113 protein-coding genes, 3 pseudogenes and 1 riboswitch (1 of these 117 only partly in view) are annotated in these 110,721 nt (G+C 70.8%); of the genes and pseudogenes, 52 read left to right on the forward strand and 64 right to left on the reverse strand.

The window, feature by feature from the left end; translation table 11 throughout:
* Positions 1-332: 332 nt before the first annotated feature.
* The 3 genes from P3G67_RS36100 to P3G67_RS21365 form a co-directional block, all read right to left on the reverse strand.
* Complete coding sequence (locus P3G67_RS36100) at positions 333-836, reverse strand: transglycosylase family protein (protein ID WP_269858576.1); 504 nt, start codon at positions 834-836, stop codon at positions 333-335.
* A 349-nt stretch (positions 837-1,185) separates the two neighbouring features.
* Positions 1,186-1,452 (reverse strand): hypothetical protein, encoded by a 267-nt coding sequence (locus tag P3G67_RS21360; protein WP_276094891.1) that lies wholly within the window; start codon positions 1,450-1,452, stop codon positions 1,186-1,188.
* A 107-nt stretch (positions 1,453-1,559) separates the two neighbouring features.
* Positions 1,560-1,967 (reverse strand): hypothetical protein, encoded by a 408-nt coding sequence (locus tag P3G67_RS21365; protein ID WP_276094892.1) that lies wholly within the window; start codon positions 1,965-1,967, stop codon positions 1,560-1,562.
* A gap of 329 nt (positions 1,968-2,296) precedes the next feature.
* Between P3G67_RS21365 and P3G67_RS21370 the strand changes: the two genes are divergently transcribed.
* Positions 2,297-2,803, forward strand: a complete 507-nt coding sequence (locus P3G67_RS21370) for a hypothetical protein (RefSeq protein ID WP_276094893.1) — start codon at positions 2,297-2,299, stop codon at positions 2,801-2,803.
* Between the two features lie 82 nt (positions 2,804-2,885).
* Here P3G67_RS21370 and ligD (P3G67_RS21375) read toward each other — a convergent pair whose 3' ends face one another.
* Positions 2,886-3,815, reverse strand: coding sequence for a non-homologous end-joining DNA ligase (gene ligD / locus P3G67_RS21375; RefSeq protein ID WP_276094894.1), 930 nt, complete (start codon positions 3,813-3,815; stop codon positions 2,886-2,888).
* 5 nt (positions 3,816-3,820) lie between these two features.
* A complete protein-coding gene (gene ku / locus P3G67_RS21380; protein WP_276094895.1) occupies positions 3,821-4,915 on the reverse strand; it encodes a non-homologous end joining protein Ku in 1,095 nt (364 codons plus the stop codon).
* A gap of 187 nt (positions 4,916-5,102) precedes the next feature.
* Between ku and mihF the strand changes: the two genes are divergently transcribed.
* Entirely contained in the window at positions 5,103-5,414 is a 312-nt protein-coding gene (gene mihF / locus P3G67_RS21385) for an integration host factor, actinobacterial type (RefSeq protein ID WP_276094896.1), read from the forward strand.
* 193 nt (positions 5,415-5,607) lie between these two features.
* On the opposite strand, the gene P3G67_RS21390 is transcribed toward mihF, so the two are convergent.
* Positions 5,608-7,674, reverse strand: coding sequence for an ATP-binding cassette domain-containing protein (locus P3G67_RS21390; RefSeq protein WP_276094897.1), 2,067 nt, complete (start codon positions 7,672-7,674; stop codon positions 5,608-5,610).
* 913 nt (positions 7,675-8,587) lie between these two features.
* Here P3G67_RS21390 and P3G67_RS21395 point away from each other — a divergent pair.
* The 5 genes from P3G67_RS21395 (at position 8,588) to P3G67_RS21415 (ending at position 14,827) form a co-directional block, all read left to right on the forward strand.
* Positions 8,588-9,583 carry a DUF1611 domain-containing protein gene (locus P3G67_RS21395; protein ID WP_269858584.1) on the forward strand — a complete coding sequence of 332 codons (996 nt, stop codon included), beginning with the start codon at positions 8,588-8,590 and terminating at the stop codon, positions 9,581-9,583.
* Positions 9,583-10,665, forward strand: coding sequence for a hypothetical protein (locus tag P3G67_RS21400; RefSeq protein ID WP_276094898.1), 1,083 nt, complete (start codon positions 9,583-9,585; stop codon positions 10,663-10,665). Before P3G67_RS21395 ends, P3G67_RS21400 begins: the two co-directional genes overlap by 1 nt.
* A 59-nt stretch (positions 10,666-10,724) precedes the next feature.
* Positions 10,725-12,464 (forward strand): ABC transporter ATP-binding protein, encoded by a 1,740-nt coding sequence (locus tag P3G67_RS21405; RefSeq protein ID WP_276094899.1) that lies wholly within the window; start codon positions 10,725-10,727, stop codon positions 12,462-12,464.
* Between the two features lie 123 nt (positions 12,465-12,587).
* Positions 12,588-12,995 carry a hypothetical protein gene (locus P3G67_RS21410; protein WP_276094900.1) on the forward strand — a complete coding sequence of 136 codons (408 nt, stop codon included), beginning with the start codon at positions 12,588-12,590 and terminating at the stop codon, positions 12,993-12,995.
* 125 nt (positions 12,996-13,120) lie between these two features.
* Positions 13,121-14,827, forward strand: coding sequence for a thiamine pyrophosphate-binding protein (locus P3G67_RS21415; protein ID WP_276094901.1), 1,707 nt, complete (start codon positions 13,121-13,123; stop codon positions 14,825-14,827).
* Positions 14,828-14,834: 7 nt separating this feature from the next.
* Here P3G67_RS21415 and P3G67_RS21420 read toward each other — a convergent pair whose 3' ends face one another.
* Positions 14,835-15,365: a hypothetical protein gene (locus tag P3G67_RS21420; protein ID WP_276094902.1), complete on the reverse strand. Its 531-nt coding sequence runs from the start codon at positions 15,363-15,365 to the stop codon at positions 14,835-14,837.
* Positions 15,366-15,724: 359 nt separating this feature from the next.
* Between P3G67_RS21420 and P3G67_RS21425 the strand changes: the two genes are divergently transcribed.
* The 4 genes from P3G67_RS21425 (at position 15,725) to P3G67_RS21440 (ending at position 19,225) form a co-directional block, all read left to right on the forward strand.
* A complete protein-coding gene (locus tag P3G67_RS21425) occupies positions 15,725-16,522 on the forward strand; it encodes a ScbR family autoregulator-binding transcription factor (protein ID WP_276094903.1) in 798 nt (265 codons plus the stop codon).
* Positions 16,523-16,907: 385 nt separating this feature from the next.
* Positions 16,908-17,147, forward strand: a complete 240-nt coding sequence (locus tag P3G67_RS21430) for a chaplin (RefSeq protein ID WP_276094904.1) — start codon at positions 16,908-16,910, stop codon at positions 17,145-17,147.
* A 305-nt stretch (positions 17,148-17,452) separates the two neighbouring features.
* Positions 17,453-17,878, forward strand: a complete 426-nt coding sequence (locus P3G67_RS21435) for a RidA family protein (protein ID WP_269858592.1) — start codon at positions 17,453-17,455, stop codon at positions 17,876-17,878.
* Between the two features lie 36 nt (positions 17,879-17,914).
* Positions 17,915-19,225, forward strand: coding sequence for an FUSC family protein (locus P3G67_RS21440; RefSeq protein WP_276094905.1), 1,311 nt, complete (start codon positions 17,915-17,917; stop codon positions 19,223-19,225).
* Between the two features lie 13 nt (positions 19,226-19,238).
* Here P3G67_RS21440 and P3G67_RS21445 read toward each other — a convergent pair whose 3' ends face one another.
* The 3 genes from P3G67_RS21445 to P3G67_RS21455 all read right to left on the reverse strand — a co-directional run bounded on the left by P3G67_RS21445 (position 19,239) and on the right by P3G67_RS21455 (position 21,786).
* Positions 19,239-19,535, reverse strand: coding sequence for a hypothetical protein (locus tag P3G67_RS21445; RefSeq protein WP_276094906.1), 297 nt, complete (start codon positions 19,533-19,535; stop codon positions 19,239-19,241).
* Between the two features lie 63 nt (positions 19,536-19,598).
* Entirely contained in the window at positions 19,599-21,167 is a 1,569-nt protein-coding gene (locus P3G67_RS21450) for an LCP family protein (RefSeq protein WP_276094907.1), read from the reverse strand.
* Positions 21,168-21,207: 40 nt separating this feature from the next.
* Complete coding sequence (locus P3G67_RS21455) at positions 21,208-21,786, reverse strand: DUF6542 domain-containing protein (protein ID WP_276094908.1); 579 nt, start codon at positions 21,784-21,786, stop codon at positions 21,208-21,210.
* 269 nt (positions 21,787-22,055) lie between these two features.
* On the opposite strand from P3G67_RS21455, the gene P3G67_RS21460 reads away from it, so the two are divergent.
* The 3 genes from P3G67_RS21460 (at position 22,056) to P3G67_RS21470 (ending at position 25,821) form a co-directional block, all read left to right on the forward strand.
* Positions 22,056-22,349, forward strand: coding sequence for an ArsR/SmtB family transcription factor (locus P3G67_RS21460; protein WP_276095072.1), 294 nt, complete (start codon positions 22,056-22,058; stop codon positions 22,347-22,349).
* A 193-nt stretch (positions 22,350-22,542) separates the two neighbouring features.
* Positions 22,543-24,225: an LCP family protein gene (locus P3G67_RS21465; RefSeq protein WP_276094909.1), complete on the forward strand. Its 1,683-nt coding sequence runs from the start codon at positions 22,543-22,545 to the stop codon at positions 24,223-24,225.
* 345 nt (positions 24,226-24,570) lie between these two features.
* Positions 24,571-25,821: a S53 family peptidase gene (locus P3G67_RS21470; protein ID WP_276094910.1), complete on the forward strand. Its 1,251-nt coding sequence runs from the start codon at positions 24,571-24,573 to the stop codon at positions 25,819-25,821.
* Between the two features lie 73 nt (positions 25,822-25,894).
* Here P3G67_RS21470 and P3G67_RS21475 read toward each other — a convergent pair whose 3' ends face one another.
* The 4 genes from P3G67_RS21475 to P3G67_RS21490 form a co-directional block, all read right to left on the reverse strand.
* Positions 25,895-26,062 carry a hypothetical protein gene (locus tag P3G67_RS21475; RefSeq protein WP_269858599.1) on the reverse strand — a complete coding sequence of 56 codons (168 nt, stop codon included), beginning with the start codon at positions 26,060-26,062 and terminating at the stop codon, positions 25,895-25,897.
* A 22-nt stretch (positions 26,063-26,084) separates the two neighbouring features.
* The gene (locus tag P3G67_RS21480; protein ID WP_276094911.1) at positions 26,085-26,441 is read right to left on the reverse strand and encodes a PRC-barrel domain-containing protein; all 357 of its coding nucleotides are present in this window, start codon (positions 26,439-26,441) and stop codon (positions 26,085-26,087) included.
* A 158-nt stretch (positions 26,442-26,599) separates the two neighbouring features.
* Complete coding sequence (locus P3G67_RS21485) at positions 26,600-27,085, reverse strand: MarR family winged helix-turn-helix transcriptional regulator (RefSeq protein WP_276094912.1); 486 nt, start codon at positions 27,083-27,085, stop codon at positions 26,600-26,602.
* Positions 27,086-27,128: 43 nt separating this feature from the next.
* Entirely contained in the window at positions 27,129-28,847 is a 1,719-nt protein-coding gene (locus P3G67_RS21490) for an MFS transporter (protein WP_276094913.1), read from the reverse strand.
* Between the two features lie 150 nt (positions 28,848-28,997).
* On the opposite strand from P3G67_RS21490, the gene P3G67_RS21495 reads away from it, so the two are divergent.
* Together P3G67_RS21495 and P3G67_RS21500 are read left to right on the forward strand one after the other, a co-directional pair.
* The gene (locus tag P3G67_RS21495; protein WP_276094914.1) at positions 28,998-30,449 is read left to right on the forward strand and encodes a lipase maturation factor family protein; all 1,452 of its coding nucleotides are present in this window, start codon (positions 28,998-29,000) and stop codon (positions 30,447-30,449) included.
* 82 nt (positions 30,450-30,531) lie between these two features.
* Complete coding sequence (locus tag P3G67_RS21500; RefSeq protein ID WP_276094915.1) at positions 30,532-31,491, forward strand: N(4)-(beta-N-acetylglucosaminyl)-L-asparaginase; 960 nt, start codon at positions 30,532-30,534, stop codon at positions 31,489-31,491.
* Here the strand turns inward: P3G67_RS21500 and P3G67_RS21505 are convergent.
* From P3G67_RS21505 to P3G67_RS21530, 6 genes are all read right to left on the reverse strand, one after another.
* Complete coding sequence (locus P3G67_RS21505) at positions 31,419-32,099, reverse strand: SMI1/KNR4 family protein (protein WP_276094916.1); 681 nt, start codon at positions 32,097-32,099, stop codon at positions 31,419-31,421. The genes P3G67_RS21500 and P3G67_RS21505 overlap by 73 nt on opposite strands.
* Positions 32,100-32,182: 83 nt before the next feature.
* The gene (locus P3G67_RS21510) at positions 32,183-33,109 is read right to left on the reverse strand and encodes a L,D-transpeptidase family protein (RefSeq protein WP_276094917.1); all 927 of its coding nucleotides are present in this window, start codon (positions 33,107-33,109) and stop codon (positions 32,183-32,185) included.
* 270 nt (positions 33,110-33,379) lie between these two features.
* Positions 33,380-34,996, reverse strand: a complete 1,617-nt coding sequence (locus P3G67_RS21515) for an APC family permease (protein ID WP_276094918.1) — start codon at positions 34,994-34,996, stop codon at positions 33,380-33,382.
* A gap of 40 nt (positions 34,997-35,036) precedes the next feature.
* Complete coding sequence (ligD, locus tag P3G67_RS21520; protein WP_276094919.1) at positions 35,037-36,044, reverse strand: non-homologous end-joining DNA ligase; 1,008 nt, start codon at positions 36,042-36,044, stop codon at positions 35,037-35,039.
* Entirely contained in the window at positions 36,041-36,682 is a 642-nt protein-coding gene (locus P3G67_RS21525) for a DNA polymerase ligase N-terminal domain-containing protein (protein ID WP_276094920.1), read from the reverse strand. Before P3G67_RS21525 ends, ligD (P3G67_RS21520) begins: the two co-directional genes overlap by 4 nt.
* 128 nt (positions 36,683-36,810) lie before the next feature.
* On the reverse strand, positions 36,811-37,575 hold the full coding sequence (locus tag P3G67_RS21530; RefSeq protein ID WP_276094921.1) for a crotonase/enoyl-CoA hydratase family protein: 765 nt from the start codon (positions 37,573-37,575) through the stop codon (positions 36,811-36,813).
* Between the two features lie 859 nt (positions 37,576-38,434).
* On the opposite strand from P3G67_RS21530, the gene P3G67_RS21535 reads away from it, so the two are divergent.
* The gene (locus P3G67_RS21535) at positions 38,435-39,706 is read left to right on the forward strand and encodes a YncE family protein (RefSeq protein ID WP_276094922.1); all 1,272 of its coding nucleotides are present in this window, start codon (positions 38,435-38,437) and stop codon (positions 39,704-39,706) included.
* A gap of 23 nt (positions 39,707-39,729) precedes the next feature.
* Here the strand turns inward: P3G67_RS21535 and P3G67_RS21540 are convergent, their stop codons facing one another.
* The 5 genes from P3G67_RS21540 to P3G67_RS21560 all read right to left on the reverse strand — a co-directional run bounded on the left by P3G67_RS21540 (position 39,730) and on the right by P3G67_RS21560 (position 44,034).
* Complete coding sequence (locus P3G67_RS21540; RefSeq protein WP_276094923.1) at positions 39,730-39,978, reverse strand: DUF6295 family protein; 249 nt, start codon at positions 39,976-39,978, stop codon at positions 39,730-39,732.
* A complete protein-coding gene (locus P3G67_RS21545; RefSeq protein WP_276094924.1) occupies positions 39,968-40,252 on the reverse strand; it encodes a dienelactone hydrolase family protein in 285 nt (94 codons plus the stop codon). Before P3G67_RS21545 ends, P3G67_RS21540 begins: the two co-directional genes overlap by 11 nt.
* A gap of 120 nt (positions 40,253-40,372) precedes the next feature.
* Complete coding sequence (locus P3G67_RS21550; protein WP_276094925.1) at positions 40,373-41,383, reverse strand: M56 family metallopeptidase; 1,011 nt, start codon at positions 41,381-41,383, stop codon at positions 40,373-40,375.
* 129 nt (positions 41,384-41,512) lie between these two features.
* Positions 41,513-42,406, reverse strand: coding sequence for a class I SAM-dependent methyltransferase (locus tag P3G67_RS21555; protein WP_276094926.1), 894 nt, complete (start codon positions 42,404-42,406; stop codon positions 41,513-41,515).
* 134 nt (positions 42,407-42,540) lie between these two features.
* Entirely contained in the window at positions 42,541-44,034 is a 1,494-nt protein-coding gene (locus P3G67_RS21560; RefSeq protein WP_276094927.1) for an MFS transporter, read from the reverse strand.
* A 234-nt stretch (positions 44,035-44,268) separates the two neighbouring features.
* Between P3G67_RS21560 and P3G67_RS21565 the strand changes: the two are divergent.
* Both P3G67_RS21565 and P3G67_RS21570 read left to right on the forward strand, forming a co-directional pair.
* Positions 44,269-44,754: pseudogene (locus P3G67_RS21565) on the forward strand (DNA glycosylase AlkZ-like family protein); the annotation flags it as partial.
* A gap of 165 nt (positions 44,755-44,919) precedes the next feature.
* Positions 44,920-45,234, forward strand: coding sequence for an anti-sigma factor antagonist (locus P3G67_RS21570; RefSeq protein WP_276094928.1), 315 nt, complete (start codon positions 44,920-44,922; stop codon positions 45,232-45,234).
* Positions 45,235-45,433: 199 nt separating this feature from the next.
* Here the strand turns inward: P3G67_RS21570 and P3G67_RS21575 are convergent, their stop codons facing one another.
* Together P3G67_RS21575 and P3G67_RS21580 are read right to left on the reverse strand one after the other, a co-directional pair.
* Entirely contained in the window at positions 45,434-46,222 is a 789-nt protein-coding gene (locus P3G67_RS21575; RefSeq protein WP_276094929.1) for an ABC transporter ATP-binding protein, read from the reverse strand.
* Positions 46,215-47,126: an ABC transporter permease gene (locus tag P3G67_RS21580; RefSeq protein WP_391858314.1), complete on the reverse strand. Its 912-nt coding sequence runs from the start codon at positions 47,124-47,126 to the stop codon at positions 46,215-46,217. Before P3G67_RS21580 ends, P3G67_RS21575 begins: the two co-directional genes overlap by 8 nt.
* Positions 47,127-47,272: 146 nt before the next feature.
* Here P3G67_RS21580 and P3G67_RS21585 point away from each other — a divergent pair, with 146 nt between their 5' ends.
* Positions 47,273-47,887 (forward strand): TetR/AcrR family transcriptional regulator, encoded by a 615-nt coding sequence (locus tag P3G67_RS21585; RefSeq protein WP_276094930.1) that lies wholly within the window; start codon positions 47,273-47,275, stop codon positions 47,885-47,887.
* 59 nt (positions 47,888-47,946) lie between these two features.
* Here P3G67_RS21585 and P3G67_RS21590 read toward each other — a convergent pair whose 3' ends face one another.
* The 6 genes from P3G67_RS21590 to P3G67_RS21615 form a co-directional block, all read right to left on the reverse strand.
* A complete protein-coding gene (locus tag P3G67_RS21590) occupies positions 47,947-49,695 on the reverse strand; it encodes a carbohydrate binding domain-containing protein (protein WP_276094931.1) in 1,749 nt (582 codons plus the stop codon).
* 100 nt (positions 49,696-49,795) lie between these two features.
* Complete coding sequence (locus P3G67_RS21595) at positions 49,796-50,455, reverse strand: response regulator (RefSeq protein ID WP_276094932.1); 660 nt, start codon at positions 50,453-50,455, stop codon at positions 49,796-49,798.
* Positions 50,448-51,785: a sensor histidine kinase gene (locus P3G67_RS21600; protein WP_276094933.1), complete on the reverse strand. Its 1,338-nt coding sequence runs from the start codon at positions 51,783-51,785 to the stop codon at positions 50,448-50,450. Before P3G67_RS21600 ends, P3G67_RS21595 begins: the two co-directional genes overlap by 8 nt.
* Positions 51,786-51,836: 51 nt before the next feature.
* Positions 51,837-52,622 carry an ABC transporter permease gene (locus tag P3G67_RS21605; RefSeq protein WP_276094934.1) on the reverse strand — a complete coding sequence of 262 codons (786 nt, stop codon included), beginning with the start codon at positions 52,620-52,622 and terminating at the stop codon, positions 51,837-51,839.
* Positions 52,619-53,521: an ABC transporter ATP-binding protein gene (locus P3G67_RS21610; RefSeq protein ID WP_276094935.1), complete on the reverse strand. Its 903-nt coding sequence runs from the start codon at positions 53,519-53,521 to the stop codon at positions 52,619-52,621. The genes P3G67_RS21605 and P3G67_RS21610 overlap by 4 nt, the downstream gene beginning before the upstream one ends.
* A gap of 315 nt (positions 53,522-53,836) precedes the next feature.
* Entirely contained in the window at positions 53,837-54,076 is a 240-nt protein-coding gene (locus P3G67_RS21615) for a chaplin (RefSeq protein WP_269857339.1), read from the reverse strand.
* 331 nt (positions 54,077-54,407) lie between these two features.
* On the opposite strand from P3G67_RS21615, the gene P3G67_RS21620 reads away from it, so the two are divergent.
* The 3 genes from P3G67_RS21620 (at position 54,408) to P3G67_RS21630 (ending at position 55,453) form a co-directional block, all read left to right on the forward strand.
* Positions 54,408-54,635, forward strand: coding sequence for a hypothetical protein (locus P3G67_RS21620; protein WP_276094936.1), 228 nt, complete (start codon positions 54,408-54,410; stop codon positions 54,633-54,635).
* A 118-nt stretch (positions 54,636-54,753) separates the two neighbouring features.
* A complete protein-coding gene (locus P3G67_RS21625; RefSeq protein ID WP_276094937.1) occupies positions 54,754-55,158 on the forward strand; it encodes a RidA family protein in 405 nt (134 codons plus the stop codon).
* 145 nt (positions 55,159-55,303) lie between these two features.
* Positions 55,304-55,453, forward strand: a complete 150-nt coding sequence (locus P3G67_RS21630) for a hypothetical protein (protein ID WP_276094938.1) — start codon at positions 55,304-55,306, stop codon at positions 55,451-55,453.
* A 106-nt stretch (positions 55,454-55,559) separates the two neighbouring features.
* Here the strand turns inward: P3G67_RS21630 and P3G67_RS21635 are convergent, their stop codons facing one another.
* The 3 genes from P3G67_RS21635 to P3G67_RS21645 all read right to left on the reverse strand — a co-directional run bounded on the left by P3G67_RS21635 (position 55,560) and on the right by P3G67_RS21645 (position 59,094).
* Positions 55,560-56,135, reverse strand: a complete 576-nt coding sequence (locus P3G67_RS21635) for a TIGR03086 family metal-binding protein (RefSeq protein ID WP_276094939.1) — start codon at positions 56,133-56,135, stop codon at positions 55,560-55,562.
* 94 nt (positions 56,136-56,229) lie between these two features.
* Positions 56,230-56,928: a ubiquinone/menaquinone biosynthesis methyltransferase gene (locus P3G67_RS21640; RefSeq protein WP_276094940.1), complete on the reverse strand. Its 699-nt coding sequence runs from the start codon at positions 56,926-56,928 to the stop codon at positions 56,230-56,232.
* Between the two features lie 135 nt (positions 56,929-57,063).
* Positions 57,064-59,094: a glycoside hydrolase gene (locus P3G67_RS21645; protein ID WP_276094941.1), complete on the reverse strand. Its 2,031-nt coding sequence runs from the start codon at positions 59,092-59,094 to the stop codon at positions 57,064-57,066.
* Between the two features lie 185 nt (positions 59,095-59,279).
* Here P3G67_RS21645 and P3G67_RS21650 point away from each other — a divergent pair, with 185 nt between their 5' ends.
* Together P3G67_RS21650 and P3G67_RS21655 are read left to right on the forward strand one after the other, a co-directional pair.
* A complete protein-coding gene (locus P3G67_RS21650; protein ID WP_276094942.1) occupies positions 59,280-60,242 on the forward strand; it encodes a trypsin-like serine peptidase in 963 nt (320 codons plus the stop codon).
* Between the two features lie 153 nt (positions 60,243-60,395).
* Complete coding sequence (locus P3G67_RS21655; protein WP_276094943.1) at positions 60,396-61,121, forward strand: hypothetical protein; 726 nt, start codon at positions 60,396-60,398, stop codon at positions 61,119-61,121.
* Positions 61,122-61,258: 137 nt separating this feature from the next.
* Here the strand turns inward: P3G67_RS21655 and P3G67_RS21660 are convergent, their stop codons facing one another.
* Positions 61,259-62,458: a cytochrome P450 gene (locus P3G67_RS21660; protein ID WP_276094944.1), complete on the reverse strand. Its 1,200-nt coding sequence runs from the start codon at positions 62,456-62,458 to the stop codon at positions 61,259-61,261.
* A 72-nt stretch (positions 62,459-62,530) separates the two neighbouring features.
* Positions 62,531-62,728, reverse strand: coding sequence for a ferredoxin (locus P3G67_RS21665; RefSeq protein WP_269857330.1), 198 nt, complete (start codon positions 62,726-62,728; stop codon positions 62,531-62,533).
* 188 nt (positions 62,729-62,916) lie between these two features.
* Between P3G67_RS21665 and P3G67_RS21670 the strand changes: the two genes are divergently transcribed.
* Positions 62,917-63,417 carry a MarR family winged helix-turn-helix transcriptional regulator gene (locus P3G67_RS21670; protein WP_276094945.1) on the forward strand — a complete coding sequence of 167 codons (501 nt, stop codon included), beginning with the start codon at positions 62,917-62,919 and terminating at the stop codon, positions 63,415-63,417.
* A gap of 99 nt (positions 63,418-63,516) precedes the next feature.
* Here P3G67_RS21670 and P3G67_RS21675 read toward each other — a convergent pair whose 3' ends face one another.
* Positions 63,517-64,878, reverse strand: a complete 1,362-nt coding sequence (locus tag P3G67_RS21675) for a S53 family peptidase (RefSeq protein WP_276094946.1) — start codon at positions 64,876-64,878, stop codon at positions 63,517-63,519.
* 434 nt (positions 64,879-65,312) lie between these two features.
* On the opposite strand from P3G67_RS21675, the gene P3G67_RS21680 reads away from it, so the two are divergent.
* Positions 65,313-65,822 (forward strand): hypothetical protein, encoded by a 510-nt coding sequence (locus P3G67_RS21680; RefSeq protein WP_276094947.1) that lies wholly within the window; start codon positions 65,313-65,315, stop codon positions 65,820-65,822.
* 52 nt (positions 65,823-65,874) lie between these two features.
* On the opposite strand, the gene P3G67_RS21685 is transcribed toward P3G67_RS21680, so the two are convergent.
* Together P3G67_RS21685 and P3G67_RS21690 are read right to left on the reverse strand one after the other, a co-directional pair.
* Positions 65,875-67,116 (reverse strand): S53 family peptidase, encoded by a 1,242-nt coding sequence (locus tag P3G67_RS21685; protein ID WP_449343257.1) that lies wholly within the window; start codon positions 67,114-67,116, stop codon positions 65,875-65,877.
* Between the two features lie 603 nt (positions 67,117-67,719).
* Entirely contained in the window at positions 67,720-68,688 is a 969-nt protein-coding gene (locus tag P3G67_RS21690; RefSeq protein WP_276094948.1) for a helix-turn-helix transcriptional regulator, read from the reverse strand.
* A 251-nt stretch (positions 68,689-68,939) separates the two neighbouring features.
* On the opposite strand from P3G67_RS21690, the gene P3G67_RS21695 reads away from it, so the two are divergent.
* Positions 68,940-69,704 (forward strand): G1 family glutamic endopeptidase, encoded by a 765-nt coding sequence (locus tag P3G67_RS21695; RefSeq protein ID WP_276094949.1) that lies wholly within the window; start codon positions 68,940-68,942, stop codon positions 69,702-69,704.
* A 73-nt stretch (positions 69,705-69,777) separates the two neighbouring features.
* Here P3G67_RS21695 and fahA read toward each other — a convergent pair whose 3' ends face one another.
* From fahA to P3G67_RS21710, 3 genes are all read right to left on the reverse strand, one after another.
* The gene (fahA, locus tag P3G67_RS21700; protein WP_276094950.1) at positions 69,778-71,004 is read right to left on the reverse strand and encodes a fumarylacetoacetase; all 1,227 of its coding nucleotides are present in this window, start codon (positions 71,002-71,004) and stop codon (positions 69,778-69,780) included.
* Positions 71,005-71,191: 187 nt separating this feature from the next.
* Positions 71,192-71,329 carry a hypothetical protein gene (locus P3G67_RS21705; protein ID WP_276094951.1) on the reverse strand — a complete coding sequence of 46 codons (138 nt, stop codon included), beginning with the start codon at positions 71,327-71,329 and terminating at the stop codon, positions 71,192-71,194.
* Between the two features lie 170 nt (positions 71,330-71,499).
* Positions 71,500-72,036, reverse strand: coding sequence for a winged helix-turn-helix domain-containing protein (locus P3G67_RS21710; RefSeq protein ID WP_276094952.1), 537 nt, complete (start codon positions 72,034-72,036; stop codon positions 71,500-71,502).
* Between the two features lie 356 nt (positions 72,037-72,392).
* On the opposite strand from P3G67_RS21710, the gene P3G67_RS21715 reads away from it, so the two are divergent.
* Complete coding sequence (locus tag P3G67_RS21715) at positions 72,393-74,501, forward strand: FUSC family protein (protein ID WP_276094953.1); 2,109 nt, start codon at positions 72,393-72,395, stop codon at positions 74,499-74,501.
* Between the two features lie 148 nt (positions 74,502-74,649).
* On the opposite strand, the pseudogene P3G67_RS21720 reads toward P3G67_RS21715, so the two are convergent.
* From P3G67_RS21720 to P3G67_RS21730, 3 genes and pseudogenes are all read right to left on the reverse strand, one after another.
* A pseudogene (locus P3G67_RS21720) lies at positions 74,650-74,934 on the reverse strand (hypothetical protein); the annotation flags it as partial.
* A gap of 396 nt (positions 74,935-75,330) precedes the next feature.
* Positions 75,331-75,564, reverse strand: a complete 234-nt coding sequence (locus P3G67_RS21725) for a hypothetical protein (RefSeq protein WP_276094954.1) — start codon at positions 75,562-75,564, stop codon at positions 75,331-75,333.
* Positions 75,565-75,911: 347 nt separating this feature from the next.
* A complete protein-coding gene (locus P3G67_RS21730; protein WP_276094955.1) occupies positions 75,912-77,138 on the reverse strand; it encodes an acyl-CoA dehydrogenase family protein in 1,227 nt (408 codons plus the stop codon).
* A gap of 190 nt (positions 77,139-77,328) precedes the next feature.
* Here P3G67_RS21730 and P3G67_RS21735 point away from each other — a divergent pair, with 190 nt between their 5' ends.
* Positions 77,329-77,970 (forward strand): TetR family transcriptional regulator, encoded by a 642-nt coding sequence (locus P3G67_RS21735; protein WP_276094956.1) that lies wholly within the window; start codon positions 77,329-77,331, stop codon positions 77,968-77,970.
* A gap of 6 nt (positions 77,971-77,976) precedes the next feature.
* Here the strand turns inward: P3G67_RS21735 and def are convergent, their stop codons facing one another.
* Positions 77,977-78,552: a peptide deformylase gene (gene def / locus P3G67_RS21740; protein WP_276094957.1), complete on the reverse strand. Its 576-nt coding sequence runs from the start codon at positions 78,550-78,552 to the stop codon at positions 77,977-77,979.
* A gap of 457 nt (positions 78,553-79,009) precedes the next feature.
* Between def and P3G67_RS21745 the strand changes: the two genes are divergently transcribed.
* The 7 genes from P3G67_RS21745 (at position 79,010) to P3G67_RS21775 (ending at position 84,637) form a co-directional block, all read left to right on the forward strand.
* The gene (locus P3G67_RS21745; RefSeq protein ID WP_269857314.1) at positions 79,010-80,248 is read left to right on the forward strand and encodes a Mur ligase family protein; all 1,239 of its coding nucleotides are present in this window, start codon (positions 79,010-79,012) and stop codon (positions 80,246-80,248) included.
* A gap of 36 nt (positions 80,249-80,284) precedes the next feature.
* A complete protein-coding gene (locus P3G67_RS21750) occupies positions 80,285-81,016 on the forward strand; it encodes a type 1 glutamine amidotransferase (protein ID WP_276094958.1) in 732 nt (243 codons plus the stop codon).
* Between the two features lie 149 nt (positions 81,017-81,165).
* Positions 81,166-82,191, forward strand: a complete 1,026-nt coding sequence (locus P3G67_RS21755; protein WP_269857312.1) for a 6-phosphofructokinase — start codon at positions 81,166-81,168, stop codon at positions 82,189-82,191.
* Positions 82,192-82,330: 139 nt separating this feature from the next.
* Entirely contained in the window at positions 82,331-83,305 is a 975-nt protein-coding gene (locus P3G67_RS21760; protein WP_276094959.1) for a cytochrome c oxidase assembly protein, read from the forward strand.
* A gap of 81 nt (positions 83,306-83,386) precedes the next feature.
* Positions 83,387-83,545: a hypothetical protein gene (locus tag P3G67_RS21765; RefSeq protein WP_269857310.1), complete on the forward strand. Its 159-nt coding sequence runs from the start codon at positions 83,387-83,389 to the stop codon at positions 83,543-83,545.
* Between the two features lie 13 nt (positions 83,546-83,558).
* Entirely contained in the window at positions 83,559-84,272 is a 714-nt protein-coding gene (locus P3G67_RS21770) for a lysophospholipid acyltransferase family protein (RefSeq protein ID WP_269857309.1), read from the forward strand.
* A 113-nt stretch (positions 84,273-84,385) separates the two neighbouring features.
* The gene (locus P3G67_RS21775) at positions 84,386-84,637 is read left to right on the forward strand and encodes a hypothetical protein (protein WP_276094960.1); all 252 of its coding nucleotides are present in this window, start codon (positions 84,386-84,388) and stop codon (positions 84,635-84,637) included.
* On the opposite strand, the gene P3G67_RS21780 is transcribed toward P3G67_RS21775, so the two are convergent.
* The 9 genes from P3G67_RS21780 to P3G67_RS21820 form a co-directional block, all read right to left on the reverse strand.
* The gene (locus P3G67_RS21780; protein ID WP_276094961.1) at positions 84,609-85,241 is read right to left on the reverse strand and encodes a DUF1707 SHOCT-like domain-containing protein; all 633 of its coding nucleotides are present in this window, start codon (positions 85,239-85,241) and stop codon (positions 84,609-84,611) included. The genes P3G67_RS21775 and P3G67_RS21780 overlap by 29 nt on opposite strands.
* Before the next feature lie 180 nt (positions 85,242-85,421).
* On the reverse strand, positions 85,422-87,005 hold the full coding sequence (locus tag P3G67_RS21785) for an alpha/beta hydrolase (RefSeq protein WP_276094962.1): 1,584 nt from the start codon (positions 87,003-87,005) through the stop codon (positions 85,422-85,424).
* Positions 87,006-87,203: 198 nt separating this feature from the next.
* On the reverse strand, positions 87,204-88,013 hold the full coding sequence (locus P3G67_RS21790; RefSeq protein ID WP_276094963.1) for an urease accessory protein UreD: 810 nt from the start codon (positions 88,011-88,013) through the stop codon (positions 87,204-87,206).
* Positions 88,010-88,753 (reverse strand): urease accessory protein UreG, encoded by a 744-nt coding sequence (ureG, locus tag P3G67_RS21795; RefSeq protein ID WP_276094964.1) that lies wholly within the window; start codon positions 88,751-88,753, stop codon positions 88,010-88,012. Before ureG ends, P3G67_RS21790 begins: the two co-directional genes overlap by 4 nt.
* Before the next feature lie 31 nt (positions 88,754-88,784).
* Positions 88,785-89,474 carry an urease accessory protein UreF gene (locus P3G67_RS21800; protein WP_276094965.1) on the reverse strand — a complete coding sequence of 230 codons (690 nt, stop codon included), beginning with the start codon at positions 89,472-89,474 and terminating at the stop codon, positions 88,785-88,787.
* A gap of 16 nt (positions 89,475-89,490) precedes the next feature.
* The gene (locus P3G67_RS21805; RefSeq protein WP_276094966.1) at positions 89,491-91,233 is read right to left on the reverse strand and encodes an urease subunit alpha; all 1,743 of its coding nucleotides are present in this window, start codon (positions 91,231-91,233) and stop codon (positions 89,491-89,493) included.
* Positions 91,226-91,537 (reverse strand): urease subunit beta, encoded by a 312-nt coding sequence (locus tag P3G67_RS21810; RefSeq protein ID WP_276094967.1) that lies wholly within the window; start codon positions 91,535-91,537, stop codon positions 91,226-91,228. Before P3G67_RS21810 ends, P3G67_RS21805 begins: the two co-directional genes overlap by 8 nt.
* Before the next feature lie 25 nt (positions 91,538-91,562).
* Complete coding sequence (locus P3G67_RS21815; RefSeq protein WP_276094968.1) at positions 91,563-91,865, reverse strand: urease subunit gamma; 303 nt, start codon at positions 91,863-91,865, stop codon at positions 91,563-91,565.
* Between the two features lie 200 nt (positions 91,866-92,065).
* Positions 92,066-92,359 carry a type II toxin-antitoxin system Phd/YefM family antitoxin gene (locus P3G67_RS21820; protein WP_276094969.1) on the reverse strand — a complete coding sequence of 98 codons (294 nt, stop codon included), beginning with the start codon at positions 92,357-92,359 and terminating at the stop codon, positions 92,066-92,068.
* 112 nt (positions 92,360-92,471) lie between these two features.
* Between P3G67_RS21820 and P3G67_RS21825 the strand changes: the two genes are divergently transcribed.
* From P3G67_RS21825 to P3G67_RS21835, 3 genes are all read left to right on the forward strand, one after another.
* Positions 92,472-93,104, forward strand: coding sequence for an ATP-dependent Clp protease proteolytic subunit (locus tag P3G67_RS21825; protein ID WP_276094970.1), 633 nt, complete (start codon positions 92,472-92,474; stop codon positions 93,102-93,104).
* A gap of 6 nt (positions 93,105-93,110) precedes the next feature.
* Positions 93,111-93,413 carry a hypothetical protein gene (locus P3G67_RS21830; protein WP_276094971.1) on the forward strand — a complete coding sequence of 101 codons (303 nt, stop codon included), beginning with the start codon at positions 93,111-93,113 and terminating at the stop codon, positions 93,411-93,413.
* A gap of 186 nt (positions 93,414-93,599) precedes the next feature.
* Positions 93,600-93,769: riboswitch (cyclic di-AMP (ydaO/yuaA leader) on the forward strand.
* Between the two features lie 4 nt (positions 93,770-93,773).
* Complete coding sequence (locus P3G67_RS21835; RefSeq protein ID WP_269857297.1) at positions 93,774-94,247, forward strand: C40 family peptidase; 474 nt, start codon at positions 93,774-93,776, stop codon at positions 94,245-94,247.
* Positions 94,248-94,373: 126 nt separating this feature from the next.
* On the opposite strand, the gene P3G67_RS21840 is transcribed toward P3G67_RS21835, so the two are convergent.
* Both P3G67_RS21840 and P3G67_RS21845 read right to left on the reverse strand, forming a co-directional pair.
* A complete protein-coding gene (locus P3G67_RS21840; protein WP_269857296.1) occupies positions 94,374-94,844 on the reverse strand; it encodes an ATP-binding protein in 471 nt (156 codons plus the stop codon).
* A gap of 222 nt (positions 94,845-95,066) precedes the next feature.
* Positions 95,067-96,215: an 8-amino-7-oxononanoate synthase gene (locus P3G67_RS21845; RefSeq protein WP_276094972.1), complete on the reverse strand. Its 1,149-nt coding sequence runs from the start codon at positions 96,213-96,215 to the stop codon at positions 95,067-95,069.
* A 173-nt stretch (positions 96,216-96,388) separates the two neighbouring features.
* Between P3G67_RS21845 and bioB the strand changes: the two genes are divergently transcribed.
* Genes bioB through P3G67_RS21865 form a run of 4 tightly spaced genes read left to right on the forward strand, consistent with a single transcriptional unit; the run spans position 96,389 to position 100,302 of the window.
* Positions 96,389-97,564, forward strand: a complete 1,176-nt coding sequence (gene bioB, locus P3G67_RS21850; protein ID WP_276094973.1) for a biotin synthase BioB — start codon at positions 96,389-96,391, stop codon at positions 97,562-97,564.
* A complete protein-coding gene (locus tag P3G67_RS21855; protein ID WP_276094974.1) occupies positions 97,557-98,861 on the forward strand; it encodes an adenosylmethionine--8-amino-7-oxononanoate transaminase in 1,305 nt (434 codons plus the stop codon). Before bioB ends, P3G67_RS21855 begins: the two co-directional genes overlap by 8 nt.
* 9 nt (positions 98,862-98,870) lie before the next feature.
* Positions 98,871-99,590: a dethiobiotin synthase gene (bioD, locus tag P3G67_RS21860; RefSeq protein WP_276094975.1), complete on the forward strand. Its 720-nt coding sequence runs from the start codon at positions 98,871-98,873 to the stop codon at positions 99,588-99,590.
* Positions 99,591-99,639: 49 nt separating this feature from the next.
* Positions 99,640-100,302 carry a class I SAM-dependent methyltransferase gene (locus P3G67_RS21865; protein ID WP_269857291.1) on the forward strand — a complete coding sequence of 221 codons (663 nt, stop codon included), beginning with the start codon at positions 99,640-99,642 and terminating at the stop codon, positions 100,300-100,302.
* Position 100,303: 1 nt separating this feature from the next.
* Here the strand turns inward: P3G67_RS21865 and P3G67_RS21870 are convergent, their stop codons facing one another.
* The 3 genes from P3G67_RS21870 to P3G67_RS21880 are packed head-to-tail and all read right to left on the reverse strand — an operon-like array spanning position 100,304 to position 101,914.
* On the reverse strand, positions 100,304-100,687 hold the full coding sequence (locus tag P3G67_RS21870) for a fic family toxin-antitoxin system, toxin component (protein ID WP_269857290.1): 384 nt from the start codon (positions 100,685-100,687) through the stop codon (positions 100,304-100,306).
* The gene (locus P3G67_RS21875; protein WP_276094976.1) at positions 100,684-100,974 is read right to left on the reverse strand and encodes a hypothetical protein; all 291 of its coding nucleotides are present in this window, start codon (positions 100,972-100,974) and stop codon (positions 100,684-100,686) included. The genes P3G67_RS21870 and P3G67_RS21875 overlap by 4 nt, the downstream gene beginning before the upstream one ends.
* 16 nt (positions 100,975-100,990) lie before the next feature.
* Positions 100,991-101,914: an aminoglycoside phosphotransferase family protein gene (locus tag P3G67_RS21880; protein WP_276094977.1), complete on the reverse strand. Its 924-nt coding sequence runs from the start codon at positions 101,912-101,914 to the stop codon at positions 100,991-100,993.
* Between the two features lie 528 nt (positions 101,915-102,442).
* Here P3G67_RS21880 and P3G67_RS21890 point away from each other — a divergent pair.
* The gene (locus tag P3G67_RS21890) at positions 102,443-102,919 is read left to right on the forward strand and encodes a hypothetical protein (RefSeq protein ID WP_276094978.1); all 477 of its coding nucleotides are present in this window, start codon (positions 102,443-102,445) and stop codon (positions 102,917-102,919) included.
* A gap of 305 nt (positions 102,920-103,224) precedes the next feature.
* On the opposite strand, the gene P3G67_RS21895 is transcribed toward P3G67_RS21890, so the two are convergent.
* Entirely contained in the window at positions 103,225-103,572 is a 348-nt protein-coding gene (locus tag P3G67_RS21895; protein WP_276094979.1) for a hypothetical protein, read from the reverse strand.
* Between the two features lie 199 nt (positions 103,573-103,771).
* The gene (locus P3G67_RS21900; protein WP_276094980.1) at positions 103,772-104,287 is read right to left on the reverse strand and encodes an MMPL family transporter; all 516 of its coding nucleotides are present in this window, start codon (positions 104,285-104,287) and stop codon (positions 103,772-103,774) included.
* A gap of 1,242 nt (positions 104,288-105,529) precedes the next feature.
* On the opposite strand from P3G67_RS21900, the gene P3G67_RS21905 reads away from it, so the two are divergent.
* The 7 genes and pseudogenes from P3G67_RS21905 to purB all read left to right on the forward strand — a co-directional run.
* The gene (locus P3G67_RS21905) at positions 105,530-105,949 is read left to right on the forward strand and encodes a GNAT family N-acetyltransferase (protein WP_276094981.1); all 420 of its coding nucleotides are present in this window, start codon (positions 105,530-105,532) and stop codon (positions 105,947-105,949) included.
* 27 nt (positions 105,950-105,976) lie between these two features.
* Positions 105,977-106,218, forward strand: a pseudogene (locus P3G67_RS21910) (GNAT family N-acetyltransferase); the annotation flags it as partial.
* 190 nt (positions 106,219-106,408) lie between these two features.
* A complete protein-coding gene (locus tag P3G67_RS21915; RefSeq protein WP_276094982.1) occupies positions 106,409-107,755 on the forward strand; it encodes a hemolysin family protein in 1,347 nt (448 codons plus the stop codon).
* Entirely contained in the window at positions 107,752-108,792 is a 1,041-nt protein-coding gene (locus tag P3G67_RS21920) for a hemolysin family protein (RefSeq protein ID WP_276094983.1), read from the forward strand. The genes P3G67_RS21915 and P3G67_RS21920 overlap by 4 nt, the downstream gene beginning before the upstream one ends.
* Positions 108,793-108,973: 181 nt before the next feature.
* Entirely contained in the window at positions 108,974-109,552 is a 579-nt protein-coding gene (locus P3G67_RS21925) for a methyltransferase family protein (protein ID WP_276094984.1), read from the forward strand.
* Between the two features lie 44 nt (positions 109,553-109,596).
* Positions 109,597-110,367: an SGNH/GDSL hydrolase family protein gene (locus P3G67_RS21930; RefSeq protein ID WP_276094985.1), complete on the forward strand. Its 771-nt coding sequence runs from the start codon at positions 109,597-109,599 to the stop codon at positions 110,365-110,367.
* A gap of 118 nt (positions 110,368-110,485) precedes the next feature.
* On the forward strand, positions 110,486-110,721 hold the 5' end (the start) of the coding sequence (gene purB, locus P3G67_RS21935; RefSeq protein ID WP_276094986.1) for an adenylosuccinate lyase. 1,198 nt of this gene lie beyond the right edge of the window; the window shows 236 of its 1,434 coding nt (coding positions 1-236); the start codon lies at positions 110,486-110,488; its stop codon lies off the right edge, out of view.

Raw genomic sequence — 110,721 nt, forward strand, 5'->3', positions numbered from 1 at the left:
ACGTCCAAGCGGTACTCGCCCTCGCGCGCCGCCGCGTGAACGTCATCTGGGCACTGATCCGTGACCGACGGTGCTACCGCGTTGCACCACCCGTCACCGAGGCGGCTTGACAACAACATTAGGAAGCCGCCCCGATCGCCGCCCCTGGACTTTCGACTCGGGTACCGCGCGACAGTAGTACAAATGCATCCATTGGCTCATTGGAGCCCGGCGTACTCCGCGTCCGGGGGCTTACACGCCACGGGTCCCTCCACCGGCGTACGGATACGTCGCCCACTTGACCGCACCAGCGGCCTGACCACCCGACCGGGGGCCAGGCCGCCCTACGTCTGTCAGTGGAACCAGTACCGGTGGTGGCGGTGGCGCCAGTGGAACCGATGGTGGTGGTGCCGATGGCCACGGAGCCAGCGCCGGTGGTGCGCGTGGAACCGGTAGTGGTGCCGCAGGAACCCGTACCGGTACGTACGGCGCCAGTAGCCACGGCTGACGTGGCTGTCGTCACCGAGTGCGGTCCGGCCCGAGCAGCCCGGCCAGGCGCTCAGCCCCTGACGGGACAGCACCCTGCTGGCGATCTCGATCTGCTGTGAGCGGCTGGCCCGGTCGGCCCGGGACGCGTAGGCGCCACCGCCGTAGGCGCGCCAGGTGTGCCCGCTGAACTGCAGACCCCCGTAGTAGCCGTTCCCTGAGTTTATGTGCCAGTTGCCGTTGGCTTCGCACTGCGCGAGATGGTCCCATGAACTCGCGGCGTCCATATGGGAAGCCGCCGCTGCGGGAGTGCCCACCGCGCCCGCCGCCACCACGGCGGCGAGCCCGTACGCGAGAAACCTTGCCTGCATGCCGTGCTGCCTCCTGAAACGGACCAGGAAAATTCCTGGCGGGCCCACTGGCAGTGGTGGCGTCAGCCGTTTACTGCCATGTCAAAAGCCCTAGGCGATTATCCGACAATTGGCAAGGCGTCAGATTCCATGCGCGTCGCGGCCGTTCCGGTTGCTTTCCGCCACCACGGCACAGCCGTCTGGCGGAATGCTCCGGACGAGTTCTCCGAACGCCGGTTCCCAGACGTGGCGCCGTAGGTCCGGCCGTAATGCCCGCCGAGTGGGTGGCGCCCCGATCGGGTGTCCACCGCCGAACTGGCGTTCTCCTCGGGCCGCTTCTGCGGGCCTCGGCGAATTCGCCCGCTTAGCGTCAGCCGTGGCAGCGGGCGGCGGCGCGCAGCGCGTTTCGCAGCTCCCGGTGCCGGCGTTCCGCCGCGGCCTGCCGCATCAGGGGGTGCGCGTTGAGGGCGTGCGCGGCCTGCCGGTAGGTCTCCCAGCGTTCGTCCCATTCCTGGCGCTGCCGTGGTGACCAGTTCGACGGTGATCCCACATCGGGACCACCCAGCGCCGCCAGGGCCTCGTCCGCGGCGCGCTGCAGGGCGATCAGGTCGTCAGGGAGTTCGATCGCATTGGTCATGTGACGATCGTAGGGGGCTTGTGTGATGAGAATGTGACGGGGGGCGTCATTCAGGGCCGACCTCGCGTGTGCGGGGGCGGCCCTGAACGGAGAGTGCGCCTGGCGCGTCAGTGCACCGTGACGGTTACCGGGGACGACGTGGTCGTGCCGTCGTAGACCCTCAGTACCTGCTTGCCCTTGGAGTTGAGCTTGGCGGTCAGCTTGTAGGCGCCGCCCCTCTGGACCGCCGTGCTGGCGTGCAGCGAGGTCCACTTGCCGTTGCTACGGTGCTGGAGCTGCACCCTGCTGCCGGGCTTCAGCCCCTGGGCCCGGCCGATGACGGTGACCTGCTGCCCGGCCTTGACGGTGGTCGGGCTGACTCTGATGCTGATGGACGGCTTGGCCGGAGCGCGGTATGGAGCCGGGTGGATCGGGTGCGACGCGGCGATCGCACCCCCGGCGCCGCCGGTCAGCAGGGCGGCGGAGAGGGCTCCGACAACAGCGAGACGAGCGGAGTGGGACTTCGTGGGGGTCACTGCACTTCTCCCTTCGTCGTGAAGTGCACCTACCACGAGGAGTAGGTGCACTTACTGCAAACGAGTCCGTCACGTCACACTATCGGGCTACTGCCCAACTCGCCACATTTGAAGGCTTCTCAGCATTTCCGCCCCTCGTTCACCCGATTGGCGCTATCGAGGTGGTGCGATGCCGAAGGCCGGGAAAGAGTCCGGTCAAGAGCCTCGGCCCCGATGGGACCAGAAAACCGCCCAGGCCGCCGTAGGCGGGGACGGGCCGCGAAATCAAGGGAAGTGATCCGGTGCTGTCATCCCCCTACCGGCTACGGCACGGTGTTCTCGCGGCGCTGATGTCAGCGCTGCTGTTGGTGGTGCCCGCTTGTTCCGGCAAGAGCAAGCAAACGTCCTCCGCTTCGTCCGCGCCCTCCGCCTCCAGTTCGGCGGACAAAGTCCGGTTCGCCAAGACGAAGTTCGTGGCCAATGCGAGCCTGGCGTCCGGAGCGGTGTACCAGTGGATTTACAAGCCGTACAAGGCGGGCACGTTCAAGAAAGGCGCCAAGGGACGTACCGGCGCGCTGGTAAAGGGGGGTCTGGCCGCCACTTTCGCCTATAACCGCTACAAGGCCGCGATCCGCGACGCCAAGGGCGATCCGCTGCTGTCCAAGGCGGTGGCCCCGCTCACCGGAAGCGTGGACAAGCTCAAGGACCTGGGCGCGAAGATCAGGGGCGGAAACGCCAGCGATTCAGACTTCAACCAGGTCCAGAACACCGTCAACGGCGTTAAGAACGCGGGGAGTCAGAACGGTGCGAACGTCACCGACAACGTCCCCTCGCTGAAGCAGATCGGCGGTTCCTGACCGACAGCGTCCTCGGCACCGACCCGGAGTGCACGAGCCACCGCAACTGGCCGACTAGCTGCGGGAGTTGAGGGGGGCAGGGTCACCCGCGCCGCCGGTTCCTGACCTGGTCCGGAAGTTCGTGGGCGCCCGCCGGGTCGGCCAGGTCGGCGAGGACGTCGCCCCGCTCCGCGACCCGGTCGGCGACCTGGTCCGGGGTGAACCGGAGGTCGTCCGGGTGCTCGCAGGCGGTGACCTGGTCCCAGGTCACCGGGGCGGCGACGGCCGGCCGCGGTCTGACCCTGAGGGTGTAGGGGGCGGCGGTGGTCTTCGCCGAGGCGTTCTGCGACCAGTCGATGAACACCTTGCCCGGGCGCGCCGCACGGGCCATCACCGCCGTCACCAGATCGGGATGCTCGCGCTGCATCCGTACCGCCAGTGCCTTGGCGTAGTCGGACACCCGCCGTTCCGCCGTCGGCCGCAACGGAACGTACAGGTGGAGGCCCTTGGCTCCGGAGACCACCGGATACGCCTCCAGCCCGTCCTCCGCGAGGAGTCGCCGAACGCCGAGCGCGATCCGGCAGCAGAGCACGAGGTCCACTCCCTCCCCCGGGTCCAGGTCGAACACCATCCGGTCGTGGGCGTCCGGACCGTTCGCGGCGGTCCACTGCGGTACGTGGATCTCGTAGGCGCCGAGGTTGACCATGGCGAGCAGGGACGCGGTGGAGTCGATCACCACATAGGGCGCCGGGCCCTCCCGGCTGGCCACCTGGGTGACGGTCACCCAGTCGGGCAGGCCCGGGGGCGGGTTCTTCGCGTACCAGCTCTGACCGTCCGGCCCGTCCGGCGCGCGCACGAAGGAGGCGGGCCGCCCCGCGCAGTGGTCCAGCATCTCGGGGGCCACCCGGACGAAGTAGTGCAGCACGGCGGCCTTGGTGGTGCCCGTCTGCGGGAAGAGGACCTTGTCCAGATGAGTGAGGACCAGGCGGTGGCCGTCGACCTCCAGGGCCTGCCGGTCCGGTGCTACGGGCATCGCGGTCAGGCCGACGCCCTGGCCTTGCGCCGTCCGCCGGTGGCGGAGAGCGCTTCGACCAGTTCCTCACGGCTCATCGTGGACCTGCCGGGGATGTCGGCCTCGGTGGCGAGTTCGTACAGCGCGGTCTTGCTGAGCCCGGCGAGGTCGGCCGCCTCGGGAGGCTTCTTCGCGCGCTTCTTCGCGGTGGCCTTCTCCGCGGTGGCCTTCCCCGCGGTGGCCTTCTCCGCGGTGGCCTTCTCCGCGGTGGCCTTCTCCCCCTTCTTCCCGGCCTTCTCGGCCTTCCCGGCCTCGGCACGCTTCTTGCCACCGGTGCCGCGCTTGCCCTTGGCCCGCTCCACGCTGGCCCGCAGCGCCTCGTTGAGGTCGATGACATTGGTGGAGCGCGGTGGCGGCTCCTCCTTCTCCACGGTGCCGCCGGTGCGTTTGGCCTCCAGCAGTTCGCGCACCCGCTCCTGGTAGCTGTCGCGGTACTCCTGCGGGTCCCAGTCGACGCTGAGCGCGTCGACCAGCTGCACGGCGGTGTCCAGCTCCCGCTTCTCCACCCGTGCGTTCTCCGGCAGCCCGCCGATCTCGCGGTGCGGGTCGCGCACCTCGTCCGCCCAGTGCAGGGTGTGGACGACGAGGACGTCCTTCACCGGCTTGACCACCACCAGGTACTCCCGGTTGCGCATCACGAAGGTGGCGATAGCGGCCTTGCCCGCCTTCTTCATCGCCTCCACCAGCAGGGCGTAGACCTTCGCGTACTCGTCGCCGCGCGGCCCGACGTAGTACGTCCTGTCGTAGTAGACCGGGTCGATCTCGTCCAGGTCGATGAATCCGCTGATCTCCAGCTTCTTCGACCGGCCGGGAGCGACCTCGTCCAGTTCCTCCGGCTCCACGACCACGTACTCGTCGCCGATGTCGTAGCCCTTGACTATGTCCGACAGCGGGACGTCCTCGCCGGTGCGCTCGTTGACCCGCTTGTTGCGCACCCGATCGGCGGTGCCGCGCTGGAGCTGGTGGAAGCGGATGGTGTGGCTCTCGGTCGCACCGAACATCTGGACGGGCACGGTGACCAGCCCGAACGACAGCACGCCGCTCCAGACCGCGTGCGCCATGGCGCCTCCACCTCCCTCCCTCCCAGTGACCACACGGTATCTCCGACCGCTGGCCAGCGCCTGTCGGCACGGATCGCGCGGGCCGGGCGCGGTTCGGTCCGGACCGTCCCTTCGGGTGATCGCAGTGAGGCCGGGGCCAGCGTCAGGGCACATATTCACGATGTCGACCCGAGCGAAGGAGCCCCGAATGCCCCTGCCGTCCATGACTCCAGAACAGCGCCAGGCCGCACTGCAGAAGGCCGCCGAGGCCCGGCGGGCCAGGACCGGGCTGCTGGACAGCGTCCGCTCGGGCAAGAAGCGCCTGAGCCAGGTGCTGGCCGCGGCCAAGACCGACCCGGTCGTCGCCAAGACCAAGGTCTCCCAGTTGCTCAGGGCCGTCCCCGGTCTGGGCCCGGCGAAGGTCGCCGCGCTGATGGACGAGATCGGCATCGATCCCGACCGCCGCGTCGGTGGCCTGGGCGACAGGCAGCGCTCTGAGCTGGCGGACAGGGTCGGCTAGTGGTCAACCGCCGTTCGGCGAGGGGCAGTCGGCGGCGGCGGGCGACCGGGCGCCAAGTGCGTCGACGAACTGGCGCAGTTGGACCGGCCATCCGGCGAAGTAGATGACCTTCGCGGGCGGATTCGCAGTTGGTACGGAGGAATCCGAGCCGCGGCAGCCAGTTCTGGGACCGCCGCGCCCGGAGCGGCTGGGCTCAGCGGCGGCGCATTACCTGTGGCTCGTGCCGCCGCAGCATTCCGGTCACCACCGCCACGCCCATCACGCCGAGCCCGACCAGCACGCTGACGTCCATGGACCACTGGGCCGCGGTGTGCGCCCACAGCGGGTCGGCGAGCTTGGGGTGCGCGGCGTCGGCGGGCGGCCCGATCCGGGTCAGGTCGATGGTGGCGGCCTGCGCGGCGACCGCCCATCGGGACGGGGAGAGCCAGGAGAGCTGGGCGAGCCCGGTGTCGTTGAACATCGGGAAGATGGCTCCGGTGAACATCACCTGCGCCACGGTGGAGACCACCAGCAGCGGCATGGTCTTCTCCGCGGTGCGTACCAGCGCGGAGATGATCAGGCCGAGCATCATCGAGGTGATGGCGAGCAGCACCACCACCAACACCAGCTCTATCGCCGAGGGTTGGGTGACCAGCCCGGCGGTGGGCAGTTTGCGGCCCGCGAGACCTATCACGGCGAGTATCAGGCCCTGGGCCGCGGTGATGACACCGAGGACGGTGACCTTGGAGAGCACGTACGCGGATCTGGACAGCCCGGTGGCGCGGTCGCGTTGGTAGATCACGCGTTCCTGCACCAGTTCGCGCACCGAGTTGGCGGTACCGGTCAGACAGGCGCCGATCGCCAGCACCAGCAGTACGCACTGCGCGTCGACGTTGGCGATCGGGCCGCAGGCGAGCGGACGTCCGGCGGGCTGGCTGGCGGCCATGAAGCCGTACGCGGCCGGCACCGCGGCGCTCAGCACGCCCATGATCAGCGGCAGCGCGGCAAGCAGTCCGACGTGTCCGCGGTCCGCCACGATCACCGAGAAGTTGCGCCGCACCAGGGTCACCAGCTGTGAGCCCCAGCTCGGCGGCTTCGGCGGCCGTACCGAGGGCACGCCCTGCGGCTGCTCGGCGGGGCCGTCCGCGGTCCGCTCGGACTCGGTGGACCTCGCTTCCTCCTCCGCCTTGCCCGCGGAGTAGGTGCGGTGGTGGATCGACTGGCGGTAGATGGCGGCCCAGTCGCGGTCGGGGTACTGGTCGAAGTCACGGAAGACGTCGGCCCAGTCGTCGTGGCCGAAGAACTCCAGCGCGTACTGCGGCGGCCCGAAGTACGCGGTCCGGCCGCCGGGGGCCAGTACCAGCAGCCGGTCGCACATGTGGAGGTTGGCCACACTGTGGGTGACCACCGCGATCCTGCGACCGCCGTCGGCGAGGCCGCGCAGCATCTGCATCACCTGCCGGTCGAGCCCCGGGTCGAGTCCGGAGGTCGGCTCGTCCAGCAGCAGCAGCGCGGGCTTGGTGAGCAGTTCCAGGGCGACCGAGACGCGTTTTCGCTGGCCGCCGGAGAGCGCGGTGATCCGGTTCTCGGCCCGGTGGGACAGGCCCAACTCGGCCAGCACCTCGGTGACTCGGGCGTCCCGCTCGGCGGCGTCGGTGTCGTGCGGGAAGCGCAGCCGGGCGGCGTAGCGCAGTGCCTTCATCACGGTGAGCTGAGGATGCAGGATGTCGTCCTGCGGCACCAGGCCGATGCGGTGCCGCAGTTCGGCGAACTGCTGGTAGAGGTCGCGACCGTCGTACAGCACCTCGCCGGAGTCGGCGGGCCGGTAGCCGGTGAGCGCGCGCAGCAGCGTGGACTTGCCGGAGCCGGACGGACCGACGATCGCGACCAGCGACTTCTCCGGCAGGTCGATGCTGACCGAGTCCAGCAGGGTCTTGTACTCACCGCGGTGCCGTTCCCTGACGGTCAGGTCGCGGGCGGTGAAGGCGCCGGACTCGGCGTCCCCGCGCTCCACCAGCCGGTCGCCGTCGAGTTGGAACGACGTCTGGCCGATGCCCACCAGATCGCTCGGACCTATCTCGCACCGTTCGACCGCACGGCCGTTGACATAGGTTCCGTTGGAACTGCCCAGGTCCACGACCTCGAACCCACCGGCTTCCGTGGTGTGCAGCTCGGCGTGGTACCTGGAGGCCATGAGGTCCCTGACGACGACGTCGTTGTCCGGGGCACGACCGATCCTGACAATCCGTTTGGAGTGCAGCAGCCGGCTCGTGTCTGTCATGGTCCCTCGGGAATTGCTTGTCGTCTTCGGCACACGCCGGACGCCGTCCGGCCTGGCACGGCGAGGTGACACCGGCAGATCGTGCCGCGCCCCCTCCCGCACTCGGAGAGGTTATCCGCTGTACAAGAATGCGATTCCCGGGGATTCGGTTCCCGGACCGCGGGTAACCTCACAGCGCCCGGACCGACGGCGGTCTGCAACTACGCACATCCACCCACATCCCCCGGCGGCCGAGCCGCGAACGCCGCCCCGGATTCGCAGCGGGTGGCAGGCACGCCGACCGCACAAGCCGGGAATTTACCAAGAATTTCTGTTTACGTCAGGCGGGGCCGGAGCGCGACGCCCCATCAGACGCACAGCCAACTCACAGCCGTCGCATAGCGGATTGGGAAGCCGCGCGCCTCGGCGACGCCGCCGCGGAGCGGACCGCTCGGCCAGCCCGGTGATCCGCCACCGGAGCGGAGCCACCCCTGGAGTGCGGATATTTCCCCCCCATCCTCATGACTTCGATCCCGCCCGAACTGCCGTGCGGCGTCGCCCCCATGGCCGAAGCGCGCAGCCACTCCGGCGACCAGCGAGGTACCCGATCCGGCGTCAGGAGCACACCCGCCGCCCCGTCAGAATCCTGGAGAACCGGGGGCGGTTACCCAGCTGGCCTACCGGAGTGGCGCGCCGGATTGCGAGGCCAGCGGGAAGGAATCACGATGATAGTGCTGATAGTACTGATGGCAGTGCCGCAGATTTCCACCAGCCCGATTCCGGCGTAGCCGCAATGACCGTGCAAAACGCCCCAGTTACCGGCAAGGCCGCGACAGCTGCGGCTTTCAAATCTACGAAAGGCTCCTCGCCGGTCGAGGCTTTGGGCCTATTGGGAGTACCGATGAGGGACTTGTCCACGGCGAAATGGAGTCATGTGACCCGCCGCATCACCGACATGAGAAGGTGTCGGCTCGGCGGGCTGTGCTCACCGCCACAGCTGGGCGACCTGGTGGTGGCGGAGGTCACCCGGGTGGGCGGCCATGAGCGGCTGGAGGACGCCCACGGCCGCGGTGTGCGACTGCACAAGGGTGACCTGGTGGTCGGCGCGTGCGGCAACCGGTACGCGACCGACTTCTACGAGGGCTACCACCGCCCCGGCCCCCGCGCCCACCTGCTCACCGCGGGCGGCGTGATCGGCACCGCGGTCTCCTGGCACACCAGCTGCCAGGCGCCCACCGAGCTGGAGATCGTGGGCGCGCTCACCAACGAGGACAGCCTGCCGCTGTCCCTGGAGCACTTCGCCAGACCGCGCCCCCCGTCGCCGGTCGCGGCGCCGGGGAACGGGCCGCACGCCATCGCCGTGGTGGGCTCCTCGATGAACTCCGGCAAGACCACCACCGCCGCCGGGCTGATCAGCGGCTGGTCCCGCGCCGGACTGGTGGCGGGCGCCGCCAAGGTGACCGGCTCCGGCAGCGGCAAGGACCGCTGGACGTACCTCGACGCGGGAGCGGCCCATGTGGTCGATTTCCTGGACTTCGGGATGTCCTCCACCTTCGGCTACCCCACCGACCGGCTCCGCTCCACGATGCTCACCATGCGGGACACCCTGGTGCACGACGGGGCGAACGCCATCGTGCTGGAGATCGCGGACGGGCTGCTGCAGGATGAGACCCGGCTGCTGACCGCCTCGCTCTCCGAGGTGTGCCAAGGCACGGTGCTCGCGGTGGGTGACGCGCTCGCCGCCCACGCAGGAGTCGAGTTGCTCCGGTCGACGGACGTTCCGGTACTCGCCGTCAGCGGTCTGGTGACGGCCAGCCCGCTGGCCGCCCGGGAGGCCGCCGCCGTCACCGGTCTACCGGTGCTGTCCCCGGCCCAGCTCGCCGAAGGGGCGGCGCTCGATCTGCTGGCCGACCACGCCCTCGCCCAGTGATGCGGGCCGCCGTTTACCTGCCGGACGGCGGCGTCGGGCCGGGCCGGTTGGCTGAGGTGGAACTGGCGGCCCAGATCGCCGGGCCCGCCGAACTCGCGCTGGCCGAGGTGACGGTGTGCGACGAGCGCGGTGGCGAGCCGCTGCACCGCCCCGACCTGGTGTACGAGCCAGCGGCGGGCGGCGGCCCGCTGGCCGGCGCGGAGGCGGAACGGCAGGCGCGGGCGTTCGGCCTCACCAACGCCGCGTACCACGCCCAGCGCGCCCTGCGCTTCGCCGCCGACCTGCTGGGGGAACCGCTGCCGCACCTGGTGGTACGGGTCGGCGCCCACTCCTCCCCCAGCCGCTGGGGCGGCGGCCACTACCGGCTGCCCGGCGACGTCAGCCCGCCCGAGCCGTACCCGGTGGCACCGACCGGTGAGGTCCACCTCGGCGGCGGACGCGCCTTCGTCCCGGGTACCGGGGCACCGTACTTCAACGCCCCGGCGCACAACGCGGCCATCGTGTACCACGAGGTGGGCCACCACATCTGCCGGCACACCGCCGACTTCCGGGCGAACCGGCTGCGCCCGCCGGACGACCAGCACAGCGGCAAGGTCGCCCTGGACGAGGGCACCGCGGACTTCCTGACCGCGGTGCTGCTGGGCACCCCGGACATCTACGGCTGGCACCGCAGGCACATCCCGCACTGGGATCCGCGGCGCCGCCGACTCGACGCCCGCTGGACCATGGCCTTCCTACGGCCCAGGTCCAGCGGGCACGCGCACGCCAACGGCACGATCTGGGCCTCGGCCCTGTGGACCGCGCGCTGCCGGGTGCTGGCGGACGACGGCGACGGCGAACGCTTCGACCGGATGCTGCTGCGCGCACTGTCCGGGCTCGGCAGGCCCGAAGGGACGGTGGCGGACGAACAGGACCGGCGCAACCGCTTCTCCGAACTGCTGCGCGAACTGCTCGCCGCCGACGCCGCGCTCGCCCCGACGGTCCGCGCCGCCATGGCCGACCACGGCATCCACCCCGAGGGCGGCAACGCCGAGTTGCGGGCCCGGATGAGAGGCACATCCACTCCGGCGGTGACGACATGAGCGGCACCTACAAGACCGAACGCGCACTATGGCGATTCCGCGGTTATGGAACTCCGTATATGCGGATACTTTCGTTGGGATTCGGTCTGCGCATCTGCGAGATGACCGCGGACCTGGCGACACCGTGGCCGGTCGCCGCGGTCATCGACCGGGTACTCGGAATGAGTTCCTCGCACAATCCGCTCAGTTCGCTGCTGGATCTGTTCGGCACCGGGAAAACCGCGATGCTGACCACCGCCGCCGCTTCCGTGGTGCTGCTGGCCGTGGTGTCCGGGGCGTTCGACTACGCGGGCGATCGGGTGATGAACGGTACCGGCGAACGCATCAGCGTGGCGATCCGCGCGGACGCGTACGCCCATCTCCAGCGGTTGCCGATGAGCTACCACGACCGGCAGGCGGTGGGCGAGTCGACGAGCAGGATCATCACCGACTGCGGCCGGATCAAGGACAGCCTCGTGGCGCTGTTCTCCACCCTGTTCCCGGGGCTGCTGTCCATCGCCAGCTTCGCCGTCGCCCTGCTGCTGCTCGACTGGCGGTTCGGCCTGATCGGCCTGGGCTGCATTCCGCTGGTGCTCGTCACCGGGGCACGCATCCGCCGCCTGGGCCACCGGGCGGCGCGACGGCAGCGCGAGGCCGAGGGACGGCTGGCCGGACTGGTCACCGAGTCCCTGCGCGGCATCAGGACCGTGCACTCCTTCGGCCGGCAGGACCTGCACGACCAGCACTTCGCGGCGGAGAGCGACGGCACCCTGCGGGCGGGCCTGGACGCCACTGACATCCAGGCCCGCCGGGTGCCGCTGCTGGAGGTGGCGACGGCGGTCGGTACCGCGTCCCTGCTGTGGGTCGGCGGAACGGGTGTGACGCACGGCTGGTGGAGCGTGGGCCATCTGGTGGTGGCGCTCAGCTATCTGGCCGGGATGATCAACCCCATCCGGTCGCTGTCGAAGCTGTCCGTCACCTTCAGCCAGGGGCAGGCCTCCGCCGAGCGGATCATCTCCATCCTGGACGAGCCTCGCCCGTCCGGCGGCAGCTGCAAGAACCTGCCCGTCCGCGCCCTGGGCCGGATCGAGTTCAGCGGCGTCACGATGGCCTACGGACGGCGGCCCGCGCTGCGCCGTCTCGACCTGACCGTCGAACCTGGCGAACGGGTGGCGCTCACCGGCCCCAACGGGGTGGGCAAGTCCACCGCGCTGGCCCTGATCGCCGGTCTGTACCGGCCGACCCGAGGCGCGGTGCGCATCGACGGCCACGCCACCAGTGAGCTGCCGGAACGCTGGCTGCACCGCCAGGTCGCGGTGGTGCTCCAGGACACCTTCCTGTTCTCCGGCACCCTGGCGGACAACATCCGCTACTCCCGGCCCGACGCCTCCCCCCGCGAGGTGGCCGAGGCCGCCGAGGCCGCGCTGGTCACCGACTTCGCCCAGGCGCTCCCCGACGGGCTGCAGACCCGGCTCGGCGACGGCGGCACCGGGCTGTCCGGCGGGCAACGGCAGCGGGTGGGCATCGCCCGGGCGCTGCTCGCCGACGCGCCGATCGTGCTGCTGGACGAGCCGACCTCCGGGCTGGACGTGGAAGCCGAGCGGCTGGTCGTGGCCGCGCTGCGCCGACTGGTCACCGACCGGACCGTGGTGATGACCACCCACCGGCCCGCGCTGCTGCGGATGGCGACCCGCGAGGTCCGGCTGACCCCGACGGACGGCGCGCGCCGCAAGACGCCCCCGGGTGTCCCCCTGGGCGGCGGCCCGCTGCTGGCCGACCCGCGCGACCCCGTCAACGTCCGGCCGGCGGAGGGTGGTTGAGCCACGCCGTCGCGGGTGGGTGCGGCGGGCGGCGCCCGGTACCCGTTGATCGACTTGCCGTCCCCGCCGCACGGGTGTCGCCTGAATGGAGGGGTCCCCGGCGCGGGGAAAAGGAGGTCCGCCATGAGCACGACGCACCCCGTGCAGCCGGCGCGGCACGGCAGGCCGCACCAGCCCGTCGAGCAGCGGCACCGCTCGGCCTGGGTGGTGCCGACGATCATCGGCTTGGCCTTCGGCGGGTGGAGCCTCTACCTCGCGCAGGACAACGGCGTCGACGCCGGAGTCGCGGCGCTGCGGGGGCTGGTCGCCTGGGTGGTCATGGGGGTGGTCTGCTTCCTGATCGGCAGGCGGCAGCGCTGGATGCAGGCAGAGAGCCAGGCGATCGCCTACGGCGTGGTCTTCGGCATGGCGATGGGCTATCTGATCAACCTCGGCGGCCATGGGTGGCTCAGGTCCTCGCTGATGGGGCTGGCCTTCGGCCTCGCCATGGCCGCCACCACCTTCTACTTCTCGTACGCCCGGCGGCACTGAACGCAACCGCGGAGGCGGGCGGGCGCGTGTTCACCTGCACCAGGGCTTCCACCTCCAACCGCCGTGTAGGCCTTGGTCGTTGGCGCGACACGACCGAACGTACGAGTTCCACGGGGGGACCACAGATGACGAGGCATCAGCCTGCCCTGGAGCCGCCCGCCCGGCTCCTGGTCGACCTGCTGCGGGACGAGGGAGTCGACCGGATCTTCGGCAACCCGGGCACCACGGAGCTTCCGCTGATCAGGGAGGTGGCCGCGGCGGGCGACCTACCGTACGTGCTCGCTCTGCAGGAGCACTCCGCGGTGTCCATGGCGGACGGCTACGCGCGTGGCACCGGCCGGCCCTCCTTCGTCAGCCTGCACGCGGCGGGCGGCCTGGCCAACGGGGTGATCGGGATGCTCAACGCACTGCGTTCGCGGACCCCCATGGTGGTGCTCGCCTGCCAGCAGGACCAGCGCCACCTCGCCCAGGGCCCGATGCTCACCGGCGACCTGGTGGCGATGGCGGCGCCGGTAGCCCACTGCGCCGAGCAGGTACACCGAGCCGAGGACCTGCCGGTGGTGATGCGCCGGGCGTTTCGCCGGGCCCGTACCGCGCCGAGCGGACCGGTGTTCGTCTCCGTCCCCACCGATGTGCTCTCCGTTCCGGCCCGGCTGGCTCTGCCGCCGCGCTCCCCGCTGCCCGAGCTGGGCGCGGCGCCCGAGGCGGCACGGGCGGCGCAGGTGCTGACCGCGGCCCGACGGCCCGCGATCGTCGCCGGCGATCTGGTCGGACAGAGCGGCGCCGACACCGAACTTCGCGAACTCGCCGAGGAGTTGGGTGCCGCCGTCTATCCGCAGCCGATGTTCGACGCGGTCAACGCCGACTCGGAGCACCCGCTCACCGCCTGGCCGCTGCCGCCGGACAACGCCGCCATCCACCGCGTGCTGGCGGAGCACGACATCGTGTTCTTCGCCGGGGCCACCATCCGCCCGCACCACTTCCGGCCGCAGAGCGCGGTGCCGGAGGAGGTGGTGCTGGTCCAGTTGGACACCGATCCCGCGCAGATAGCGCGGAACCATCCGGTCGAGGTCGGCATGGTGGGCGCGATGCGGCCGACGCTCGCCGCGATCACCGCCGAGGTGCGCTCCCGCCGTACACCGGAGACCGCCGCCGAGGCGGCACGGCGGGCCGCGCGCACCGGTGAACGGCTGGTCGCCCAGCGGCTGGCCTGGCGGGAGGAGGCCCGCGCGGCGGCCTGCGCGGCACCGATGCGGCCCACGGCAGCGGTACAGGCGGTCGCCGACGCGCTACCGGAGTCGGCGGTGGTGGTGGAGGAGGCGGTCAGCTCCGGCCCGGCACTGTGGCGGGCGCTGCGCGTCAGACGGCCCGGCGACTACCACCACACCGTCGGCGGCGGGCTCGGCTGGGGCATCGGCGCGGCGGTCGGCCTGCAACTCGCCCATCCGACGCGTCCGGTGGCGGCGGTGGTGGGCGACGGCTCGGCGATGTTCGGCGTGCAGGGGCTGTGGAGCGCGGCCGCCCAGCGGACGCCGGTGGTCGTGGTGGTGCTCAACAACGCCGAGTACCGAGCGGTCCGGGAACCCGCGGATCCCGCGGAGGCGGCCGGGTATCCGGGCATCGACCTGGTGCGTCCCGCGGTGCGCTGGCCGCTGCTGGCGCGCTCGTTGGGACTGGACGCGGTACGGGTCCGGCACACCGCGCGGATCGGCCCGGCGATCCGGGACGCCCTGAACGCGGGGCGCCCCACGGTGATCGAGGTGCCGATCCTCGGCTCGGCCGCCGAACACCGCGCGGCGCACACCGAAGCACCCGGCTGGGTGGGAGTGTGAGCGGCGGTCAGGCCGCCGCGCGCTGCTCCCGCTGTCCCTTCGCCAGCAGGTCGTAGAGCGCCTCCGGTGTGACATAGCCGGGCCAGCGGTTGTCGTTGAACAGGTGCACGCCCGCGTCCTGGTAGCACTGGTCGACCAGTTGGGAGCAGATCATGTGCCGGGTCGAGGCCACGTACCGGCGCAGTCCCGGTATCGGCAGCCGGAACCTGTGCGAGGCGATCGCCGCGTAGTCCAGGAAGCTGTACGGCACGCCGACGTAACGCGCGGCGGCCGTGCAGATCGCCGTCCGCTGGCCGTCGGTCAGCTCCGGCGGGTAGGCGTAGAGCGTGCGCTTGCCGGAGTACTCCTCCAGCGAGGCCATCCGCGCCCCGCCCGGCTCGGCCTGGAGCAGGCGGCCGTCGGGCAGGACCAGGAAGGCGTGTTCGTAGTCGGCGAACCCGTTGCCGTTCAGCCACTGCCCGATGCGGATGAGCGTGCCTGCGGAGCCTGGGATTTGGGTGAGCCCGATGTCACCGGGCAGGGGGTCGGTGTGTATCACGGCGACGTCTCCTCAGCGTTGAGGTCGACGAGCCCGTCGGTGGGCGGGATCCGCGGACCGACATGGCGATTCCTGATTCAACCAGTGTGGCAGGCTACGGGCGATATGACGATGCCTCAGCGGCGCCGGATCTGGGTCCTCTTCGGCAGCTGATCCCGTGTTGGCCATGGATGTTGCCACTGTGGCTGAAGATCCGTACTTGCCGGAGGCGTTCACGGACCGACACCATGCCCAGACAGCAGGGCCACCAGACAGGACAACCACACAAGCACCGCCGCGGGCCGGACAGCGTGGCCCCCGGTCGGCGGAACGGTCGAACCGGGATCGGGATGACAGGGGCAAGGCGCGCGGGGGACGGGATGGGGCAGCAGGACCGGGCCGCGAGGACCCGGCGGGTGATCGTGGAGACGGCGGCGGCCGTCTTCGACGAACTGGGCTACGACGGGGCGAGCACCACCGAGATCCTCGCCAGATGCGGACTCACCAGAGGCGCCCTGTACTTCCACTTCCCGTCCAAGGAGGCCATCGCCCAGGCGGTGGTGGCCGCACGGGCGGAGGTGCTGGTCCCGCCGGAGCGCGCGGTGAGGCTCCAGGCGGCCATCGACCTCACCCTGCGCTTCGCGGACCGGCTCCAGCATGACGCGGTGCTCCGCGCGGCGGTACGGCTGACGACGGGCCAGTCCTCGTTCACACGGCCGGACACGCTGCCGTACCGCTCTTCAGCGGACGTCATCCGCGGGCTGTTACGGGAGGCCGCGGAGGGCGGCGAACTGCTGGCCACGGTGGAGCCGGGCGAGGTCGCACAGCTCATCGTCGGGTCGTTCGCCGGGATCCAACTGCTCTCCCAGGTCTACGAGGAGCGGCGGGACCTGACATCCCGGGTGACGAAGATGTGGAAGTACCTGCTGCCGGGACTCGCGGTGCCGGGCCTGCTGCCCCGGCTGGTGTTATCCCTCCCGCACGGCACGGATCCGCACGGTGCGCGGGTGGGTGACGGGTCGTGCCGGGTGCCCGCGGCCCCTCCGGTCGGCGCCTCCGCGCCGCCCGTGTGCCGCGCCGCCTCCTCTCCGGCAGTCGCCCGGGTACCGCATCCACGGATGCGGCGCGCCGACGACGTGGCGGGCGGCCGACGGCCACGCCGTGGACCCGCGGCGTGACGGGTTGGCCTGGGGTTTCCCCCGGTAGTCGCCCAGACAGGTGATCACGGAGTCCAGGGCGTTGCCCATCAGACCCGGGGATCGTTCACCGGAAGTAGTACTCGCACGTGGGTGCACGCTCACGGCCGTACCCAATTGGGTTTGGGGAATCGATTCTTCAGACCGTAGACCCGGCGACCTTCCGCCATTCCTCCCGGCAGGTCGCCGTACGCGGGCCGGGCAGACGCAGGCGACGGCGTCCGCCCGGCCCTCATCCATGTCGCAACGCCCGCGAAATTAGGCACTCCGGGTGCACTCCGGTGGCAAATGGCACGAAATACTACTTATCCGCCTTTTCATTGGGTATTACGGACTCCGTTCCACCACCTGAATGAGGAGGACGAAAATGAAGCGACTCATCAAGGCCACCGCGCTGGCCGCGGCCTCGTGTGCGGCGGTCATCGGCGCCGCGGGTGCCGCCGCCGCCCACGGCGGCGCGAGCGCGGTCGGTAGCGCCGTAAACTCCCCCGGCCTGCTCTCCGGCAACGTGATCCAGGTACCGATCAACCTCCCGATCAACGTGTGCGGCAACTCGATCGACGTCATCGGGCTGCTGAACCCGGCCGCGGGCAACGTCTGCAAGTAGGCGCCGCCAGGCGGCCCCGGGCCGTGCGCCTCGCCCGTCGGCACGACCCTCCGCGGAGCCGTTGGCAGACCGGTTCTGAGGAGGCTTCAGGCGTACCGACGCGATGGAGCCGGTCCGGCGGCCGCCGCGCTTGCGGCGCCGGGAACGGTTCACGACGGGCCCCGACCACCATCAGGCCGGGGCCCGTCCGCCGTTCGACGGCCGGGTGCCGGAACCGGACCGGCCGGGGTCTTCCCCGACCGACCGGTCAACGGATAGATGTACGGAGCGATCACATCCGGCACCGACGGCGGGAGGACGGCGACATGGGCGCGAGCGCGAACGGTACGCGAGGTGGGTTGGAGCGGATCAATCCGCCGCAGTTGTCGCCCAGCACCGGTTTCAGCCACGCGGTGCGCGCGGCCGGTGGCACGCTGGTCTTCCTGGCGGGCCAGACGGCGCTCTCCGCCCAGGGGGCGATCGTCGGCGACGGGATCGTGGCGCAGTTCGAGCTGGCGCTGGACAATCTGCTCTCCGCGCTGCGGGCGGGCGGTGGCGAGCCGGACCAGCTGGCCAAGCTGACCGTCTACTGCGTCGACATCGAGGACTACCGGGCGCACGCCGCGGATCTGGGACGGGTCTGGCACCGGCTGGTCGGCCGCGACTACCCGGCGATGGCGGTCATCGGCGTCTCCCGACTGTGGGACCGCGAGGCGCTGGTCGAGCTGGAGGCGATAGCCGTAGTCCCGTGATGTGACATCAGACTTCCGTTCCGCTGAGACCATTTGATGGTTCTGCGACTGTTTCTGCTCCCTTTCACCCTGCTGGCCTACGCGTACGGTGTCCGGGCCGCACCCGGCGGGGATAGCTGCAAGGTGCCCGCCGTCCCCACTCCGCTCGTCGGCCTCATCAGGCTGCGCAACGAACCCGTCGTCGTGCAGATGCTGCGGTCCACGGCCGCCGCCGTCATCAGCTACATCGCCGCCGTACGACTGTCGAACAACCCGTCCCCGCTCACCGCCCCGCTCACCGCGCTGCTGGTCGTCCAGGTCACCCTCTACACGACACTGACCACCGGCATCCGCCGGGTGGGCAGCGTGGTGGCCGGGGTGCTGATCGCGGTGGCGTTCAGCGCGCTGTTCGGGCTGACCTGGTGGAGCCTCGGTCTGATCATCCTGGCCTCGCTGCTCATCGGCCATCTGATCCGGGTCGACGAGTTCGTCGCGGAGGTCGCGATCAGCGGCATGCTGATCCTCGGGGTCTCCACTCCGCAGAGCGAGGCGCTGGACCGGGTGCTGGAGACGGTGATCGGCGCCGTGATCGGGGTGCTGCTCAACCTGTTGGTCGCCCCACCGGTCTTCGTACAGCCCGCGGGTGAGGCGGTGGCCGAACTGGCTGAACGGATCCGGCAGTTCCTGCTGCGCATCGCTGCCGAACTGGGCGCGGGTGCCACCTCCGAGCAGACCATCGCCTGGCTGCACGACGCACGGCGACTGGACAACGACATCGCCCGGTTCGACGAGTTCCTCCGCAGGGCGGAGGAGAGCACGCGGCTCAACCCCCGGGTCCGCCAGGGCGCGATGGCCCGGCTGATCCTGCGCAGCGGCCTGGACACCCTTGAGGTGTGCGTCGTCGTACTGCGCACGCTGTGCCGCTCCCTGAGCGATCTGTCGATGGAGCGCAGTCAGCAGGAATCGGTGTACGAGGATGAGTTGTCGGCCGAACTTGACCACTTGTTGACCCATATCGCCGATGCTGTGCACAGTTTCGGCCAACTGATCAGCGCCCAGGTCACCGCGGGCGCCGAGCGCGCGGAGGCCGAGCTGGAGCAGGCGCTCCACGACGCACGCGAGGACCGGGACCACATCGCCGCGCTGCTGCGCGCCGAGGCGCAACAGCACTGGGAGCGCTGGCAACTGCACGGAGCGCTCATCGCCAGCATCGACCGGCTACTGGACGAGCTCGACGTGGAGAAGCGATCCCAGTGGCTGGCAAGCCAGTTGGCCAGGACCGTACCGGCCGAGTCGGCGCTCGGTCACCGGCTGCGCCGTGGCGCCCGTACCACAAGGGGCCGGTTGCGGCGGCCTTTCAAGAGATGACCGGCCGCCCGGGTCATCGGGCGTCGCGGTCCAAGAACCGGGCCGTGATCCAGGCGGCACCGCGTTCGGCCAGCATCCGGCGGCGTCGGCGCCGTGAACCGGAAGCCGGCGTGGGCGGCGTGCGCTCGGGCGGCAGCAGCGCCAGGACGGTGAGGCGTCGGCCCGCCTTGGCCAACTCGGCCAGCAGGCGGACGCGTTGACGCGGCTGGGTGGTGCGTAACAGCGCGGCGTACAGGCCCTCTATCTCGGCCACGGCCGCACCGATGCGCAGATTGACCTCCCGCCGCTGTCGTATCTCCCCCTGCGGCATGCTGGGCGACCGTCCTTTCCTTCTTCTCTCGTCTCGGGTTCGTTGCTGGTGGTACGTACGGGCCTAGTCCACGCAGGGAATGCCGCCCATCCTGACCGTCTGGCCCTGGAAGACCGAGGCCGGCACAGGGTCAGGGGCGTTGCGCACCGCGGACCGGTCGGTTGTCTCGGCCTCGTGCGGCGGCTTGTCGTCGGACTCCGAGGTGTCCGCGGCCCTCGGAGTGAACCCGGTGCCGAGGGTCACCACGACACGCCCCGCCGGTACGGCGGTGCTGGCCAGCGGCGCCGCCGCCCCCACCTCCGCCGCGATCTGCCGGGCCGCCTCCTGGACACCGGCGCCGTAGACCACCGTCGTCGTGGCGTGCGCGGGGGCGTTGCTGACGACGCCCGCGACATACCCCAGCGCGGTCAGCGCCTTCGACTCCGCGGCGGCGGCACCGCCGACCCCCGAGCCGTTGCGTACGTCGACCACCGCCGGTGGGCCGTGCTGGGGAGCCCGGTGCGCACCGTCGGCGGCCGTGTCCGAGCCGATCATCCGGCCGACGATGGACCGGATCTCCCGTGGATCGACGAGGTTGACCGATTCCCCGCCGCGCTCCGCGAACCCCGCGATCGGCAGGGTGTGGAACTCGACGTTCCCACCGGTGAGGTTGGGCGCCTGCTGGGCGAAGTCCAGTACGTTCCAGCTGCTGTCGATGACCAGGTCCTTCCGCACCACGTCCAGCAGCCCCTGCATCTTGCCGAGGTCGCCGAAGATCCCCTGGGCCTTGAGCTTGTGGGCGACGGAGGACAGGAACGCCTGCTGCCGGTGGGTACGGTCCAGGTCACCACCGGTCAGTCCGTGCCGCTGCCGTACGAAGGCGAGCGCCTGCCGGGGGTTGAGGTCCTGGTAGCCGGCGGGGAAGTCGGCGCCGGAGTAGTGGTCGTGGACCGGATGCTTGAGGCACACCTGGACCGGCTGCAGCACCTTGGCGATGTCGTAGAAGCCGAGCAGGTTGACCTCTGCGAAGTGGTCGATCGGTACGCCGAGGAACTGCTGCACGGTGGCCAAGGTGGCCTCCCTGCCGACCTCGCGGCTCTGGTGCTCCAGGTCGGCGCCGCTGACACCCTGTGCGGCCAGCCTGTTCTCGGCGGCGGCCTTGGCCAGCCCGTAGGCCTCCTTCATCTTGTGCATCCCGCCGGGGGTGCCGTCGCCGCTGAGCACCTCGACGTAGTCGTCCCGGGGCACGGAGAAGGCGGTGACCTTGCCGCCGTTGGCCGGGATGTGCATCAGGATCAAGGTGTTGGTGTTGTAGCCGCCGATGTCGCTGGATCCGGCGTGCAGTTCGGCCTCGACGAACTGCTTCGGCAGGTCGTTGCCGTCCATGTCCTTGCGGCTGTCCAGGCCGATCAGCAGCAGGTTGACCGAGTTGTCCAGGTGCGCGGGCGCCCGACCGCGCACCGCGTCCAGCGCGTCGGAGGTGTTCAGCCCGCCGGTCAGATAGTGGTACGCGGCCCACGCCATGCCGCTGGCCACCAGCACCAGCGCCGAGGCGCAGCACATGACGACCCGACACAGCACGGTCAGCGCCGACGGCGACCCCGGCCGCTGCCGTTTGCGGCCCGCGGCGGCCCGCTGGGAGATCCGTCGCATGGCGTGTCCGCCCGGCCTCGCCCGATCCGCGCCGTACCGCTCAGGCACTCCCGGCCCTCCCAGCACCCCGGGTCCGTACGTACCGGACCAGCAGCACCGCCAGCACGGCCGCCTCCGCCGCCGCCATGGCAGGGAACGCGTCAACGCCCCAGCGCACCGCGCCGGTGGTCAGCCCCTTGCCACCCCGGAACGCCGCCGGGCCACACAGCAGCTCCGCGCCGACCGTCACCAACGCCACCACCAGCGGCGGCGCCGGAACCAGCCACCACAGCGCCGACCGGGGGCAGGAGGCCGCACCGACCCCGCCCGCGGCGACCGCCGTGAGCAGAAAGGCCCAGCCCAGCCGCGCGCCGAGTGCCTCGTCCAGCGCCGCCCCCATCACCGGCAGCGCCAGCAGCAGCATCACGCCCCGGGCGGGAGCGGCATGCCACTCCCCTCTGCGGGCTCTGGCCGCCGCGCCGCGCGCGGCGCGGCTCCGAGCGGCGACCGCACCGACCCGTGACCGGCTCACCGCCTGCTGCGGCACCCACCGCGCCGAGAGCGGCTCGGCTTCCGGCCCGTTCCCGTCCTGCCACCGCTCCGCGTTCTCCCCCAAGGCATCGGCTGGGCGGCCCGCCATACGCAATCCCTCAATCGATCGGCCGGGCTGTCCGTCCCGGCAGCGTGCTGGGCTTGCCCCATGGGCAGGGCAAGGCGACCCGGCTACGGTCGTGACACCTCTCGCAACGGATCGCTACTTGCTTAGTTGCGCAATGTAGCAAGTTATTCGGCTACTCTGGAGCCACCCGACGACCGTGGCGGGTACATGGCCGCGTACCTTGACGAGGGCGGGGTCCGGGGCAGGTTGCGGCACCGGCTGCGAGACGCGGGGATCCCCCGGCGCAGGCTCTGCACCTGGCGGCGGCCACGTTCGCACTCTTGTCGTCTCCGATGCGTCTGCACATCGTGTGGGCCCTCGCCCAGCGGGAAAACGATGTCTCGCAGCCGGCCCGGCGGTTGGGCGGCACGCCGCAGGCGGTCAGTCAGCATCTGGCAAAACTCAAGCTGGCGGGCGTGGTCCAGGCCCGCGGACGGGCCCGCCTCAGCGTGTACCGGGCGGTCGACCCGCACCTCGTCACCGCCGCCACGCTCATGCTGGAACGGCTCACACAGGACGTCGCGCCAGCCACGCTAGGTGCTTGACGTAACGTATCGCCCCAGCCCAGGGACGGTTCGACGGTACAGCGAGGCTTTCTGGATTGCGCAACTGCGCAACCTGTGTTCGACCTCGTTCGTCTACCCGGCCAGGGATGCACCGCGACGCGCGCCTGTCCCATCGTGCCGTCGCCTGGTAACCAATGCCGGATGACCCGGCTTGACCGCGTGAGGGTGACGCATGACTGACGCAACGGACAACACGGATGCCTCCGTGGCGAACGGCGAGGCCTCAGCGAGCGAGCGCGGTGTCCAGGACGGCTCGGCGACCGGTGGCGGCAGAAGGGCCAAGCGGCGGGCCCGGCGCAAGCGCCGCGTCGGGCGCACCGTAGCGATCACCGCCTCGGTACTGGTGCTGGTGACGGCGGGCGGGGTCGCCGTGCTCTACGAGCACCTCAACGGCAACATCAAGGGCGTGCCGCTGTTCGGCGGCACCAGCGGGGACGCGGGCAAGGAGAAAGCGGATGCGTTCGGCCGCACGCCGATCAACATCCTGGTGCTCGGCTCCGACGGCCGGAACAACGCCGCGGACTGCAAGCTGGGCGGCGACTGCGGCAGCGGCGGCGGGCAGAACGCGGACGTGGAGATGGTGGTCCACGTCTCGGCGGACCGTTCCAACGCGACCGTGATGAGCGTGCCGCGCGACACCATGACCAACCTGCCCGCCTGCAAGGATCCACAGAACGGCACGGTGATGTCCGCGCACCGGGACCAGATAAACAGCACCCTGCAGTACGGGCCCGGGTGCACGGTGGCGGCCGTGCACCAGCTCACCGGGATACCCATCGACCACTTCATGATGATCGACTTCCAGGGTGTGGTGAACATGTCGGACGCCGTGGGCGGCGTTCCGGTGTGCGTCGACAACAACGTCTACGACCCGTACTCACACCTGAAGCTGGCCAAGGGCACCCACACGCTCAAGGGCGTGTCCGCGCTGGAGTTCGTCCGCTCGCGGCACGGCTTCGGCGACGGCAGCGACCTCGGGCGCACCTACGGCCAGCACATATACCTGTCGTCCATGATCCGCACGCTCAAGAGCGCGGGCACGCTGACCAACCCCGGCGCGCTGTACGGGCTGGCCGACGCGGCGACCAAGGCGCTCACCGTGGACGACGGCCTGGACAGCATCCCCAAGCTGCTCGGCTTGGCCGACGACCTCAACAAGGTGCCGTCCAACCGCATCACGTTCACCACGATGCAGAACATCCCGGACCCGCAGGACGACTCACGGGTACTGGTGTCCCCCGCCGCGCAGAACCTGTTCGACGCGATCGCCAACGACCAGTCGCTGACCACCGGTAGCGGCGACAAGTCCTCGGCCGCCGCCGCGGCGACCTCGACCGCGACCGCCTCGCCCTCCCCCTCGGCCAGCAGCGTGCCGGACTCCCAGATAGCCGTGGCGGTGGAGAACGGGAGCGGAGCCACCGGCCGGGCCGCTGACGTGGCAACCTCCCTGGTGGACAAGGGCTTCAGCCCGTCCACCAGTTCCGCGAACGCCCCTTCCGCCGCGTCGGCCACCACTCTGCGCTACCCCGCGGGCAAGCAGGCGGAGGCCCAGACGGTGGCGCGGGCGCTGCATCTGCCCGCCGCGCATCTGAAGCAGGACGACTCCGTTTCCGACGTGACCCTGGTCCTCGGCACCGACTGGACCACCGGTGACCTCTACCCCGCCCCGCCCAGCTCGACCCCGGTTCCGGCCGACACCAAGGCGGCGACCGACAACGCGCACGCCGAGACCGCCGACCAGTCCAAGACCTGCGCCCAGGTGAGCACGTTCAAGACGGTGACCGTCAACGGCGTTGCCATGTCGCCGATCCAGGCCTTCGCCGACAGTCCCGACGTCCCCGTCTCCGCGCCCTGATCCCGGGCCGGGGCGGCTTCCCAGCGGCACCGTCCATCTCTCAACCACCAGTGCTCACCTGGCCATAAGCGGGGGTTCATCGCCCTCGGCTACGTCAACTCCCTTGTGGCCAGGGAGCATGTCGGCTACTTTGCTCCTCGTTAGACACCACTTTGCGGGGTGGCAGGCAGTTGGATGTCATGGCCATGACTATCTTCCCCCTGACTGCCGTCGCCCCGCATCTGCCGAGACCCTTTCGCGCAGCGCACTTCACGCTCCATTTCCCTGCACCGGGACTCGTACGACGGCGCCACCCCACACCGACGCCGCCGTGGGTCGTCCCAACCCCCACTGGAGGGCTGTTCCTTGCGCACCTTCTCCTCTGCTTTGTCCAGACGCCCGATCCGCCAGGCCGCCGCCGCATCCCTCTCGGCCGCGGCGCTGATCGCGGCGGGTCTGGCCACCGCGGCTCCGGCGGGCGCCGCGGTCGCGACCCCGGCCGCTCACCACCCTCACGTCAAGCGGCTGTGCTCAGCCCCCACCAAGCCCGGCATGATGGCCTGCAACGCGTTCATGCGGACCGACGTCATGCAGCACCACTCACTCAGCCGGAACGCCACCCCCTCCGGCTACGGCCCGTCCGACCTGCTCAGCGCCTACAACCTGCCCGCCAACGGCGGCGCCGGTGCGACGATCGCCATCGTCGACGCGCAGGACGACCCCAACGCCGAAGCGGACATGGCCACTTACCGCCAGCAGTACGGGCTGCCGGAGTGTTCCACCGCCAACGGCTGCTTCAGCAAGGTCGCCCAGGACGGCAGCACCAACTACCCTTCGGCCGACTCCGGTTGGGCCGGTGAGATATCCCTCGACCTCGACATGGTCTCGGCGATCGCACCCAACGCGCACATCATCCTGGTCGAGGCGAACTCGGCGAGCATGAGCGACCTGGGCACCTCGGTCAACGAGGCGGTCAGCCTCGGCGCCGGATACGTCTCCAACAGCTACGGCGGCTCCGAGGACCCCTCGGACACCCAGGCCGACAGCGACTACTTCAACCACCCCGGCGTCGTGATCACCGCCAGCGCGGGTGACAGCGGCTACGGCGTGGAGTACCCGGCGGCCTCGCCGAACGTCACCGCGGTCGGCGGCACCTCGCTCACCCAGGACTCCAGCTCCCGCGGCTGGTCCGAGAGCGTCTGGGGCTCCAGCGCGGGCGGCGAGGGCACCGGCTCCGGCTGCTCCACCGTCGAGACCAAGCCGAGCTGGCAGACCGACACCGGCTGCTCCAACCGTACGGTCGCCGACGTCTCCGCGGTCGCCGACCCGGCCACCGGTGTGGCGGTCTACGACACCTACCAGGCCAGCGGATGGAACGTCTACGGCGGCACCAGCGCCTCGTCGCCGATCATCGCCAGCGTCTACGCCCTGGCCGGTACCCCGTCCTCGGGCAGCAACCCCGCCTCGTTCCCGTACAACAACACCTCCGCGTTGAACGACGTGACCTCGGGCTCCAACGGAAGCTGCGACCCGTCGTACCTGTGCAACGCGGGCCAGGGCTACGACGGCCCGACCGGGCTCGGCACGCCGAACGGCACCGCCGCCTTCACCGGCTGACGCCCACCCGTAAAGCACACCGGGCCCCCGCCGCTGCGCAACGCGCGGCCGGGGCCCGGTGCCACGTCCGCGGTCAGCGCAGGGAGCGGCGGCGCCTGGAGCGCATCCGGGTGCGCAGGTAGACAAGGTCGACCAGGAACACGATCACGCCGATGACCAGCAGGTAGAACAGTCCCTTGATCACGGCGCCGATGATGCCCAGCACGATCGCCAGAATGACGATCAGCAGGAACAGTGCCATCCCATCCTCCTTCCGCGTCCGCTCACCGGCGGGCCAGCCGGCGTTCGCCACCGGAGCCGGTCTGGTACGCCAGTTCGTAGTGGGCGAACACCGCCGCCTCCTGAGCGGCCAGCAGTTCGCCGTCGGTCTCGATCCACGGCGCGTCCTTCACCTGTGCCTTGGGGTACCTGACCCGGAGGTACGACGGCCCGACCGTGGCTCCGCCCAGGGGTACGAAGACCAGGCGGCGCCGGGTGGGGATGCCGATCGTCACCGTGGCGAACGCGGGCTGGTCGGTGGCCGTGTCCACATAGACCGACTCCAGGAAGCCGATCTTCTTGCCCTGGTCGTCGACCACGTCGTGGCCGCGCCACTCCCGGATGTCGCCGGCCTCGAACATCGCTGCGCTCCCCATCTGCGTCACCGCACGGGCGGGGCGCCGGGGCATATCCCCGCATTCCGCCCTGTTTGCTTCTCCTACTGTGCACCGCTACCCGAAGCCACGCCCCTTCAGCGGGCAGGCGGGTACGGGCGTCGCACCTCGGGCAGCCGAACGGGCTACTCGGGCTCGTCGGTGAGCGCCTCCAGCACCGGGATCGCCGCGTGCAGGGCCGCGCACTGCTCGGCGGTGAGCCCGCCGATGCGCGCCGCCAGCATCTCCGAGCGCTCCCGGCGGATCTCGGCCAGCACCTCGCGGCCGTGCGCGGTGACCTCGATCAGCCAGGAGCGGCCGTCCTGCGGATCCGGGGCCTTGCCGACCAGACCGGCCGCCGTGAGCGGGGCCAGGGTCCTGGTCATCGAGGAGGCCGCCACCCGTTCGCGGGCCGCCAACTCACCCAGGCGCAGCGGACCGTGCTGTTCCACCCTGGCCAGCGCGGACAACTGGGCGAACGTAAGGCCCTGCCCACTGGACGCCTGAACCATCTGCCGGTGGATGCGGGCGATCGCCAGACGCAGCCGGGAGACCGTCGCGGGATCGATTCCGCCCAGTGCGTTCTGATCGGTCGCCTTGGAGCCGGTCGCCTTGGAGTCGGTCGTGTCCACCGCGCCCCTCCTCGGAGCCTTGACCGGGCGCTGGCCCGCCTGGTCAGCGGGTACGCGCCGTCGCGGAGTGTTGTTCGTTCACCGTATCCGTACCCTCGGCGCCCTCCGCCCGACCGCGCACCAGCGAGGCCAGCGCGGCCACCAGGGACATCGCGATCGCCAGGCAGAAGACCACCACCAGGCCGTCGTGGAACGGACCCGATATCAGGTGCGGAAAGAACTGACGCCCCGTCAGTACTGCGGCGTGGCCGGGCGGTAGCTGCCCCAGCACATGCGCTCCGAGCAGTTGCTGGACCGGGTTGTACCCAAGGAACGCGGCGAACAGCGTACCGACCGGAGGCAGCGCGGCGATGGCGTGCGCCGCCTGGGGTGGCACGCCCTGCGCGGTGAGGCCGCCGCTCAGCGCGGTGGGAAGCGAGCCCGACAGCCCGGCCACCATCAGGGAGAAGAAGACACCGATGGACAGCACCATCCCGGCGTTCTGGAAGGTGGCCCGCATGCCGGAGGCGGCGCCACGGGCCTCCGCGGGCACGCTCGACATGATCATCGACGTGTTGGGCGCGGAGAACAGGCCGCTGCCCAGCCCGTTGAGGAACACCAGCAGCGCGAAGGGCAGGTAGCCGAAGTCGGTGGGCAGCAGCAGGAGCCCGCCGAACGAGAGCGCGATCACCACCAGCCCGCCCGCCGCGAACGGCCGCGGGCCGAACCGGTCCGACAGGTGCCCGGCGATCGGCCCCGCCGCCAGGAAGCCGACAGTCAGCGGAATCAGGTATATGCCCGCCCACAGTGGTGTGTCGGCGTAGTCGTAACCGTGCAGCGGCAGCCAGATGCCCTGCAGCCAGACGATCAGCATGAACTGCAGTCCACCGCGGGCTATCGCCCCGAGCAGGGTTCCGGCGCTGCCGCCCGCGAAGGCGGCGTTGCGGAACAGCCGCAGCGGGAACATCGGCTCCGCGGACCTGGCCTCGATCACACCGAACAGCGCCAGCACCACGGTCCCGCCGAGCAGACCGGCCAGTACCCATGGGTTGGTCCAGCCCATTGTGGATCCGCCGTAGGGCTGGATGCCGTAGGTGATGGCGGCGAGCAGCGCCGTGAGGCCGACGGCGAAGGTGATGTTGCCCCACCAGTCGATCCGTGCCCGGCCGCGGATCCCGGTGTCGTGCAGCGAGCGGTACGCCCACACGGTGCCGAGCAGGCCGATCGGCACGTTGACCCAGAAGATGGAGCGCCAGTTCCACTCGGCGAGCAGCCCGCCCAGCAGCAGGCCGATGAACGAGCCGGAGATCCCGGCGACCACGTTGACGCCCAGCGCCATGCCGCGCTGGGAGACCGGGAAGGCGTCGGTGATGATCGCCGCGGAGTTGGCCATCAGCATCGAGCCGCCGACCGCCTGCGCGACCCGCCAGCCGATCAGCCACAGCGCCCCGGCGCCGCCGTGCAGCGGGTCGAGCGCGAGCACCACCGAGGTCAGGGTGAAGATCAGGAATCCGGCGTTGTAGATCCTGACCCGGCCGAAGATGTCACCCAGGCGGCCCAATGTGACCACCAGGACCGCGGTGACCAGCATGTAGCCCATGAGCATCCACAGCAGATAGCTGATGTTGCCTGGCTGGAGCGGGTCGAGGCGCAGTCCGTTGAAGATCGCGGGGAGCGAGATCAGCACGATGGAGCTGTTGATCATCGCGATCAGCGTGCCGAGGGTGGTGTTGGAGAGCACCACCCACTTGGCGCCGGGGTGGTCCTGGGCGGTCCAACGCATGTGCGCCTCCCGCGCGGGCTCGGGTGGCGGCGCGTCATCTGGAGGCCTGCGCTCGCGTGCCCCCGAGCCCCAAATAGTTAGCCGACGTAAAACAACTATGCGCCCGTGTCCGGGTGTGCGCAAGGGCGCGGGTTGTTCACACAATGGGACATGCAGTGGTTCACCGCGCCGGGGTACTGGCTGACCCGGCTGATCGTCCAACGGACGTTGGCCGCGCTGTACTTGGTGGCGTTCCTGGTGGCGGCCAACCAGTTCCGGGCGCTGCTCGGCGAGCGCGGGCTGCTGCCGATTCCGCGGTTCCTGACCTGGGCGCCGTTCCGCCGTGCGCCCAGCCTGTTCCACCTGCACTACTCGGATCGCTTCTTCGCCCTCACCGCCTGGACCGGTACGGTGGTGTCGGCCGCGATCATGGTGGGAGCGGCGGATCTCGTACCGCTGTGGGCCGCCATGCTGATGTGGCTGGTGCTCTGGGCGCTCTATCTGTCGATCGTCAACGTCGGGCAGCTCTGGTACGGCTTCGGCTGGGAGTCGCTGCTGCTCGAAGCGGGCGCCCTGGCGGTCTTCCTGGGCAACGCCCGCACCGGCCCGCCGGTGCTGGTGCTGTGGCTGTTCCGCTGGCTGGTGTTCCGGGTCGAGTTCGGCGCGGGCCTGATCAAGCTGCGCGGCGACCCGTGCTGGCGCGATCTGACCTGTCTGTACTACCACCATGAGACGCAGCCCATGCCGGGGCCGCTGAGCTGGTTCTTCCACCATCTGCCCAAGCCGCTGCACCGTGTCGAGGTGGGTGCCAACCATGTCGCCCAACTCGTGGTGCCGGTGGCACTGTTCACCCCGCAGCCCATCGCCAGCGTGGCCGCGGGGCTGGTCATCGTCACCCAGTTGTGGCTGGTGGCCTCCGGCAACTTCGCCTGGCTGAACTGGCTGACGATCGTCCTCGCGCTCGCCGCCGTGGACGGCTCGCGCGCCGCGGACGTACTGGGGCTGCCCAAGCCGCCCCCGCAGCCCGCCGCCCCCCTGTGGTTCGAGGTCCTGGTGCTGGCCTTCGTCGCGGGGGTGGCCGTCCTCAGCTACTGGCCCGCACGCAACCTCTTCTCACGCGGCCAGGTCATGAACTACTCGTTCAACCGGTTCCATCTGGTCAACGCCTACGGCGCGTTCGGCAGCATCAACCGGATCCGCACCGAGATCGTGGTCGAGGGCACCGACGAGCCGGAGATCACCCCCGACACGGTGTGGCGGGAGTACGGCTTCAAGGGGAAACCGGGCGACCCGAAGCGGCTGCCACGCCAGTGGGCGCCCTACCATCTGCGGCTCGACTGGCTGATGTGGTTCGCCGGGATGTCGTCCATCTACGCCGAGTCGTGGTTCCTGCCGTTCGCCGCCAAGCTGCTGCACAACGACCGGCCCACCCTCAAGCTGCTGCGGGACAACCCGTTCCCCGGCTCCCCGCCGACCCATGTCCGCGCCCGCCTGTACGAATACCGCTTCACCAACTGGCGGGAGTTGCGGCGCACCGGCGCGTGGTGGGAGCGCACGCTGATCCGCGAGTACCTGCCGCCGGTCACTCTGCGCAACCTCACTTCCGACGTGTATCACCCGTAAGCCAGCAAGGCGTTCTGGAACGGACACGGTGCGCGGTGCCAGACTGCGCCCGAGCACCTGCACGTCCTACGTACGGAGGGCCATGGCGAACGCAGTCATCATCGGGAGCGAGCGCAGCGAGGTCGGCCTGCCGGCGGGGATGGACGTGCTACGGCACGGTGGCTCCGCCCCGGACGCGGTGGAGGCCGCGATGCACCACTGCGAGGACAATCCGAACGACCATTACGTGGGCACTGCCGGACTCCCCAACGCCCAGGGGGTGGTGGAGCTGGACGCGTCGATGATGCTCGGCTCCACCCGGCGGTTCGGGGCGGTGGCGGCGCTGCGCGACTATCCGCACCCCATCTCGGTCGCCCGCGCGGTACTTGAGCAACTGCCGCAGCACTGCCTGCTGGTGGGCGAGGGGGCCGCGCTGTTCGCCCGCGAATGCGGCTTCGAGAAGGCCGAGTTGATCACCGAGAAGTCCCGGACGATGTGGCGCGAGCAGGTCGCGTGGTCCACCGCGTCGATCGAGGGAGAGAACACGGCGGCGCTCCCCGGGGACCACCACTACCGCGCCAACGCGGTGGAGTTGATCCGCCGGCTGGCACCGCACGCCGAGCCGTGGGGCACCATCAACATCATCGCCCTGGACTCCTCCGGCGAGATGTGCGTGGGCGTCTCGACGTCCGGTTTCCCCTACAAGTACCCGGGGCGGGTGGGCGATTCGGCGGTGCCGGGCGCCGGCAACTGGTGTGATCTGCGGGCGGGCGGTGCCGCCTGCACCGGGCGCGGTGAGCTGGCGATGCGTGGCGGCACCGCCCGTACCGTGGTCGACCTGCTGGCCGCCGGGCACGATCCCGGCGAGGCCTGCCACACCGCGCTACGGGACGCGGCCACACTGCCCGACGCGTTCCGCTCCGAGCTGCGGGCGCTGGCCCTCACCCCGGACGGCCGGCACGGCGGCGCGGCCGGACAGCCGGGCAGCACCTATATGGTGATGACCGCCTCCTCCACCGAGCCCGAGGCGCATCCGCGCAGGTCGCTGACCGATCCATGCTGAGCCGCCGCGCCGCGCGCCCTCGCCGGCGCGCCCCACGGGCGCGGCTGCGTCGGGGCGGCGGCACGGTCCGCCTCGGCCCAGGGGTCGTCCGCGTCGGGATCGCTGTACCAGCCGGTGCCGTCGAGGGAGGTCTCCAGCCAGTCGGCCAGGCTGTCGGAGTCGACGAACCAGGCGTCCGCCCAGTCGTCCTGGACCGCGTCGGGCTCGAACAGCAGCACGTTGCCCCGCGGGCTGCGGCAGTCCACGCAGGCGAGCATGCCGCACCCCCAGGTCAGGACCGGCACCACGCCCTCGGGCCAGAACCAGTCCCGGTCCCCGAGGTTGGGTGCCCGGCGGTCCCGGTAGGCGGCGGTGAGGGGTCCCGCCGTCTCACTCGACCAGTCGTCAGCGAGCGCTGACAGCCGGAACAGTCCGTACCCCGGCCCGAAGCCGCCATCGGCCACCTCCCGGTACAGCCGGTCCAGCAGGGGATGCAGCGGGAACCCCAGTATCCGCACGGCAGCCGCCAACTCCCCCTCGGACACCGGCGGTCGTAGCGGGGCACAGCGCTCCGTGGCGCGGGCGGTCACCCGGGCCAGGAGCCGGTCGTGGCGCGGCGGAGTCTCCATGCCGCCATGATGCCGTGGCCCACTGACAATCCGGCCCGGCCGCCGGGCGGTTGCCTGCGTGTGCGGCAGCCCGGCGGTGGCCGTCACTGCCGCAGCGCCGCCCTGTCCCCCATCACGATCACCGGGTGGGCGGCCGGGTCGAGCTTGCGCAGCAGCTCGACCATGTGCTCGCGGGACAGCGCCACGCAGCCGTGGGTCGGCCCCTGGTGGTCCACGTGCACCCACAGGCCGGCGCCGCGTCCCCGGCCGAGTGGTGTGCGCGGGTCGAGCGGTGAACTGCCCGGCACGCGGTTGTAGTCGATCGCCACCACGTAGTCGAAGGAGCCGGTGAGCGGCTCCCCTTCGAAGCCCGCCCCCACCGCGCGGAACGCCGGGGAGTGGTCGTACGGAAGCCTGGTGCCGGGGTTCGGGGCGAGTCCTCCGGCGGCGGTGAGGGAGAAGACGCCGATCGGGCTGCGCAGGTCGTCCATCCGGTGGGAGGGGGTCCAGCCGCGCAGTGCGTTGTGCGCGGTCCAGGTCTCGCTCGGGTGCCAGTCGCCGTGGTCGTCACGGCTCCACAGGGTCGCGGTGGACATCCACGAGCCCGGTCCCTGACCGACCACCACCAGGGCCTGCCGGGCGTTCGCCGGGATCGCCGAGCCGAACCGCGCGCCGATTCCGGGCAACCGCCGCACCGACGGCTGGGGTTGCGCGGCGGGCGGGGCGACCGCGTGGTGCGTGGGGCGCACCTCGGCGGACGCCGACCGGGTGGACCGGAACATGGCGCCCGGGTTGGCGTACAGGGCGGTGGTGCCCAGCACCCCAAGGCCGACGCCCGCGCAGATCAGCCAGGTCAGCCGGTCCCGATCCGGTGTCCTGTGCCGGGGCGGCCGACCGTCCGGCGGTCCGGCGCTCGGGCCGTCGTCCACCCTGTCCGGCCGCTCGGACACGTACCGGGTGCGCTGCTGCGGGGCGGCGGGCGCGCTGCGTGACCGGGGCTCCGGTCCGGCGGCAGGAGCGTATGGGGGCACGCCTCCTCCTTCGGGTCTGCGGTCTTCAGGGCTGCGTTCTACGGTCTGCGATCGGCGTGGTCGTACGGGTTCAACGAGCCAACCGCGTACGGAGCACGGCCTCTTGACTCACGGTCACTATTCGGTAACCCGGCGTCACTGGTTGACAGGGATCCCCTGCGCGCCCCGTGCTGGCCCGCCTCGGGCGGAGCCTCACCATAGGCATGAGGTCAGCCGAGCGCCCGCACCCCACGCCGGGGGTCAGCCGGAGGTGCTATCGAACCGGTCGGCTCACCTGGCGGGTACGGGCTCGACGGATCCGATGTACTCAAGGGTCCGCTCGGCGGGCAGCCGGACCAGCTGCGCCCAGTAGTAGATCACCAGGCTGAACGCCGCGATGATGGCGATGTCCCACCACAGCGGAACGCGGTCGGCCGCGCCGCAGGCCACGCGGGAGGCGGGTCCGGAGCTGCAGAAGCCGCCCTGCCAGGAGACCACGCCCATCCCGGTCAGATACACCGGCAGCCACTGCGCGGATCTCCAGTCCGGCCGCGGCGCCCTCGGGTTGAGCCTGAGCGCCGCGGAACAGCCCAGCAGCAGGTACCCGAGCACGATCGCCATGCCCAGCCGCCACAGGGTGTCCCAGCCCGCCCAGTAGATGATCAGGTTCGCCACGATGAACGCCACGGGCGCCCAGAACCCTCCGCCCGGCAGCCGGTAGGGGCGCGGCCGGTGCGGGTCCTGCCTGCGTAGGCAACCGAAGGCGAGCGGCGCGCCGGCGTACATCAACACGCTGGCGGAGGTGATGAATCCGACGAGCTTCTGCCAGGTGGGGAAGGGCAGGAAGACGATCAGTCCGATGGCGAAGGCGAACAGCAGGCTGAACCACGGCACTCCGCGCCTGGTCGTGCGCTCGAAGATCTCGGGTACATAGCCGTTGCGGGACAGGCCGTACGAGACACGGGATGTGGCGGTCACATAGATCAGCCCGGTGCCGGTGGGTGAGACCACCGCGTCGACGTACAGGAGCGCGGCGAGCCAGCCCAGCCCGATCGAGCCGGCCAGACCGGCGAACGGCCCGGCCTTGCCGCTGAACGTCAGGTTGGCCCAGCCGTGTACGAAGGCGCTGTGCGGCAGGGCGGCGATGAAGACCACCTGTAGGGCGGCGTATACCAGGGTGCCGATGAGGATCGAGCCGATCACAGCGCGCGGGATGTCCCTGGCCGGGTTGCGGCTCTCACCTGCGAGCTGGTCGGCCTGTTCGAAGCCGAGCAGGGCGAAGATGACACCACTGGTGCTCACCGCGGAGAGCACCCCCTTGGCTCCGAACGGGGCGAAGCCCTGGTGGGCGAAGTTGTCCGCGTGGAACCTGGCGGCGGCGAGCACCGCGATGGTGACCAGCGGAACGGCGATCTTCCACCAGGTCGCGGCGCTGTTGGTGTGGGCCAGCCATCTGACGCCCAGGAAGTTGACGACAACGAAGAAGGCCATGAACGCCACGGCCAGGCCGTAGCCGGACGCGGTGAGGTGGTTCTTGCCGGTCTGCACCCAACCGACATGCACGCTGAGGTAGTTGAGCGAGGCCATGACCTCGATCGGTGCCACGGTGACCGCCTGGAGCCAGGAGAACCAGCCGAAGGAGGCCCCCGCGACGCTGCCGAAGGCGTAGTGCGGGAACCGCGCGGTACCGCCCGCCACCGGATACATCGCCCCCAGCTCGGCGTGGACGAAGGCCAGCACGATGATGGCCAGCGCGCCGATCCCCCAGGACAGCAGTGCGGCGGTTCCGGCGGCCTGCGCCGCGTAGAGCGAGCCGAACAGCCAGCCCGAGCCGATGATGGACCCCTCCGAGGCCCAGATCAGGCCGATCACGCCGATGTCCCGCCGCAGCCCCGGGTTACTGGGCATCACATGAGCGTCCGCGGGTGACTCCATGCGCACTCACCCCTCACGCCCCGACGGGCCGTTCGCGCACCACCTCGCGGGCGCTCTTGTCATCGCGCAGGCCCAGGAAGCGGGGGTGCCGCAGCTTTCCGTCCCGGGTCCACTCGGTGAAGCCGACCTGCACGACCAGTTCGGGCCGCACCCAGTGCGCGGTGCGCTCCCGGACCTCATCGGCGAACGGCGAGTCGGGCTGTTCCAGCTCGTCCAGCCGTGCTCTGAGACGGCGCAGGGTGGCGGTGTCGAATCCGGTTCCCACCTTGCCCGCGTAGTGCAGTTCGCCGTCCGCGTAGTAGCCCACCAGCAGCGCGCCCAAGCCGACGCGGCTCCCGGACGGTTCGGTGAATCCGCCGACCACCATCTCCTGCCCGGCCGCGCACTTGAGCTTGAGCCAGTCCCTCGACCGGGTCTGCGCATAGCGCCCGTCGGCCCGCTTGGCGATCAGCCCCTCCCAGCCCCGCTCGCACGCCTGCCGCAGCAGGTCGGGGCCTCCGGTGTTGCGGTGGGTGGTGAAGCGCAGCGGCGACCGGAAGTCGATGGTGCGGCGCAGCAGCGACTTGCGGGTGCGCAGCGGGAGCCGTGTGAGGTCCTGGCCGTCCAGACGGAGCAGGTCGAAGAGGTAGTACGTCACGGCCACACCGCTCATCCGCACGTCGTGCGGCCTGGTCAGGCCCATCCGCCGTTGCAGCAGGGCGAAGTTGGTGCGTCCGTGCTCCAGGGCGACGATCTCGCCGTCCACCATGAAGTCCTGGCACTCCTGCCGCTCCAGGGCCTCGATGATCTCGGGGTAGGTGGCGTCCACGCGCCGCCCGGTTCGGGACAGCAGCCCGGTTTGGCCGTCCTCGCGGAAGCCCAGTGCGCGTACCCCGTCCAGCTTCCGTTCGAAGATCCATCCGTCGTCGAAGGACCGCCGGTCGCTGAGCACGGCCAGCATCGGGCGCACCTCGCGGGGGCGCGGGGCGGGACGCAGCAGGTCCCGCTGGTCCCGGGGCAGCCGCCGCAGCTCGTCGTTCATGACCGGCTGCCGTGCCAGTGGGCGCCGCCGGAGCGCTTGCGTCCCTTGCGGCCCGCCTTGGCGTCGGCCGCGATCTGCTTCAGCGTACGGTGGCTGCGCACCGACTTGGCGCGACTCGGCTCCGGGGTTCCGGCGCGGGAGGCGTACTCGTCGTCCTTCTTCACCAGTAGCCACGCCTCGGGGCGGATGCGGGTGAGGGCGAACCCGCCGTGCAGTTTCCTGCCGTCCAGCCAGAACGAGGCGTGGCCGTCGGCCAGTGCCGTGGCGAACGGGATCCGCTTGCCGTGGCGCTCGCTCAGATTGCGGTACGTGCCGGAGTCCCACACCAGCACGGTTCCGGTGCCGTACTGCTCGCCGTCGATGACGCCCTCGAAGTCGCGGTACTCCAGCGGATGGTCCTCGGTGGGAACGGCCAGCCGCTTGTCGTGGGGATCGGTGGACGGGCCCTTCGGGATCGCCCAGGACTTCAGCACTCCGTCGACCTCCAGGCGGAAGTCGAAGTGCCGGGTGCTGGCGTCGTGCAGTTGTACGACGTACCGGGACTCGCGCCCCTCGTCGCCCGGGCCTCCCTCGGGCTCCGGTGTCCGGGAGAAGTCGCGTTTGCGACGGTACTCCGCCAGCGAGTCTCGCGAGGTCATGGCGGTCGTCCTCCGGATAGGCAGTGGCCGCCGCGGACAGCGGGCACCGCCCGTGGCCCTCCCCTGTCACCCACCGTCACCCTCCGGGTCCGCGGACGCAAGCGCTGCGGCGGGCCGGCGGGCCGACCTCAGAGCTGGGAGAAGTCCCCGTGGCGCCCGGCGCCCGCGGTGAACCGGGCGGCTCCGCTGACCGCCTCCACCATGGCGGCCTGCCCGTGCCGCAGCTCCACGGCCATCGCCGCCTCCTCCGTCAGGCCGTCCTGGGCGAGGACGGAGGCCCGGTCGCCGCGCAGGCAGGTCTGCGGGAACCGGGCGATCTGGGCGGCGAGTTCCTCGGCGGCGGCGCGTGAACGGCCGTGTGGCACCAGGCGGTTGGCCAGGCCGATGGCGTGCGCCTCGGTGGCGTCCACGGCTCGGCCGGTGAGGATCAGGTCGAGGGCGCGGCTGGTGCCGATCAGCCGGGGCAGCCGTACGGTGCCGCCGTCGATCAGCGGTACGCCCCAGCGGCGGCAGAAGACACCGAACACCGCGTCCTCCTCTGCCACCCGCAGGTCGCACCAGAGGGCGAGTTCCAGTCCGCCCGCCACGGCGTGGCCGCTGACCGCGGCGATCACGGGCTTCGTCAGCCGCAGCCGGGTGGGACCCATGGGGCCGTCGCCGTCCGGCTCGACCCGGTTGCCGCGCTCGGTGCCGACCGCCTTGAGATCGGCGCCGGAGCAGAACGTTCCGCCCTCGCCCCACAGCACGGCGACCCGCGCCCGCGGGTCGGCGTCGAAGGCGCGGAACGCCTCGGCCAGCGCGGTGGCGGTGGCCCCGTCCACCGCGTTGCGGCACTCCGGCCGGGACAGCACGACCGTGGTGACCGGACCCTCGCGCTCGACGCGCACACTCATTCCCGCGGCTCCTCGGTCGCCCCAGCGGAATCGATACGCCGCACATCCTAGGCGGCGGCCCCCGGCACCCACGCTCCAGGCTGGCGAATCCCTTGACGGGCCATCACCACACCAGTTGAATCACGCCCTGAACTAAGTCCTGACCAAACTTCCGCCCGAGGAGGGCGATGTGGCCGGAGGACCGCACCCCACAGCACCGACCGGGAGCCACCGCCCGATCGGCGCTCTCGCGCCGCGCTGGCGCTGGTCGCGGGCGGCCTGTCTGGCCCTGGTGCCGGCGCACACCGCGAAGGCGGCCGGGGCTCCGCCGTGGCGCTTGGCCACCGTGGTCAACAAGAACAGCGGCGTCGCCACCGCCGTGCAGGAGCACCGGGCGGCACGGGGACGATCGCTCACATCGTCAACAACACCGGTGGGCCGTCGAGTTCGGCGCACAGTGTGGCGGATCCGGTGAACTACCCGTAGCAGCAGGTGAGGCCGCCTCTCAGCGGGGCGGCCACCAATGTGCCCGCCCCCGATTGAACCGATGTGGTTTGGTGGACGTGGTTCGGGGCAGGCGCGTAACGGGAGTGCGCTCTCACAGCAACACCGCCCCGTGTGGTGCCCGGCCGATCCCCCCACTATCGACCGCGCACCGCACGGGGCGGCCCCCGGCCCGGTGAGCGCCGAACCCGTGCGGTGGGCCGAGGGGACCGCAGGCCAAGGGAGCCGAACGCATACGCCCTCCCCCGGACTTCCGCCAGTCGATCTTCGTTTGCTCTGGGAGCCGGCTCCGCGCCCTGGTCGACGAGTCGCGACATCAACGCGCTGTGCCTACGTTTGTCCCGTATCGAGTCCACACGACGACGGGAGGCCACCGGTGCGTGCGCGCCCCCTCCGCATCTCACTGGTCTGCGGCCTCGCGCTCATCGCGGGCGCCGTGGCGGCCAGTGCGCTGGCCGCCCACGAGGACAGCGCCAGCGCGTCCGTCCGGCCGAGCCGCCCCCAGTCGGCGCGGGCCGGGCAGGCCGCCACCGCCCCTCATCACCCGACCGGCGGGATCCCCTGGATAGCGCAGGGCGGCGCGGCCAACCCGCCGAACCGCCCGACCACGCTGGCCGACGCCTATGCGTTCACCCGGACCGGAATGCTCAGCCCCGCCGTCGCCGGCGACCCCGAACTGGTCTATGTGCCCAACAGCGGAGAGACCGGAATGGGCGGCACCAGCAACTCGCCCAACCGCGACCGGGACACCGTCACCGTGATAGACCCGAGGACCTTCCGCGTCGTCGGCCACTACCCGGTCGGAAGGCTGCCGCAGCACGTGACCCCGTCCTGGGACCTGAGAACGCTGTGGGTCGACGCCAGCGGCAGCAACCAACTCGTACCGCTCGACCCGCGAACCGCCCGGCCGGGCAAGCCGGTTGCGGTCGACGCGCCATACAACCTGTACTTCACCCCGGACGGCGGCTCCGCCCTCGTCATGGCGGAGCGGCGGAACCACCTGGACGTGCGGGACCCCCGCACCATGGCGCTGCGGCGCAGCGTAACCGTGCCCTGTTCAGGCATCAACCACGCCGACTTCTCGCCGGACGGCCGCTACTTCATCGCCAGTTGCGAGTTCTCCGGGCAGTTGCTGAAGTACGACACGGCCACTCTGCGGATCCTCGGTGAACTCGACCTCGGCCCGGAGGCGATGCCGCAGGACGTCCGGCTCGGGCCGGACGGGCGCACGTTCTACGTCGCCGGCTTCCACAGCGGGGAGTTGGTCCTGGTCGACGGCTCGACCATGCGCGAGCAGGGCAGGATTCCCACGGGGGCCGGGGCACACGGGATCTACCCCAACCGCGACGGGACGCTGCTGTACGTTTCCAACCGCCAGGACGGTTCGGTCAGCGTGGTCGACCCGCGTACCCGTACCACCACGGCCACCTGGCGGATACCGGGCGGCGGCTCGCCCGACATGGGCGGGGTCAGCGCAGACGGCACCCAACTGTGGCTGTCCGGCCGCGACAACGACGAGGTGTACGTGTTCGGAACCGCGGACGGACGGCTACTGGCCCGCATCCCGGTCGGCGCCAACCCGCACGGGCTGGCGTTCTTCCCGCAGCCCGGCCGCTACAGCCTGGGCCACACGGGCAACTACCGCTGAAAGCATGGCGGTTGGCCGGGCCGCTACTTGCCCTGGTTGGCCGAGGCGAGGCCGGGAGGGGCCGCGGCCAGCGCGTCGTGGATGGCGCGCACCAGCGCCAGGGCGGACTCCTCGGTCAGCTCCACCGCCACCCGAGCCCCCGGCCCCTGCTCGGGGTTGATGAAGTCGATGTTCAGGGTGTGTTCCTGCGGCGCGTGCCGCGGGTGGTCCACATAGACCGTCGCATGGGTGAGCGGGAACCACCCCTGCGCGCCCTTCACGTCACCGATCAACTGCTCGTCGGCGACGCCCCCGGCGGCCCGGGACCGCGGCCGCCGCGTCGTCCGGGCTGGCGCCGGGTGCCTGGCGGAAGTAGAGGTTCGGGCACCGTGCCGCGTAGCCGTGCGCCGCGAAGTTGCGCACCATCTGCTTGGTGGCCTCGTCGTAGCCCGGCATGTGGTGGATCACCACGACGCCGCCGAACCCGGTGCGGTCCACCGGCCGGGCCAGGTACGCCTCGACGGGATCGCCGTCTCCGGCGGTGATGGTGACCGTTCCGGCCGTCATCGTGTCGCTGATGTCGTCTCCCGTTGTCCACGGTGCCACTTGCGTCCCACTGCACTGCTGGCGACTGCCGGTTCGACGCATGCCTACCACACGCAGCCCACTCACCGAGCGGAACCGGTCTCAGCTCCGCCAGCCCATCGTCAGCAGCGTGCCCAACCCGGGGGCGAGCGTGACCAGTACCGGCACCAGGATCATCAGCAGGCCCACCGCGGTCAGATTGAGCCGTTGCAGCGGCCGCAGCCGTGGCGCCCCGGTGAGTAGCCGGTCGACGCGCGCCGCCACCTCCTCGACGGGCGGTGGCGGGGGCGTCCCCGGGGCCCAGGCGGCGGGCACCGAACGGGACGCGCCGAGCCGGGTCTCGTTGAGGTCGAGCAGCGCCAGGGCGGTCGCCAGATGGCCGTGCCGGTAGGCCGCCGCGTCGTCGGCGGCCAGCTCCACCAGCCGCGCGGAGTGGTCCGCGTAGGCGGTGAACAGCGAGGCGCCGGGGAACGCGGTGGCCAGCGCCCCGGCGGACTGCAGCAGCAGATGGTGCCTGGCCCTGGCGTGGGCGCGCTCATGGGCGAGCACCGCGTCCAACTGCTCCTGGCTGAGTCGGCGCATCGCCCCGGTGGACACCACGAGCTGCAGCGGCCTGCGCGGCAGTGGCAGCGACCACGCCTGCGGCCGTGGGCTCTCCATCACCAGCAGCCGCTCGGCTCGACGCGCCCGCCACCGCTGCCGGCTCTCGTACGGCAGCGGTGGGGCGGCCCGACGCAGCTCGTGGTAGCGGCGGCGCCGGCTGATGCGGGCGATGTGCGCCTCCCGCACCAGGTGCAGCACGACGTGGACCGCGGCGGTCACCAGCACCGCGGCGAACACCCCGCGCCAGGCCCCGCCCACCGTCAGGTCGTAGGAGTCCTGTACACCGCGCGGCGCGATCCAGAACAACCGGTCGCGCAGCGGAGCGCACAGGGCGGCGGCGGTGACGAGCAACGACAGCCCGAAGCACAGGAGTACGGCGGCGACGGCGCACTGCCAAACCCACAGCGCGACCACGGGTTCACGCTCCTGCCAGTCGGCCCGCGCCAGGATCCGCGGTGCCGCGATAGCGAACGCGACACCAACGAGCGGCAGCGCGAAGGCCGTTCCCACAGTGTCCCTCCTCCGCCGGTTTGTGGCCTGCACACCGCAGCATGCCCGGCGAAGCGCCGGGCCGCCACGTGGACAGGCCAACCCGAGGGGGATTGTGCTTACTTCACGACACCGCGGCCCGCCTCCGGCTCAGCGGCGCCGCCGTGCGGCGCCGATCGCCTTGGCCACCGCGGACGGCACGACCCGTGTGGCCAGGCGGCGGGCCGCGGGCCGCGGGCGGTCGCCCTGGGCCTGCCCCGGCGCGGCTGCCGACCGGTGCCGGGACGCGGGGTGGGGCGGGGCCACGGCCTTTCTGCCGTCGATGCGGATCAGCGGGGCGCCGGCGACGGACTGCACCTCGTGCCACAGGTCGCGGCGCTCGCCCAGCCAGCCGAGCAGTTCGTCGCGCACCAGGCCGGGGTCGCCCCATGTGCCGTAGAGCTTGGTGCTGGTGATGCAGACCGCGTTCAGGCCGCCGGTGGTGACCGCCTGCCAGGTGGCGGCGGCGACGCCCGGGCAGTGCTCGGCGCGGAAGTCGTCCAGGGCGACGATGCCGTACGGCCGCAGCAGGGCGCGGGCGCACTCGATGTCGGCGTGCACGTGGTCGTACAGATGCGAGGCGTCGATGTGGACGAAGCGGCAGCTGTTCTCCCGAACATGTTCCGGGACGAGTGAGGACGGCCCCTGTACGACGGTGGGCAGCGCGTCGTGGAAGGACAGGTAGTTGGCCTCGAAGGCGCGCCGGGTCAGGGTGGAGTAGGACTTCGCCATCTCGGCGCTGTTGGAGGAGTCCTCGGCGGGCGAGTCGAACAGGTCGCACACGGTGAAGCGATCGCCGTCCCCTACGTAGCGGCCGCAGAAGATCGCGCTCTTGCCCAGGTAGGCGCCGACCTCCAACAGGTCGCCGGACTCGTCGCGTTGGCGCTGCCGGGTCAGGAACCAGTCGAAGAGGAGTTGGTCGACCGGGAAGAACCAGCCGGGCACATCGGCCAGCCGTGCGGGGGCGGGGAGCTGCTCGTCGGTGTCCACGGGGGAAGTGGTCATGAGCGTTCCGTTTTTCGGTCGGCAGGACCCGAGCAGGGTGCCGGACGCCGGTGTTGCCGAGGTGTTGCCCGCGCGTCGGCCCGGTGAACACCTCGGGTTGCCTACCGCCGCGCGGCGGGCCGTGGCGCCCCGGCCTACTGCGCTCCCGGGTCCAACGGCGGCGCCGGTACGCCGCAGTTCACCGTGCACTGCGGATGCGCGCAGACCGTCCCCGGGCGCGGCGCCCGTACGGTGAACCAGGCGAGCACTCCCCCGGCGGCCATCACCACGGCGCAGATGACCACCGCCTCCTGGAACGCCCGGTGCACGGTGGGCCCGGAGGCGTACTGGCTGCCGGAGAGCCCCACGGCGAGCGGCAGTGCCGCGACGGCGAGCAGTCCGGCGGCCCTGGCGGCGGCGTTGTTGACGCCGCTGGCGATCCCGGCCCGCCGCACCGGCACGGCGGCCAGCACGGTGGAGGTCAGCGGTGCGACGAACAGCGCCATGCCCAGGCCCTGGACCACGGCGGCGGGAAGCACCGTGCTCCAGTACGCCCCGGTGGGTCCCACCCGGCGCAGCAGGGCGATGCCCACGGCCGCCAGCAGCGGGCCGACGGTCAGCGGCAGCCGCGGCCCGATCCGCCGGGCGAGGTCACCGGCGCGGGCGGAGAGCGCCAGCATCAGCAGGGTGATCGGCAGCATGGCGACGCCCGCCTGCAACGCGCTGTAGCCGGAGGCGACTTGGAGCTGCACGGGCAGCAGGAACAGCACTCCGCTGAGCGGCGCGTACAGGCACAGGGTGATCAGGTTGACGACGGTGAACGTCCGGGACCTGAACAGGTCGGGCGGCAGCATGGGATGGGTGCGCCGCCGCTCCAGCGCCACGAACGCCGCGCCGAGCAGACAGGCCGCGACCGCGCAGCCGAGCACCGGTGCGGAGGGGCCCCGCGACGGGGCCTCGACCAGCGCGTAGGTCAGTGCCGCCAGCGCCAGCGCGGCGAGGGCGGCGCCCGACACGTCGAAGGAGCCGGTGCGCTCGCCCTCCCGGCTCTCCGGAATCCAGCGCACCGCGACGGCCACCACCGCCAGGGCCACCGGGCAGTTGATGAGGAACACCCAGCGCCACCCCGGGCCGTCCACCAGCCAGCCGCCGACGAACGGTCCGACGGCCGCGGCCACCCCGCCGAGTCCCGACCACGCGCCGACCGCCCGGGCACGGTCCCGCTCGATGTAGGTGGCCTGGATCAGCGCCAGCGACCCGGGCGTCAGCAGTGCGCCGCCCACGCCCTGGAGCGCGCGGGCCGCGATCAGCACGCCCATGTTGGGGGCGAGCCCGCAGGCCGCCGAGGCGAGGGCGAACCACACGGTGCCGATCACGAAGACCCGGCGCCTGCCGAACCGGTCCCCCAGCGATCCGCCGAGCAGGATGAGTCCGGCCAGGGTGAGCATGTAGGCGTTGATCGTCCACTGCAGGGCGGCCAGTGAGGCGTGCAGGCTCTCGCCGAGACGGGGTAGCGCGACGTTCACCACGGTGCCGTCGAGCAGCGCCATTCCGGAGCCGAGTACCGTGGCCAGCAGCACCCACCGGCCGCGGGCATCGGCCAGACGCACTCCGCCGGCCGCGTCGCTCTCCGCCGCGTTCGCCGTCATGGATCGATCGTCGGCGATCCGGCCGCCTTCGGGTACGAGGCGCGCCAGTCAGACGGTGGCCACCGGTTCAGGACGTTCCGCAGCCGCCCCTGGAGTCGCCGTATGCAGCGCACGAGCCCGCCCGCCGCCTCCCGTGGGGCGGTCCGCCGGTGAGCGCCCGGCTGCGGCTGACGGCCGGGCAGCGGCGGTCCCGGGTGGGCTCGCGGCACCTTCTGGCGCCGGGCGCCAAAGGCGCGGTGGTGGAGGAGGTGGCGCACGCGCTGGTGGGGCTGCATGCCACCGATCCGGCGACGGTCTACCTCGCCGCGCGTCGCCGCGACCGGCGCGGTCGCCGTGGAGTTGGACGAGGGCACCGGCTTTCTGCTGCCGGACGACACCGGACCCGTCCCGGAGCCAGAGCCGTGGGCGGCGTTGCTGCCCGCGCTCGATCCGACCGCCATGCGCTGGCGGCACCGCGACTGGTACGTCGATCCGGACGCGCGGCGGCAGCTGTTCGACCGCTACGGCAACATCGGCCCCACCGTGTGGTGGAACGGCCAGGTGATCGGCGGTTGGGCACAGCGTCCGGACGGTTGCGTCGCCTACCGCCTGCTCACCGACGCCGGGCGGCAGGCCCGGACGGCGGTCGACGCCGAGGTCGAGCGGCTCACCGACTGGCTGGGCGAGACCCGGTTCAGACCGAGCTTCCGGACACCACTGGAGCGCGAGCCGACCCCATGACCACCGCGCACGCCCGGCGCACCGGTGCACAGTCAACGCGCTCCCGCCGCACCGACCCCCCGCACCGGTGACCGACTTTCGGTATTCGCCGTGAAGCGCACGCCAACGCCTCTAGTCTGATCTTCCCCGCCGTTTCCGGCGGCGCGCTCGCGAGAGGAGCAGGCCATGGCGACGACTGTGACGCTCGACGGTGAGCTGGATCTGCTCACCACCGCGCGCACCACCGACCTGCTCGCCGCCGCGACACTCACCACCTCGGACGTCGTGGTCGATCTGAGATCGGTGACGTTCATGGACGCCACCGGCCTCGCGCCGTTGGCACACACCGCCTGCCAGGTGCGGCGGCGGGGCGGCCGGATGACACTGGTGCTCGCCGATCCCCGACTGGAGCGGGTACTGCGCCTGGCGCGGCTCAGCGACCTGTTCACCGTGGTACGCGACGGTGGCGACGCGGGCGCGTACTGCCAACGGCACGCGTGAACAGGGGGCGTTCGCGAACGGGAACGCCCCCGTACCGCCGCCGCGGCGGTACGGGGGGCGCGGCGATCAGGGTCCGACCGGGAGATCGGCGATCAGACCCGTCCGCCGTTGGCGGGGGCGGTGCCTGGCGCGCGCCGCCCATGGGTAGTGATACCCGGCCTCTGTAGGATTCCGGTGAAGACGGTGGCGCGGGGTGTGGTCACTTGCCGCCGGTGTGCTCCTCGTACGCCTCAAGCACCTCTTCGGTCGGGCCGTCCATCCACAGCTCGCCCTTCTCCAGCCACAACACCCGATCACAGGTGTCCCGGATCGACTTGTTGTTGTGACTCACCAGGAACACCGTCCCGGCCTCGGCCCGCAACTCCCGGATCCGCTCCTCCGACCGCTTCTGAAACGCCCGGTCACCCGTCGCCAACGCCTCATCGATCATCAACACATCGTGCTGCTTCGCCGCCGCGATCGAAAACCTCAACCGCGCCGCCATACCCGACGAATACGTCCGCATCGGCAACGAGATGAAATCACCCTTCTCATTGATCCCCGAGAAGTCCACAATGTCCTGATACTTCTCACGAATCTCGGAATTACCCATCCCCATCGCCAACCCACCCAGGATGACGTTCCGCTCCCCCGTCAGATCATTCATCAACGCCGCGTTCACACCCAGCAACGACGGCTGCCCATCGGTGTACACCCGACCCCGCTCCGGCGGCAGCAACCCCGCGATCGCCCGCAGCATCGTCGACTTACCCGAACCGTTCGAACCGATCAGCCCGACCGCCTCACCCCGGTACGCCACGAAACTCACCCCGCGCACCGCGTGCACCTCACGCACGTTCGGCGACGTACGACGCTGCACGATCCGACTCAACGCGGCCGTGGCACTGCCCTTGCCGCTGCCCGCACCATGCACCCGGTACACGATGTGCAGATCGTCCACGATCACCGTGGGAACCCTCTCGGCCCCAACCACCTGCTGCTCAGCCACGACCGTACTGCTCCTCAGCCTTCCAGAAGAACACGAAGCCCCCGATGCCCATGACCACCGCCCAGCCCAGGGCCAGCGGCCACACATGCGGCGGCAGGCTCTGCGCGCTCACGGTGTCGATAAGGGCGTACCGCGTCAACGTCAGGTAGATCAGGCCCGGATTCGCCTCCAGTAGCGCGGCGACCCAGTGCGGGGCGTGCGCCGTGAACACCCGCAGGTTGTAGAAGATCCCGCAGAAGTACATCCAGGTGCGCAGCAGGAAGGGCAGGAGTTGGGCGACATCGGCGACCTTCGCCCCGATCCGCGCCAGCGCCAGCGCCGTTCCGGCGTTGAACACCGACTGGAGGAGCAGCGCCGGAACCACGAGCAGCCAGTGCGCGGTGAACGGTACCCCGCAGGCGAGCACGATCACGCCCAGCACGCCCATGGAGAAAAGCAGTTGCTGGAGTTGGATGAGCGTGATGGCGATCGGCAGACAGGCCCGCGGGAACTGGAGCACCCTGATCAACCCTAGGTTGTCGGAGATCGCCCGCGTTCCGGAAAGCGCCGAGGTCTGGGTGAAGTTGAATACGAAGACGCCGGTGCACAGATAGGGGATGTAGTTCGGAATTCCGTGCCTGGTACCCAACAGCAGCCCGAACACAAGGTAGTAGACGCCCGCGTTGAGCAGCGGGGTCATCACCTGCCAGGCCTGGCCGAGCCTGGCCGTGGCGTACATGGCCGTGAGCCGCGAGGTCGCGTAGGCGGCGACGAAGTGGCGACGAGCCCACACCTGCCGGACGTACTCGGGCAGCGACGGCCGGGCGCCGCTCACGCTCAGGCCGTACGCGGCGGCCAGTCGCGCCGGATCCGGCTGCGGGGCGGTGACCGCCGCCAGAAGGGGCGGCGCCAGGTCAACAGTCACGTGGAGGGTGCTTTCGTCCGAGGGCGGGCACGGCACGGCGACGGGGAGCGAACGTCGGAACGATGCCGTCTCGTCGCTTGGTGGACGCTATCCGGCAATCCGATGGAACGCAACCGTTCCGTCGCTACGTCGCGTAGGCTCGGCACATGTCGCAGTCCCCGTCGTCCCGCCGCACACCCGCCGGAGCCGCCGTGCTCCGGGAGGACGTGACCGCCGCCATCCGTACCGCCGTGTTCGAGGAACTGGCCGCGGTCGGCTACGCGCGGATGACCATCGAGGGCATCGCCCGCCGGGCCGGGGTCGGCAAGGCGGCGGTCTACCGGCGGTGGCGCTCCAAGCTGCCGCTGGTCCTCGACGTGGTCTCGGAGGTCGCCGTCCAGGGCATGCCGGTCCCCGCCACCGGCAGCCTGCTCGGCGACGTACGGGCGCTGCTGGAGGTCACCGCCCGGGCGCTCGGACACCCCATGGCCTCGCAGATCGTCCCGGACCTGCTGGCCGAGGCCGCCCGCAACCCGGAGATCGCCCAGGCGCTACGGGCCGCCCTGCGCGGCGTACAGCAGGGCATCGCGCAGGCCGTGGTCGGGAGCGCGGTCGAGCGCGGTGAACTTCCCGCCGACATCGACCCCGACCTCGCGCTCGACCTGCTCGCGGGCCCCCTCTACTGGCGCCTCGCGGTGTTCCGCTCCCCGGCGCCCGCGGCCGACCTCGACGCCCTGGCGGCGGCGACGGTGGCCGCCCTCACCGCGGCGCGACGCGCGTAACGGAGGGGCCCATGGGGTGCGCACCCCATGGGCCCCTCCGCCGCGACGGCCGACAGCCGCTAGCTGAGCGAGAAGTCGTCCCCGTACACCTTGCCCTGGCCGTACCAGCCGTGTACGTAGACCGTGACCTTGCCCGACGACCCGGTGGTGAACGGAACCGTCAGCTTGGTCCAACCGCTGGCCGAGGTCCAGGTGTCGGCCGTCGCACCGCCGCTGACACCGATGTACGCGTAGTCGCCCTGGACCCAACCGGTCAGCGTGTAGGCGGTGTTCGGAGCGAGAGTGAGGGACTGGTCGCACTCGCCGGTCTGGCTAGCCGTCGGCGTCACCTGAAGGGCGTGGCTGCCGGAGTGGACCGGAGCACTGACCACCGTACTGCCCGACTGGCAGGTCCACGGGCTTGTACCACCGCTTTCGAAGCCGCCGTTGACGATGGCGCCGGAGCCCCCACCGGATCCCGTCACGGTGAGGGTGTACGTCGCCGTGTGACTTCCGGAGGCGCTCGATCCGGTGACGGTGATCGGGTAGCTGCCCGGCGCCGCCGACGAGGAGACCGACGCCGTCAGCTGCGCCGTGCCGCCCGCGCTCACCGACCGCGGGTTGAACGCCACCGTCACCCCCGAGGGCGCGCCGCTCGCCGTCAGGGCGACGTTCTGCGCGGTGCCCGAGGTCACCGCGGTGTTGACGGTGGTGCTGGCCGTACCACCGGGCGCCACGGAGCCGGACGACGGCGACACGGCGATGGAGAAGTCGTTGCCCACCGAACCACTGCCGCCGGTGAAGGGTTCGAAGGCGTGGCTGAAGTACCACTGACTCTGCGCGATTCCGGAGCAGGTGTCGGAGCCCGCGGTACCCGGGCAGCCGCCGTTGTCGCGCTGTAGCGCCCAGAACGACAGGCTGCTGATCCCCTTCTGGACCGCCCAGTTGTAGACCATGGTGGCATCGTCGGTGGTGAAGGTCTCCGCGGCGCCGTAGTCGTCGATGCCGGGCATCTCGGTGATGCCGACCATCGCCCACAGCTGCGTCGGGGTCTTCGACGGGTAGAGGCTCGCGAGTTGGCCGTACAGGCCGGAGGCGGCGTTCTCGGTGTCCGTCGCCATCTCATGGGTCGCGCCGTCGTAGTAGTCGAACGTCATGATGTTGACGATGTCGATGCGCGCCCCGTTCGACACCGCGTTCTGCAGCACGGCGAGCCCGCTGTCGGCCAGACCGCTGGTGGTGGTCGGCAGGGTGTAGGAGAACTGCACGGTACGGCCGTTGGCCGCCGCCCAGTCCTCGACCTGCTTGATCGCCTTGTTGCGGCGGTCGATACCGGCGCTGTTGGTCAGCGAGTTGTCCTCGGTGTCGAGGTCGATGCGGGTGACACCGTAGGTGGTGATCACGCTTTCGTACGCGGCGGCGATGGCGGAGACGTCGGTGCAACTGTCCGCGATCTCCGTGCCGGTGTTGTCCGCGGTGTAACCGCCGAACGAGGGGATGACATCGCCGCCGTTGGACTGGATGGTGGCGATGTCCGAGCCGAACGACGAGGCGGCGATCGGCTTTCCGGTGTCACCGTTCCAGTACGGGGTGCACGAGCCTTTCGACGCGGCCTGGATGAAGGCCATCGTCAGGTACTTCGCCCCGGAGGCCGATGACAGCGCGGCTGGGCTGTCGCCGTTGTACGCCTCGAAGTAGGGGGCGAAGACATGCGCGGGAAGGGGGGTCGCGGCGTGCGCCGCGCCACCGCCGGTCACGATGAGTCCCATGGATGCGGCGGCCGTCGCCAGGGCCGTCAGGGCAGCGCGAATCGATCGTATTCGTCTCATGTTTGCTCCCAGCAGGGTGAGGCGGCGTGGGGGGCCTCGGTGCGGCAAACATGATTGGACTAGACCAAGAGACTGTCAATACTCCTAACAGTTAGCGTCGTTAACTTCCCGGCGGCCGCAGCAGTCCCTTCGCATAGGCGACGGCCACCGCCGCGGCCCGGTCCTTGACGCCGAGCTTGGCGTAGATGTGCAGCAGATGGGTCTTGACCGTGGCCTCACTGATGAACAGCCGCGCGGCGCTCTCCCGGTTGGTGGAACCCGCGGCGACCAGGCCCAGCACCTCGATCTCCCGTGGGCTGAGCGGCTCCCGCTCCGGGGTACGGACCTGGCCGAGCACCCGGCTGGCAACCGCGGGAGACAGCACCGACTCACCCCGCGCCGCCGCCCTTACCGCGCGCACGAGTTCGTCCCGGGCTGTGTCCTTGAGCAGATAGCCGGTGGCGCCCGCCTTGACCGCGGGCAGCACATCGCTGTCGGTGTCATAGGTGGTGAGCACCAACACCCGTGCGGGCAAGCGCCGTTCAGCCATGGCGCGGATCGCGGAGACTCCGTCAAGCCGCGGCATGCGCAGGTCCATCAGCACCACATCGGGGCCCAACCGCTCGGCGAGCGCCACCGCCTCGGCGCCGTCGCCCGCCTCGGCCACCACCTCGAAACCGGGGTCACCGGCGAACATCCCGCGCAGCCCGTCCCGTACCACCGGGTGGTCGTCGGCGATCAGCAGCCGGACGGGAGCGTCGCACCCGATGTTCTCAGCCATCGACGCCCCCCTGGCTGATCGCCGGAAGCGTGGCGGACACCGCCGTACCGCCACCGCACTCCGACTCGACCTCCAGCCGTCCGCTGAGCCGCCGCACCCGCTGGCGCATCACGGTCAGCCCGAAACCACCGCCCTGCGCTCCCGCGCTGCCCGGCTCCGGCAGCGTCAACGGATCGAAGCCCGTGCCGTCGTCACGCACGTCCAGTGTCACCACGTCCTCCATGTACGACAGGGTCAGGCCGACGCGGGAGGCTGCCGCGTGCTTGGCGACATTGGCCAGCGCCTCCTGCGCCGCCCGCAGCAGCGTTATCTCCACCTCGGGGTGCAGCGGCCGGGTGGTGCCCGTGACGGTCAACTGCGCCTCGACGCCGTGCAGTTCCCGCCACTGACCGACCGCCTCGGCCAGCGCGGCGGGCAGCCCCGCGTGCTCCAGCGCATCCGGGCGCAGCGCCCGCACCGCCCGACGGGCATCGGCCAGGCCCTCCCTGGCCAGTCGCGCCGCGTTCACCAGATGCCGCCGGTCGGCGTCCGGACCTCCGCGCTCCCGCGCCTGGTCCGCCGCGTGGAGTTGGGTGACGATCCCGGCCAGCGCCTGCGCCAGGGTGTCGTGGATCTCCCGCGCCATGCGCTGGCGTTCGTCCATCACGCCTGCCTCCCGGGCCTGGCTGATCAGTTGGGCGTGCAGTCCGCGGTTCTCCGCGAGCATCGCCGCCAGCCGCACGTTGGCCGTGCTCAGAGCCGCGTTGGACGCCTTCCTGCGGCTGCTCTGCCGCTCGGTGATCCCGTCCAGGGCGAGCACCGCGCCGACCGACACCACGTTGAACAAAAACGCCACCGTCAGGTTGACGAAGCCCGCGCTGGTCGACGGCAGCATCCCGCCCGTCTGCGACACGGATACCGGCATCGCCGTCACCAACCCCCCTACGATCCGCCAGCGCCCGCGCAGATAGCGCATCGCGTGCAGATATCCCGCGAAGCCGAAGTACCCGAAGACCGGACTGGCCAGGGTCATCAGGAAGATCAGCACGATCAGCCCGCTGAAGTGGAACACCGTCAGCCACAGCCGGCCCTGGTCCTCGCCGAACCGGTCGTAGTGCTCGTAGCGGTCCAGCGCCGCGCGCAGCAACAGCCAGCCCAGCGCTGCCGCGGACAGTGCGAAGCAGTACGGGAGCGGCTTCGCCGTGGGCACCGGAACCGTCACCGCCAGCAGGACGGAGACCAGCAGCGCCGCGTACGGCAGATAGACCAGCATGGCCTGTAGCCGCTTCTCCCACAGCTCCAGGCGGGAGTCCTCGTCCGTGAGCGGTCTGTCCCTCCCCGCGCCGACCATGGTGTGTCCGGTCCCTTCCCCCCGCTGCCTGCCCCCGGTGGCCTGCCGGGCTCACTCCCAGCGGAACAGCCTGGCCGCCGCGCATCCGGCGACCAGCGCGAACACCGTCATTGTCGCCAGATCACCGGTGTGTGGCCAATGGCCGTTCCAGGCGTCAAGCACCGCCTCGGTGGCGGCACCACTCGGTATGAAGTCCCCTGTGCGACGCAGTATCCCGGGCATCAGATCGCGCGGTACCCACAGTCCGGAGAAGAACATCAGCGGGAAGAAGCACGCGATGCCGATGGCGTTGCCCGCCTTGGCGGACGGCGCCAGCGCCGCGAGCAGCATACCGACGGCGAACAGCGAGGCGGCGGCCAGCACGAAGGCGACCAGGAAGGCCAAGGGCGCCTGCGGCAGTTCGATGTGGAAGGCGAGCCGTCCCACCACCGCGACCAGCACCAGGGAGACCACGGAGACGACCGCGTAGAGGCAGACCAGTGCGCCCAGTATCGTCGCCGCGGGTACCGGGCTGGCCGAGATTCGGCGCAGCACGCCCTTTTCGCGGTAGGCGGTGAGGACCGGTGTCATACCGTTCATCGCCAGCATGACGAGCGTGAATACGACCATGACCGGTGCGTAGACCTCCACGGTCGACAGTCCGTGCAGTTTGGGTGACGTCCGGCGGAACGCGGGGACGGCGCCGAGTACGGCGAGCAGCAGTACCGGAAAGGCCAGGGCGAAGAAGACCGCGGCCGGATCGCGGAGGAACAACCGCCCCTCGGTGACGGTGAGTTTGCGCAGTGCGTACATGGTCTCCCTCCTCCCGGCGATGCGGCAGGTGGTGGTGGCGGTCATGTGAGGCGTCCGGTGAGGGCGGCATAGGCATCGTCCAGCGTGCGCTCATGGATGCGCAGATTGGCGACGAGGATCCGGTTGCGGGCGAGCAGGGCGGTGACCTCGTCGATCACCGATCCGCTGCCGCTGACCGTCACGGTTTCCAGGCACTGTTCGACCCGGGTGACGCTGGGCAGCGCGGACAGGGCCGCCAGGTCCACTTCCTGAGTGGGCCGGAAGCTGAGCGCCGTCCGCCCACCACCGCCGTACACCAGCTCGTCGGGGGTCCCCTCGGACACGATGCGCCCCTTGTCGAGGATGGCGGCGCGGTCGCACAACGCGGCCACCTCGTCCATGAAGTGCGAGACCAGGACGACCGTCACTCCGCCGTCCCGCAACCGCCGGACCAACTCCCAGGTGACGCGGCGGGTCTGCGGGTCCAGCCCGGTGGTGAGTTCGTCGAGGAACACCACGCGCGGATCGCCGACCAGTGCGAGGGCCATGAACAGCCGCTGCTTCTGCCCACCGGACAACCTGCCGAACCTCGCGTCCCGTTGCTCCTCCAGGCCCCACTGGGCGAGCAGCTCACCGGGGTTCCGTGGACACGGGTAGAAGGCGGCGTACAGGTCGAGCGCTTCGTGGACCCGCAGGGTGTCGGGCAGATGGGCCTCCTGAAGCTGTACGCCTATCTGGCGGCGCAGCTCGCGGCCCTGCCGCGTCGGGTCCAGGCCGAGAACGCGTACCGAGCCGGAGTCGGCGCGCCGCAGCCCCTCGACGCACTCCACCGTCGTGGTCTTCCCAGCGCCGTTCGGACCGAGCAGTCCGAAGATCTCGCCGTCCTCAACGGTGAAGGAGACACCGTCCAGCGCGGTGTGCCCTCCGTATGTCTTGGTGAGGTCCATGACCTCGATGACCGCCATGCCGATCAGCTCCTCGTCCGCCGTTCCCAGGGCACTGAAAGCGTCCCGCGCGGACCCGCCCCCGCGCGTCGCCCGACCGGTTGGACGGGCAGATCGGTGTGGTGGACGCGGCGTGCCCACCAGGTGGTTGACAGGCATCCACCGATCGGTTGATGGACGTGTTCGCCAACTCCCCGGTTCAGACGCCGCGTTCGCCGCGGCCCGGCGGCCCCCGGACAGCACGACGGCGCCCACCCGGAGGAACCACGGGTGGGCGCCGAGCGCGAGCGCCTTCGACCAGGCCGAAGCCGGAGCGGGGTATGTCCCCGCGTCGACTCACTTGATGGCGCAGGTGTTGCCGAAGGCCGGGTTCAAGATGCCGATGATGTCGATCGTGTTGCCGCAGAGGTTGACCCCGAGGTTGACCGGAATCTGGATGGCGTTGCCCGAGATGACACCCGGCGAGCCGACCGCGACGGCCCCGGCGCCGGCGTCGGCCGCGGCCAGTCCGGCGCTGCTCGCGACAGCGGCCCCACTCACAGCGGTCACCACGAGCGCCTTGGCGATACGCGACATGGTTTATTCCTTTCATGCATGAAGATCAGCGGATCACGCTCCCCACCGACAGCGGCAGGGATACTGACCAACGCGCAGATGCCCCATTTGTAGCGCAATGCCCCTCGAACAGGTGAATACCCGCGCAGCAGTCAGCGCAATGGTGACGTCCACCGGCGAGTCCTCCGCCCCACCGCACCCCAGTTGCCCTCCGCGCGGCGGGGCTTGACGCCGCCCGGGGCAACCGCCCGCTCCGATGGAGCAGCCGCGTCCGGCTCGCCGCGACAGACCGGGGGGAGCCACCTAGCGTCACTAAAGTCCCATTCGCTTCGCTCGCTCCGAGGAGCTGATCGTGAAGAAGACCCTCGCACGTGGCGCCGCTGTCGCCTTCATGTCCGCCGCCGTCGTCCTGCCGCTGTCCGGCGTGGCCCAGGCCATGACACCCACCTGGAACCACCCCGACCACCAGCAGCGCCACTGCCGACACCACCATCACCACCATCATCACCACCTCTGGAACGACGACTGGGCCAACCCCTGGGGTTGGCGCGACCACCGGGGCATGTTCGACCACCACTGACCCGGTGCACCCAGCGGCGTGACATCGACGGTCCCCGGCACTGCCGGGGACCGTCGCATGCCGGGCGGAGTCAGCCGTCGTTGGACGTGTGCGCCACTGGTTGCCTACGGTTCGCCGTATGACGCGGCGACAAGTGATCCTGAGCGGTTCGACCTTCGAGGAGCGGATCGGGTACGCCAGAGCGGTGGTCGACGGCGACTGGGTGCATGTGTCCGGCACGACCGGATTCGACTACGCGACCATGACGATCTCCGACGACGTGGTCGAGCAGGCCGAGCAGTGTCTGCGCAACATCGAGGCGGCGCTGGCCGAGGCAGGGTGTTCGTTCGACGATGTCGTCCGGGTGCGCTATCTACTGCCCGTACGTGAGGACTTCGAGCCGTGCTGGCCGACGCTGCGCCGCCGCTTCGGGGAGGTCCGCCCGGCCGCGACGATGATGGTGTGCGGCCTGGCGGATCCGCGGATGAGGATCGAGATCGAGGTGTACGCCCGACGGCCCGCGCTGGGACGCTCCTCCTCGTGAGCCCGGGGTGCCACGCACCACTACCGACGCACAAGTGGCGGAGGTGGTGGTGCTTCCCCGACGCGATCGACCGCCAGACCGAGCCCGGCCTGGCGGTCACGTCATCTGCGACCACCCGCGCACCCACAAGGCCTGCGGTGCACGAGTGGCTGCTCGCGCGTCACCGCTGCGAGCAGCACTTCACCCCGACGTACTCAACGAGGTCGAGCGGTGGTTCGCCGAACTGCGACGACGTTGTCTCGAAGGCGGGGTGTTCTGCTCGCTGGACGAGCTGAAGACCTCGATCGAGGGCTGACCAAGCACTGGAACGACCAGGCCCGGCCCTTCGGATGGACAAGGACACCCGCCCAGGTCATCGACCGTATCCGCCACGCATGCGACAGGATCTGCCGACCGGCTCGCTAGGGTCGTCGTCCCAGCAGGCACAGGAGTCTGGTCTGGTCGTCCGCCCCCTCCGGCGGCCTGATCGACTGTGCGAACAGGCCACTCTTGGACAGGCCCTTCGCATAGGGTTCGACTTCCCGCAGGCAGGCGGCGGCCAGACCGTCCGGCATCTTCTCGTCGGCGCCGATCGCCCGGGCCAGGTCCCAGGCGTGGACCGCGGCGTCCGTGGTCATCTGGGCGCAGTAGGCGCTCGCCGGGCTGTCACCGTAGGACAGGTGGACCGTGCGCTTGAGTGCGCCCGGGATGCGGAACGCCTCGTAGGAGGCGGCTGACGCGCGGTCCCAGGCGGCCACCGGATCGTCGCCGAGCTGGTCGCCGTCGTACGCGTCGCCCACGTCCGCGACGGTGGCCCCGTCGAGCACCAGGTCGGGCACCCAGAGCTGCTCAACGGTCAGGTGGTTGACCAGATCGCGCACGGACCAGTCGGTGCAGGGCGTGGGGGCGTCCCACTGGTCGTCGCGTACCGCGTGCACCGTGGTGGTGAAGAAGTCGATCGCCTCTTCGTGTCGGCGCAGGATCTCTTTCTCAGACATGCTGCCGATTCTTCCCCCCGGCTGCCCGCGCGGCGCATTGCCGTCAGCACGTGTCGGGGGCGGCACGGTCCGGCGCCGCCCCCGCACTCCCCGGTCAGCGCAGCGGGGCGGTGCCGCTGTGCAGGTGTACCACCCCGCCGTCCAGCGGGCGCCAGTGGACCCGTTCCCATCCGGCGGCGGCGATGCGCGCGCCGAGAGCCGCCGGATCCGGCCAGTCCTCGATGGACTCACCCAGGTAGGCGTACGCCTCCGGATTGCTGCTCACCCTGCGGGCGATCAGCGGCACGAGATGCCGCAGGTACGCGCGGAACAGAGCACGCCGCAACGGTGTCTCCGGCAGGCTGAACTCACATACCGTCAGCAGTCCACCGGGCCGGGTGACCCGGAGCATCTCGGCCAGCACCCGCGAGGAGTCGGCGACGTTGCGCAACCCGAAGGATATGGTCACCGCGTCGAACGTCCCGTCGGGAAAAGGCAGTTGGTGGCCGTCGCCGACGACGAAGTCCATCGCCGGATGCCGACTGCGGCCTATGGCCAGCATGCTCGCCGAGAAGTCGCAGGCTACGACCCGCGCGCCCCGGGCGGTCAACGCCATCCCGGAGGTGCCGGTGCCCGCCGCGACGTCCAGGATCCGGCGGCCGGGCCCGGCCTGAACGGTTTCGGCCATCTGCCGGCCCCAACTGCTCATCCGGCCGAGCCACAGCCGGGCCCGGGTGCGGTCATAGCCCTGCGCGACCTCGTCGAACATGGCGGAGACCTCCGCCGGATCCTTCTCCAGACCTGCTCTGACCACGGTGTTCCCGTCTTCCGGACAATGGGGGGACAACACTTCCATGCCCATGGCGGAAATGTCCCTCCCTCGTGCGGCCGGATCGTTACGGTCAGCCGCCCGCGCCCGTCGACCGTCCCCGGCCCCTCAACCGGCCTTTCAGCCCGTGACCTTGGCCGGGCAGAGCCGGTGCGTACCGTGCTGTCCGCGCAGCGTGGCGTCCACGCACCCGCCGGGCAGCCCGTCGTGCGAAGTGGTGCCGAAGTTGGCGGTCACGGTCAGCGTTCCGTCACCGAAGACGGTGCGCTGCACCTGGTGGTCGTCGGTGAGGTAGCGGAACGAGGTCATCGGCTGGGTGCCGGCGGCCTCGTGCAGCGGTGCGAAGTACTTCTGAAGCGAGGCGAGTTCGGCGCCCTGCTGCTGCAACGACGGCCCGTCCAGCACGAAGTTGAGCGGCACGTTGTACAGCATGGCCAGCAGCGCGCGGGTGTTCTTCTGCTGCGGCAGCTTGTCGAACGACAGCTCCCAGCGCTCCACGTTGACCACGGAGTCGTGCAGCGCGGTCTCGTAGAGCGGCACCCGGTACTTAGGATCGTACATCGCGGTCGCCAGGTCGGCGGGCAGGTCGACCGGCTTGAAGAAGACGCCGGGCGCCTTCGCCGGAGCGTAGCCGCCCCAGGTCTGCCGGTCCTTCTCCAGCGGCCACAGGCCGTCGGCGACGGGTGTCGCGGAGCCGTGGTCGTAGGCCAGCACCTGGTTGGCCCAGGAACCGGCCGCTTCCGAGCCGAGGACCAGCTTGTCGCCCGCGGACAGCCGCTTCATTCGGGCCATCCGGTTGGCACGGTCCTGGGCCTGGGTCATCGGGTGCGCCGAGCTGTGGTCCTGGTACAGCTCGCCGGCGGCGTCCACGTCCAGGAAGTAGCTGTTGACGCCGTTGGCGGTCATCTGCCGGGTGCGTTCGGCGAGGTAGTGCTGGCTGGGCTCCGCCTGTTCGAAGGCCTGCGAGCTGAGGTAGCAGCCGCGGTCGTGGAAGCCGGGGACCGGCTTGCCGTCGGCGCCCTGTACACAGAAGTCGGGGTACACGGTGCCGGGCCAGCTGGAGGTGGGGCTGTCCGAGGTCTTCGGGTCCTGCCCGTTGGCCCATGAGTCGTACGGCCCGACCAGGTATCCCGCCTTCTTGGCGGCGGTCACCGCCGCGGCGCTCATCGGTGAGCCGTCGGCGTCGTAACCGAGCCACATCCGGGAGACGCCCAGCTTCTTCAGCTGGGCTATGCCGTCCGGGGTACGGGCGTCGCCCCACAGGTAGGCGTGGAAGGCGCCGAGCAGCTTGGCGTTCTGCGGATTGGCGGCGATCTTGTCGCGCAGGCTGCCGAGCTGGCCGTGCTGCGAGAGCCAGCCGCGGTAGTCCACCGCCGGGGCGGCCGGGGAGCCGTCGGTCAGCGCGAAGGTGACCGTGTAGCCGTCGGTGGCGTCGGCGTGCGAGAACTTGTGGCTGGTCGTGGTGTGCAGTCGGCCCTGGTCGGAGCTGAAGCTCAGGGTGCTGCCGATGTCGGTGGGCACCAGGTAGCTGACGCCGTGCCCGGTGCCGCGGAGCGTGTAGCCCCACATGGGCATGCTCAGGTCGGCGGACATGTCGGCGGCACTGCCCGCGAGCCCGGCGGCCGAGGAGTTCCAGAAGCGGTCGCCGACGGGGACGGACAGCCCCTCACCGCGCGGGAACTGGACGGCGTCGGTGGCCGGGTCGGTGCCGGTTACGGGCCAGTTCAAGGTGGTGTCCCGATGGGCGGCGGCGGTGACGCTCAACCGCCCGTGGTCGGCGCGGGCGGTGAAGTCCAGCCCGGATCCGGCGTAGCTCCAGTGCGCGGCGCCGTCGGAGACGGTGATCCGGCCCGGGGTGCCGGGTGCGGTGGCGGGCGCGTCGGACAGCCGTACCGTGCGGCCGTCGTCGGTGCGCGCGGTGACCCGCAGCGATGCGGTGTCGATGCTGGCGGTGCCGCCCTGGACGGGGACGTCGATGCGGTTGCCGTCGACCCGCGGTGCGGCGGCGGGCCGGACGGGACCGGCATTGGCGACGACGGCGGTGCCAGCTGCCACCAGCGCGGTCGCGGCGGCGAGGAACGGTACGGCGCGCCGGACCCGGCCGCGCCTGCGGTGCGTCGTCGGTGCTTGTGTGTGTCGCGTTGAGTCCATGCGGAGTTGATAGGGGCCGATACTGAACGGTTCCTGAGAATGGCCCGGCAACCCCTGGACTCCCGTGCTCCCCGGGTATTCGCGCGCTGACCACTCGTCACTCACCCTCAGTTCGTACGACGATGGCAGCGTTGTGCCGCTCGTGCCGCCGGTCCCGCACCTCGCTTCCCGTGGAGGAACCGCCCATGTGCAGATCGAGTGCTCTCCGTGCCCTGGCCCTCCTGCTCCTCACAGCCCTGGCCGTCGCCTACGGCGGGCCCGCGTCGTACGCCGCCGCACCGCCACCCCCCGCGCCCGGCGCCTCGGCGCCGACGTCCGCGGGCGGCGACGACTCGTACTGGACGGCGCGGCGCATGGAGGCGGCCCAACCGGTCCAGGACCGCAAGCCGGCCAAGGCGTCCGTACGGTCCGCGGCGACCGTGCCGCCGAGCCACCCGTTCAACGGGATACCGCAGGTGGGCACGTTCTTCTGGACCGACGGCAAGAACATCGGCCGCTTCTGCGGCGGCACCGTCGTGCGTAGCCCGCGGCGCGATCTGGTGGTCAGCGCCGGGCACTGCCTGAGCCACCCTGACCCCAAGAGGCATCTGTCGTTCGTCCCGCAGTACCACGACGGGCTGAAGCCGTTCGGCATCTTCCCGGTCTCCGCGATATACATCGACGCCCGGTACTACGCGCTGGGTTCGGGCAAGGGCGCCCGCTGGGACTACTCGGTGGAGCGGTTGGCGCCACGGCAGGACGGGCGCGAGGTGGAGGATGTGGCCGGAGGCTTCGACCTGGCGGTCTACTCCGGGTACGCACATTCCCATGTGCGGCTGATCGGATATCCGGGGTTCAGCGACGCCAGCCACCCCAAGCCGCTGGACTGCTGGTCGTCCACGCACAAGTACACCAGCACCGACCCGGGCGCGCCCGGTGACTTCCTGGAGATCGCCTGTGCGGCGTACATCGACGGCACCTCCGGCGGGCCGTTCCTGGTGCGGGACCCGTTCGGCTACGCGCTGATCGGCGTCATCGGCGGGTACCACACCGGCGGTGACACTCCCGACATCTCCTACAGCTCGTACTTCACCAAGGACACGCTCGCGCTGTACGTCCACGCCGTGCTCGGCGATCCGCCCGCGGGCGGCGGTCAGCCGGCCACCTGACGGCGTCCGTGAGCGGTGGGGCGGGTCCGTGGCGTACGCGGCGCGGACCCGCCCCTTCGTCACGTATGGCTTACCGCGAGTTGCGCTGCGTGGTGGCCTCTCGCACGGTGGTCGAGTCTGAACCCCGCCACGTATGTGAAGGGATTGACCCCCATGCGCATATCCCGGAAGACCGGCATCCTCATCTCTTCCGCCACCGTCGCCGCGATGACGCTCGGCACCGTCGGTGCCGCGGCCGCCGTCACCGCCGAGCCGCCCGCCCGGCCCGTCGCCCACGCACCGGCTCCGGACCCGGCCGTGGTGCTCGGCCGACTGGCGAACCTCGGCGCGGTCAGCAAGGCCGTCGAGTCGCTCCAGGCCGCCATGACCGACAGGCGGGATCCGGCCAAGATCACCCGGCTGGTCGACCAGGCGAGGCGGCAGCTCGACGACGTCGCCGCCACGGCGAGGACCACCAGGGCCGGCATGACCGCGAAGCCGCGCAAGGCCGGGAAGCACGGCGCCCCCGGCAAGGTCGCGGACCCGACGCCCAGCACCGACGCCACCGACGCCCTGATCGCCAAGGCGGTCAACCAACTCGAGGCGCGGCTGAACTCCGTGGTCCAGGCCGTGGACGCGAACAACCCGACGAACATCCTGGACGCGGTGAACGCCGCCCTGCTGTCCACCCTCAGCGTCGTGAACGCCGTCCTCACCGCCAGCGGTCTGCCCGCGGTGAGCGTGCCGGGCCTGAGCCAGAGCCCCAGCCTGCCGAGCACCGTCACCATCACGCCCGCGGCGCCCGGCTCCACCGCCGTGCCCGCGAAGCCCAGCGCGCCGAGCGCCCCCAAGGCGAAGCGCAGCGCTCCCGCGGCCTCCGGCGCGGCCGCGCCCAACTGACCTCCGCCGACGGCGTGTTCGGCGGAGCGCCTCGGGGCGAGGCCGCCGGACACGGATGGGCCTGGACCGTCCCGGAGTGGTCGGGAGCGGTCCAGGCCATCGGCCCTCACGGGCCGCCGGTCACCGTGACTCCGCCGTCACCAGGTCACCGGCAGTTCGTGGACACCGTAGATCGCCATCTCGGTACGGAAGCGGATGTCCTCGTACGGGATCGCCAGCCGCAGCCTGGGCAGTCTCCGGAACAGCGTCTCGACGGCGATCTGCAACTCCACCCGCGCCAGCGGCTGTCCGAGGCACTGGTGGACGCCGAAGCCGAACGCGACATGGCGGCGGGACTCGCGGCCGATGTCGAGTCGGTCCGCGCCCTCGAACACCTCCTCGTCCCGGTTGGCGACGGAGATCATGCACAGCACGCCCTCGCCCGCGCGGATGGTCTCGCCGCCCACCTGCACGTCCTCGGTCGCGACCCGGGGCAGCCCGGAGTGCACGATGCTCAGGAACCGCAGCATCTCCTCGACCGCGGGCTTGATCAGCGCCGGTTCGGCCCGCAGCCTGGCCAGTTGGGCCGGGTCGCGCAGCAGCGCCAGGGTGGACAGCGAGGTCATGTTGGCGGTGGTCTCATGGCCCGCGACCAGCAGGAGCAGGCAGGTGGCGGCCACTTCCTCGTCGGTCAGCTCACCGCGCGCCACCAGTCGGCTGATGATGCCGTCATCCGGCTCGCGCCGCTTGGCCTCCGCCAACCGGCCGAGGTATTCGGTCAGTTCCTCGCGGGCCTGCCGGACCTCATCGGCAGTCGAGTGGTTGTGCAGCAGGACCCGGCTGCGTTCCTGGAAGTACCTGTGGTCGCCGTAGTCGACTCCGAGCAGTAGACAGATCACCAACGACGGTATGGGCAGGGCGAATTCGGAGACCAGGTCGGCGGGTGCGCCGTGTGCGACCATCCGGTCGAGGAAGTCGTCCACGATGCGCTGTATGCGCGGCCGTAGCGCCTCGGTCTTCTTGATCATGAAGTCGGCGGTGAGCATGCGGCGCAGCCGGGCGTGCTCGGGGTCGTCAAGGCGGATGAAGCTGGTGCTCTCGTTGGCCAGCGCCCGACGGCCGTCGGTGACGAACGGGAAGCCGGGGTGCCGGGCGTCGGCACTGAACCGCTGGTCACGCAGTACGCTGCGGACATCGGCGTGCCGGGTGACCAGCCAGCACTGCGAACCGTCCCACAGCGTGACCCGGCTCACCGGCTGCTCCCGGCGCGCCTGCTCGTAGGCCGGTGGCGGGGCGAACGGGCAGGCGCCGCGGGGTGCGGGGAAGTTCGGCGGTGCTATGGGGTGCGCGGTCGTCATCGCGGATCTCTCCTTCACGGTCAGGTGCGGAACGCGTACGGCGCGCCCCCTGGGGCGGGTGCGCCGGCGCGCTTACGCCTCGTGCACTTCGATGGCTCCGGACGGACAGACGGTGGCGGCGGTACGGACCTCGGCGTGGAGTTCGGCGGGCGGCCGCTGTTCGAGGAGACGGACGATGCCGTCCTCCTCGCGCTGGTCGAAGACGTCGGGGACGGCCAGCACGCACTGGCCGGAGCCGCAACAGCGGTGGGTGTCGACGCTGACTCGCATGGGCCCTGTCCTCCATCGGGTCGACCCGTATACCTGGGCAACTAGATACCTAACAAAGGCAATTAATGCTGTTGCCACGCTAACTCCCGCGCCCGGCAGGGAAACAAGGGGTCGGCGGCGCCGGACAGAAGTTGGCCGATTCCAGGCGATCTGGCGTCCGGGGTGCCCCGCGGGACTAGAGTTCCGCCATGTCCGACGCCGCCGCCGACGCCCCTGATGCCGCCGACGCCACCGCGGCACTCGACCGTGTTCTGCTCACCCTGTCCTACCTGCTCACCCGTCCGCAGGCGCATGACCGCTCGGTGAGCCGGGCGGAAGTCCAGATCGGCAGGTCGGATGTGCATCTGCTGATGGCGTTGGAGAACGACGGCGGTTCCTGCCGGGTCGGCGACCTGGCCGCCCGGCTGCTGGTGGAGCCGTCCCATGTGACCCGCCAGGTGGCTCAACTCCAGCTCCAGGGGCTGGTGGAGCGCACCCCCGACCCGACCGACCGCCGCGCGCGCAACATCACGATCACGCCAAAGGGCACCTCGGTGCTGGTGCGGCTGCGCCGCTCGAACCACGAGCGCCTGCGCGAGGCGCTGCACGACATCGACGAGCGGGACATCGACGCCACCGTTCTGGTACTGCGAAGGCTCATCGAGCGGTATGTGCGCGAGGTGCGGGCCGGCGGGCCCTGGCAACAGTGAGGGCCGTGCGGACGGTGTGCGAATGCCGGAAGGCCCGGATCCGTGGTTGCACGGATCCGGGCCTTCCGCTTCGAGGCGCTCAGCGCTCCCGGGAGAGGGTCAGCTCAGGCGCGCGAGCGCCGGGACGAAGCGGGCCGCGTCGACGGTGCCGACGCCGGTCGCCATGTCGTAGCCCTTCACCGCGGTGTAGCCGGTGACGCCCGCGTAGCTGTTGTTGGTGCCGTCCTTGACGTCCACGATCCCGGTGAAGGGGTTGTGCGCCGACAGGCTGTTCAGCTTGTACAGCGCCTTGTGGATGTCGCCCACCCGGTGGCCGGCCACCTGGTCGGCCAGGGCGATGATGCCGGAGAACAGCGGGCTGGCCTCGCTGGTGCCGCCCGAGACGTCCCAACCGACCGAGGTGGGGTCGTAGCTGGAGTAGACCCAGGCGCCACCGTCGACGGCGGCGGCCATGGAGATGTCCGGGGTGCCGCGGCGAGCGCCGACCACGTTCTTCACGCTGTCCTGGAACGCCGGGCGGGTGAAGACGTGCGACTGACCGCCGCCACCGGCGCCGTGGTCGTTGTACACGCTCTCGGGCTTGACGCGGTCGCCCTTGTCGTTCAGGTGCAGCTGCGTACCACCGACCGAGGTCACCAGCGGGTCGGAGGACGGCCAGGAGTTCACCCGGTACTTGTAGTAGCCCTTGCCGTCCGCGGTGTTGTCGGTCGCGCCGCCGTCACCGGAGGACGCCAGCACCGTCACCTTGTGCTTGGCCGCGTCCTTGAACGCGTAGCGCAGGTTGTTGATGCTGGAGAAGTCGCCCTTGTCGAAGCCCGGGAAGGTGTTCTCGGTGGCCCCGAAGCTCTGGGTGATGACATCGCCGATGTTGTGGTCGATCGCCCACTTCTCGGCGTCCATCATCTCCGGCAGACCGGTGACGCCCTCGGTCTCGGCGACCGCGGTCTCGATCAGGACGATCTTGGCGTCAGGCGCGATGGCGTGCGCCATCTCGACGTCGAGGGTGGTCTCCCCCGCCCAGCCGGTCATGTCGGCGTTCTTGGGGTCCCACGGCGGGACGTTGCCCCACTTCTTGACCTCGACCTTGGTGTGCGGCAGGCCGAACTGCTTGCTGTACACGTCCAGATCGTGCTGGACCGTCGGCGAGCCGAACGAGTCGACTATCACGATCGTGCGCCCCTTGCCGGTGACGCCCTTCTTGTACAGCGGGTTCAGGTTGTACGCCTGACGGTACTGCAGCGGTGTGTAGCAGGCGAGCTTCCACTTCGCCTGGCACTGCTCCGTGGTCAGCGGGCTGCCGACGCCCTTGATCAGGGTGTGACCAGTGATCGCCGGAACAGCCTTGACCTGCGGCGCGGCGGCCGCCGACCCGCTCAGCGGGGAAAGCGCCGCAGCGGCGACCAGGGCGGTGACCCCGGCGGCTGCGGCCACGGCGCGCGGCCGGGGACGAACTCTTCGCATGAACTCTCCTTGTATGGAGGGAAGTCGTACTCAGACGACTGCGGCGATCCCACCTGGCAGGTCATGACCAGGACAAGAGTGTTTTGTTTTTACTATCAAATGCTTTACCTCCCTGCGTGATTCTTTGCCCTCCAATGACCACACCTTGACCGGAATTCACCTACGAAGCGGGACATTCGTCCCCACGGACCACCGCCCCCCTGCCCGTACTTCAAGACGCCGAGGGGCAGTTCCGCGCCCTCGCACCAACACGCCACTACCCGCATGGGCATGATCGGCAATCAGCACGGTGTGTCGTTCGGCACACCGCCGGCGGACAGCGGGCCGACGGGGCGTCACCTCTTCGGTGGCACGCGCAGCGCGGCGTACCCGGGACGGAGCGGGCGTGCGGATACCTTCGCCGCCCACCCCAACTCCCAGGAGACGAGGACCACATGCCCATCACCCGTGCGCCGGGGCGCGCCGCCGCCACCGTGGCGGCCTTCCTGCTTCCGCTCGGACTGGCGGCCCCGGCCGGCGCCGCGCCCGACCCGGTGGGCGGCGAGACCGCCACGGTGGCGCAGAGCCCGGACGGCCACACGTCCGGCAAGCCGTCCTCGGCCCTGGACCGGGTGGCGGACTTCTACGGGGCGTACGTCGACGCCCGCAACGGCGACAACGACACCGCGCTGACGGGCGCGCTGCGCCGCCACTACCTCAGCCAGGCCCTACAGGATCGACTGGCCACCTGGGAGGAGGAGAACCGTGCCGACGGCGTACTTCGGGCGCAGAACGCCCCGCGCGGCTGGCGCGTCAGCTACGCGGGCGGCGGCGACGGGCAGAGCATCGCCACCGTGCGGCTGGCCTGGGGCAGCACGGCGCACCCCACGTACACCTATCTGAGGGTGCGCACCACGCTGTCGACGATGCGGATCAGCGACATCGACGACGCGCCGGACCACTGAGCCCCGACCGCGTGGCTCGCGGTCGGGGCTCGGTGTCACACCGTGAGCGGCGTCAGCCGGTGAACGCCTTGAGCCCGTTCGGGGTGCCGAGGCCGGTCGGGCCGTTGTAGCCCTGGCCGCCGTTGCACAGGTACGACGGGTTGCACGAGCCGTTGGAGCCCGAGGTCACGTTGTTCAGCGCCGACGCGTTCTTGTAGGGGAACGACGCCGGGTTGCTGCCCGAGGACGGCGCACCGGCCAGCGCGTACACGCTGGCGATGATCGGCGACGAGGCGCTGGTGCCACCGACGACCTGCCAGCCGTTCGACTGGTAGGTGTCGTAGACCGCCACACCGGTCGCCGGGTCGGCGACCGCGGAGACGTCGGCCACCGTGCGCTTGGAGCAGCCGGTGTCCTTCTGCCAGCTCGGCTTGGCCTCTACGGTGGAGCAGCCGGAGCCGGTGCCCTCGCCGCCCGCGCTGGTGCCCCAGACCTTCTCGCTCCAGCCGCGCGAGCTGGAGTCCTTGGTCAGCGAGGTGCCGCCGACCGAGGTGACGTTCGGCGAGGCCGCCGGGTACTCCACGCCGAAACCGGAGTCACCCGCCGAGGCGGTGATGACCACACCCGGGTGGTTGAAGTACTGGGTGTCCGCCTGGGCGTCCGAGGCGTCCTCGCCACCGCCGTAGCTGTTGGAGACGAACTTGGCGCCGGACTTGACGGCCTGGTTGACCGCCGCGCCGAGGTCGCTCATGTTCGCCGAGTTCGCCTCGACCAGCAGGATGTTGGCCTTGGGCGCGATGGCCGAGACCATGTCCAGGTCGAGCGAGATCTCACCGGCCCAACCGGCGTCCGCCGTCGGGTAGTTGGTTCCGCCGTTCTGGTCGATCTTCTTGAAGCAGCCGTCGCCGCAGTCCGGCAGCCCGTACTGCTTGCGGTAGGCGGCCAGGTCCTGGGCGGCGTTGGGGTCGTCCTGGGCGTCGACGATGGCCACCGTCTGGCCCGCGCCGTCCCCGGTGAGGTTGTACGCCTTGCGCAGGTCATCGGGGCCGAAGCCCTGCGGGGTGTCGTTGGCGCCCGCCACCTGGTGCTTGACGATGTCGGTGCGCACCAGCCCGAGGCAGGCCATCATGCCCGGCTTGCTGGGCTGCGAACACATCCGCTTGACGTGCGGCTGGTCGGCGGTGGTCGACGCCGCGCCCGCCGGAGCGACGATCGCGTACGTACCGGCGACCAACGCGCCCAGCGACGCCGCCGCGATGGCACCCTTGCGGAATCCGCGCTTACGCCTGTGCGCGGAGGGAGACGATATAGGCAATGAACGGCCCTCCCTGGGGGGATGGGGACTGCGCGCAGGCCACCCGGCCGGGTGGACCGAACCGGACGCGGTCCCGGGAATCGCCACTCGCGCGTGTGCCGCTCCCTGACGTGATTGGGGCACGACAGGGGTGGGGGTAGCACACGGATGGCAGGAACAGGCATGCCCATGACATGCAGCGGAACTGCCACCCCGGCGAGTGGTGTCTGGCGTTCAGGAAGCTAGCCGACCTACCCGCCTCGCGACAAGGCCGCAATGGCCCCACCCGACCCGCGAAACACCCATGTAACCAGGCCACGAGGGCGTCGCGGAAGGGGTGTTCGAGATCCGTAACACTTCGTTCGCCACACCCTCAGCCAACCGCGCACCACCCATGAGGCGTTGCCCCAACTGCGACTACCTGCGGTAATGCGTTCACCAAGGGCAGGCAACGGCTCGACCGGTGAGTCACACCTGACGCGCCATCACCTCTGGCGGACGGCCCGCCGCCCTCACCGCGGAATTACGCAGGATTCCTCAAGAAATAATTTCGCCCGCACCCCGCCGCACGGACACCTGTCTCATACCGCGGATCCACGACAGAGCATCACAAACCACGAGGTACTACAGCAGTCCGGCGCGAGCCGCCTGGATGCCCGCCTGAAACCGGGTCCGCGCACCGAGGGCGTCCATCACCTCGCGCACCCACCGCTGGACGGTGCGCGGTGAGACGCCCAACTGGCGGGCGATGCTGTCGTCGGTGAACCCGGCCGACAGCAGCGTCAGAAGTTCACCCTTGCGGTCCCCCGAGCCGAGTGGCGGACCGCTCGCGTCCGGCACCCTCACCGCCCGGTGCCAGTACGCCTCGAACATCCCGTTCAGCGCGTCCAGCAGGGACGAGGCGCGGACCAGCACGGCGGCCTGCGCCTCGGAGCCGGTGGCCACCGGCAGCATCGCCCAGCGGTCATCCACCATGGCCAGCTTGCACGGGAGTTCCGGCAGCATCCGGGCCTCCTCCCCCGCCGCGACCACCTCGCGGATTTCGGCCAGTCGTCCGGGGGCGCTCACCGAGCCCGCCTCGTACACCGCGCGGATGCGCACGCCGCGGGCCAGCAGGGAGCGCTCCAGCTCGGTGTCGGTGCGCGAGATGTGCGGGGGCTTGTCGAACAGCAGCAGATGCCGCCGTGCGCCGTCCTGCATCTGCCGCCAGCGCTCGGCGATGGCGGCCTGGCCGGTGACCACCTCGACCAGGTCGGCCGCCTGCGGCTGCTGCGCCCGCCGGTAGGCCCGCATCAGTTCGCCCACCCGGCCGCGGGTGCGCAGCAGTTCCTCCTCCCGGCGTAGCAGCAGCGCCTCGATGGCGACGTCGGGCGCCGCGGCCGACCAGCGGGCCGGAGCACCGTCATGCCGGGCCACCAGGCCGTGTTGGGCGAGCGCGGCCAGCAGCCGCTCGGCTCGGTCGGCCGTGATGCCCAACTCCGCGGCAAGACCGGCTGCCGTACAGTGCGGAGAGGCGAGGACACGTAGATAGGTGTTCTGTTCCGCTTCTGGGATGCCAAGGCCTTCGAGCAGACCGCCCGAGGCCGAGCGCATGGGCGCCGACCAGTGGGTTCCGCCTGACACCGTGTGGAAACCGGCTGGGAGCACCCTGACCGCCCTTCGGTTCCGGGCGGGCGAAGCTCGACGAGCGGTACCCGCCACCACCCGCTATTGTGTCATGTTCTCGCCATGGCGGGTTCCGGTTGGCGCCTGACTCTTGAGGGTTCACGCAGGCCACACCCACGATGAACCCCGGTCTGACAGGCCCCCGAACATCGACTCCATCCCCCACAGGAGACCGGTACATGGGCACGAATGCAGGAACCAGACGCAATCGTTTCACCGGCAGAGCGGCGGCCGCGGGTCTGCTGCTCGCCGCCGCGGCTCTCGTCCCGGCGGGTGCCGGGACGTCAGCGGCCGTCGCCTCCACGGGCTTCGGCCCGCACGCGGGCCGCTTCCAGGACAGCAACTGGGGCGGCTACGTCGCCACCGGAAGCTTCAGCACCATAAGCGGCTCCTGGACCGAACCGCACGTCACCTGCAACAGCAGCAACGACCTGTTCGCCCCCTGGGTCGGCCTGGACGGTTACGGCTCGCAGACCGTGGAACAGACCGGTGTGCAGACCGACTGCTCCAGCGGCTCGCCCGTGCTCTCCGCCTGGTACGAGATGTACCCCGCCGCGCCGGTGTACTGGAACGACCCGGTCTCCGAAGGCGACAGCATCACCGCCTCCGTGGTCTCCAACGGCGGCGGCAGCTACACCCTGACGCTCACCGACAACACCAAGGGCTGGACCGAACACGTCGACCAGAACCTCGGCGCGGAGAACGTCAGCGCCGAAGCGGTCATCGAGTCCCCCACCCAGAGCTATCCGTCCTTCAGCCAACTGGACTTCTCCGGTGTGACGGTGGACGGCCAGTCGTTCGACGCGACGAACCCGCAGTCGTTCACCAGCGGCGGCTACTCGCCGGGCCCGCTGTCCGGCGGCTCGTTCTCCATGACACCGGGCGGCGGTCTCGCCCGTACGCCGCACGCGCCCGCCAAACGGCCGAGCGTCATCCGCTACTGACGGCCGACCCGCGTTAGCGTGGAACCACAAGGGGCGCCCGGACCGCGCGACCGGTCCGGGCGTCCCCGCTCGGTCATACGGCGGGCGACACCCGGCCAGTGACCTCGCCGAAGCCCACCCGCCTGCCGTCCGGACCCGGCGCCCAGGCGGTGATGGCCACCTCGTCGCCGTCCTCCAGGAAGGTCCGCGAGGCGCCGCCGCTGAGCCGCAGCGGATCACGGCCGTTCCAGGTCTGCTCCAGCAGGCAGCCGCGCTCGTCGTCGCCCGGACCGCTGACCGTGCCCGACGCGAACAGGTCACCGGTGCGCAGGGATGCGCCGTTGACCGTCATATGGGCCAGTTGCTGCGCCGCCGTCCAGTACATCGTGGCGAACGGCGGGCGGGATACCACCTCTGTGTTCAGCGCCACCTCAAGCCGCAGGTCCAGGCCCCACCCCTCGGACTTGGCGTCGTCCAGATACGGCAGCAGCGGGGTGTCCCTCGCCGGTGGTACGACCCGTGCCGCCTCCAGCGCGTCCAGCGGCACGATCCACGGCGAGACCGACGTCGCGAAGGACTTGCCGAGGAACGGACCCAGCGGCACGTACTCCCACGCCTGGAGGTCGCGCGCCGACCAGTCGTTGACCAGGCAGACGCCGAAGACATGGTCGGCCAGCGCGTCCAGTTCCACCCGCTCCCCCTGCCGCGACGGCGTGCCGACGACGAAGCCGACCTCGGCCTCGTAGTCCAGCCGCGTCGAGGGGCCGAAGACCGGCTGCGGATCGTGCGGCGTCTTGCGCTGACCGGTGGGACGGACCACATCGGTACCCGAGACGACGACCGTTCCGGCCCGTCCGTGGTAACCGATCGGCAGGTGCTTCCAGTTCGGCGTGAGGGCCTCGCCGTCCGGGCGGAAGATCCGGCCGACGGTGGTGGCGTGGTGCTCACTGGCGTAGAAGTCGACGTAGTCGGCGACCTCGAACGGCAACCGGAGTACGACCGAGTGGAGCGGGTGCAGCAGCGGTTCGACGGTGCGCCGGTGCTCGGGCTCGGTCAGCCAGGCGGTCAGCGCGCCGCGCACCCGCCGCCACACCGGCCGACCCGCGGCCATCAGCGGGTTGAGCACGGGCTGGGAGAGGAGTTCCGCGTCCTCGGAGCCGAGCGCGCGGGCGGCGGCGCCCGCGTCGAGCACATGGTCGCCGATCCGCACGCCGATCCGCGCGGAGCCGGGGGCATCGGCGGTGGTGAAGACCCCGTACGGGAGATTGTGCGGGCCGAACGGGCCGTTTACGGCCGCATCCAGCGGGCTGACTTCGGGCATCTGTGGTGCCTCGCCTTCCACGTCGCGGGTGAACGCGGAGGTAAGGCTACGGCCTGAACGCCTTCGGCGGGGGTGCGGGGTTGGGCATCTCACGGTGCCCTGGCAGGCGGGCCTCGGCCACCCGGGTGGTGTCCGCCGCGACGGGCGACGGCTCGACGCCGTGCGGGGGAATGTTCCGCCGGACGGGCTACCAGCGGCGCAAGGCCATCAACCGGCGCCGAACGTCCACACGTTGCTGCTGGAGCCGCGGCTGGCGGTCCCGCGGAGTCTCGGGGGACGGATCGGTGTCGGGGGCAGAGCGTTCGGCGTCCTGGCTCGCGTTCATCGCTGCGCATCCTTAAGCCGGTCGGAGCAGGTGATGGACTTCAGGACGCCCACCCCACGGCTATGGTTCCCCGCCCGGGCGGCCCAGCACCAACAACGCCGCGAGGGCTACCGTGGTCACGGCCCGTGCCGCGACGCCCGCCGGAACGGGCGCCGCGGCACGGCACCTGGTCAGTCGCCGGCGACAGGCGCGTACTTGTACCCGACCCGGCGGACGGTGACGATGCCCGCCCGGTGCTCGGGGCCGAGCTTGCGGCGCAGCCGGGCGACGTGCACGTCCACCGTGCGCCCGTCACCGACGTGGCCGTAGCCCCAGACGGTGTTCACCAGGTGGTCGCGGGTGTGCACCCGGTGCGGATGGGCCACCAGGTGCGCCAGCAGTTCGAATTCGAGGTAGGTCAGGTCCAGCTGGCGCCCGTCGATGCTCGCCGTACGCCGTTCGTGGTCGATGTGGATCGGGTCGTCGGAACCGGCGGGCTCGGCCGCGACCACGGGCGGGGCCTGGTCGGCGGGGACCAGGACCAGGTAGCCGACCATCGGCGGCTGCCCGGCGACAGCGGGCAGGGAGTGCCCGGGAGCGGGCAGCCAGGTGGCGCCCGGTGGCAGGAAGTCCGGCGCCGGGATGACCTCGTCGGGCCTTACGGCGCGCAGCCGCTGGCGGGCCGGGACGGGAGCGTGCAGGGTCTGGGTGTTGGAGATGTTCGGCATGGGGTCTCGGCTCTTTCGCGCGAAGGGACGTGTGGGACGTCGTGCGCGGGGCCGGGCCGTACCGACGGCGATGGCCGTTGGCGATCAGCCGTGGACGCGGGCCCGCGCGGGGATCGCGCGGCAACACAGGCGGTCGAAGTGGTGCGCCTGCCGAGACGGCCAGAACGGCTCAAGGTCACTGCGACCCGTCGCGGTCTCAATCAAGCTGGCCATGGGCCCATTGAACCAGAAAGCCTGTACCCATCGCGCCAGTTGATGTAGGGCACATGTTTCCGGCCGGAAATCCGGCCGATACACGCCGTGCGCAACCGGGGCCGCACATCCGTTCCGCCGGGATTCGTCCCTATGATCCGGACATGACCTGGCAGCGCTCGCTCCGCGAGGCGGTCCGTTCCGGTCTGGCCGTCGAGCGGACCCGGCTGGAGCCGCTGGCGGCACTGCGCGGTGCCGCCGGAGTGGCTGTCGTCGTCGCGCTGGCACTGTGGCTGACCACCCCGGCGTTCGCCGCGTCCTCCGCGTTCGGGGCCTTCGCCGCCGGAATGGCCACTTTCCAGCGCAGTTGGCGGCCGCGCCCGGTGCTGGCGCTCGCCGCCGGCGGCGGACTGGCGTTCAGCACCTTCCTCGGATACCTGGCGGCGGGCCACACCGCCGCGTTCGTCGCCCTGCTGGCGGTATGGTCGCTGGGCGCCGGAACGGCCTGGGCGCTGGGGCCGACCAGCGGCGTGGTCGCCTCACTGACCGTCACGGTGATGCTGGTCGTGGTGACGCTGCCCACCAGCTTGCCGGGGGCGCTCGGGCACGCCGGGGTGATCGCCTTCGGCGGTCTGGTGCAGGCGGCCCTGATCGTGGTCTTCCCGATCCGCCGCTGGGGCGCTCAACGCGACGCGCTCGCCGAGGCCTTCGCCGCGGTGGCGGACTACGCGCGTCGGCTGCGGCACGACCCGATGGCGCCGTTCGACCCGGAGCCGATGATGACGGCACGCAGCGCGGCCACCCTGAGCCCGCGGCAGGCCCGGCGGCGCCCGGCCCAGTTGCGCGGCGTGCGCGCGGTGGCGGAGCGGATCCGGCCGGTGCTGGCCTCGTTGGCGGATCCGGCGCTGGGCGCGGCGGCCGACGGGCCGGAGCGGGAACGGGCGCGCCAGTTGCTCGCCGTCGCCGCCGAGGTACTGGACGCGGTGGCGCACTCGATCCGTACCGGCCGCCCGGTGCGGCTGCCCGGCCAGGTCGCCGCGACCCTGGAGGAACCGGAGGGCGGCTCGCCACTTCGGGGTCCGGCACGGCGGGCGGCCGGACGGCTGGCCGCGCTGCTCGAAGAGGCCGTCGAGGAGGCGAACGGCCCGAGCGCCGCCGACCAGGCAGCCGTGCAGGGCGCGCTGCTGCGCCCGACCGTGCCGAAGCTCCTGCCGCTCGCGCTGCGGGCGGTACGGCGCGAGCTGCGCTGGGACTCTCCGGTGCTCAGGCACGCGGTACGGCTGTCCGTGGTGACGCCGCTGGGTTATGTCCTGGGCTGGGCACTGCCGTTGGGGCACGGCTACTGGGCACCGGTGACCTCGACGGTGGTGCTGCGGCCGGACTTCTCGCAGACGTACGCGCGCGGGGTGGCGCGGTTCGCCGGCACCCTGGCCGGTCTGCTGGTGGCCGGTGCGGTGATGCGGTTCGCCGCTCCGGGGCCGCTGGTCTGCGCCGGACTCGCCGTGGTCTGTCTGGGGTTGATGTACCTGCTGCTGCGCACCGGGTACGCGGTGGCCTCCGCCTGCCTCACGGCGTACGTGGTCTTCCTGCTCGGCATGGCCGGCGTCGGCTGGCACGAGGCGGTCACCGACCGGGTGTTGCTGACACTGCTCGGCGGTGCGCTGGCGATGGCGGCGTACGCGGTCTTCCCGACCTGGGAGACGACGCGGTTGCGTGAGCGGCTGGCCGACTGGCTTGAGGCGACCGGGCGGTACGCGGCGGAGGTGGTCGCCTGCTACGCCCACCCGGCGGACCGCCGCCGCCACCGCCGGGTGCGCGAGGCGCTGCTGGAGTTTCGCTCGGCCCGGCTGGCCTGGGACCAGGCCGTCGGCCGGGCCCGCGTCGAGCCGGTGCGCCATCGCGGACTGTCGCCCCGGGCGAGCGAACTCGCCAAGGACGCACTGACGTTGATGGCCCGCGGTGGAATGCTCCTGGAGGCCCATCTGCCGTCCCGCGACGCGCCCCCGATCCCGGAAGCCGACGCGTTCGCCCAGGCGGTACGCGCGGCGACCGCGTCCGGGTCGGCTGCGATCCGCCAACGCAGCCCGTTCCAACCGTCGTTGAGCACCCTGCGGCAACGGACCGCTGATCCGGCTCTGGCACGGGCCACGGAACTCATCGCGGAAGCGCTGGAGGACCTGGCGAACGCGGTACGGCCGTCCGCAACCGCCGTACGCGAAGAGAGAGGTTCGGGCGCCGCACGGGGGAAGCGGCGCCCGACACCAGAAGCATAGCGGACCGATGGCCCTTACATCTACCCTCGCGTGAAGGGGAGTTGGAGCGTGCGCTCACCACTCACCTGATCGACAGGCCCGAGATCTTCCGGGCGATCACCAGTCGTTGGATCTCACTGGTGCCTTCGAAGACCTCGGCTGGAAGCGGTCATGGTGATACTGCGGCGTACCCACGGCGACCGGCCGCCCGTGGGATCGCCCGGTGTGCCGGCGCCCTCCGGCGGCGCTCCGGGATTCTCGACTCCGACTCCTCCAACACGATCCGGCGGGCGAAGCCGTTCCAGCGAATCGTCTCAGGGGCCGCCTCGTGCGCGTGCTCCAGCGTCGCCAGGGCCACATCGGGCTGGCCGTCGAGGTGATACGCGCGGGCCTGCTCGATCCGATGCCGGGATCGCCGCGGCCGGGACGGGATCACATCCGCTTCGGCCCGAGCTGGCCGAACGCGATCGGCTCGGGGGGAGCATGAGTTGGCACGGCCTTGCCCCTCTCTGAGCAGCTCGTCACTGTCAGGGTAGGTGGCAGGGCCGTTTCGCGTGAGCCGGATGTGAGAGGCCGCGTTGATCGAGGCGGACTCGAAAGGCCCGGGTGCACGATCCACAGTCGGTGATGGCGGCGCTGCACGTTCACCGAGGTCCGGACGCTGGTCGACGAGCACGAGTCGCAGGTGGCGTCGGGTGATGTGCGGGCGGTGCCAGGCGAGTTGGGGGTCGAGGAGAAGGCCCTGACGGCGGAGGCGTGCACGGATGCGGGAGCAGCGGCTGGAACTCGCCGAGTGGCAGCGGGAATGGGTCGCCGCGTACCGGGACAGCCAGCAGTACGCCATCGCCGCCTAGGGCTTCCACTCCGCGGTGTTCGGCAGCGTGAACCGGTGGCCGCAGGGCTCGAAGAAGAGTATGTAGTGCGGGGCGTTGGTCGCCGAGATCGATTCCGCACGCTGGACGCACCTCGGACAGTGCGGCTGCGAGTTGTTGGGCGCGGACTGACGGTTGTGTTCTTCCATCTCGGCACGGAAGATGTCGAACTGCTCGGGGGTGAGCTGGATCGGCTGACTGGGCTGAATCATGGGGTCATCATCTCGCGGTCGCGGGCTGCCTACCCCCCGCCGCGTATCCAGTGGCGAAGCACCCCGAGCGGTCAACTGCGGGAATTCCAGCGGGGCATGACGGCAGCGGGCGGCATGAGTGCGGCCCCGCCGACGGGGGAGACAGCGGGGCCGCAAGTACAGTGTGGCAGACCTGTCTCCCGTTGCTCCGGCGCACCGCCCCACGGCTGCCCCGCCGGGCGCCAAGGCCGGTGGTGCGGGGAGCGAGTTTTCGACCATGTGCGAGTGCCCTTCCGGGACCACCGGAAGGGCACTCGCCGTTCGACCGGCAGCGGGCCGGAAATCGCCTCATGACCTGCGCAGATATCTCACCGGATCGGCAGCCCCGAGATCGTCCGGGCGATCACCAGTCGTTGGATCTCACTGGTGCCCTCGAAGATCGTGTAGATGGCCGCGTCGCGGTGCATGCGTTCCACCGGGTACTCGCGGGTGAAGCCGTTGCCGCCGAGGACCTGCATGGCCTGGGCGGTGACCCACTTCGCTGTCTCGCCCGCGTAGAGCTTGGACATCGAACCCTCGGCGGCGGTGAACGGCTTGCCCGCGGTGGCCATCCAGGAGGCGCGCCAGACCAGCAGGCGGGCGGCGTCGATGCGGGTGCGCATGTCGGCGAGGGCGAAGGCGACGCCCTGATTGTCGATGATGGGGCGGCCGAACTGGACCCGGGTCTTGGCGTAGTCGAGGGCGACCTCGTACGCGGCGCGGGCGATGCCGACCGCCTGGGCGCCGACCGCTGGCCGGGAGGCCTCGAAGGTGGCCATCGCGGCGTTCTTGATCCGCTCGCCGCCGGTGCGCTGCCGCTCCCTGGCGCGGGCCAGCCGCTCGTCGAGCTTCTCCTTGCCGCCGAGCAGGCAGGAGCCGGGGATCCGTACGTCGTCCAGTACGACCTCGGCGGTGTGCGAGGCGCGGATTCCGTGCTTCTTGAACTTCTGCCCCTGGGAGAGTCCCGGCGTGCCCGGAGGAACGATGAACGAGGCCTGGCCGCGGGCACCGAGTTCGCTGTCCACGACGGCGACGACCACATGGACGTTGGCGATGCCGCCGTTGGTGGCCCAGGTCTTGGTGCCGTTCAGCACCCACTCGTCCGTGGCCTGGTCGTAGACCGCGCGGGTGCGCATGGCGGAGACGTCCGATCCGGCGTCCGGCTCGGAGGAGCAGAAGGCGGCGACCTTCACGTCGTCGGCGGTGCCGAACATCTGCGGCACCCAGGTGCCGATCTGCTCCTCGGTGCCGTTGGCGAGCACGCCGACCGCGGCCAGCGTGGTGCCGACGATGGACAGGCCGATCCCCGCGTCACCCCAGAACAACTCCTCCATGGCGACCGGGATGCCGAGGCCGGTGGGGTCGAAGAACGCCTGGGCGTAGAAGTCCATGGAGTACAGGCCGATCTTGGCGGCCTCCTGGATCACCGGCCAGGGCGTCTCCTCGCGCTCGTCCCACTCCGCGGCGGCCGGGCGCATCACGTCCGCGGCGAAGCCGTGCACCCAGTCGCGGACACCTTTCTGGTCGTCGTTGAGCTCCAGCGCGAAGTCGCCCATCGTTCCCCTCCACCTCTTGTTACTTACGGTAACACGCAGTGTGTTACCAGCCGGTAGGGATGTCAACCGCCGATCCGCGCACCGCCGCGCCCGCCTCCGCCCCTGGCACGGCCGCCGGGCGTTGCGGCGTTCGGTGGAAAATGCAGTACGTTGCGCACAGCGTGCGGAATCGAACGGGCGGGGAGGCTCGATGCAGACCAGCCAGCGACTGGACCAGCAGCAAGCGACGGAGAACCGGCGCCGGGAGCTGCTCGAAGCCGCGGACCGGGTGGTGCTGCGCGACGGACCCGAGGCGTCCATGAACGCCATCGCCGCCGAGGCGGGGATCACCAAGCCCATCCTGTACCGGCACTTCGGCGACAAGAGCGGTCTGTACCGCGCCCTCGCCAAGCGCCACACCGACGCGCTGCTGGACACCCTGCGCACCGCGCTGGACTCCCGCACCGCCCGTCGTGACCGGGTCGAGGCCACCCTGGACGCGTACCTGGCGGCAATCGAGGCGCGTCCGCAGGTGTACCGCTTTCTGATGCATCCCACCGAGGACGCGGACGCCGAGAAGGACTTCGACACCAGGCGCTACTCCGCGCCCCTACTGCGCCGACTGGGCGAGGAGTTGGCGAAGATCATCGCCGAGCGGCTCGACCTCGGCCCCAACAGCGAGGAACTGGCCAGGGTGTGGGGCCATGGGATCGTCGGCATGATGCACGGGGCCGGAGACTGGTGGCTCGCCGAACGACCCTGCGAGCGCGCCCAGTTGGTGGCCCATCTCGCCGATCTGCTCTGGGGCCGCCTGGCCGCCGCGGGCGACGTCCCGGGCGGGCCCGGCTTCTGAGGCGTCCTATCCGCCGCGTGCCCACGGTGCGCGGCGGGCGGCGCGCAGGGCACGGCGGCGGCGCAGGCCGGTGAGCCGGTCGGTGAACAACCCGCCGCCCAGGTGGTCGCATTCGTGTTGCAGGCAGCGGGCGAAGAACCCGGTGCCCTCCACCCGTACCGGCGCACCGCCCAGGTCGTATCCCTCCACGATCGCGTGGTCGAAACGCGGGGTGGTCGCGGTGACACCGGGCAGCGACAGGCAGCCCTCCGTCCCGGGGACCACCACACCGTTCGCCTCCGTCAGCCGCGGATTGACCACCGCGCCCAGGTGTCGGCGGTCCTCGTCGTCCGGGCAGTCGTAGACGAACACCCGCGCCGGCACGCCGATTTGGGGCGCGGCCAGCCCCACCCCGTCGGCGGCGTACATCGTGGCGTACATGTCCTCGACCAGCCGCGCCAGTTCGGCGTCGAAGCCGGTCACCTCGGCCGCCGCCGACCGCAGCACCGGGTCGCCGAGCAGCCGCATCGGCCGTACGGCTCCCGAGCTGCCGGGGATCGCTCGGCCTGAGGGTCCGGGACCCGCCCCGGAGGAATGGTGCATGAGCGCAAGGTTACGTCGCCGTGCCCGGCCCCCCGGCCGACCGGGGCTCGCCGTCGTGAGCCCATGTCCACGATGCGAGAACCCAAGGTGTGGCTGTCCGCCGCGACGGCGAGCGAACCGACCGGGCCCAACCGCCCGCGACCCATCGAAGGTCAACCCCCAACGCCCGCCCGAAACAGGGCGTTTCACCCTCCCGGCGGCCGGTCGCACACCTCACTTCGACCCCCGCCTGCCCCGGTACCGGGGCAGCCGCCCGGTGGCGCGGTGCGGGGCCGGGCCGAGGACTCGATAGGCTGATCCGAGACCGAAGCCTCCCGCCCCGGCGGACCGGCGCGGCCCGCGCGGGCAACCCAGCCGCGGTGCGGCACCGGCGGACGCGCTACGCCACCCCCATCCAGGCGGTGGTGGAGGACGCACCCGGAGGCCCGGTGTCGAACGCGAGGAGGATCGAAAGACGATGGCAGGCAACTCGGAGCCGCTGTCGCCGCGGGCGAAGCTGGCCGTGACGGCAGGCAAGGCCGCGGCGGCGGTGTCGCGCGCCGCGGGCCGCGGCAGCGGATCGGTGATCGGCGGCCGGGTGGCCCTCAAGCTCGACCCCGAGCTGCTGGGTCGGCTCGCCGGGCACCTGGACGTGGTCCTGGTGTCGGCCACCAACGGCAAGACCACCACCACCCGCCTGATCGCCGAGGCGCTGCGGGCGGCCGGTCCCGTCGTCTCCAACGCGCTCGGGGCCAACATGCCAGCCGGTATCACCTCCGCCCTGGCGGGCGGCTCGGAGGCCCGGTACGGCGTGATCGAGGTCGACGAGAAGTACCTGGCGGGCGTGGCCCGCGATGTGTCCCCGAAGGCCATCGCGCTGCTCAACCTCTCCCGGGACCAGCTCGACCGCGCGGGCGAGACCCGGATGCTCGCCGAGAAGTGGCGCGAGGGCCTGGCCGGCATCGAGGCGATCGTGATCGCCAACGCCGACGACCCGCTGGTCGCCTGGGCCGCGTCCTCCTGCCCGACCGTGGTGTGGGTGGCCGCGGGCCAGGAGTGGAAGGACGACGCGTGGTCCTGCCCGTCCTGCGGCGGTGTGCTCCAGCGCCCCAGCGACGACTGGTTCTGCGCCGAGTGCGGCTTCCGCCGCCCGCAGCCCACCTGGGCGCTGTCCGGCGACTACGTGGTCGCCCCGGACGGGGTCGCCTGGCCGATCCAGCTGCAGCTGCCCGGCCGGGCCAACAAGGCGAACGCGGCCACCTCCGCCGCCGTCGCCGCGGTCTTCGGCGTGGCCCCCAAGATCGCGCTGGAGCGGATGTACGCCGTGCAGGCGGTCGCCGGACGGTACGACGTGGTCTCCTACCTCGGCCGTGACCTGCGGCTGCTGCTGGCGAAGAACCCGGCGGGATGGTTGGAGACCTTCTCGCTGATCGACGGCCCGCCCGCCCCGGTGCTGCTGTCGGTGAACGCGCGCAGCGCGGACGGCACCGACACCTCGTGGCTGTGGGACGTCGACTACACCCGCCTCGCCGGGCACCCGATCTTCGTGATCGGCGACCGCAAGCTGGACCTCGCGGTCCGCCTTGAGGTGGCCGGACTCCAGTTCCGGGTCTGCGCCGACGTGGACGAGGCGGTGCGCTCGGCTCCCCCCGGCAAGATCGAGGTCATCGCCAACTACACGGCGTTCCAGGACCTACGCCGTACAGTGGGCAACTGACCCACCTACCAGGACTCCTACAGAAGGATTGCGAGCATGAGCGACACCAGCCTGCGCCTGGTGTGGGTCTACCCCGACCTGCTGAGCACCTACGGCGACCAGGGCAACGTCCTGGTGGTGGAGCGCCGCGCCCAGCAGCGGCACATCCCCGTCACCCGTATCGACGTACGCTCCGACCAGCCGATCCCCACCTCGGGCGACATCTACCTGATCGGTGGCGGTGAGGACCGCCCGCAGCGGCTCGCCGCCGAGCGGCTGCGCCGGGACGGCGGACTGAACCGGGCGGTGGGCAACGGCGCCATCGTCTTCTCGGTCTGCGCCGGCTACCAGATCCTGGGCACCGAGTTCATCAACGACCTCGGCCGCCCCGAGCCGGGCCTGGGCATCCTCGATGTGCGCAGCGTCCGCAACGAGGGCGCCCGGCACGTCGGCGACATCATGGGCGACATCGACGAGCGGCTCGGCCTGCCGCCGCTGACCGGCTTCGAGAACCACCAGGGCAACACCGTCATCGGCCCCAGCGCCCGCCCGTTCGCCCGGCTCCGCTTCGGCAGCGGCAACGGCACCGGCGACGGCACCGAGGGCGCCTGGTGCGACACGGTCTTCGGCACCTACGCGCACGGCCCGGTGATGGCCCGCAACCCGCAGATCGCCGACATGCTGCTGAAGTTGGCGCTGGACGTGCACGCGCTGCCGCCGGTCGACGAGCAGTGGTACGAGGCGCTGCGCGCGGAGCGGATCGCCGCCGCGACGCAGGCGCCGGCCTGAGCCGCCGCACGGAGCGTGCCGGTTCCGTCATCCGGACGAAACCGGCACGACGGACCGTTGTTTCCCCCGTATGGATAGGCTGTCGGGGTCCTTCCGGACGACGGGGTCCGGTCGCCGGTTGACTTGCAGGTGCAGGAGTAGCGAGAGCAATGCGTATTGGTGTGCTGACCAGCGGCGGAGACTGCCCCGGACTGAACGCCGTCATCCGGTCGGTGGTGCACCGCGCCGTGGCCGACCACGGTGACGAGGTCATCGGATTCCACGACGGGTGGAAGGGGCTTCTGGAGTGCGACTACCGCAAGCTGGACCTGGACGCGGTCAGTGGCATTCTCGCTCGTGGCGGCACCATCCTCGGCTCGTCCCGGGTGCAGCCCGCGCATCTGCGTGACGGTGTCGAGCGGGCCAAGGGCCACGTCAAGGACCTCGGCCTGGACGCGATCATCCCCATCGGCGGTGAGGGCACGCTGAAGGCGGCCCGGCTGCTGTCGGACGCGGGGCTGCCGATCGTGGGCGTGCCGAAGACCATCGACAACGACATCTCCTCGACCGATGTCACCTTCGGCTTCGACACCGCGGTGATGGTGGCGACCGAGGCGCTGGACCGGCTGAAGACCACCGCCGAGTCGCACCAACGAGTGCTGATCGTCGAGGTGATGGGCCGCCACACCGGGTGGATCGCGCTGCACTCGGGCATGGCGGCCGGTGCGCACGCGATCGTGGTTCCGGAGCGGCCGTTCGACATCGAGGAGTTGACCGAGCTGGTCGGCAAGCGGTTCGCGGCGGGCAAGAAGTTCGCGATCGTGGTGGTCTCCGAGGGCGCCAAGCCGCGCGAGGGCTCGATGGCGTTCGAGACCGGCGGCACCGACATCTACGGGCACGAGCGGTTCGCCGGAGTGGCCCGGCAGTTGTCGGTCGAGCTGGAGCAGCGGCTCGGCAAGGAGGCGCGTCCGGTGATCCTCGGCCATGTACAGCGCGGCGGTACGCCCACCGCCTACGACCGGGTGCTGGCCACCCGGTTCGGCTGGCACGCGGTGGAGGCCGCGCACAACGGCGACTTCGGCATGATGACGGCGCTGCGCGGCACCGACATCGTGCTGGTGCCTCTTGCCGAGGCGGTCGACCATCTGAAGACGGTGCCCGCCGAGCGGTACGTCGAGGCGGAGTGTGTGCTGTAGCAGTGCGATTCGGATGAGCGTTCAACGAGCCGCCCCCGCCCGAAGCCTCGGGAGGGGGCGGCTCTAGTCTGGTGCGGGCGCATCGGTCGAATCGGTTGCAAAGGGGCGCCCCGCGCTAGGTGCGACAGGAGAGTTGCGGATGGATCACAGCGGGCACGGCATGTCGGGCATGCACGGCATGCACATGGACATGGATATGCCGCCGTTCACGCTGGCGCGGGGCCTGCAGTTCAGCGGGGACCCGTTCTTCCTGATCGGCTGTCTGCTGGCCCTCGGCCTGTACGGCTGGGGCGTGGTCCGGCTGCGCAGACGCGGCGACCAGTGGCCGGTGGTCCGCACGGTGGCGTTCGCGGCGGGTGTGCTGACCGTGGGCGTGACGATGTGCACCAAACTGAACGACTACGGCATGGTCATGTTCAGCGTGCACATGGTGCAGCACATGATCATCAGCATGCTCTCCCCCATCCTGCTGCTGCTCGGCGCGCCGGTGACGCTGACGCTGCGGGCGCTGCCCACCGCGGGCCGTGGCCGCAAGGGGCCGCGCGAACTGCTGGTGGCCCTGCTGCACAGCCGCTACATGCGGGTCATCACGCACCCCGCGTTCACCATCCCGCTGTTCATCGCGAGCCTGTACGCGCTGTACTTCACCCCGCTGTTCGACCTCCTGATGGGCAGCAAGGTCGGGCACATCGCGATGATGGTGCACTTCCTGGCGGTGGGCCTGGTCTTCTTCTGGCCGATCATGGGGGTGGACCCGGGACCGCACCGGCCGGGGTACGTGATGCGCATCCTGGAGCTGTTCATGGGGATGCCGTTCCACGCGTTCTTCGGCATCGCGCTGATGATGGCCAGCCAGCCGATGATCAAGACGTTCGAGCATCCGCCCGCCTCGCTCGGCGTGGACCCGCTGTCGGACATGCACGCGGGCGGTGCGATCGCCTGGGCGTTCAGTGAGATCCCGTCGGTGCTGGTACTGATCGCGCTGGTCATGCAGTGGTACTTCTCCGAGCAGCGGCAGTCCCGGCGCAAGGACCGGGCGGCGGACCGCAACGGCGACCAGGAGCTGGTGGCGTACAACGCCTATCTGGCCTCGCTCCAGGGACGCGGTCGCTGACCCGGCGCGCGTTATCCGTCGTCGCCCCGTAGCGGTAGGGACCGCTGCGGGGCGACGATGGTTTCGGAGGTGGCTGGGGCGATGCCGGGATCCGCGAAGGCGATGACGGTGTGCACGTTGGTGGTCCTGGTGGTGGTCACCGCGTACACCGTGGCGCTGGGCAGCAACGGGTGGCTGTGGTTCGGCTGGGTGGTGCTGGGGCTGCTGACCACGGGCACCGCGCTGACCCGGCGGACCTGAGGAGGCGTCCGCAGTGTTCTATTACGTTCTGAAGTACGTGGTGCTCGGGCCGCTGCTGAAGCTGCTGTTCCGGCCGCGTATCGAAGGGCTGGAGAACATTCCCGAGGAGGGTCCGGCGATCATCGCGGGCAATCACCTCTCCTTCTCCGACCACTTCCTGATGCCCGCGGTGCTGCCGCGCCGGATCACCTTCCTCGCCAAGCAGGAGTACTTCACCGGTCCGGGCCTGAAGGGCGCGCTGATCGCCTCGTTCTTCCGCAGCGCGGGCCAGATCCCCGTGGACCGCACCGGCGGGAAGGCGGCGCACCCGGCCGTCGCGGAGGCGCTCGGGGTACTGGAGCGCGGTGAGCTGATGGGCGTCTACCCCGAGGGCACCCGATCGCACGACGGACGGCTCTACAAGGGCCGCACCGGAGTGGCGGTGATGGCGCTCCAGGCGCGCGCGCCCGTGGTGCCGTGCGCGATGATCGGCACCTTCGAGATCCAGCCGCCGGGGCGGCTGGTGCCGAAGGTCCGCCGGGTGACGATACGGTTCGGCAGGCCGCTGGACTTCTCCCGCTTCGAGGGGATGGAACACGACCGGTACGTGCTGCGCTCGATCGTCGACGAGATCATGTACGCGATCATGGAGTTGTCCGGTCAGGAGTACGTCGACCGCTACGCCCCCGACGTCAAGGCCGAGTCGGAACACGGCGGTTCCACCCACCACCTGCGCAGGCCCGCCTAGCGGCCACGGGTCCGCCCGTCGAGAACAGCGGTTGACGCGACGGCCGTTCCGCGTCCCGTCCCGTGATCCCGCGGGCGGTTGCCGGTACGCCGTGGTCGCCCCCCCCACATCCGATGGTGCTCGATCTGTCCGAGGCCGAACGGGAGTTGGGCTACCGCCCGGTAACCAGGGTACTTCGAATCGCTCCCGGCCACCGCCGAGTGGACCGGGGCGCACCGGGCGGCCGGGGCTGGCGCGTCGTCTCCGGCGGGCCGACCGAGATCCTCCCCGGCCACGAGTTGTTCGACAACCCGTCCGAGGACCGCTGGTTGCGCGGCTTCCTCCGCGGCTGGCCGGTCAACGGAAGTCGCGCCAGGGCCACTTGAATCCGCCGCGCATCACCCGTACGTGGCCGAACACCGACCGCCCGGTGATCCGGACGACGGGACCGTCCTCGCCCTGCGGCCCCTTGCCGCCGGGCAGTGAACGCTTGCCGAACAGGGCGGTGCCGGTGTCGTAGACCCGCGCGTTGTCCGGCACCAGGATCTCGATCTTGCCGCCGAACGAGTTCGCGTCGATGACCACCTCCCGCCGGGTGAAGACGGCGTGCCGCAGGTCGATCACCGCGGCGCCGAAGGTGGAGCGGACCTCGGTGAGCGGCGGTACCGGCCACTGGCCACCGCGGCGGATCTTGCTGAACACTGCCGTGACCGGCGCGGCGTCGAGGTGCGCCGCGGGCGCCGGTTCGGCGGCGGGCACGGGCAGGTCCCGGGTGATCGGGGCGAGATCACCGACGGTACGGGAGGCGTAGACCGCCTCAAGCCGCTCGGCGTGCTCCTCGGGTGCCAGCCGTCCGGTGGCCAGCGCGTCCGCGAGAACGGCGGCCACCCGGTCCCGCTCCTCGTCGGAGGCGCGCAGATCGGGCGCGGCACCGGGCAGCTTGGCCAGTCGGGCGGGTTCCGGGTCGGGTACGGGGGCCGATGCGGACATCAGGTCTTCCTCTTCCACGGCGTGCGCGGACTACGACGAGACTCACGTTATATCGCGATACCCGCGACTGGCAATACACGTCGCCATGCCCTGCCGCACGCCGCCCTCCGCCCCCGAAGACGACGGTGCCGCGCTCCTGTTCAGGAGCACGGCACCACATCAACCGCGTTCAAACAGGAGTCACTTGGCGTTGGGCACCGGTACGGCGTGCGGGCCGCAGGTCACGTCGTGGCCGTCGAGCCGCCCGTCCACGAAGTAGGCGGTCACCCGGTCGTTGACGCACGGGTTCACCAGGCCCGTCACACCGTGCGAGCCCGCGCCCCGCTCAGTGATCATCTCCGAGCCGGCCAGCCTGCGGTGCAGCTCCACCCCGCCGGAGTACGGGGTCGCCGCGTCACGCGTGCTCTGCACGATCAGCACGCTCGGCAGCCCCTGGCGCGAGCGGACGTCGACCGGGGTGTGCTGCGGCTGGGTCCAGGTGGCGCACGGCAGGTTCATCCACGCGTTGGACCACGTCATGAACGGGTACTTGGCGTTCAGCGCGGTGTTGTCCCGGTCCCACCGCCTCCAACTGGTGGGCCAGTGCGCGTCGTTGCACTCCACGGCCGTGTAGACGGCGTTCGAGTTCTCCGCCGCCGCCGCGTTCGTGTAGTCCGGTCCCGCCGCCTTGACCAGCGGCCGGGCGTCACCCGCGACGTACTTGCCCCACGCGTCGGCGATGATCGGCCAGTACTGGTCGTAGTAGGGCGCGTTCTGGAAGAAGGAGATCAGCTCGGCCGGGCCGACGACGCCGCCGATCGGCTGACGCTTGGCAGTGGCACGCAGCCTCAGCCACTGCTGCTGGACCTTGGCCCGGGTGCCGCCGAGGTGGTACACGCTGTCGTACCGGGCGACCCAGTTCTCGAAGTCCTTCCACCGGCCCTCGAAGGCCACATCCTGGCTGAGGTTGTTCTGGTACCAGATGTCCTTCGGGTCGGGATCGACCACGCTGTCCACCAGCAGGCGGCGCACATGGGTCGGGAACAGCGTCGCGTAGACCGCGCCCAGATACGTGCCGTACGAGACGCCGAGGTAGTTGAGCTTCCTGTCACCGAGCGCGGCGCGGATGACGTCCATGTCGCGGGCGGTGTTGGGCGTCGTCATGTAGCGCAGCAGCGCCCCGCTGCGCTGCGCGCACCCGTTCGCGTACTCCTTGGCCAGCTTGCGCTGCGCCAGCTTGTCGGCCGCGTCCGCGGGTACCGGGTCGGCCTTGGGGGCCTTGGCGAACTCGCGCGGGTCCTCGCAGCTGATCGGGGCGGAGCGCCCGACGCCGCGCGGGTCGAAGCCCACGAAGTCGTAGGCCTGGGCGATCTTGGTCCACAACGGGTTCTTGGTGGTGACCCGGGTCGGGAACTTCATCCCGGAGCCGCCCGGTCCACCCGGGTTGTACACCAGCGAACCCTGGCGCTGAGCCGGGGAGCCGGTACTGCGGACCCGGTCCACGGCGAGCTTGATGGACGGCCCGTCGGGGTTCGCGTAGTCGATGGGAACCGTCACATACCCGCACTGGACGGGAGACTTGAGCCCCCACGCGGTCGGGCAGTCGGTCCAGTGGACACCGGCCTTCGCGGCACGTGCTGCCGCGGCGCCCACCCCGCGCGCCTCGGCACTCACCCCCTGTGCGGCACCGCCCGGCGCGAGGTCCCCGGCGGTGGCCACGGGAGCCGCGGCGATGGTACCCGCGAGCAGGGCCCCGGTGGCGCCGAGCACGGCAATGCGTCTCAAAGAATTTCCCCTCTCTGCTGGAGTGCCGCTGACAGCGGCACCGATCAAGCAGGTGCAAGAGGATCTTGGCGTTCGGTCACAGGATCGGCACAGGCGTTCCCAAGGATTCTTTACCATTTCGTAAGACTCGATTGCGGGTTGACTCACCGCCATCCCAGCGCCGCCGCTTGGCGTAGAGCAGCCGACCAGCGGCGGCGGCTACCCCGCCGAGGGCGCCACCGCCGCGTGGCCGGCGTCCAGCAGTCGACGTGCCGTCAAGGCGTCCTGGGCCAGCGCGGTTACCAGGACGGCCGGTCCGGCGAGCGGGGTGAGCACCGCCTCCCCCTCGGCCGGGTCGGACGGCAGCGCCGCCGCGGGCGGGGCGTGCTCCTCGAAACTCGGCTCCACGACGAGGAGTTGGCCCATCGCCCGGTACCGGTCGAGCACCGCGGGTCCCGACCATCCCGGCGCCCCGGGACCGACGGTGACCTCCTGGTCGAGCAGCGTCCGGCCGCCCCCGCGTACGGTCAGCCTGCTCGCCAGCCGTCCCGGCTGCTCCCCCGCCCGGCCCAGCACCAACTCCTCACGCAGCACGAGCCGGGCCCCTTCGGCCAGCTCCACCCAGGTGGTCATCGCCAGATCGCTGCCGGCCGCCGCGATCAACGGCTCCGGCAACCAGCGCAGCTCCGCGCCCGCCCCCACGGTCAGCCGCACGTCGTACCCGGCGCGCGCCCCGTTCCGCCCCGGCAGTGAGACCGTGGCCGCCGCCGAGCCCACCGTCAGCCGTGCCCCGGGCAGCACCCGTGCCCGGAGCGAGAGGTGGTCGCCGCCCAGCGGCGCGCTCATCGCCCCGACCACCGTGACCTGGGCGGCACCCGGCCGGGCCGAACGAGTGCGGCGCAGCGCCAGCGGCCCCGCCCCGTCGAGCACCGGCAGCGCCGTGCCGCCACGGCCGTCCGGAGTGGCCACGATCCGCGCGGTGGCGCGCACCCCGCCGGGAGCGGCGCAGGGCAGCGCGACGGTGGTCATACCGCCGCCGCGGTCCACCCGGCGAGCCGCTCACGGACCCAGCCGATCACCGGAGCGATGCCGTCCGGTTCGGTCAACGCGGTGAAGGCGACGGGCAGTTCGCCCCGCTGCGCCTTGGCGTCCCTTGCCATCACCCCCAGGTCGGCGCCGACCAGCGGCGCCAGGTCGGTCTTGTTGACCACGAGGAGGTCGGCGGTCGAGACCCCCGGGCCGCCCTTGCGCGGGATCTTGTCGCCGCCCGCCACGTCGATCACGAAGATCTGCGCGTCGACCAGCCCCTTGGAGAAGGTGGCGGTGAGGTTGTCGCCGCCGGACTCCACAAGCACCAGGTCCAGCGGACCGACGCTCTCCTCCAGGTCCTCCACGGCTTCGAGGTTGGCGGAGATGTCGTCCCGGATGGCGGTGTGCGGGCAGGCGCCGGTCTCCACCGCGGTGATCCGCTCGGGCGGAAGAACGGCGTTACGGAGCAGGAACTCGGCGTCCTCCCGGGTGTAGATGTCGTTGGTGACCACGGCGATGGACAGTTCGTCGCGCAGTTGGCGGCAGATCGCGGCGACCGTCGCGGTCTTCCCGGAACCGACCGGTCCGCCCAGCCCGATCCGCAGTGCCCGGCGAGTGCCGTCGGGCCGCTCGGTCGGGGCGCCCGAAGACGTGGGCGCGCCGCGCTTCCCTGAAAGGGCGCTGGCGGGCGATGCGTGGGTGTGCCGCTGGGGGTAGGTCTCGGGGTGGTCCAGGTGCATGGTCGGCTCCGGGCGGTGGGGTACGGGTGGGCTAGGAGGCGAAGAGGCGGACGGGCCAGGCGGCGTGCTGTTCCGCGGCGATCTCCAGCAGCGGCGCGGAGGCGGCCGGTAGCGCGTCGACATCGCTGTCGAGCGCCGACTCGGCGGCCAGCACGGCCTGTTGGGCGACATGGTCCAGTTCGGGGGCGAGCCGGGCGAGCACGGCGGTGGCGTCGAACGGATCGAGGCTGAGCAGCCGCACCGCCGCCGTCGCCGGTCCGCTGACCGCCTCGTACGCCGCCGCGTACGCCGCGTCCAGCGGCCCGAGTCCGGCCGCGGCGGCGGCCAGTCCGAGGACCACCGGCTGGTGGACGCCGCGCGGTCGGGCCGCCGCCAGTGCGTCGAGGGCGGGCGACGGCCAGCAGGCGCGCGCCGCCCGCATCAACTGGCGGCCGAGCTTGCGGCCGGTCGCCCGCAGCGCGGGCGAGGGGGTGCGGGCGTCGGCTGCCTCGTCCAGCAGCAGCGGATCCACGCCCGCCGCCGCGGCGGCGGCGAGTGCGGCGGCGACCAGCCCGGCGGTGCCCAGCCGTCCCCGGCAGAACGCCTCCAGGGACACCGCGTCGTGCACCCGTCCGGCCGCCACCGCGGCCTCGGCGCCACCGGAGTGGGCGTGCCCGCCCGCCGGAAAGCGGCCATCGGCGAGGACCAGCAGCGCGGCGCGGCCGGTCGTCGTGGTCGTCATGCCGTGTCCTCGCGCCTCAGAACAGGAAGTAGCGCTGGGCCATGGGCAGTTGGGCGGCCGGCGCCGGATCGATGACCTCCCCGTCGATGCGCACCGTGAAGGAGTCCGGGTCGACCTCCACCCGCGGCAGCGCGTCGTTCTGCCGCATGTCCGCCTTGGTGACGGCGCGGGTGCTGCCGATGGCGGTGAACCGCTTGCCGAGGTCCAGCCGGTCGGCGAGTCCGGCGTCGAGCGCTGACGAGGTCACGAAGTTGACCGAGTTGCCGCCCGGCGCCCGGCCCGTCGCGCCGAACATCGGCCGGGGCAGCAGCGGTTGCGGGGTCGGGATGGAGGCGTTGGCGTCGCCCATCTGCGCGTACGCGATCTGCCCGCCCTTGATGACCAGTTGTGGTTTTACGCCGAAGAACGCGGGCTCCCACAGCACGAGGTCGGCGAGCTTTCCCTCCTCGACCGAGCCGATCTCGCGGTCGAGGCCCTGGGCTACCGCGGGGTTGATGGTGTATTTGGCGACATATCGACGAGCACGCTGGTTGTCCGCCCGGCCGTCGCCGGGCAGGGCGCCCCGGCGCTCCTTCATCACATGGGCGGTCTGCCAGGTGCGGAGCACCACCTCACCGATCCGGCCCATCGCCTGTGAGTCCGAGGAGATGATGGAGATCGCGCCGAGGTCGTGCAGTACATCCTCGGCGGCGATGGTGGACGGCCGGATACGGGACTCGGCGAAGGCCAGGTCCTCGGGCACCGTCGGGTTGAGGTGGTGGCAGACCATCAGCATGTCGAGGTGCTCCTCAACGGTGTTGATGGTGTGCGGTCGGGTCGGATTGGTCGAGGACGGCAGTACGTTCGGCCGGGAGACCACCGTGATGATGTCCGGTGCGTGGCCGCCGCCCGCACCTTCCGTGTGGTAGGCGTGAATACCGCGTCCGGCGATCGCGGCCAGGGTGTCCTCCACGAACCCGGCCTCGTTCAAGGTGTCGGTGTGGATGGCGAGTTGCGCCCCGCTGGCCTCGCAGACCGTCAGGCAGGCGTCGATGGCGGCCGGGGTGGCGCCCCAGTCCTCGTGCACCTTGAAGCCGATGACTCCGGCGCGCAGCTGGTCGTACATCGACTCGGCGCTGACCGTGTTGCCCTTGCCCAGCAGGCCGATGTTGACCGGCGAGCAGTCCAGCGCCTGGAACATCCGCTCAAGGTGCCAGGCCCCCGGGGTGATGGTGGTGGCCTTGCTGCCCTCGGCCGGGCCGGTACCGCCGCCGACCAGGGTGGTCACCCCGGAGGACAGCGCCTCGTCGACCAACTGCGGGCAGATGAAGTGGACATGCGCGTCGATGGCGCCCGCGGTGACGATCCTGCCGTTTCCGGCGATGATCTCCGTCTCCGGCCCGATGACCAGTCCCGGATGGACGCCGTCCATGGTCTCGGGATTACCCGCCTTGCCGATGGCGGATACACGTCCATCGCGGATACCAATATCGGCCTTGACGATCCCCCAGTGGTCGAGGATCACCGCGCCGGTGATCACGGTGTCCGGTGCCCCCTGCGCCCGGGTGACCCTGGACTGTCCCATCGACTCGCGGATCACCTTGCCGCCGCCGAAGACCGCCTCGTCGCCGCAGTTGCCGGGCCCGCCGGACAGGTCCCGCTCGATCTCGATCAGCAGGCTGGTGTCGGCGAGCCGGATCCGGTCGCCGGTGGTGGGGCCGAACAGGTCGGCGTACCCGGCGCGGTCGAGCCGGACCGGCGGCTGAACGGACTCAGTCATCCAGTGCCCCCGCCGTCTGGCCGCGCAGTCCCGCGACGATCCGGGCGCCCGCGATGGGCACCAGTGCGACCTCGACCGGGATGCCGGGCTCGAAGCGTACGGCGGTGCCCGCGGCGATCCCCAGGCGCAGCCCGTGGGCGGCGGCCCGGTCGAAGCCCAGTGCGGTGTTGGCCTCGGCGAAGTGGTAGTGCGAGCCGACCTGTACCGGTCGGTCGCCGGTGTTGAGCACGGTGAGCCGGGTGATCGGCCTGCCCTCGTTGAGGGTTACCGGCGCGTCGGCGAGGAGGATCTCTCCGGGGATCATGAAGTGCCCTGTCCTGTCAGCCGGTTCAGACGATCGGGTCATGGACGGTGACCAGCTTGGTGCCGTCCGGGAAGGTGGCCTCGACCTGTACCGAGTGCAGCATCTCCGGGATGCCGTCCATCACCTCGCCCCGGGTGAGCACCTTGCGGCCGGAGGCCATCAGTTCGGCGACCGTGTTGCCGTCCCTGGCGCCTTCCAGTACGTGCGAGGTGATCAGCGCCACGGCCTCCGGGTGGTTGAGCTTCAGCCCCCGGGCCCGTCGCCTCTCCGCCACATCGGCCGCGACATGGATCAGCAGGCGCTCCTGCTCATGCGGAGTCAGTTGCATGCGCACACCTCACAGTTGACCTGGTGACCGACCGGAGCACTTGGCGCGATCGCCCCTCCCGGGACGGCACCGCCCGCACTGTACCCCCGGCGAAACCGCACTTGACCTGCCGCTTCCCAGGATTTTGCAGGGTGGTTACGCCATGGGTTCGGCGCTGTTTCCACCGCGTAAAGGACGCCCCCGTAAGGGGTTTCGGGCGGTCAGGTGGTGTCGCGGCGGGGCGTCCCCGGGTCGATGTGCTGGGCGGCGATGCCGAAGCGGCGGCGTTCGCCGGTGGCGGACGCGCCGGGGACCTGGGTGGAGACGGTGCTGATCACCGGCTCCTGGCTCTGCTCGTCGCCCTCTTCGAGTCGCCGCAGGTCAGCGGCGGACACCAGGGCGACGAGGGGCTTGCCGTGCCGGGTCACGACGACCCGTTCACCGCCGTAGACCACGCGGTTGATCAGTTCCGCGAGTTCGGCTCGGGCTTGTGTCACCGGAACTTCGTGCGCCATGCTCCCATCATAGCGGGATGTACGTCCTGTACATTTTTTACAGACGAACCACTTCCTGGCCTCACGGCAGGATGGTTCCCAGCGGCGCGCCTGCGCCATGGAGGTGTGGAGCATGATCCGGCCAACCGCCCGATATGTCCTTCCGGAGTTCACCGAACGCACCACCCACGGCCTGCGCACCATGGATCCGTACTCCAAGCTGCTCTCCGAGCGGGTGGTCTTCCTCGGCGCGCCCATCGACGACACCTCGGCGAACGATGTGATGGCGCAGCTACTGCACCTGGAACACGCCGCTCCGGAACAGGACATCCAGCTCTACATCAACTCGCCTGGCGGATCGTTCACCGCGATGTCGGCGGTCTACGACACCATTCGGTTCATCACCTGCGACATCCAGACGGTCTGCCTGGGCCAGGCGGGCTCCGCCGCGGCCGTACTCCTGGCGGCGGGCACCGCGGGCAAGCGGCTGGCACTGCCCAGCTCGCGGGTGTTCCTGGAGCAGCCGGGCATCCCGGAGCCGGTCCGCGGCCAGCCCTCCGACCTGGAGATCCAGGCCGACGAGATCCGTCGGCAACGAGAGCTGACGGAGCGACTGCTCGCCGAGCACACCGGCCAGCGGTTGGAACGGATCCACGACGATCTGGAACGCGTCACGGTCCTCGACGGCCCCGGCGCCGTGGCGTACGGACTGGTGGACCACCTGGCCCGCGACCGCAAGGCCGCCCTGTCGCTCAGGGAGCGGTGACCGCCGGTGCTCCCCGAACTACCGCGGCTGCCCGCGCTCACCCGTGCGGAGGGCGCCCTGGTGGACCGGTACCTGGAGGCGGTCGACCTGCTGGGCAGGATCAACCCGGCCCGCTGCACCGACACGTACTCCGCGCTGCGTGCCGCCCAGGCCCTGGTGGGCACGGCGAACGGGCTGCGCGAGGCGCTGGAGCTGATGCACGAGCGCGGCGAGCACGAAGTGCACGGCCCGGCCCTGGTGCGGGCGCTACAGGTGCTGGACGGCGAACGGCGCTCCCGGCTACCGGCGATCCCCGCCCCACCACTCTGACGGGCTATTCCTGACCGGTATCCCAAAAAAGCCGACAACGGCTTCGTTTCGGCCTCTTCCGGTCGTCGGGGTTCCCGAACGGAGCATCTTCCGGTCGGATTTGATGCGTTTCATGGGTAATGATCCCTGCGACGACAAGCCCCCGCCACAGCGACGGGGCGGTCCGGGCGGACGCCGAGTCCTGCCGCCGCCTGGATGCCGAGTCGACACCACAACGGCAGGAGCGGAGGACCCAAGCAGTGCGGGGTCGTTCCGGAAGGTGACGGCCCCTAGGGGTGAAGCCGCCACGGCGGCCGGGCAACTTCGCCAGCCCGAACCCGACAGGCCATCCTTCGTAGGCGGACGACGAAGGGGTGCCCCATGAGTGCGCCGATAATGCCGTCCGTTCTGCTCTCCCGCGCCGCAGCGACCGTGGCACTGGTCACCGCCGCCCTGGCCGGAACCCTCGTGGCCCCGGGTCTCGCGCAACAGGCGAGCGCCAACCCCGTATCCATCCGGGCCCTGAAGATCGCCGCGTCCAAGCAGGGCTCCCCCTACCGGTGGGGCGCCACAGGCCCGTACAGCTTCGACTGCTCGGGACTGACCTCCTACGCCTTCCGCAAGGCGGGCCGCCGACTACCGAGAACCGCGGCTGCCCAGTACTACCGGACCCGCCACGTCTCCGCCAGCGCCCGCCGCCCGGGTGACCTGGTCTTCTTCCACCACGGAGGTTACGTCTACCACGTCGGTGTCTACGCGGGGCACAACAGGATCTGGCACGCCCCCAGGACCGGAACCCGAGTACGCCTGGAAAGGATCTGGACCCGCCACGTCTGGTACGGCCGGGTGCGCTGACCCGGTGCGGCCCGGGGACCCCGACGGCGGCCACCGTCGCGGCGCCCCGGGCCGAGCCGTACTCCAGGCCCTCAACCGGCCGCAGGAGCAGGAATCCGGTGGAACCGCGGGCCCCAACACATCGCGCTACGGCATGGGTTCGCACTCCCGATCCCATAACTCGCCCCGCTCGCCGGACAGTACGGGCCAAGGCAGTGCGATCCAGACGGTCTTGCCGCCCTCCGGCCGCGGCGCCACGGACATCCGGCCGCCGGACTCCGCCGTCAGGTAGCGGATGATGGACATCCCCCGTCCGTTGTCCTGCTGCACCGCCGCGGGCAGCCGTTGCGGCCAGCGCGGATGGCTGTCACTGACGCCGATCCGCAACCGCTCGTCCCGGTCGAGCAGCAGATCGACGGTGAAGGTCGGCGACTGGCCGAGGGTGTGCTGTACGGCGTTGGTCGCCAACTCCGAGACGATCAGCCGCACCGTGTCGGCGGCGGGCGCGGTGTCCGGCAGCCCCCACTCGCCAAGGACCCCGGTTACGTATCTGCGCGCCACCGTCACCGAGGCTGGATCGCTCGGCAGGGTGACGGATGCTTCCTGGTGATCTGCCATGGCGACACTGTCCCTCTTCCGCCGGCTCGGACTCCGCTCGCGGACCGTCCGCAGCGGTGCCGACCGTGGATATGTCAGTGGCACGACTACGGACAGTTGCTTTTCTCAGAGTGCGATCCATGCTGCCGTCGACCCGGGTGATCCGCCAAGCACTGCTTTGCTCTGTCCCTCAAAGCAGTGAACTCTGCTGGGTAATAGCGCAGTAGAGAGTTGGGGGCGCACTCAGCGGGAGCCGTCGGGAGCAGTGCGGATGATCACCTCGCAGGCTTTCGAGATGTCACTCACCGTCATATCCGCGCGAGCGGACAGCCGTAGCCGCGAGATCCCGTCCGGCACGGACGGCGGACGGAAGCAGCCGACCGCGACCCCCGCCGACCGGCAGTCGGCGGCCCAGCGCACCGCGGCGTCCGGCCCCGGCGCCCGCACCGACAGCACACAGGCGTCCGGTGCGGCCGAGTCAAGCCCGGCCGAGGTCAACCGGCGGTGCACTTCACGGGCGACGGCACGGGCGCGCGCCGCCCGGCCCGGCTCCCCGCGCAGCAGGCGCAGCGCGGCCAGCGCCCCGGCCGCGGCGGCCGGGGCGAGCCCGGTGTCGAAGATGAACGTCCGCGCGGAGTTGACCAGGTGTTCGATGACCCGCGCCGGGCCGAGCACGGCGCCCCCCTGGCTGCCCAGCGACTTGGAGAGGGTGACCGTGCACACCACGCCGGGCGCGCCGGAAAGTCCCGCCGCCGCCACCGTGCCCCGGCCGCCGTCGCCCAGCACCCCGAGTCCGTGCGCGTCGTCGACCAGCAGTGCCGCGCCCGACTCGGCGCAGACCGCGGCCAGTTGGGGCAGCGGCGCGGCATCGCCGTCGACCGAGAAGACCGAGTCGGTGATGGCCAGCGCGCAACCCGCGTACCCGTCGAGCGCCTTGCGGAACCCCTCCGGCTCGCGGTGCGGTACGACGACGGTCTCGGCGCGGGCCAGACGGCAGCCGTCGATCAGTGAGGCGTGGTTGGCGGCGTCGGAGACGATCAGCGACCCCGGCGGGGTGAGCGCGGTGACCGCGGCGAGGTTGGCGGCGTATCCGGTGGCGAAGACCAGGGCCGCCTCGAAACCGCAGAACGCGGCGAGCTCCGCCTCCAGTTCGGCATGCAGCTCGGTGGTTCCGGTGACCAGCCGCGACCCGGTCGAGCCCGCGCCCCACCGCACCGCGGCCCGCGCCGCGGCATCCGTGACCTCGGGGTGCCTGGCCAGCCCCAGATAGTCGTTGCTGGCCAGGTCGAGCAGCTCCGATTCTGCGGGCCGGGGGCGCAGCGTACGGACCAGCCCGGCGCGCCGGCGCGCCTCGGCGCGGGCGTCGATCCAGTCGAACGGGTCACGGGTCATGTTCGTCCAGTCGTCCAAATGCTCGGGCGGGCGTAGGGGGTCACACCGGGTTTGCCTGCAACCTAACGGGCGTACGGCGCGGATCGGGGTGTGGCGATACACACATGTTGTTCGGTTGGTGTTGTGTGGTTCGCCATTGGCCCTTGGTGGCTCACTGGGCCAGGATCATCGCCATGGACCTGCTGAACACGCTGGTGGACAAGGGGCTGCGGCGAGAACTGCCGACCCGCGAGGAAGCGCTGGCCGTACTGGCCACCTCCGACGATGAACTGCTCGACGTGGTGGCCGCGGCCGGAAAGGTCCGCCGCCACTGGTTCGGACGCCGGGTGAAGCTCAACTACCTGGTCAACCTGAAGTCCGGGCTGTGTCCCGAGGACTGCTCGTACTGCTCCCAGCGGCTCGGCTCCAAGGCCGAGATCCTGAAGTACACCTGGCTGAAGCCGGACGAGGCGGCGGACGCGGCGGGCGCCGGGATCGCCGGCGGCGCCAAGCGGGTCTGCCTGGTGGCCAGCGGACGCGGCCCGACCGACCGGGACGTGGAGCGGGTCTCCAGGACCATCGAGGCCATCAAGGGCGAGCACGAGGGCGTGGAGGTGTGCGCCTGCCTCGGGCTGCTGTCCGAGGGCCAGGCCGAGCGGCTGCGGGCGGCCGGAGCGGACGCCTACAACCACAACCTCAACACCTCCGAGGCGACGTACGGCGACATCTGCACCACGCACGACTTCTCCGACCGGGTGGACACCGTCCGCCAGGCGCAGGCGGCGGGCCTGTCGGCGTGCTCCGGACTGATCGCCGGAATGGGCGAATCGGACACCGATCTGGTGGACGTGGTCTTCGCCCTGCGCGAAATGGACCCGGACTCGGTGCCGGTGAACTTCCTCATCCCGTTCGAGGGCACTCCGCTGGCGGAGAAGTGGTCGCTGACCCCCCAGCGCTGCCTGCGCATCCTGGCGATGGCCCGATTCGTCTGCCCGGACGTGGAGGTACGGCTGGCGGGCGGCCGGGAGATCCATCTGCGCACGCTCCAGCCGCTGGCGCTGCACCTGGTCAACTCCATCTTCCTGGGTGACTACCTGACCAGTGAGGGCCAGGCGGGCCAGGCCGACCTGGAGATGATCGCGGACGCGGGCTTCGAGGTGGAGGGCTCGGACACCACCACGCTGCCCGAGCACCGGCGCGGCGCCTCGGTCTGCGGCCCGCACGACGGCTGCGGCCCGCACGAGAGCGCCTGCGGGCCGTGCGGTGCGGAACCCGAGCCGGAGCCGGTGGCGGCGCCCGCAGCGGCCCGTACCGACCTTGTCGCGGTGCGCCGCCGTGGCGCGGGCACGGACCTGCCGCCCAATGCCTGAGCCGCTCGCCGTGCGTGCGCTGCTGGACCTCGACCGGGAACACGTATGGCACCCGTACGGGCCGATGCCCGGCCGTGCGGAACCGCTCCTGGTCGAGTCGGCCAGCGGGGTACGGCTGCGGGTCAGCGATCCGGCGGGCGGCACCTTCGAACTGGTGGACGGGATGTCCTCGTGGTGGTCTGCCGTCCACGGCTACAACCACCCGGTACTCAACGAGGCGGTGCGCGGCCAACTGGACCGGGTGAGCCATGTGATGTTCGGGGGGCTCACCCATGAGCCCGCCGTCCGGCTGGCCGCCCGGCTGGTGGAGATCACCCCGGAGCCGCTGCGCCATGTCTTCCTCGCCGACTCCGGCTCGGTGTCGGTCGAGGTCGCGGTCAAGATGTGCCTGCAGTACTGGCGGTCACGCGGACGGCCGGACAAGCGGCGGCTGTTGACCTGGCGCGGCGGGTACCACGGCGACACCTGGCAGCCGATGTCGGTGTGCGATCCGGACGGCGGCATGCACCACCTGTGGTCCGGTGTGCTGTCCCGGCAGGTCTTCGCCGACCCGCCACCGGGCGGCTTCGACGACCCGGCGGACCCGCGGTACGCCGCGCACCTGCGGGAGTTGGTCGCGCGGCACGCCGACGAGCTGGCCGCGGTGATCGTCGAACCGGTCGTGCAGGGGGCGGGCGGGATGCGCTTCCACTCCCCCGACTACCTGCGGGTGCTGCGCGAGTTGTGCGACGAGCACGACGTGCTGCTGGTGCTGGACGAGATCGCCACCGGCTTCGGGCGCACCGGCGCGTTGTTCGCGGCCGACCACGCGGGGATCGCACCCGATGTGATGTGCCTGGGCAAGGCGTTGACCGGTGGCTATCTGACGATGGCCGCGACGCTGTGCACCCCGCGGGTCGCCGAGGGGATCTCTCGGGGCGAGGTGCCGGTGCTCGCGCACGGCCCCACGTTCATGGGCAATCCGCTGGCGGCGGCCGTCGCAGGCGCCTCGATCGACCTGCTCCTCGGCCAGGACTGGGCGCTGGAGGTCAAGCGGATCGAGGCGGGGCTGCGCGAGGGCCTGGCGGACGCCTCGGCGATCGCGGGAGTACGGGACGTACGTGTGCTAGGCGCGATCGGTGTGGTGCAGCTCGACCACGAGGTGGATGTCGCGGCGGCGACCCGGGCCGCGGTCGGCAGCGGCGTGTGGTTGCGGCCGTTCCGCGATCTGGTGTACACGATGCCGCCGTACGTCACCGGGGACGAGGACGTGGCACGGATCTGCGCGGCGGTACTGGCCGCGGCGCGGGAGGGTTGAGGAAGCGATATGGGTACGGTGATCGTCGTCACGGGGACGGGCACGGAGATCGGCAAGACGGTGGTGACCGCGGCCGTGGCCGCCACCGCCGTGGCGCTCGGCCGCACCGTCGCCGTGCTGAAACCGGCCCAGACCGGTGTGGCGGCGCACGAGGCCGGCGATGTCGCCGAGGTGGCGCGGCTGGCCGGTGAGGTGACGACCGCCGAACTCGCCCGCTACCCCGAGCCGTTGGCGCCGGGCACCGCGGCCCGGCGCGCCGGACTGCCCACGGTGGATCCCGAGCAGATCGCGGACGCGGCGCGCAAGTTGGCCATCGACCACGACCTGGTCCTGGTGGAGGGCGCGGGCGGACTGCTGGTGCGCTTCGACGACCAGGGCACAACGCTGGCGCACGCCGCCGAACTGCTGGGCGCCGGGGTGCTCTTGGTCGCGGCGGCGGGCCTCGGCACGCTGAACACGACCGAGCTGACCGCGCGGGAACTGCGCCACCGGGGGCTGGACTGCCTCGGTGTGGTGGTGGGCAGTTGGCCTCGGGAGCCGGATCTGGCCGCCCGGTGCAATCTGGCCGATCTGCCCCGGGTGGCGGACGTCCCGCTGCTGGGCGCGGTGCCGCAGGGGGCCGGAGCCCTGCCGCCCGCCGACTTCCGCCGGTCGGCGGCGGGTTGGCTGGCGCCCGCCCTCGGCGGTTACTGGGATGCGAACGCGTTCCGCGCTCGCGTGGAGGCCTGACCGGCGGCACACTGGATGGCGTCGGCCCCGCGCGAGGAGAGGCAACGCCATGAGCGCACTGACGCGGGCTCCGCGGGAGGCGGTACACCACCCGGTCTTCGCCCGGTTCTACGTCCGTTGGGCGGCGGTCGCCGAAGAACGGCTGGAGTTGGCACGGCACCGCCGAGAGCTGTTGGCCGGGCTCTCCGGCCGGGTCATCGAGATCGGCGCCGGGTCGGGGGCGAACTTCCGGCACTATCCGGCGGCGGTCTGCGAGGTGGTGGCGACCGAGCCGGAGCGGCTGCTGCGGCGCGCGGCGGCCGACGCGGCATCGCGGGTGGAGGTGCCGGTGGATGTCGTCCCCGCCGCGGCGGAGGCGCTGCCGGTCAAGAGCGAGGCGTTCGACGCGGCGGTGGCCTGCCTGGTGCTGTGCTCGGTACGTGATCAGCGGCGTGCGCTGGCGGAGTTGAGACGGGTGGTGAGACCGGGCGGCGAGCTGCGGCTGCTGGAGCATGTACGGTCCACCGGCCGGGGTATGGCGGCCGCGCAGTGGGCGGTGGACCACACGTTCTGGCCGCTGCTGTTCGGCGGCTGCCACACGGGCCGCGACACGCTGGCGCAGGTGACGGCCGCGGGCTTCGAACTCGGCACGGTACGTCGCCTCAAGGTGCCGGACGGCCCCATTCCGTTCCCCAGCACGCCACATGTCCTGTGCGTGGCGCGCCGCGCCTGAGTCAGTGCTCCGAGCCCCCGGTCCAGCCCCGCAGTTCGTCGGTGATGCGCTCCAGGTCCGCCGTACCGTCCTTCACCAGCCGTGCCAGATCCCGTACCTGCTCCGGCGAGGTGACCACTTTCATGCCGCAGGCGACCAGGTACGCGTAGGCGACGGCGCAGGCGAACATCACGTTGGACCGCTCCAGGGCGGGCACGTGCACCAGCAACTGGAGCAGCGCGGCGGCGCGTTGCCGTGGGTCGGGGTAGACGGGCGTGCCGAATATCTCCGCCTGGTGGCGGGCGACCGCGGCCAGCAGCGATCCCCAGTCGGTGACCTGTGGATCACCGGGGGTGTTGCGTTCGGCGACCATCAACAGCCAGGCGAGGTCGATGCGCAGGGTCACGCCGGCGTGCGCCCCGAGCCGGAGCCGCCGTTCGACTCGTCGTCCGCGGGCAGAGCGTTGGCCCGGCTGCCTTCGCGATCCCGTCCGAACTCCTCGGCGAACACCGCTTCGTACTGCTTCATGAAGTCGGCGGCGGCCTCCACGAAGGCTCGGCCGTTCTCCGCCTGGTCGGCGCGGACCAGTTCCTCGATGTAGCGGTTGACGCTGATGCCGCGCTGCGAGGCGCGGGTCTTGGCGGTCTCGGCGGTGGTCTCGTCGACCCGCACGTTCAGCTGTGTCTTGGCCATAAGCCAAAGCTAGCGCTCATCCGCTAGCATCGGCAAGACACGCCATGTCGACCAGCAGCCGCGTGTACGGATCGTCACGGCCGCGTATCACGCGCGGTACCGCCATGAGGACGGCGGAAACCTGGCACCAGCGCCGCACCCGGTCCACGGCGAGCCCCGGCACCAGATCGGCGAGCCGCAGCGTTCGCTCCTCGACCACGCCCGGCGTGGTGGCATCGGACAGCGCCCAGTCGACGGCGTCGAAGTCGGGATCGCCGACCGCCGGGCGCGGATCGATCGCCACCAGAGCACGCCCCGCTCCGGCGTCCAGGACGTTGCCCGGGTGCAGATCACCGTGCACGACGGCGCTCGGGCCGCCGTCCGCCAGCCGGAGGGCGGCGCGTCGGCAGCGCTCGACCAGCCCGCCACCGACGGCGGGCTCCGACGGCGCGGCGGCCAGCCGTCTGAGGGCGAGGTCGAAGAGGAACTCGATCCGCTCCGCGAGCGTGGGCAGAGCGCTGTCCGGACCGGAACGGTGCCCGCGGATCGCCGTCAACAGCCCCGCCACCTCGGCCAGTCGGAAACTGGCCGCCGCCCGCAGCGTCGGCGCGGGACGGCCGTCGGGACACTCGACCGCCGCGAGCAGCAGGGCGCCCTCGTCCGGTGCCGCGGCGAGCAGCCGTGGCGTACGGCCGCCGTCCTGCCAGAGCCGCAGCGCCTCCGCCTCCTGCACGGCGACCGTCGGATCCGGGGTGAGCTTGAGGTACGCCCGACTGCCGTCCGGCCGGGCGCAGACGATCACGCGCGAGGTGCCGCCGCCCATCTGCTGGACGGGCCGCAGCGTCCAGCGCTCCGCCAGCGCCGTCACCCGCGCGGGCAGCCCGTCGCACCAGGCTTGGGCCCCCGCCCCGAACCGCACCGCCAACCCCTCACGCGCCGCCCGCGGCACCACGATGTCCATGGGTCCCCCTCCTCGGATCGCCACTGCCCCACCTGTGTACCGCAGGGCACTGACAAGAGCCGCCGGAGGGCGAGGTGGCACCGGTCGCGGGGCGACTCGCCTTGCCCGAACCGCTGCTGGCCCTCGCTGCCGAATCGACGCGGCACCGCCGCCCTGGCCACGCTCGCGGCCGACAAACTGCCCACTCCACGGACGTCCGCGCCCACGAAACACGCCGCTTCCTCCACCGACTTCAGCGTCAACCGCACATCAGCCGCGGCTACTTCCGCGGCCCACACGTCCGCTACATCGTCGAATGGAACCCTTTGAGTTTCTGATCAATTTGACGGCGTTGACAAGTGGCATGCGGGGCGGGAGCCTATTGAGCGCCTGAGCACACCTGCTTTCTTCCCGAGTAGCCGCCCCGACCTCAACAGAGGACACATGTCCCGCACTCGTAGACGATTACTCGCTACCCTGCTTGGCGCCGTTCTGTGCCTCTTCGCCGCGGCCCCCATGGCCAGTGCCACCACGGGAGACCTCGGTGGCATGGAGCTCAATGAGTACTGCCAGGCGATGCACTACCAGGGCGCCGAGACGATCGACAACGGCAATTCCAACCCCTGGGTCTGTTACTACGGCAACGGCGCGTACTGGACGCCGCTGAACCTGTTCGCCGCCTGCGACTGGCAGTTCAGCGACCTGGTGCGAGCCGGCTTCAACGTCCGGTACGTGGGTAGCGGACGCTGCTGGGCGATCAACGCGATCGACTATTCATCCCCCAGTGACATGCCGCTGGGCGGCTACTGCAAGGCCCTCGGGTACAACACCCCGGCCCTCGACGTACACAATGTCGCGGGATGGCGATGCGTCGGATACAACGGTGTCCACTACGCCATCGACTTGCACGCCGCCTGCCGCTGGCTCAACCCGACGCTCGCCGCCCAGGGATACAGCCTGGTCTCCTACTTCAACAGCTACGGCGACGTATTCGGAATCCGCTGTCTGGCAATGAAACACAGCTGAGAGCGGCAGTCATCCGCCCCCACGAGGGCTTCGGAGGAGATATATAAGTGCACAGCTGAAAGGCGTCCAGCTGCGGAAAACAGCCGGTGAAGGCCAATCCCAGCAGGGCCGGACCGCCCGCACGTCGGCCTGCGCCCGCACCGGACCGAGGAGGCGGTAAAGACCGCGACCACTCCGAGTGCCGGAGCCGGTTACCCGCCACTGCACGGCGCATCCAGCACAGTTGGAGCGCGGGCTCCGTCCACACCGCGGCAGGAGCCCTCAGCGCGGCGCCGCTCCGAAGACGTGATCCCAGTAGGGACAGCTCACGCCGACGCCCACAGGTCCTTGGCCTTGGTGAAGCCGCAGGAACCGAGCAACTCCGCGTGATAGGGCGGGTTGTACGGCATGAGGATCGTTGGTGGTGAGGAGAAGCCCTCCACCAGCGTCCCGCACTCCCCGTTGGTGGAAGAACCCACCGGTCCGATCATCGACGTGAGCCCGCGTGCCCGCAGCCAGCCCGCGGCGGCCTCGAAGAGCGCCCGCGCCGCGTCGGGGTCGTCGGTGCACTCGAAGAGCCCGAAGAACCCGTCGCTGCCACCATGGTGGGCGTTGTGCCGGGGGTTGCTGACAGCGGCGACCCGACCGGCGATCTCCTTTCCCCGGTGGGCCACGAACAGCGCTGCCTCCCCGAATTCGAAGAAGGGTGCCTGCGGGGATCCAGGAACGCCTTGCGCTCGCTCACCAACGGCGGCACCCAGCAAGGGTCACCGCGGTAGAGCCGATACGGCAGCCGGATGAACATCCGCCGCCCTTTCGCGTTGGCCACGACCGCGATCCGCAGCGGAGGCGGGTGCGCCCGCGTGCCGGATCTCATCGTTGTGCTCTCTCGTCGGTGAGGACGGCGCTGATCAGGCGTACGGCGTGCGTCAAGTCGTCAACAGCAAGCTGTAGTCGACAGCCAGCCCGAAACCCAGGACGGTGGTGATGTTGAACGCGAGCGCCGACAAAGGGATCGCGCGGGCCAGCAGTTCCAGGAAGCAGGAAGGCGGTCGTGGTGACGACCGCGAACGCTCCCACGAGTACCGGGAGCAGCGCGCTGACGGCGCTCGCGAAGACCCACAACAGGACCACGAGGATCAACGGGGCCCCGATGGCCTCGGCCAGGTGCAGGCCGTGTTCGCTGAGCCGGTCGCTCTCGGACAGCACGGCGTCCCTGCCAGCGCCGGACACGTGCAGCGGGCCGAGCTGCCCGGTATGCCGGGCGATGACATCATCACTGGCGATGCGGACCGCTCGTTCGGTTCCGCGGAAACGCACCAGGGCCAGGGCGTGGTGCAGGTCAGCCGTGCGCAGTGTGCAAAGGCGACGTGGCCAGTAGCTCTGCACCCAGGCAACGCGGGGTCGGCCGCGCAATCGTCGGCCATGGACGCCGCCCACTGCGGAGTCTCAGCGCGCCGATGGAGACAAGCGGCTGCTGACGCCGAACGCGGCCAACGCCGCGCAGGCCACCAGGCCGACGAGGGCAAGCACCCAGCCAGCACCACGTCGTGTGGAAAACAGCGCACATGCCCGGTTCCACACTCGATGTCGCTGCTCGCTGCCCGGACCGCCCGCCGTTACCATGTCCGAAGCAACGACATACCGCCACTGACGTCACCGTGGCGCTGGGCACGGGCCGTTCGTCAGCGGTCGTAGCCCGCTGCGCGCCGAAGCCCCGTCGGAGTGCTCCGACGGGGCTTCGGCACCTCACGACGCCCTACGGCAGGGGTCGCGCAGGAGCGGTTCGGATCGTGGCAGTGCAGTCGTGTAGAGATGCCGGGTTCGAAACGTCTCGGGTCGCGCTTTGGGGCTTTATCGTGCCGCTGGCTGGTGGAGCCAGGGCGCGCTGGCGGCCCAGAAGATGCAGTTGGCTCCAAGGGTGTTCGCACCGAAGTCGGTGAACTCCTGCCGTGTGTATGGTTTGTTCGTTTGAGGGCTGGTGTATTGGAAGTCGGGTGCCTGTACGGCCATGGCCACGATGGGGAGTTGTCCTCGGTACCGCTCGAAGAAGAGGTACGAGTTATGCATCTGCGCTGGTCGGTTCGGCAGGATGTCAGGGTCCATATGACGCCCACATGAGAGGTCGATTTCGCGGAGGGCCATGGGCCAGAAACGCACAGCCCACCCGACATCCCATCAGAACAGGCGTCAAGAGCGCCATTTCAGCGTCAAGATATCGCCCTTACGCCCACACCGCACATATGCGCACAGACAAAGCCGTAGGTCAGGCGCCCTTCGCCACCGGCTCCAGGATCGCCACGCACTCCACATGATGCGTCATCGGAAACAGGTCGGGGCGCGCGGCCAGATGCCCCCTCGCGTTCGACCGACCCCAAGTGCACCAGATGCGCGCCGCCGACCGGCACCCGCTGGAGTGGGTCACTGCGGCCACCAACGGCAGCGGGTTGCCCGGGGCGCAGCCCGACTCGCCAAGGCGCCGCCCCAGACAGCCCGGTCACCTGCACCGTGAAGCACGAGAGCCGACCGACAGGCTCGCCGCTTGTGCGACTCCCGGGAACAAAGCCCCCCGGCCCCTTGGCGTGAAAACCCGTTCGCCGGACGCTCTGACACTCTGCTTGGCTCGATCCCATGAACGATCTCCGCATCCGCCACGCCACCATCTCGGACATCGACACCGTCCTGCGGTTCTGGCGCGAAGCCGCAGAAGGAACGAGCATCAGCGACGACCACGACGGAGTGACACGCCTTGTTACACGAGACCCCGAAGCCCTGCTTCTGGCAGAGCAGGACGGCACCCTCACGGGAACCGTCATAGCCGGCTTCGATGGATGGCGGTGCTCCGCCTACCGACTCGCCGTACACCCGGACTTCCGCCGGCAAGGCATCGCCACCGCCCTACTGCAAGCAGCGGAACAACGATTCGCCACCCTGGGTGGCCGGCGCGTCGACGCCATGGTCCTGGAAGCCAACGAGCGGGCGCACCACACGTGGGCCGCGACCGGCTACCATCGCGAGGACCACTGGCGACGCTGGGTCAAGCCACTGTAGGCACGGGCACGCGGTTGTGAGGGGCGAGGATTCGACGGTTGGCGATGCCATCTGTACCGCATAGCCGTGCATCCGGGCGCCCGGCGCCAGGGCCAGCGCGCTGCTCGACGCGGCGGAGTGCCGCTTCACCGCACTCGGCGGGCGGCGCGGGGACACCATGGTGCTGGACCGCAACGAGCGCGAACAAGCGCGCGTAGCACGCCTGGCGGGCCACGGGATACGTGCCGGAGCCCCAGAGGAGTCGCTGGACCCAGCCGCTCACCCCATAACCCCGCTTTGCTTGCCCTTTACCATGAAGGTCCGCCCGCCGCTGGAGCGCCCGAGCTCGCCGCGGCCCGACCGAAAGGTGTGAACGCCCCCCATGGGCGAGCCCCGCCGCCGTCGCATTGAGATTCCCTCGCATGGTCAACACCGCGCGTTCCGCGCGGCACCGACCGATCATGGAACGGAGGTGTCGCGATGACCGAAGTGCTCCTGCTGTTCCTGGCCCTGGCCCTGGTGCTGGCCTGCGGCGTCTTCGTGGCCGCCGAGTTCTCACTCACCACGGTCGATCGCGCGGAGTTGGACCGGGCGGTGGAACGGGGTGAGCGCGGCGCCGAGAGCGCTCGCAAGGCCGCCCGCGCCTTGACGTTCCAGCTGTCCGGCGCGCAGCTCGGCATCACGGTCACCGGACTGGTCATCGGCATGATCGCGGAGCCTTCCGTCGCCCGGCTGCTGGCCGGGCCGCTGCGGTCGACGGGCCTCGGCGGCGCGGCCGACACGGTGGCCCTCGTGCTGGGCACCGCGCTGTCCACCGTCGTCCTGATGGTGGTGGGCGAGCTGATCCCCAAGAACTGGGCGATCTCCCGTCCGCTCCAGGTGGCCAAGGCGGTCGCCACACCGCAGCGCGCCTTCAGCGCCACCTTCCGCCCGCTGATCCGGCACCTGAACAGCACGGCCAACCGCGTACTGCGGCGCTTCGGCATCGAACCGGCGGAGGAACTGGTCTCCACCCGCAGCCGCCAGGAACTCGAGGCGCTCGCCAAGCACTCCGCCAAACAGGGCGCCCTGGAGGCGGACACCGCGGAACTGTTCGTCCGCACCCTGGGCCTGTCGGACCTGACCGCGGAGAACGTCATGACGCCCCGGGTACAGGTGACCGCGCTCGACGCCCGCGCCACCGCTGCGGACGTCGCCAACGCCACCCGTGCCACCGGACTGTCCCGCTTCCCGGCCTACCGGGACAGCCTGGACTCCGTGGTGGGCGTGGTGCACATCAAGGACGCGCTGGCGGTCCCGGCCGAACAGCGCCATCTGCACCCGGTGACCGCGCTGATGAAGGAGCCGCTGCTGGTCCCCGAGTCGCTGCCGGTGGACCGGCTGCTGGACCGGCTCTCCGGCGAGGACACCATGGCCGTGGTCATCGACGAGTACGGCGGCACCGCGGGCGTCGTGACCCTGGAGGACATCGTCGAGGAGGTGGTGGGCGAGGTCCGCGACGAACACGATCCGCACGAGACCCCCGACCTGGTTCTGGTCGGTGCGGATCCCTCAGGCCACCCGCTGTACGACGCCGACGGCGCCACCCGCATCGACCAGTTGCAGCAGATCGGGTTCAACGCGCCGGAAGGCCCGTACGAGACCCTGGCGGGCCTGGTCGCCCATCGGCTCGGTCGGATCCCGCGTGCGGGCGACACCGTCGAGGAGTCGGGCTGGCTGCTGGAGGTCACCGAGGCGGCCGGACACCGCGCCGCACGGCTGCGGCTGACGGCGCCTCCGGCCGACACCGACGGGCGCACCGGCGAGAGCGGGGAGGCCACGCGATGACCGCGCTCCAACTGCTGCTCGGTGCACTGACGTTGGTGGCGAACGCGTTCTTCGTCGGCGCCGAGTTCGCACTGGTCTCGGTGCGCCGCAGCCAGATCGAGCCGCTCGCCGAGAGCGGCAACCGCCGTGCGCGCGGCGTGCTGTGGGGCCTTGAGCATGTATCCGCGCTGATGGCGACGGCTCAACTCGGCATCACCGTCTGCACACTGGTGCTGGGCGCGGTCGCCGAACCGGCCTTCGCCCACCTGCTGGAGCCCGTCTTCCACGCGGCGCACGTGTCGACGACTCTGGTGCACCCCGCCTCGTTCGTGATCGCGCTGGCCGCCGCGACATATCTGCACATGCTCCTCGGTGAGATGGTGCCGAAGAACGTCGCGCTCGCCGACCCGGCCCGCGCGGCACTCGCCCTGGGTCCGCCGCTGGTCGCCCTCACTCACGCGCTGCGCCCGGTGGTCCTGGGCGTCAACGCCCTGGCCAACGCCGGGCTGCGGCTGCTGCGGGTGGAGCCTAGGAACGAGGTGGCGGCGGCCTTCTCCGACGCGGAACTGGCACGCATGGTCACCGACGCCGGTCAGGCCGGGTTGCTGGACCAGCGCGCGGCCGAGCGGCTCCAGGACGCCCTGGAACTGGGGCGCCGGCCGGTGGGAGAGGTGGTGCTTCCGGCCGAGCGCGTGGTCCACGCGCCGCTGCGCACCACCCCGGAGGACCTGGAGCGGCTCGCCGCCTCGACCGGCTTCTCCCGCTTCCCGGTCGCGGACGACTCCGGCCGGGTGCTCGGCTATCTGCACGTCAAGGACGCGCTGGACGCCGAGCCCCGGGACGCCCCGTTTCCGGTGTCCGCGCTGCGCCCGATCACCCGGGTGCGGGCCAACACGCCGTTGGACGACGCGCTGACAGCGATGCGCGCCCGCCGCGCGCATCTGGCGGCGGTGGTGGACGACGCCGGGCGCACCGTCGGCCTGGTGACCATGGAGGACGTACTGCGGGAACTGGTCGGACAGGCGCCGCACGGTCTCCAGACCGCGCCGGAGGCGTAACGCTGGTGGCGGCGGGGCGAACGAGCCCGCGCGCCCGGCATGGCGGCGGGACTGGCTGATCGCGGATCTCCACCCACGGGTCCACCCGTGGGTGGAGCCGCTCCACCCATCCCGGGTGCGATCGTGAAAGTCAAAGATCCCGTCGCGGGGGCGGATCCTGGACCGGTCGGAGGTGCCCGTCATGCATCACGCTGTGAACGTCGCACTCACCCTCACCATCTGGGTGTGGGTGGCAGCCGAGGGGGTGCTCCAGATACGGCAACGACTACGCAGCGACACCACCGAGCGGACGGAGTGGCTCAGCCTGCTGCTCCTTCCTGTGCTGATCAGCTGCGGCATCATGCTGGCGGGACCGATCCGGCACGCCGTGCCCGCGCTGTCGTACTCCCCGCACGTCCTGGGGGTGCGGATGGTGATCCTGGTGGTGGCCTGGATCGGGATAGTGATCAGGTTGTGGGCGATCATCGCCCTCGGCCGCTTCTTCCGCGGCACGGTGCACATCCAGCACGACCACCGGGTCGTCACCACCGGTCCCTACCGCTTCGTACGGCACCCGGCCTACAGCGGCATGCTGCTGGCGGCGCTGGACCTGGCCCTGCTGATGAACAACGCGGCGTCCTGGCTGGTGTTCACCGTCTGCTGCCTGGTCGCCCTGGGCTATCGCATACGGGTGGAGGAGCGGATGCTTCTCGACGCGCTCGGCGAGGAGTACCGGTCGTACGCCGCCCGGACCCGCAGGCTGATACCCGGCGCCTGGTAGCGCCCGCGGGGCCGCGGCGACGACCGGATAGGATCGCCGGCGCCATGGAGATCGATGTCCGGTACACCAGTTTCGCCGCCGTGGGTGACTCCTTCACCGAGGGCATGTCCGACGGCCTTCCGAACGGCGCCTACCGCGGTTGGGCGGATCTGCTGGCGGCCCGGCTGGCCGCCCGCTCGGCCGGCTTCCGCTACGCGAACCTGGCGGTGCGTGGAAAGCTCATCGGCCAGATCGTGGCGGAGCAGACCCGGCCCGCCGCGGCGATGGGCGCGGACCTGGTGACGCTGGTCGGCGGGCTCAACGATGTGCTGCGGCCCAAGTGCGATGTCGAAGCGGTCTGCGCGCACCTCGAAGAAGCGGTGGCCAGCCTCGCCCCGACCTGTCGGCAACTGGTGCTGATGCGCAGCCCGGCCCGCCGCGGACCGGTGATGGAACGGATGCGGCCGCGCATGGAGCAGCTGTTCGACTTCGTCGACGAGCTGGCGGTCAGGCATGGCGCGCTGGTGGTGGACCTGTTCTCCTCGGAGACGCTGGGCGACCCCCGGATGTGGGCGGATGACCGGCTGCATCTGAACGCCGAGGGTCATCGGCGGGTGGCCGAAGCGGTGTGGCAGGCGCTCGGTCACGAGGCGGAGTCCGAGTGGAACGCGCCGCTGCCGGCGTATCTGCCGCCAGGGTGGCTGGCGCGCCGCACGGCGGACCTCCGGTTCGCCCGTGAGCATCTGCTCCCCTGGATAGGCAGGCGGCTGACCAACCGTTCCTCGGGCGACGGCCGGCCCGCCAAGCGCCCCGAACTGCTGCCGTACGAGGGCTGACCGCGACGCGAGCACACCGCAACCGCGGCACCGTACCGCCTCCCGGCCGGTACTGGTAGCAACCTACAAACGGGACCACCGCGCTGGCCTGCGTAAACCGCCAGTAGACTCTGGTCACGTGACCGTTAAGCCGCGCATCCCGAACGTCCTGGCCAGCCGCTATGCCTCGGCGGAGCTGGCCACCCTGTGGTCCCCGCAGCAGAAGGTGATCCTTGAGCGCCGACTGTGGCTCGCCGTGCTCCGGGCTCAGCGTGACCTCGGGATCGAGGTGCCGGAGCAGGCACTGGCGGACTACGAGCGGGTGCTGGAGCAGGTTGACCTGGACTCCATCGCGGAGCGGGAGAAGGTCACCCG

This window comes from Streptomyces silvisoli, assembly GCF_029269905.1.
Classification (GTDB): domain Bacteria; phylum Actinomycetota; class Actinomycetes; order Streptomycetales; family Streptomycetaceae; genus Streptantibioticus_A; species Streptantibioticus_A silvisoli_A.

Excerpts from the sequence above, each read along its gene's own strand:
- fahA (WP_276094950.1), bottom strand. The coding sequence starts at position 71,004 with ATGCCCGAAGTCAGCCCGCTGGATGCGGCCGTAAACGGCCCGTTCGGC.
- P3G67_RS21670 (WP_276094945.1), top strand. The coding sequence starts at position 62,917 with ATGTCCGACGCCGCCGCCGACGCCCCTGATGCCGCCGACGCCACCGCG.
- P3G67_RS21560 (WP_276094927.1), bottom strand. The coding sequence starts at position 44,034 with ATGACGGCGAACGCGGCGGAGAGCGACGCGGCCGGCGGAGTGCGTCTG.
- P3G67_RS21515 (WP_276094918.1), bottom strand. The coding sequence starts at position 34,996 with ATGCCCAGTAACCCGGGGCTGCGGCGGGACATCGGCGTGATCGGCCTG.
- P3G67_RS21445 (WP_276094906.1), bottom strand. The coding sequence starts at position 19,535 with ATGCCGCAGGGGGAGATACGACAGCGGCGGGAGGTCAATCTGCGCATC.
- P3G67_RS21545 (WP_276094924.1), bottom strand. The coding sequence starts at position 40,252 with ATGACGGCCGGAACGGTCACCATCACCGCCGGAGACGGCGATCCCGTC.
- P3G67_RS21555 (WP_276094926.1), bottom strand. The coding sequence starts at position 42,406 with ATGACCACTTCCCCCGTGGACACCGACGAGCAGCTCCCCGCCCCCGCA.
- P3G67_RS21645 (WP_276094941.1), bottom strand. The coding sequence starts at position 59,094 with ATGGACTCAACGCGACACACACAAGCACCGACGACGCACCGCAGGCGC.
- P3G67_RS21370 (WP_276094893.1), top strand. The coding sequence starts at position 2,297 with ATGTCAGCGCTGCTGTTGGTGGTGCCCGCTTGTTCCGGCAAGAGCAAG.
- P3G67_RS21880 (WP_276094977.1), bottom strand. The coding sequence starts at position 101,914 with ATGGACATCGTGGTGCCGCGGGCGGCGCGTGAGGGGTTGGCGGTGCGG.
- P3G67_RS21530 (WP_276094921.1), bottom strand. The coding sequence starts at position 37,575 with ATGAGTGTGCGCGTCGAGCGCGAGGGTCCGGTCACCACGGTCGTGCTG.
- P3G67_RS21455 (WP_276094908.1), bottom strand. The coding sequence starts at position 21,786 with ATGGCGGGCCGCCCAGCCGATGCCTTGGGGGAGAACGCGGAGCGGTGG.
- P3G67_RS21820 (WP_276094969.1), bottom strand. The coding sequence starts at position 92,359 with ATGGCGCACGAAGTTCCGGTGACACAAGCCCGAGCCGAACTCGCGGAA.
- P3G67_RS21475 (WP_269858599.1), bottom strand. The coding sequence starts at position 26,062 with ATGGCACTGTTCCTGCTGATCGTCATTCTGGCGATCGTGCTGGGCATC.
- P3G67_RS21430 (WP_276094904.1), top strand. The coding sequence starts at position 16,908 with ATGAAGCGACTCATCAAGGCCACCGCGCTGGCCGCGGCCTCGTGTGCG.
- P3G67_RS21925 (WP_276094984.1), top strand. The coding sequence starts at position 108,974 with ATGCATCACGCTGTGAACGTCGCACTCACCCTCACCATCTGGGTGTGG.
- P3G67_RS21745 (WP_269857314.1), top strand. The coding sequence starts at position 79,010 with ATGGCAGGCAACTCGGAGCCGCTGTCGCCGCGGGCGAAGCTGGCCGTG.
- P3G67_RS21450 (WP_276094907.1), bottom strand. The coding sequence starts at position 21,167 with ATGCGACGGATCTCCCAGCGGGCCGCCGCGGGCCGCAAACGGCAGCGG.
- P3G67_RS21855 (WP_276094974.1), top strand. The coding sequence starts at position 97,557 with ATGCCTGAGCCGCTCGCCGTGCGTGCGCTGCTGGACCTCGACCGGGAA.
- P3G67_RS21705 (WP_276094951.1), bottom strand. The coding sequence starts at position 71,329 with ATGAACGCGAGCCAGGACGCCGAACGCTCTGCCCCCGACACCGATCCG.
- P3G67_RS21695 (WP_276094949.1), top strand. The coding sequence starts at position 68,940 with ATGGGCACGAATGCAGGAACCAGACGCAATCGTTTCACCGGCAGAGCG.
- ku (WP_276094895.1), bottom strand. The coding sequence starts at position 4,915 with ATGGCGCACGCGGTCTGGAGCGGCGTGCTGTCGTTCGGGCTGGTCACC.
- P3G67_RS21915 (WP_276094982.1), top strand. The coding sequence starts at position 106,409 with ATGACCGAAGTGCTCCTGCTGTTCCTGGCCCTGGCCCTGGTGCTGGCC.
- P3G67_RS21730 (WP_276094955.1), bottom strand. The coding sequence starts at position 77,138 with ATGGGCGACTTCGCGCTGGAGCTCAACGACGACCAGAAAGGTGTCCGC.
- P3G67_RS21625 (WP_276094937.1), top strand. The coding sequence starts at position 54,754 with ATGACGCGGCGACAAGTGATCCTGAGCGGTTCGACCTTCGAGGAGCGG.
- P3G67_RS21750 (WP_276094958.1), top strand. The coding sequence starts at position 80,285 with ATGAGCGACACCAGCCTGCGCCTGGTGTGGGTCTACCCCGACCTGCTG.
- P3G67_RS21765 (WP_269857310.1), top strand. The coding sequence starts at position 83,387 with ATGCCGGGATCCGCGAAGGCGATGACGGTGTGCACGTTGGTGGTCCTG.
- P3G67_RS21840 (WP_269857296.1), bottom strand. The coding sequence starts at position 94,844 with ATGGCAGATCACCAGGAAGCATCCGTCACCCTGCCGAGCGATCCAGCC.
- P3G67_RS21875 (WP_276094976.1), bottom strand. The coding sequence starts at position 100,974 with ATGGCCAAGACACAGCTGAACGTGCGGGTCGACGAGACCACCGCCGAG.
- P3G67_RS21405 (WP_276094899.1), top strand. The coding sequence starts at position 10,725 with ATGCGGATACTTTCGTTGGGATTCGGTCTGCGCATCTGCGAGATGACC.
- P3G67_RS21775 (WP_276094960.1), top strand. The coding sequence starts at position 84,386 with ATGGTGCTCGATCTGTCCGAGGCCGAACGGGAGTTGGGCTACCGCCCG.
- P3G67_RS21800 (WP_276094965.1), bottom strand. The coding sequence starts at position 89,474 with ATGACGACCACGACGACCGGCCGCGCCGCGCTGCTGGTCCTCGCCGAT.
- P3G67_RS21635 (WP_276094939.1), bottom strand. The coding sequence starts at position 56,135 with ATGTCTGAGAAAGAGATCCTGCGCCGACACGAAGAGGCGATCGACTTC.
- P3G67_RS21495 (WP_276094914.1), top strand. The coding sequence starts at position 28,998 with ATGCAGTGGTTCACCGCGCCGGGGTACTGGCTGACCCGGCTGATCGTC.
- P3G67_RS21655 (WP_276094943.1), top strand. The coding sequence starts at position 60,396 with ATGCGCATATCCCGGAAGACCGGCATCCTCATCTCTTCCGCCACCGTC.
- P3G67_RS21680 (WP_276094947.1), top strand. The coding sequence starts at position 65,313 with ATGCCCATCACCCGTGCGCCGGGGCGCGCCGCCGCCACCGTGGCGGCC.
- P3G67_RS21760 (WP_276094959.1), top strand. The coding sequence starts at position 82,331 with ATGGATCACAGCGGGCACGGCATGTCGGGCATGCACGGCATGCACATG.
- P3G67_RS21780 (WP_276094961.1), bottom strand. The coding sequence starts at position 85,241 with ATGTCCGCATCGGCCCCCGTACCCGACCCGGAACCCGCCCGACTGGCC.
- ureG (WP_276094964.1), bottom strand. The coding sequence starts at position 88,753 with ATGCACCTGGACCACCCCGAGACCTACCCCCAGCGGCACACCCACGCA.
- P3G67_RS21400 (WP_276094898.1), top strand. The coding sequence starts at position 9,583 with ATGCGGGCCGCCGTTTACCTGCCGGACGGCGGCGTCGGGCCGGGCCGG.
- bioB (WP_276094973.1), top strand. The coding sequence starts at position 96,389 with ATGGACCTGCTGAACACGCTGGTGGACAAGGGGCTGCGGCGAGAACTG.
- P3G67_RS21440 (WP_276094905.1), top strand. The coding sequence starts at position 17,915 with ATGGTTCTGCGACTGTTTCTGCTCCCTTTCACCCTGCTGGCCTACGCG.
- P3G67_RS21615 (WP_269857339.1), bottom strand. The coding sequence starts at position 54,076 with ATGTCGCGTATCGCCAAGGCGCTCGTGGTGACCGCTGTGAGTGGGGCC.
- P3G67_RS21690 (WP_276094948.1), bottom strand. The coding sequence starts at position 68,688 with ATGCGCTCGGCCTCGGGCGGTCTGCTCGAAGGCCTTGGCATCCCAGAA.
- ligD (WP_276094919.1), bottom strand. The coding sequence starts at position 36,044 with ATGAACGACGAGCTGCGGCGGCTGCCCCGGGACCAGCGGGACCTGCTG.
- P3G67_RS21810 (WP_276094967.1), bottom strand. The coding sequence starts at position 91,537 with ATGATCCCCGGAGAGATCCTCCTCGCCGACGCGCCGGTAACCCTCAAC.
- P3G67_RS21715 (WP_276094953.1), top strand. The coding sequence starts at position 72,393 with ATGACCTGGCAGCGCTCGCTCCGCGAGGCGGTCCGTTCCGGTCTGGCC.
- P3G67_RS21435 (WP_269858592.1), top strand. The coding sequence starts at position 17,453 with ATGGGCGCGAGCGCGAACGGTACGCGAGGTGGGTTGGAGCGGATCAAT.
- P3G67_RS21905 (WP_276094981.1), top strand. The coding sequence starts at position 105,530 with ATGAACGATCTCCGCATCCGCCACGCCACCATCTCGGACATCGACACC.
- def (WP_276094957.1), bottom strand. The coding sequence starts at position 78,552 with ATGCACCATTCCTCCGGGGCGGGTCCCGGACCCTCAGGCCGAGCGATC.
- P3G67_RS21610 (WP_276094935.1), bottom strand. The coding sequence starts at position 53,521 with ATGGCGGTCATCGAGGTCATGGACCTCACCAAGACATACGGAGGGCAC.
- P3G67_RS21805 (WP_276094966.1), bottom strand. The coding sequence starts at position 91,233 with ATGACTGAGTCCGTTCAGCCGCCGGTCCGGCTCGACCGCGCCGGGTAC.
- P3G67_RS21480 (WP_276094911.1), bottom strand. The coding sequence starts at position 26,441 with ATGTTCGAGGCCGGCGACATCCGGGAGTGGCGCGGCCACGACGTGGTC.
- P3G67_RS21600 (WP_276094933.1), bottom strand. The coding sequence starts at position 51,785 with ATGGTCGGCGCGGGGAGGGACAGACCGCTCACGGACGAGGACTCCCGC.
- P3G67_RS21605 (WP_276094934.1), bottom strand. The coding sequence starts at position 52,622 with ATGACCGCCACCACCACCTGCCGCATCGCCGGGAGGAGGGAGACCATG.
- P3G67_RS21755 (WP_269857312.1), top strand. The coding sequence starts at position 81,166 with ATGCGTATTGGTGTGCTGACCAGCGGCGGAGACTGCCCCGGACTGAAC.
- P3G67_RS21500 (WP_276094915.1), top strand. The coding sequence starts at position 30,532 with ATGGCGAACGCAGTCATCATCGGGAGCGAGCGCAGCGAGGTCGGCCTG.
- P3G67_RS21410 (WP_276094900.1), top strand. The coding sequence starts at position 12,588 with ATGAGCACGACGCACCCCGTGCAGCCGGCGCGGCACGGCAGGCCGCAC.
- P3G67_RS21505 (WP_276094916.1), bottom strand. The coding sequence starts at position 32,099 with ATGGAGACTCCGCCGCGCCACGACCGGCTCCTGGCCCGGGTGACCGCC.
- bioD (WP_276094975.1), top strand. The coding sequence starts at position 98,871 with ATGGGTACGGTGATCGTCGTCACGGGGACGGGCACGGAGATCGGCAAG.
- P3G67_RS21835 (WP_269857297.1), top strand. The coding sequence starts at position 93,774 with ATGAGTGCGCCGATAATGCCGTCCGTTCTGCTCTCCCGCGCCGCAGCG.
- P3G67_RS21675 (WP_276094946.1), bottom strand. The coding sequence starts at position 64,878 with ATGCGAAGAGTTCGTCCCCGGCCGCGCGCCGTGGCCGCAGCCGCCGGG.
- P3G67_RS21815 (WP_276094968.1), bottom strand. The coding sequence starts at position 91,865 with ATGCAACTGACTCCGCATGAGCAGGAGCGCCTGCTGATCCATGTCGCG.
- ligD (WP_276094894.1), bottom strand. The coding sequence starts at position 3,815 with ATGCCCGTAGCACCGGACCGGCAGGCCCTGGAGGTCGACGGCCACCGC.
- P3G67_RS21650 (WP_276094942.1), top strand. The coding sequence starts at position 59,280 with ATGTGCAGATCGAGTGCTCTCCGTGCCCTGGCCCTCCTGCTCCTCACA.
- P3G67_RS21590 (WP_276094931.1), bottom strand. The coding sequence starts at position 49,695 with ATGAGACGAATACGATCGATTCGCGCTGCCCTGACGGCCCTGGCGACG.
- P3G67_RS21710 (WP_276094952.1), bottom strand. The coding sequence starts at position 72,036 with ATGCCGAACATCTCCAACACCCAGACCCTGCACGCTCCCGTCCCGGCC.
- P3G67_RS21465 (WP_276094909.1), top strand. The coding sequence starts at position 22,543 with ATGACTGACGCAACGGACAACACGGATGCCTCCGTGGCGAACGGCGAG.
- P3G67_RS21570 (WP_276094928.1), top strand. The coding sequence starts at position 44,920 with ATGGCGACGACTGTGACGCTCGACGGTGAGCTGGATCTGCTCACCACC.
- P3G67_RS21845 (WP_276094972.1), bottom strand. The coding sequence starts at position 96,215 with ATGACCCGTGACCCGTTCGACTGGATCGACGCCCGCGCCGAGGCGCGC.
- P3G67_RS21735 (WP_276094956.1), top strand. The coding sequence starts at position 77,329 with ATGCAGACCAGCCAGCGACTGGACCAGCAGCAAGCGACGGAGAACCGG.
- P3G67_RS21360 (WP_276094891.1), bottom strand. The coding sequence starts at position 1,452 with ATGACCAATGCGATCGAACTCCCTGACGACCTGATCGCCCTGCAGCGC.
- P3G67_RS21425 (WP_276094903.1), top strand. The coding sequence starts at position 15,725 with ATGGGGCAGCAGGACCGGGCCGCGAGGACCCGGCGGGTGATCGTGGAG.
- P3G67_RS21825 (WP_276094970.1), top strand. The coding sequence starts at position 92,472 with ATGATCCGGCCAACCGCCCGATATGTCCTTCCGGAGTTCACCGAACGC.
- P3G67_RS21725 (WP_276094954.1), bottom strand. The coding sequence starts at position 75,564 with ATGATTCAGCCCAGTCAGCCGATCCAGCTCACCCCCGAGCAGTTCGAC.
- P3G67_RS36100 (WP_269858576.1), bottom strand. The coding sequence starts at position 836 with ATGCAGGCAAGGTTTCTCGCGTACGGGCTCGCCGCCGTGGTGGCGGCG.
- P3G67_RS21595 (WP_276094932.1), bottom strand. The coding sequence starts at position 50,455 with ATGGCTGAGAACATCGGGTGCGACGCTCCCGTCCGGCTGCTGATCGCC.
- P3G67_RS21920 (WP_276094983.1), top strand. The coding sequence starts at position 107,752 with ATGACCGCGCTCCAACTGCTGCTCGGTGCACTGACGTTGGTGGCGAAC.
- P3G67_RS21665 (WP_269857330.1), bottom strand. The coding sequence starts at position 62,728 with ATGCGAGTCAGCGTCGACACCCACCGCTGTTGCGGCTCCGGCCAGTGC.
- mihF (WP_276094896.1), top strand. The coding sequence starts at position 5,103 with ATGCCCCTGCCGTCCATGACTCCAGAACAGCGCCAGGCCGCACTGCAG.
- P3G67_RS21930 (WP_276094985.1), top strand. The coding sequence starts at position 109,597 with ATGGAGATCGATGTCCGGTACACCAGTTTCGCCGCCGTGGGTGACTCC.
- P3G67_RS21390 (WP_276094897.1), bottom strand. The coding sequence starts at position 7,674 with ATGACAGACACGAGCCGGCTGCTGCACTCCAAACGGATTGTCAGGATC.
- P3G67_RS21660 (WP_276094944.1), bottom strand. The coding sequence starts at position 62,458 with ATGACGACCGCGCACCCCATAGCACCGCCGAACTTCCCCGCACCCCGC.
- P3G67_RS21490 (WP_276094913.1), bottom strand. The coding sequence starts at position 28,847 with ATGCGTTGGACCGCCCAGGACCACCCCGGCGCCAAGTGGGTGGTGCTC.
- P3G67_RS21525 (WP_276094920.1), bottom strand. The coding sequence starts at position 36,682 with ATGACCTCGCGAGACTCGCTGGCGGAGTACCGTCGCAAACGCGACTTC.
- P3G67_RS21415 (WP_276094901.1), top strand. The coding sequence starts at position 13,121 with ATGACGAGGCATCAGCCTGCCCTGGAGCCGCCCGCCCGGCTCCTGGTC.
- P3G67_RS21790 (WP_276094963.1), bottom strand. The coding sequence starts at position 88,013 with ATGACCACCGTCGCGCTGCCCTGCGCCGCTCCCGGCGGGGTGCGCGCC.
- P3G67_RS21585 (WP_276094930.1), top strand. The coding sequence starts at position 47,273 with ATGTCGCAGTCCCCGTCGTCCCGCCGCACACCCGCCGGAGCCGCCGTG.
- P3G67_RS21865 (WP_269857291.1), top strand. The coding sequence starts at position 99,640 with ATGAGCGCACTGACGCGGGCTCCGCGGGAGGCGGTACACCACCCGGTC.
- P3G67_RS21890 (WP_276094978.1), top strand. The coding sequence starts at position 102,443 with ATGGAGCTCAATGAGTACTGCCAGGCGATGCACTACCAGGGCGCCGAG.